Origin of the sequence: Sphingomonas sp. 1185 (genome assembly GCF_040544655.1) — a bacterium.
GTDB lineage: Bacteria > Pseudomonadota > Alphaproteobacteria > Sphingomonadales > Sphingomonadaceae > Sphingomonas.
The window spans coordinates 1-104,531 of the sequence record NZ_JBEPKL010000013.1; the positions used below are offsets into that span (position 1 = coordinate 1).

The window sequence follows — 104,531 nt, forward strand, 5'->3', positions numbered from 1 at the left end:
AGGCCTGCGAGCGAGGCGATCTTGCGACGGCACAGCGTGCCCAGTTCGGGAAGTTCACCGAGCAGGGTTGCCAGGACGGTGGGTCCGATGCCGGGAACGGCCATCAGCAGCCGGGCCTGTTCGGACAGGGCGTGATCCTGGGCGATGAAGCCTGCGATCTGGCGGTCGAGCTGGGCAATCTGCTGGCCGAGCAGGTCGATCATGGCCTCGATGGCTTGCGCGATATCGGGCTGACCTGCGCTATGGCGATGCAGCTTTTCGGCTTTTCGCATGTCGACCAACTGCCTGCGGCGGCGCAGGAAATCGGCCAAGTGCGAACGGGCCGGGCGGAGCGGGATGGTGGCGGGCAGGTTCAGCGCCGCGCCCATCTGCGCCAGAACACGGGCGTCGACGCGGTCGGTCTTGGCCAGCGTGCCGGTGGCCCGGGCGAACTCGCGCGCTTGGCGCGGATTGACGCGTGAGAAGGGATGGCTGCGGGTCGCAAGCGCCGCGATCAACTCGCCGTCGCAGCCGCTGGTGGCTTCGAAGACGACACGGACATCATGGTCGAGCGTGTCGAGCCAGGCGGCGATGGCATCCGGTGTATTGGCGATCTGCCCGATCCGACCGGATGGCAGTTCGCAAATGTCGATGAGAGCACGCGAAAGGTCGCAGCCGATGACGGCTTGTGGCATGGTATAGGCTCCTGTCCATGTCGTGCGGGATCAGCAGTCCCAAGCAACTGTTCAGGGTTGTGACCAACGCGGAAGGGACCCTTGTTCCCTATCGGGCTCCAGACCCTCGGGGGGACGGGCTCCCTTCCGCACACCTTCATACCAGCATCACATCAGACAAGGGGGGCAAAGGTGCTTCGCAGAGCCCATCACCTCACTGGCACAGTCTCACCGCCACCCTGTCGAGCGCGCGGTCGTGACTCGCCGTCTCGCCCGCGCTCAGGAACCCCTGTCGGGCCACGAAGCGATCAGCGTCGTGGCGAACCCGCTCGACATCGTGCCACAGGGCCTGCGCCTCGGCCTGCGACAGGCGGCGCGCCTTGCGGGCATTGCCGATGTCCGCCTCCAGGATATTGGCGCGCATCGCGACATGCGCCTGGCGCGGATCGCGGACCTTGCCGCCGGTGGGCGCGCGCAGGCGGTGTTGCTGCGCCAGGTCGCAGCCGGGATAGTCGCGGCCCATCGGCCGGGCCGAGACGGGCAGCGCGGCCATAACCGTTGACAGCGTCGCCAGGAGCAGGGTTCTGCCGGTCATCATATCTCTCCCATCGGATGATGCGGGGATTCTACGCGCGGGCGGCTTGCCCGCTCCCGACCGGGGCGTGACATTCCCGTCAGCCGGGCGGTTTCGGCACCCCCGGACCGGCGGCGTGCGGGGGTGCGCGAAAGGGTCCAGCCGCCTCCCATTTCGCTTCCCCTTGGGGGCCGGAATTCCTATATACTCGCTATGGCAGATACCCCCCAGACGAATGAGTACGGCGCCTCCTCGATCAAGGTGCTGAAGGGCCTCGACGCGGTGCGCAAGCGGCCGGGCATGTATATCGGCGACACCGACGACGGCTCCGGCCTGCACCATATGGTGTTCGAGGTCAGCGACAATGCGATCGACGAAGCGCTGGCGGGGCATTGCGACCGCATCGACATCCAGCTGAACGCCGACGGCTCGGTCAGTGTCACCGACAATGGCCGCGGCATCCCGACCGGCATCCACCCCGAAGAGGGCGTGTCGGCCGCTGAGGTCATCATGACCCAGCTCCACGCGGGCGGTAAGTTCGAGAACACCAGCGACGACAATGCGTACAAGGTCTCGGGCGGCCTGCACGGCGTCGGCGTGTCGGTGGTCAACGCGCTGTCCGAGTTCCTCGACCTGACCATCTGGCGCGACGGCGAGGAGCATTATATGCGTTTCGCGCACGGCGATGCGGTTGCGCCGCTGAAGGTCGTCGGCAAGGCCGAGCCGGGGCAGAAGGGCACCCGCGTCACCTTCCTGCCTTCCCCCGCCACCTTCAAGATCACCGAGTTCGACTTCGACAAGCTGGAGCATCGCTATCGCGAGCTGGCGTTCCTGAATTCGGGCGTCCGCCTGTTCCTGACCGATGCGCGCCATGACGAGCCCAAGACGGTCGAGCTCTATTACGAGGGTGGCATCGCCGCCTTCGTGAAGTGGCTGGACCGCTCCAAGTCGCCGCTCTTCCCCGAACCTATCGCCATTCATGGCCAGCGCGATGCGATCGGCATGGACGTCGCGCTGGAGTGGAACGACAGCTATTACGAGAACGTCCTGGCGTTCACCAACAACATCCCCCAGCGCGACGGCGGCACGCATATTGCGGCCTTCCGCGCTGCGCTGACCCGCACGCTCAACAATTATGCCGACAAGTCGGGTCTCCTGAAGAAGGAGAAGGTCACGCTAACCGGCGACGACATGCGCGAAGGTCTGACCGCGATCGTCTCGGTCAAGCTGCCCGATCCGAAGTTCAGCAGCCAGACCAAGGACAAGCTGGTCTCCTCCGAGGTGCGTCAGCCGCTGGAATCGCTGATCGCCGACAAGCTGGCCGACTGGCTGGAGGAAAATCCGCAGAACGCGCGCGCGATCGTCGCCAAGATCATCGACGCCGCCGCCGCGCGCGAGGCCGCCAAGCGCGCCCGCGAGCTGACCCGGCGCAAGGGCGTGATGGACATCGCCTCGCTCCCCGGCAAGCTGGCCGATTGCCAGGAGCGCGATCCCGCCAAGTCCGAACTCTTCCTGGTCGAGGGTGACTCGGCCGGTGGTTCGGCCAAGCAGGGGCGCAACCGCCACTTCCAGGCGATCCTGCCCTTGCGCGGCAAGATCCTGAACACCGAGCGTGCGCGGTTCGACCGCATGATCTCGTCCAAGGAGATCGGTACGCTCATCCAGGCGATGGGCACCGGCATCGGCCGCGACGATTTCAACGCGGACAAGCTGCGTTATCACAAGATCGTCATCATGACCGACGCAGACGTCGACGGCGCGCATATCCGCACGCTGCTGCTGACCTTCTTCTATCGCCAGATGCCCGAGCTGATCGAGCGCGGGCACCTCTATATCGCCCAGCCGCCGCTCTATAAGGCGACGAAGGGGCGGTCGGAGGTGTACCTGAAGGATGACACCGCGCTCGACGAATATCTGGTCGAGGCGGGTGTTTCGACCATGGTGCTGGAAGGGCCGGGCGGCGCGCGGTCGGGCAACGACCTGAAGGCGCTGGTCGATCATGCGCGGCGGATGCGGACCCTGATGCGCTACGTGCCGCGCCGCTATGACGCCGCGATCATCGAGGTGCTGGCGCTGGCGGGTGCGCTCGACCCCGTGCTGACCCGCGAGCAGCGCATGGCGACGGTGGTCGAAACCACGCGCCGTCTGGAGTCGGGCGATCACGAGGCGCGCTGGTCGGCGCGGCTGACCGAGGATGGCGGCGTCCATTTCGAGCGGCTGTGGCGCGGCGTGACCGATCACCACATCGTCGAGGCCAGCTTCATCGCCTCGGCCGAGGCGCGCAAGCTCCACACGCTGGCCGCCGAACAGGCCGAGAGCTTCGCGCAGGCGGGCAAGCTGGTGCCGCTGCGCAGCGCCGCGACCGAGCCCTCGGCCGATGTCGTGCCGACCGACGAAGAGGGCCACAGCACCACGCTGGCGCGCGGCGAAACCCGCGTGGCGCGGCCCAGCCAGTTGCTGGAGGCGATCCTGACCTCGGGCCGCAAGGGCCTGGCGATCCAGCGCTACAAGGGGCTGGGCGAGATGAATGCCGAGCAGCTGTGGGAAACCACGCTCGATCCGGCGGTCCGCTCGATGCTGCGCGTGACCTCGGACGATGTCGCGGCGGCGGACGAGGTGTTCAGCCGGTTGATGGGCGAAGTGGTCGAACCGCGACGCGAGTTCATCCAGGACAATGCGCTGAACGTGGCGAATCTGGACGTGTAATCGGGACTATCCATTCCCCCGCTCCGTTCAGCCTGAGCGAAGTCGAAGGCCACGCGAATCCCTTGGGCTTCGACTACGCTCAGCCTGAACGGCGGTGGGGGATGACGGCATCAGAACATAGGAGAGAGCAGGCATGAAGGCGATCGCACTGGGACTGATGCTGGCGGCGGGGACGACCGTCGCGGTGGCGCAGCAAAAGCCTGCCGCGTCCGCCAAGCCTGCCGCCGTCCCGGCCTACATCACCGCCGCGCTCGCCGATCCGGCGCGGGCCGAGCAGGCGGGCGACGATGCGCGGCGCCAGGCGGCCGCCGTCCTCGCTTTCTCGGGCGTGAAGCCGGGCGATACGGTGATCGATTACCTGCCGGGCAAGGGCTATTGGACCCGTATCCTGTCGGGCATCGTCGGGCCGAAGGGGCATGTCTATGCCTATTGGCCCGCCGCCGCGCAGCGTTACGCCGAAAAGTCGCTGGGCGCGATCCAGGCGCTGAACCTGCCCAACGCCACCGTGCAGGTGCAGGCGGTGAACATCCCCGCTTCGGACAAACCGGTCGACCTGTTCTGGACCGTCCAGAATTACCATGACGTCGCCAACAAGGATGCGGGCGAGCCTGCGCTGCGCGCCTTCGACCAAGCGGTGTTCAAGCTGCTCAAGTCGGGCGGCACCTATGTCATCATCGATCATGCCGATACGGTGGGCAAGGGGCTGGCCGACACCAATACGACGCACCGGATCGACCCCGACTATGTGAAGCGCCAGGTCCAATCGGTCGGCTTCCGCTTCGTCGGCGAGAGCCGCGTCCTGCGCAACCCCGATGACGACCATAGCAAGAACGTCTTCGACCCCGCCATTCGCGGGCGCACCGACCAGTTCGTCTACAAGTTCCGCAAGCCCTGAACCGGGCGGCGCGCCAGGGCTGACGGCGGATTGGGGGAAGGGGGGCGTGGCCTTCGACTGCGCTCAGGCTGAACGGAGTTTGGGTTTCGCCGCATCTGTTCCTCCGACCCGTTCAGCCCGAGCGACGTCGAAGGCCAAGGGCCGGACCCGCTAGACCGCCATCCGCAACACCGCCCGGACCCCGGCATGGTTCGGGTCGTAATCCAGCGTCGTCTGCAGGCTCTGCGCCATCGCGCGGATCAGCTTGGCGCCCAGCCCAGTGCCCTGCGGCTTCTGGTCCACCGCCATGCCGCAGCCGTCATCCTCGACCACCAGTTCGCAGCCCTGCTCGACGCGGGTCAGGAAGATGCGCACCTCGCCCGCGCGATCGGGATAGGCATATTTGCAGGCATTGGTGACCAGCTCGGTCACGATCACCCCGATCGACACCGCGCGGTCGGTCTTCACCCGGATCGGCTCGGCGGACAGGGTCAAAGTGCGCGGACAGCTATGGTGCGACCAACTCTCGCCCAGTTCCTCGACGAGCGCGCCCAGATAGTCGCGCAGGTCGACCTGGTCGACATCATTGGCGGTGTAGAGCCTCCGATGCACCTGCGCGATCGCCCGGATGCGGCGCTGCGTATCCTCCAGCGCCTCGCGCGCTTGCGCATCCGTCAGGCTGCCCTTCTGCAACCCGATCATCGCCGACACCAGCTGTAACGAATTGGCGACGCGGTGATTGACCTCGCTCAGCATCGCCTCCAGCCGGGCATTGGAGGCGCGCAGTTCGGCCTCGGCCACGGCCTTGGCGCGTTCCAGCCGGGTGCGGTCGAGCACCTGCGCGAAGCTGGCGGCGAGCAGCGCGAAGAAATCCTCGCCGACCGTCTTCACCACATAGTCCGCCGCCCCGGCCTTCAGCGCGGCGACCGCGATCCGCCCCTCGTCCGAGCCCGTCACATAGACGACCGGCGGCGGATCGGGCAGCGCGGTGATCGCGGCCAGCGTTTCCAGCCCGTCCATGCCGGGCATATAATGGTCGACCGCGACCAGATCGAAATCGCCCGCCGCCGCCAGCGCGACGCCCTCGTCCCCCGATGCCGCACACGACACCGCATAGCCGTGCCGCCCGAGCGCGCGCGACACCAGCCGACGCAGCGCATCGTCGTCGTCGATATAGAGGATGCGGGGCGGGCCGCCGGTCGTCATGGGCAAGCGGGCGATCAGCCCTCGACCTCGGGCACCTGGATCACCGACAGGAACAGGCCCAGCTGGCGGATCGCCTGGGCGAAATTCTCATAATTCACCGGCTTGGTGATATAGACGTTGCAGCCCAGGTCGTAGCAGCGCTGGATCTCGACCTTGTCATCGGTGGTGGTCAGCACGACGACCGGGGTGCGCTTGAGCGGGCTGGCCTCCGCCTTGATCTTGGCCAGGATGTCGGTGCCGCTCATGTCGGGCAGGTTCAGGTCGAGCAGGACCAGCGCCGGGCCGTTCTTCGCCGGGCCGTCGGGCGCGTTGAACAGATAGTCGAGCGCGCTGGTGCCGTCGGTATAATGGCGGATGTCGTTCAGAATGCCCGCGCGGCGGATATTCTTCTCGATCAGGCGGGCATGGCCTTCGTCGTCCTCGATCATGACGATGCCGACAGAGCGATGGTCGTTCATTCAGGCGCTTTCGATGGAAAGGGTGGCTGGTAGCGACAGGAAGAAGGTCGCGCCTTCACCCAGTTGAGATTCGACGGAAATCGTACCGCCCAGGCGATAGGCGAGCGCGCGGACATGGGCCAGGCCGATGCCCTCGCCCGGCTGGTCCTGCTGGCCCGAGCGGCGGAACAGGTCGAAGATGCGCTGGTGATCGCGCGGGTCGATGCCGCGCCCATTGTCGCGCACCGCGACGATCACCCGGCCGCGCGTCTCCTCGGCGGAGACATGCACCTCGGCGGGGCGGGTCGGGTGGCGGTATTTGGTCGCATTCTCGATCAGGTTGGACAGGATCTGCTCCAGCGCGATCCGGTCGCTGACCACCACCGGCATCGGCCGGGCGATGGTGACGGTGACGCCGCGATCGTCGATCACGTGGCGGATCGAGTCGGTGATCTGTTCGGCCAGCTGGTCGAGCGCGATCATCTCGGGCGCGAGGACCCGGCGTCCTTCGCGGCTGAGCTTCAGGATGGCGTTGATCAGCCGGTCCATCTTGGCGGTCGAGGTGCGGATGAAGCCGATCGCCTCGGGCAAGTCCTCGCGCGCGGCGAGGCGGGCTTCCTCGGTCACGATCTGCGGCGCCTCCGCCTCGGCGCGGTCGATCAGCGCGGCCAGCGGCTGGGTGGCGGCGGACAGCTCGGCGGTGAAGCCCATCACGTTGACCAGCGGCGAGCGCAGGTCGTGGCTGACGATATAGGCGAAGCGCTGGATCTCCTCGTTCGCCAGCGCCAGGTCTGCGGTGCGTTCCTTGACCTGTTCCTCCAGCGTGGCGTTGAGGTCGGCCAGCTCGGCGCGCGACCGGGTCAGGTCGCGGGTGTAGCGGCGCACGGTCAGGAACGAGACGACCGCGACCAGCACCAGCAACAGCCCCGCGACACCGACCACGGCGGAAAACAGGCGGCGGCTGGCGGTCTGTTCGCCGTCGCGCAGGCGGAGCAGGCGGCGCTCCTCATGGCCCATCCGGTTGAACATCACGCGCAGCTTCTGCATCCGCTGCAACCCGCTGTCGGCGCGGAAATGGCGCAACGCCTCGGCCCCCAGCCCGTCCTGGACCAGCGTGTTGGTCGCACGCTGGGCGGCGTCCAGCTCGGCCAGGCGGCGCTCGACCGCGCGCATCGGGATCGCCTGGGCGGGGTTGTCGGCGGTCAGGCGCTTGAGGTCGGCCAGGCGCGGAATCAGCTGGTCATGCGCCTGGTCGAAGCTGGCCAGAAAGGCCGGCGTTCCCGCCAGCATATAGCCGCGCCGCGCGGTTTCCTTCTGTTCGGCCAGGCGCCGCACTTCGGTCAGGACGCTTTCGACCTGATAGGTGTGGACCACCCAGTCGCCATGCCGATTGGTCTGGCGAATGGCATAGCCCGCCGCGATCGCCGCCATGATCAGCGCGATGAACCCCGTCACCATCGCGGCGATCAGGATGCGGCCGATCGGATTATCGGCGCTCGGCTTGGGAGATCCCTCCTGCATGACGCGACGCCTTATCGGAGGAATGTCGTGGATACCAGAGAAGTTGCGCTGCCGTTACAGCAGCATTTGCTGCGGGCTGGGGCGGCCGACATGACCGCCGCCCTGCCGCCGCGCCATCTCGGTTTCGGCGGTGAAGCGGACATCGGGGTCGCGGTCGGTCAGGAACCCGATCAGCGAATCCTCGTCGATCTCGCGCCAGTCCTTGCCGCGATCGGGGCCATAGCGGACGCGCGGCAACAGGCCGGGGCTGCGCGACCATTCCAGCAGCTGCGCCAGGCCCGCCTCGTTCAGCTGATCGCGCAGATGGTGCGCGGTGACATAGGCGTCGGGAAAGGCGCGGTGGATGGGCAGGCCGCGCTCATGCACCAGCCCGGCGGGCTTGCGCCAGTAACGCAGGACCTGGTTGGAGAAGCTGGGGCTGTCGGGCCACAGGCGCAGCGCGCATTTCCAGGTGCAGATCCAGTCGGCGGACTGGGTCATGGCGGGGGTGCAATATTGCTGCTCGAAATCGGCGCGGTGCGCCGCCAGCGCCAGGCGACGCGGCCAGGGGTCGAGCACGCGCCGCGCGACATCGTGCCACCAGGGGGCGTCGGCGACCTGCTCGTCCAGGATATGGTGGATCGCCTGGGTGATCGGCGGAATCGGGCGGCCGGGATTGACCAGGATATTGCCGCCTTCGCCCTCCAGCTCCCAACGGCCGTCCTTGCCCAGCGCCACGTCCTGCCACCCGATCTCGCACACGCCGTGGGTGGGCGGGGCCTGTCCGGTCGTCTCCAGGTCGATGACACGGATAATCTGGGGCTGGGGACGCTGCATGGCCCCTATGTGGGCGTTCGGGGCGCGAAAAGCGAGGGGCTTGTCCCCCCTGCTATCCCATCAGGGCGCGGTCGCGCAGGCCGCGCCAGACATGCAGCGCCTGCACCGTCTCGGCCACGTCGTGCACGCGGATCAGCTGCACCCCCGCCTCCGCCCCCTTCAGCGCCAGCGCCAGCGAGCCGCCGAGCCGGGCATCGACCGGGGCTTCGTTCGACAGCGCACCGATCATCCGCTTGCGGCTGGCGCCCAGCATGATCGGACAGCCCAGGCCGTGGAAAAGGGTCAGGCCGTTGATCAGCGCGAGATTGTCGGCCAGCGACTTGCCAAAGCCGATGCCCGGATCGACCATGATCCGCGACCGATCGACCCCGGCGGCCACCACCGCCGCGACCCGCGCCTCCAGCCAGTCGAACACGTCCGTCAGCACATCGTCGTAACCGACCCAGCCATGCCCGCCCTTATCGGGGTCGGGGGAGTGCATCAGGATCACAGGGCAGCCCGCCTTCGCCACCACCTCCAGCGCGCGGTCGTCCCACAGGAGCGCGGCGACATCGTTGACGATGCCCGCACCCGCCGCGAGCGCCGCCTCCATGACGCCGGCCTTGCGCGTGTCGATCGACACCAATGCGCCGCCGCGCGCCAGCCGTTCGATGACGGGGGCGGTGCGGGCGATCTCGTCGCCTTCCCACACGGTGGCCGCGCCGGGGCGGGTGGACTCGCCGCCCAGGTCGATCACGCTCGCACCCATCGCCGCCATCGCCATGCCGCTATCGGCGGCGGCGGCGGGGTCGCCGACATGCTTGCCGCCGTCGGAGAAGCTGTCGGGGGTGACGTTCAGGATGGCGGCGACCTGAGGCTGGTCGAAACGCAGCGTGCGCGGCCCCATCACCCAGGGCGCACGGGGAGCGGTGAAGGCGGCGTGGAGGGATTGCGCGCGAGGCTGGCCGCCCAATTCCGCTGCGAAGCGCGCGACAGGGACGATGCGACGGCTGGTTCCTTCGCGGACCTCATAGGCCGAGAACCACTGCATTCCGCCCGCCAGACGCAGGGCGCTGCCGTTTTCCAGGCCCACAGGGGTATCGACGAACTGGATGGGGCGCAGGTGCATGATCTTGTCCTAAAATCCTCCCCGGCACGGGGAGGTGGCAGGGCGAAGCCCTGACGGAGGGGGGGCCACATAGGTCGTCCCGTGCGGCGATCCCCCTCCACCACCGCTTTGCGGTGGTCCCCCTCCCCGTGCCGGGGAGGATCGTTTTACGGCTGCGTCGCCAGCAGCCAGGTCTGGCGCATCGCGTCGATCGGCTTCAGCGCGCCTTCCAGTTCGTAATGCCAGAAGGTCCAGCCATTGCAGGTCGGCCGGTTCTGAAGCAGCGAGCCCAGCCGGTGGATCGACCCCGCCTGCCCGCAATCGGACAGCAGCGAGCCGTCCGCGCGGACCGTCGCGCGCCATTTGCGCTTGGCATCCATCAGCGGCATGCCGGGCATCAGATAGCCATTTTCGACCAGCGTGCCGAACGCCACCTTGGGCTGGGCCTTGGGGCTCTGCATCGTCGCCAATGCGCTTTCGTCGAGCGGCAGCGCGGCCTCGATCCGCTCGATCGCGGCGGCGCAGTAGGTCGGCTCGCGCTCGATCCCGATCCAGCGGCGGCCCAGCCGCTTGGCCACCGCGCCGGTCGTGCCGGTGCCGAAGAACGGGTCCGCGATCACGTCGCCGGGCCGGGTGCAGGCCAGCAGGATGCGATAGAGCAAAGCCTCGGGCTTCTGGGTCGGGTGGACCTTGTGCCCGTCCTTCTTCAACCGCTCCTGACCGCCGCAGATCGGGAATTCCCAGTCCGAGCGCATCTGGATCTCGTCGTTCAGCGTCTTCATCGAGCGATAGTTGAAGGTGTATTTGGCCTTCTCGCCCTTCGATGCCCAAATCAGCGTTTCGTGCGCGTTGGTGAAGCGGGTGCCCTTGAAATTGGGCATGGGGTTGGACTTGCGCCAGATGATGTCGTTGAGGATCCAGAAGCCCAGATCCTGCACCGCGGTCCCGACGCGGAAGATGTTGTGATAGCTGCCGATGACCCAGAGCGAGCCATTGTCCTTGAGGACGCGGTAGCATTCCGCCAGCCAGGCGCGGGTGAAGGCGTCATAGGCGGCGAAGGTGTCGAACTTGTCCCAGGCGTCGGTGACGGCGTCGACATGGCTGCCATCGGGGCGGAACAGCTCGCCGCCGAGCTGGAGGTTATAGGGGGGGTCGGCGAACACCATGTCGACCGACTTGTCGGGCAGCGAGCGGAGTGCCGCGATACAGTCGCCCATCAGGATCTGGTCGAGCGGCAGGTCGCTTTCGCGGTGCGCCGATACCGGCCGCGTCCCGATCGGCTTTGCCACCGTCTGGATCACCCCCATGCTATGTTCCTTCTACCCTCGAACCCTCGCATCCACCCGGAATGAGTCACACGTCAAGAGGCGATTCGCATGCGCGACTCGCGTGATTCCGCCAGATTCGGCGACGTGTTGCGATTTCGTGGCAGATATTGGGGGTGTGGATAACTTCGCCCCCAAGGGACGGGGTGTGGCGATTGCGACTCGGGTCGTCCTCAAAATCCTCGCCCTGTCCGATCGCGGGATCAAAGGTCCAGATAACATTGCGCCACGGGGGCGAAGCTGCGGCGGTGGAGCGGCGAGGGGCCATGTTCGCGCAGCGCCGCCAGATGCGTCGCCGAGCCATACCCCTTGTTGCTGTGCCAGCCATAAGCGGGCCATTGCTCGGCCGCCGCGATCATCATCTCGTCGCGGACATGCTTGGCCACGATCGAGGCCGCGCCGATCGCCAGCGACTTGGCATCGCCCCCGACGATCGCGGTGGCGGCATAGCCCCATTTGGGCAGGCGGTTGCCGTCGACCAGCACATGCGCGGGGTGGCCGCCCAGCGTCTCGACCACCGCGTCGACCGCCAGCGTCATCGCCTTCATCGTCGCCCAATAGATGTTGAGCCGGTCGATCTCCTCGGGATGGACGATCCCCACGCCGACCACCGCGCAGGCGCGGATCTCGGCACAGAGGCGCGCGCGGGTCTTCTCGGTCAGCTTCTTAGAATCGTTGATGCCGCCGGGGCAGTCCCGCTCGGGAAGGATGACGGCGGCCGCGACCACCGGCCCCGCCAGCGGCCCGCGCCCCGCCTCGTCCACGCCGCACAGGGGCATGGGAAAGCTGTGATCGACCATGGCGGGGGCTTTATCGTGGCGCGAGCGGGATAGGAAGATGCCCATTCCTCCCCTTGCAGGGGAGGAATGGGGCTACCCCCAACGCGCCGCAAAGGCGGCGGCGTCCCAGCCTTCGCGGCTGATCGCGGCGAGCAGGTGATAGAAGGGAACCATGCCCAGCCCATGTCCCATCGGGCCATGACCCTGACCCAGCCCCGGTGCGGCGGCGAGCGCGGCCTGGACGAAGGCGATGGCGCGGTCGACCGAATCCGCCAGCGCCATGCCCTGGCCCAGCCCGGTCGCGATCGCGCTGGCCAGGGTACAGCCGGTGCCATGGGTCGAGCGCGTGTCGAGCCGGGGATGCTGCCAGCGTTGCTCGCCGCCGGGCGCGACCAGCCGATCCTCGATCACCGGGCCCTCGCCATGGCCGCCCTTGACCAGCAGCGCGCGCGTCTGGTGCCGGACCATCGCCTCGCCCCCCAGCGCGGCGAGTTCGGGCAGGTTGGGGGTGGTCAGCGCGGCCAGCCCCAGAAAGCGGCGAAAGGCGGCGATGACATCGGCATCGGCCAGCACCGACCCGCTGGTCGCGATCATCACGGGGTCGAACACGACCGGAAGGTCCAGCGTCTCCAGCCGGTCGGCCAGCGCATGCGCGGTCTCGGCCGATCCGATCATACCGATCTTGACCGCGTCTGCGCCGATATCGGCCAGCACGCTGTCGATCTGCGCCATCACCATCGCGGTCGGCACCGGGTGGACCGCCTGCACGCCCAGCGTGTTCTGCGCGGTGAGGGCAGTGATCGCGGTCATCGGATGGCCGCCGAGCATCGCCACCGTCTTGATGTCCGCCTGTATCCCGGCGCCCCCGCCTGAATCGGAACCGGCGACGATCAGGATGCGGGGCGGGGGCGTGACGCTCATATTTTTTCGTCATGCCCGCCGGGCGTGCGGCGGGCAAGCGTCGGTGCGCCGCACGACGCCCCGCCGCGCTCGGCGCCGGGGGATAAATAAAGGCGGAAGAACGGCTTGGCGTCGTTTCGACGGCCTTCCGGAAGGCCGGCGACTCTGTGGCCGGTTCGTGACGTTTGGTTTCCGGCGGGCCGCGCCCCTTTCCCCGCGGCGGCGCTCGCTTATTTCGGACGCGCATCCATTCGGCGCATTATCGCGTTGCAGCGCATCGTGGATGACAAGGGAGACCTGATTTGATCGTTGATGCCGTACCACGCACCCGCATCATCATTTCCGAGGTATGGCGTCCCCTGCTGGCGCTGTTCATCTGGGACGTGATCGTCACGGTCGCCTATTATGTCCTGCCGTTCAAGGCGCCGTCGCTGCCGCTGACCTTGTTCGGCACCGCGCTCGCGCTGTTCCTGGGGTTTCGCACCAACTCGGCCTATCAGCGCTGGTGGGAGGGGCGGCAGCTCTGGGGCCTGATGATCAACGCCTCGCGCAACATCGCACGCAGCGCGCGCAACTTCCTGCCCGATCCCGAGGCGCACGACATGAAGCGATCGATCGTGCTGCGCCAGATCGCCTATGTGAACGCCCTGCGCTGCCAGTTGCGCAAGCAGCCGGTCGATACCGAGGTGCTGCGCTTCCTGTCGCGCGGCGAGGCGGAGCCCGCGCTGGCGCGGACCAACACCGCCAACGGGCTGCTCGACGGCACCGGCCGCCGGATCGACGATGCCCGCCGCAAGGGCTGGATCGACACCATTCAGCAGACCCAGATGGAATCGGTGCTGGTCGACATCGCCAATTCGCAGGGCGGCATGGAGCGGCTGAAGAACACCCCGCTGCCCAACCAGTATCGCTTCATCCCGGCCTTCTTCACCCGGCTGTTCTGCGTGCTGCTGCCGATCGGGCTGGTCGAGACGCTGGGCTTCGCCACGCCGGTCGGCTCGTCGATCGCGGGGCTGATGTTCCTGGCCGCGTTGCAGATCGGCGACGATCTGGTCGATCCCTTTTCCGACACGGTCCACGACCTGCCGCTGAGCGCAATGTGCCGGACGATCGAGATCGACCTGCTGCAGGCGATCGGCGACCCCGCACCCGAACCGATGAAGCCGGTCGACGGCGTGCTCTGGTAAGATTCCTGCCGTCCTCCTCCGGCCGCGCCGGGGGAGGGGTCAGGCGGCGTTGTCGATGCCCAGCTCGCCCAGCTTGCGATAGAGCGTCGAGCGCCCAATCCCCAGCCGCCGCGCGACCTCGGTCATGCGGCCGCGATAATGGCCGATCGCCAGGCGGATGACATCGGCCTCGATATCCTCCAGCGGGCGCAGATTGCCGTCGGGGCGGAACAGGTTGATCCCGCCATTGTGCATCCCGTTCGCTGCGCCAGTCGTCGCCGAGGGCCGGTCGCCGAGCGAGGCGATCTGCGGGAAATCCGAGGCGTTGAGCACATCGCCCTCGCACAGCACGGCGGCGCGGAAGAGCGCGTTCTGCAACTGGCGGACATTGCCCGGCCAGTCATAGCGGCGCAGCAGGTCGAGCGCATCCTCGGTAATGCCCAGCCAGCGCAGCCCCGGCTGCTGCGCGATCCGGTCGAGCAGATGCCTTGCCAGCGCGGGCACGTCGTCCGCGCGGTCGCGCAGCGGCGGGATCGCGACATGAACGGTGTTGAGCTTGTAATAAAGGTCCTCGCGGAACCGCCCCGCCTCGACCGCTTCCAGCAGGCGTCCGTCGGAGGCGGCGATGACGCGGACATCGACCTCGCGCGCGTGGCGGGCGCCCAGCGGCACGATCGCCCCGGTGTGGAGCATGTCGAGCAGCCGCGCCTGCGTGTCGAGCGGCATGCCCGAAATCTCGTCGAGGAACAGGGTCGATCCGTCCGCCTCGACCATCTTGCCGATCCGCCGCTCGAACGCGCCGGCAAAGGCGCCTTCCTCATGGCCGAAGATGATGCTGTCGAGCTGGTTGGCGGGGGTGGCGGCGCAGTTGACGCGCAGCATCGGCCGATCGGCGCGGGGGGAGGCGGCATGGATCGCCTCGGCCAGCGATTCCTTGCCGACGCCGCCTTCGCCCTCCAGCAGCACCGACACGCGCGCGCGCGCGGCCTTGGCGGCGACGGCCAGCGCGGCGCGGAACTCCGGCGCGTCGCCGACGATATCCTCAAAGGCGAGCAGCGCGGGGATCTTCTCGGTCAGCGGGCGAAGCTCGCCGCTGGTCTGCGCGGCGACCGCCGCCTCCAGCGCGCCGAGCAGGCGCTCGGGGGCCAGCGGCTTGACCAGGAAGTCGGTCGCACCCGCGCGCATCGCCGCCACAGCCTGTGCCACCGAGTCATTGGCAGTCAGCATCAGGATGGGCAGTTCGGGGCGAAGCGCATGGCAATCGGCGATCAGGGCGGTTGCGTCCGCGCCGGGTGCCCAATGGTCGATCAGCACGGCGTCCAGCTCGCGCCCCTGTACCGAACCCAGGACGGAGGCCGCCATATCGGCATCGGTCGCGAACAGCGTACGCCAGCCGCCGCGCTGCGCCAGAGCGGCGATCAGTCGCCGTTGCGCAGGTTCGTCGTCGATCAGCAGCAGCAAACGTTGGCCGTTGCGCGTCATAAACCGTCCCGTAGTCCCCGTTGCCCCCTGGATGGCGCAACTTTGTTAAAATCTGCGTTAATTCGGGACAATGTCCGAAACACGACGCAAAGGCACGTCTTATATTGCGACCCAAGCGTTCGATTTTGCGCCGTTACGACCCGTGGGCCATTTCGGGGTTGATCCGCCTGTGCCGGTGAATAAGCTCCTGATCCGGTGAATGCGGAAGGACCCACTTTCGCATGCCGACAGCAAGGGTGAGGATCATGGCGGCCAACGAGACCGGCACCGGCGACATGAAGGCGCATGTCGCGACCTATGATCGGATGATCGGAATGCTGAAATGGGGATCGATCGGCGTCGCCATTCTGGTGGCGATCGTCCTCTGGCTGATCGCGTGATGTGATGGGCGTGCATATCGCGGTGCTGCGGGAGACGGCCGGGGACGAGAGCCGCGTCGCTGCCACGCCGGAGACGGTGCGCAAGCTGACCGCGCTGGGCGCGACGCTGGCGGTCGAACGCGGCGCGGGGCAGGCGGCGGGGATCGCCGATGGCGATTACGAACAGGCGGGCGCGACCGTCGCCGAACGCGGCGAGGTGCTGGCGGGGGCGGGGATCGTCCTGGCGATCCAGGCGCCCGAGGCCGAGGGGCTGCGCGGGGTGGGCGAGGGCGCCTGGGTGGTCGCGGCCTTCGATCCGTTCCGGCGGCACGAGACGGTCGCGGGCTATGCCGCCGCCGGGCTGGAGGCGCTGGCGATGGACCTGATGCCGCGCATCACCCGCGCCCAGTCGATGGACATATTGTCGTCCCAGTCCAATCTGGCCGGGTACAAGGCGGTGCTGGAGGCGGCGAACGCGTATGGCCGCGCCCTGCCGATGATGATGACGGCGGCGGGGACGATCCCGGCGGCGCGCGTCTTCGTGATGGGGGTGGGGGTCGCGGGGCTCCAGGCGATCGCGACCGCGCGGCGGCTGGGCGCGCAGGTGTCGGCCACCGATGTCCGCTCGGCGACGAAGGAACAGATCCAGTCGCTGGGTGCCAAGCCGATCTTCGTCGAGGGCGTGGCGGGGATCGAGGGCGAGGGCACCGGCGGCTATGCGGGCGAGACCAGCGAGGAATATCGCAAGGCGCAAGGCCAACTGGTCGCCGGGCATATCGCCAGGCAGGACATCGTCATCACCACCGCGCTGATCCCCGGCCGCCCCGCGCCGCGGCTGGTGACGGATGCGCAGGTCGCGACGATGCGGCCGGGCAGCGTCATCGTCGACCTGGCGGTCGAGGCGGGCGGCAATGTCGAGGGCGCGGTGGCGGGCGAGGTGGTGACGCGCCACGGCGTCACGATCATCGGCCACCGCAACATGCCCGGCCGCCTGGGCGCCGACGCCTCGGCGCTGTTCGCGCGCAACCTGCACAATTTCCTGGCCGCCTTCTGGGACAAGGACGCCGGACGCCCGGTGCTCGACGCCGAGATCGGCGATGCGATCCGGCTGACACGGGGTGGGCAGGTGGTGAACCCGAGGTTGGCATCATGATCCTCCCCGGAACGGGGAGGGGGACCGGCGAAGCCGGTGGAGGGGGGCGGCGGCAAATACTCCGCCCCGAAGTATCGCTGGCACGGAAATTACGGCGGACAATGACGCTTCCCGAGGTCATGCTCTGGCAGCAACTGCACAGTTCACCTGGCGGGCTAAGGTTCCGCCGACAGCATCCGGTCGGATGTTACGTCGCCGACTTTTTCTGCGCAAAATCGCGTCTGATCATCGAAGTCGACGGAGCGGTGCACGGCGTGGAAACGCGCCCGATCCGCGACAGCGCACGCGATCGATATTTGAACGACAACGGGTATTGGGTGCTCCGGATCGGAGCCGCCGAGATCCTGCGCGATGTCGAGGCGGTCGCCGCTTCGATCGTCTCGCTGGCGGCGGCCCCCCTCCACCACTCGCCTGCGGCGAGCGGTCCCCCTCCCCGTTCCGGGGAGGAATAAGATGGACTTCGTATCGATCCTGTCGATCTTCGTGCTGGCGTGTTTCGTCGGCTATTATGTCGTCTGGTCGGTGACGCCCGCGCTCCACACGCCGTTGATGGCGGTGACCAACGCCATTTCCTCGGTCATCATCGTCGGGGCACTGATCGCGTCTGCCGCATCCTCTGGGGCGACGGGATCGGGCGTGGCCAAGTGGCTGGGGCTGGGTGCCGTGGTGCTGGCCAGCATCAACATCTTCGGCGGCTTCGCGGTGACGCAGCGGATGCTCGCCATGTACCGCAAGAAGGAGAAGCGCTCGTGATCGCCCCCGTGCCGCCCGCGCCGCTCACCCCTGCGGTCGAGGCCATTGCCGCGAACCCCTGGGTTTCGCTTGCCTATCTGGTGGCGGGGGTGTGCTTCATCCTGGCGCTGCGCGGGCTGTCGAGCCCGACGACCAGCCAGCGGGGCAATCGCTTCGGCATGATCGGCATGGCGATTGCCGTCGTCACGACGCTGGTGACGCATGTGCCATCGATCGGCTCCGGTTGGACGACGGCATGTGAAATCGGAGAGGCAATTTGCCCCTTTGGTTCTCAGATTGATTGGGTTGCCGTTCTCGAAATTCTTGCTGCCATCGGCCTGGGTGCGGCGATCGGCATCACCACCGCGCGGCGCATCGCGATGACCGCGATGCCGCAGCTGGTCGCCGCCTTCCACTCGCTCGTCGGACTCGCCGCCGTCGCGGTCGCCTGTGCCGCCTTCCTGAACCCGGTCGCCTTCGACATCGCCGACATGGTCGTCCCGATGATTGGCCAGCCCTTCGCCAGCATCCATGTCGTCAGCCGGGTGGAAATGGCGCTGGGCGTGGCGATCGGTGCGATCACCTTTTCCGGCTCGGTGATCGCCTTCCTCAAGCTCAACGGCAATATGGGCGGCAAGCCGATCCTGCTGCCGGGTCGTCATGCGCTGAATGCGGGGCTTCTGGGCGCGATCGTCATCCTGGTGGCGATGTTCACGCGCGACCAGGCACCGTGGATCTTCTGGACGATCACGCTCCTGTCCTTCGTCATCGGCTTTCTGCTGATCGTGCCCATCGGCGGCGCGGACATGCCGGTCGTGGTGTCGATGCTGAACAGCTATTCGGGCTGGGCCGCCGCCGCGATGGGCTTCACCCTGCACAATACGGCGATGATCGTGACCGGCGCGCTGGTGGGCAGTTCGGGCGCGATCCTGTCCTATATCATGTGCCGGGCGATGAACCGCAGCTTCGTCAGCGTGATCGCGGGCGGCTTCGGCGCGAGCGATGCGGGGGGCGGGGCTGCGGCGGCGATCGACCGGCCCTGGAAGCGCGGCAGCGCGGAGGACGCGGCCTTTCTGATGAGCCAGGCCGAACAGGTGGTCATCGTCCCCGGCTATGGCATGGCGGTGGCGCAGGCGCAGCATGTCCTGCGCGAGATGGGCGACCTGCTCAAGAAGGAGGGCGTGCGCGTCAAATATGCCATCCACCCGGTCGCGGGGCGGATGCCCGGCCATATGAACGTCCTGCTGGCCGAGGCGAACGTGCCCTATGACGAGGTGTTCGAGCTGGAGGACATCAATGCCGAGTTCGCGCAGACCGACGTGGCCTTCGTCATCGGCGCCAATGACGTGACCAATCCGGCGGCCAAGACCGACAAGTCCTCGCCCATCTACGGCATGCCGGTGCTCGACGTGGAAAAGGCCAAGACGGTGTTGTTCATCAAGCGATCGATGGGCGGCGTCGGCTATGCGGGTGTCGATAACGAGCTATTTTATCGCGACAACACCATGATGCTGCTGGCGGACGCGAAGAAGATGGTTGAAGAGATCGTCAAGGCGCTCGGCTGAGCGTCCGATTCGGACTGACGTCGACTCCCGGACGTCATCCCGGTCGCAGCGACGATGGCGATGGCGGGGCGACGGCTCCGCCGGGCCGGTCATGCTGCGACCGTGATCGAAAGCCCGCCATGGCGGGCGGCGGGGAGCAGGTGTGGAACAGCTAGACCCTTATGGGGACGGATTTCCGGTCGTCGTCATCAGCGCGCCCGCGCTGAGCGGTGCGGCGGGGCAGGCGGTGCGGCAGGCCGGCGGGCGGGTGATGCGCGCGATCGACTGGCCCGCGGTCGCCGAGGAGATCGGGCGGCAGGCGGGGCGGCCGCTGCTGATGATCGACACGCACGGCGCGGAGGCGATGGAGGTGGCGCTGGCGCGGATCGACGCGGTGGCGACCGCGCTCGACCTGCCGGTGCTGGTCAGCCTGCCGACCGCCGATATCGATCTGGTCGCGGCCATGCTGCTCGGCCCGCGCGTCGTGATGCTGTGCGACGCGAGCGAGCTGGAGCTGGTCGCCGCGCTGGCGGTGGCGGGGGCGACCAATGGCGGCGCGTCGATGCTGCACGGCCATGTCCATGAGGGCGAATCCGAACGGCTGCGCCAGCTCAACGCCGAGGTCGCCCGGATCGCCGAGGTGCTGGCGCGGCTGTCGGTGCAGGGCGAGGAGGAGGGGCGCGGCGGAGTCGGCGACCGGCATCAGAGTTTCCATGCCGCCACCGCGCGCGCCCAGCCGGGCGATGCCGAGATCGTCCGCCGGATGATCCGCGCGCGGCGGCTGCGCGACGGGCTGTTCGGAGCGGGACTGTTCGAGGAACCCGCCTGGGACATGCTGCTCGATCTCTATGCCGCGCATCTGGAGGGGCACCGCGTGTCGGTGTCCAGCCTGTGCATCGCCGCCGCCGTCGCGCCGACCACCGCGCTGCGCTGGATCGGCAAGATGACCGAGGCAGGGCTGTTCGCGCGCCAGCCCGATCCCGCCGATCGCCGCCGCGCCTTCATGATGCTGACCGACCGCGCGCTGGAGGGGATGCGCGCCTATCTGGCGGCGCTGCGGCGGCTGGGCTGAGCCTAGCCCGCCAGCGCCCAGCGGATCGCGCCGCCCAGTCGCCGTGTGCCCGCCCGGATGGCGGGGCGCATCGCGACCGCGCCGTCCAGGCCATGCAGCCGCGCCGCCCAGTCGGGCAGCAGCGCGATACCCGCCTGGGTCAGCCAGTTGCTGACCGGCGCGAGCGCGGGGCTGGGGGCGGGCTGGTTCAACAGGGTGCGCGCGACCGTCCTGGTCCGCGCATCGACGCGCAGCTCACCGCGCACCGAGGCGAGGAACCGGGCCAGCTGGTGCCGGTCCTCGGGTACGTCCGTCGCCCCCAGTCGGCGCGCGATCTGCGCCATCTCGGCCAGATAGCGGTCGGCCTGTTCATCGGAGAAATCGGGGTCGCGATAGGTGCGGTGCGCGCGCAGGAAGCTGTCGACCTCGGCGGCATGCACGAAGGTCAACAGGTGCGGATCGTTGGCGGCATAGGGGGTGCCGTCGGGCAGCGTGCCCTTCACCCGGTCATGGACGTGGCGCACCCGCGCGATCATCTGCTCGGCCGCCTCGGTCGCGCCATAGGTGGTGACCGAGATGAACCCGGCGGTCCGCCGCAGCCGCCCCGCCATGTCGCGGCGGAAATCGCTATGGTCCCAGACCCCGGCCAGCGCGGCGGGATGGAGCATCTGGATCAGCAGCGAGGCGATGCCGCCCGCCATCATCGCGGTGAAATCGCCATGCACCGCCCAGGTCGCCGAGCCGGGGCCGAACAGCCCGTCATCGCCCGGCGGCCGGGTCAGGTCGAGTTCGCGACTGCCGACGACGTCGCGGATCTGGTCGGCAATCTGGCGGCGGACGGGGAGCATGGCGGGATAACGCGTCGGCGGGACGTTGCGTTGCGTGCGAGCGAGGGGGCATCGGGATGGTCGATGCTTGCCGCGCGTGTTTTCCCGTGGCCTTCGACTTCGCTCAGGCCGAACGGAGCGGGGGGATTTGTCCTTGGCGAGATGTTGGCCCGTCCATGCTCCCCGCACGATTTGCCCGTTCGTCCCCTACCCCAAACTCCGTTCAGCCTGAGCGAAGTCGAAGGCCACGCCCGACACCCGCGCCCCTCACCCCCGCCGGGCCGCCTCCCACGCCGTGCGCTCGTCGGGGAAATGCCGCTCCACCACCAGGTCGCTGGCGGTTTCGCTCGCCAGGTCGACTGCGACCGAGCCCGCCCATTCATAGGTCGCATTGCCCGACAGCGTGACCATGCCATCCGCCTGCGCGAAGGCGCGGACCAGCCCGCCCCGGTTGAACACCACGGTCGGCACGTCCCAGCCGATCCGCCCGGTCAGGCATGCGGCATAGGTGGATGCCGCCATCGCGCTGCCGCAGCTGTCGGTCAGGCCCACCCCGCGCTCGAAGGTCCGGACGAACAGCGACGGCCCGCGCACCTCCACGAAGGAGACATTGGCGCGGTGGGGCAGCCAGTCGGGCGCGGCCTCGCAAATGCCGCCCAGACGGACCAGCTCGGCCTCGTCCACCGCGTCGACGAAATGGACGAGATGCGGATTGGGCATGGTGACCGCGGTGAAGCGCCGCCCGGCATCGAGCATGGGCAGCACCGCCTCGACCAGCCGGTCGGGCGCGCCATGGATCGGCCAGGCGGCAGTCGAAAGCCCGGCGGGCCCGGCGGTCTCGCGCACCGTATAGACGCCCGGCGCCAGATCGGCGTCATGGACCGCATCGGCGTGCGAGGTCTTGAGCCGCACCGTCGCGGCCTCGATCCCCAGCGCCTCGAACCCGGCGCGCGCGACGCAGCGGACGCCGTTCAGGCAGGTCTCGGCCTCGCTGCCGTCGCTGTTGCGCATCACCATGCCAAAGGCGGCGCGGTCGTCGCCGGGGACCAGCAGCAGCAAGCCATCGCCCCCAACCGGCCCCGCGCGGTTCGCCAGCGCGCGCGCGACCGCGGCCCATTCCGCTTCGCTGAGCGTCAGGGCGCGTGCGTCGATCATCGGGAAATCATTGCCCGAACCATGGCATTTGACGATCTCGAACCGCATGGGCGATAACTCCGACAGAATATGGCTCGGCGCTTAGCCCAGCCGGACGGGCTCCGCCAGCAGCGCGGGCGCCGGACCGGCTGACCGCCGGCAGGGATTGGAGGGGCACAGGGACATGATCACCGCGATCCGGGAAGTGCGGCGGGCCAAGGGCATGACGCTGGACGATGTCGCGCGCGCCTGTTGCCCGCCGACCACGCCGCAGACGATCGGACGGCTGGAGATGGGGACGCGGACCGTGTCGCTGCCCTGGCTCAACCGCATCGCCGCCGCGCTGGGCTGCACCACCGCCGATCTGGTCACGCTGCCGGTGCGCGAGACGCTGCCGGTGGCGGCGCTGCTGGGGCCGCGCGGGGCGGTGGCACCGCGCAGCGCGCGCGCCGTCTCGCCGCCCTGTGCGACGCCGGGGATGATCGCCGTCACCGTCACCGGCGCGGTCGGCGATTACCGGGCGGGCGATGAACTCTGGTGCGAACCGCTGGCGCCCGATAGGTTCGCCGACGCCATGAATCGCGATATCCTCGTGCCGCGCCCCGTCGGCGGCTATGTCTTTGCCCGGCTGGCGGCGGTGGGGGACGACACGCTCCGCCTACTGCCGCTCGAACCCGGTGCCGCCGGCGTGACGGTGGCGGCACCCGCCTGGATCGCGCGGGTGGCGCGGCTGGTGCGCACGCTGTGATCCGGCTCGCCCCGATCCTGGCGCTCGCCCTGGCGATTCCGGCGGCGGCGCAGCAGACCGCCCCCGCCGCACCGGCCCCGCCGGTGGTCGAGAAGCCCGAGCTGGTCCGCGCCTATCCACACGACACGACCGCCTTTACCGAAGGGCTGCTGATCGCCGACGGCACGATGTACGAAAGCACGGGGCGCGAGGGGCAGAGCGTGATCCGCCAGGTCGACCTGGCCACCGGCAAGACCCAGCGCCAGGCGACCGTCCCCGACGGCCTGTTCGGCGAGGGCATCGTCGCCTGGGGCCAGGAACTGCGCAGCGTCACCTGGCATGGCGGGCGGGGTTTCCGCTGGAGCCGCCCGGCGCTCAAGCGGGTCGGCGAATGGCGCTATGAGGGCGAGGGCTGGGCGATGACCGATGACGGGCATCGGATCATCCTGTCGGACGGCACGCCGCGCCTGCGCTTCCTCGATCCCGCGACGATGAAGGTCGCGCGCACGCTGGACGTGACGGTGAACGGACGGCCGCTCAAGAACCTGAACGAGCTGGAATATATCGACGGGCAGATCTGGGCCAATGTCTGGATGACCCGCTATATCGTGCGGATCGATCCCGCCTCGGGGCAGGTGGTCGGGGTTATCGATCTGGGTGACCTGATCGCGCGGGTCGGGCTGACCGATCCCGACTCGGTGGCCAACGGCATCGCCTTCGACCGGGTGAAGCACCGCATCTTCGTCACCGGCAAGAACTGGCCCGAGCTGTTCGAGATCCGCCTGCCCGCGCCTGCACCCGCCCGCTGAGGCGGGCGACGTTCCGTCGCGCCTCGCATATCCTTGGCGCCATTATATTTTCCCGATGGTGGGGCCGGATACGGATGCGGACTTGCGCGTTTACGCAGCGGTAATATGCAAAAATAACATGAGTTATGAATTGCGTGTTCGGCCCGATCCGGCCATAAGAGGGTGAGCCCTGTGCCCGCGCGGACGGATCATGGGACGAAGGAATAAGGAGCAACGTTTCTTGCCGACCAGCACGCGTTTTGTCGTTTCGCTGCATATGCTTGCGCTCATGGCCGACCATGGCGATACGCCCCTGCGCTCGGAAGACATCGCGCTCAGTGTCAATTCCAACGCGGCGGTGGTCCGCGCGCTGCTGCTCCGACTGGCGAGCGCCGGGCTGACCCGGTCGCAACTGGGCAATCGCGGCGGCGCGATGCTGGCCCGGCGATCGGCGGAAATCCGGCTGGTCGATGTCTATCAGGCGGTGGAGGATCGAAACTTCTTCGCCTTTCACCGCCAGCCGCCCGAGGGCGACGGGCTGATCGACCGGCATATCACCGCCAGCCTGGAATCGATGCTGACCCCGGTGCGCGAGGCGCTGGAGGACAAGCTGGCCGAACTGACGCTCGACGATGTGCTGGACGACATCCGCGCCCGCGATCAGGCGGTGCCGTTGCGGCTTTCGGCCTGACGCAGAGCCGATCGACATTCAGCATTGCTTCTTCTTCCCTCTCCCCTGGACAGGGGAGAGGGTTAGCGAAGCTTGCCAGCCTGCTGGCTAGCGCAGCTTGGGTGAGGGGTTGAGCGAGCCCAAAGGCTCGCGCGCTCGCAAAGCGAGCGCCCACCCCTCACCCAGCTCCGACTAAGCCTTTGCTTTCGCAAAGACCAAGTCTGCGCAACCCTCTCCCCTCTACGAGGGGCGAGGGAAGGAAAGGCAATCCTGAATGGCGATCGGCGCTAGACCAGCTTCAGATCGCTCGCGCGGGTGCCGGGGAACAGGGTCGCCAGGCGTTCGCCCGACAGGCCGAACTGGTGGCCGACCAGCCCGCCGATCAACGCGCGGTAATCGGTCAGCACCGGCAGGTCGCGATTCTGGTTCAGCGTGGCGGCGGACAGCGCGACCTGATCGCCCGCCATCCGGCCGCCGGACACGCCGCCGCCCAGCACCCAATAGATACTGCCATGGCCGTGATCGGTGCCCCGATCGCCATTCTCGCGGAAGGTGCGGCCGAATTCGGACACCACGACGACCGTCGTCGTGCGCCATGCCTCGGGCCCGATCGCCTGCACGAATCCGGCCAGCCCGCGGCCCAGTTCGCCGATCCGGTCGGCCAGATAGCCGGTCGCGCCGCCCTGGTTCACATGCGTGTCCCAGCCGCCGACATCGACAAAGGCCAGGTTGAACCGATCGCGCATCAGCGTCCCGATCCGCTGAGCCGACAGGGCAAACCCCTTGGGCGACACCGCGCCGCGGCTGGCGGCCTTCATCTCCTGGTCGAGCGTCCGGTAAACGGTGTCGCGCACCGCAAAGCCTTCGCTGACCGAACGGGCGAGTTCGGGATGACCGGCATACATGCTCTGAATTAGTGCGGCCTGGCGCTGGTCGATCGGCTTGCCGACATTGGCGAGCGCAAGATTGGGGATCGGGTCCTCGCCGCCGCGAAAGCAGAGCGGCAGCTGGTCGGTGAAGGCGATCGGCCGCTCGCCCGTGCCGAGGATATCCGCCAGCCGCGCCATGAAGCCCGAGCCATAATCGCGATGCCCGCCGACCGGCTGGCCCAGCTCGATCGTGTCCTGGGTCTCGAAATGGCTGCGGCTCATATCGTCGGTGCCCGCGAACGGCACGAAGGCGATCTGTCGCGCCTGCCATAGCGGCAGGATCGTGTCCTTCAGCGCCGGGTGGAGCGCCCAGTCGGCGTCCAGCGGCAGCGGCGCATGGGGATCGGCCGGATCGGGCCGCGCCAGCGCGATCGTCGGGCGCGACTGGCGATAGAAGTCGCTGCCGCTGGGGCTGATGATGTTCACCGCGTCATAGGCGCCGCGCAGGAACACGACCAGCAAGCGGCTGCCCGCCTGCGGCGCGGCGAAGGCGCGGCCCGCGACGACCATCGGCGCCATGGCGGCGGCACCCTTCAACAGATCGCGGCGATGCAGGGGTGGGATCGTCATGCCATCCTCCTATCGATGCATGAATTCGGGCGAGGAGAAATAGAGCGCGTTCCATTCGGCGGGCGAGCGTGCCTGCGCCAGCGCGGCCAGGGTCGGCTTGCCCAGCGTCGCCATCCGCGCGGTCAGGACGGGCGAATCCTTCAGTATGGGCGGCGGGGCCGGTGGCGGCGGGGTGCCGGGTGCGGCGTCGGGCGACTGGAACAGCCGCGCCGCGCCGCCGCCGATCTGGCGTGCGATATCGAACCGCGTCGCCATCTGCCCCGGTGCCGACCAGCCCGCGCTGGTCAGGTCATAGCCGTCGGGGGTCTCATGATCGTACAGCCCTTCGCCCATCTGGCGGATCCAGCCGACGACCGGCTGCGGATTGGCGATCACCCGGTCGCCATAGGCCAGCCGGACGGCCGACAGCGTATAGTCGACCGGATCCTTGAACCCCCGGCCAGACGCCGCCGCGAATTCGCGCGACCGGATCATCGTCTTCAGGACGGCGGCAATGTCGCCATGCGTCCGTCGAAAGGTCGCCGCCATCCGTTCGACCAAAGCGGGCGGGGGCGTGTCGCCGGTGAAATAGGTCGCCATCTTCTGCGCGATGTGATGCGCGGTCGCCGGGCTGTCGGCGATCAGGTCGAGCGCCTGCTCCACCTCGGCAAAGCCCGATCCTTTGATCTCATGGCCCAGGAAATGCTTGGTCCCGAAATCGTGGCGGGCCGGGTTGAACTCGAACAGCCCGGCCCGGAGATAGAGCGGCTGGAGCTCGGGCTTCAGCCTGGGGGCATCGGGTTTCTGGTCGACGCCGACCCCGGTCAGGATGCGCGCCAGTTCCTGCACATCGGCCTGGGTATAGCCCGAGCCGACGCCCATGGAGTGAAGTTCCATGATCTCGCGCGCGTAATTCTCGTTGATCTTGCCACGCGCATTCTGGTCATTGTCCAGATAGCGCAGCATCGCCGGATGGCGCAGCGTCGCCTCCAGCAGGTCGCGGAACCGGCCCAGCGCATGGGCGCGGATCGTGTCCTCATAATCGCCGACCATCGCCCGAATGTCGCGCTTGCCCGCCTGGACGTTGAAATGGTTGAACCAGAACCAGGTCATCCGCTCGCGCAACGGATCGGGCGCATAGAGGGCGCGCAGCACGAAACGCTGCCGCGCCTCGTCGGCGAGCGCATTCATCGCCTTTTGATAGACCTCGCGCGCGGCCTTTTTGCGGTCGGGATCGGTCAGCAGATTGGCGTCACGTTGCAGCGCGTCGGTCTCGACGACCAGCGCGGCGACGGGTTCCTTCGAGATACGCATGGCATCGATCTGCGCCTGCACCGCCGGGGGGAGGGGGGCGGGGGACGGATCCAACTGTCCGCGCAGCCAGGTGTCGCTGCCCGGCGCCGGGCCCGTATCGGGCGCGGCCGACGGGCCCCAGCCGAGCCGCTCGGCCCAGGCTGCGTCGCGCGCCGGATCGGCGGCATGGGCCGGGATCGCGGTCATCAGGACCGGGGCTATCATCAACAGGCTCGCGGTTCGCGTCATGCACCGCTTCTTCCGTTCCCGCCACACGCCGACGCGGCGCAGGCTTCATCGGAGGGTAAAGTGGCGGATGATGGCTGAACCCCGCCTTGCCCCGAGATGAAAAGGGCGTCAGCGGCCGGACACTTTTTCCTCCCCTGTAAGGGGAGGAATGAGATGTCATTGCGGCAGCGTGCAGCCGACCGGCTGGGTCACCGGGTTGCAGCGTTCCATCACCCCGCCGGGCAGGGTGACGGTGAAGCCCTTGCTCCAGGGGCGACGCGGCGCGCCGGGATAATAGTCGGTCGACACCGCCTGCGCGCCGCTGTCGATCGCGGCCTGCTGGCGACCATGGTCGTTCGACCGCGCCTCGACCGTGTCGGCGTCGGTGCGGGTGCGGACGATGAAGCCCTGCTTCACCCATTCGCGAATCTTCGCGCCATCGGTGCGCGGATCGCCGACGATCTCGACCGAAGCCTCGGGCTGGTCGGTGTCGTACCAGCCGAAGATCGCCCGCCCCTTCAGCGAGGGATGCCCGGCGCGATAGCGGTCGGACACGTCGCTGGTGGTGTCGAGCACGAAATAGATCTTGCCGCGCGCCTGCTCCAGCGTCGGCCAGCCCTTGGTGGTCACCGCCTCGCGCAGCGTGGCCGCATTCCCGCGGACATCGTCCGGCGTGATGATCCGCTCCGGCTTCAGCACGTCGCGAATCTCGCCGTCCAGCGCATCGAGCAGCGGCGCGGTCAGCGGGAGGGGATCGGTGACGCCGGGCTTGTTGATCGGCCGGTCGGCGGCGTTGATCGTGACCATGATCGGCAGGTGGCGCGGATGCGCGCGCGACCAGGCGTCGATCTGGCCGATGCACTGCTTGAAGGTGCCGCAGGAGCGGTAATCGACTTCCGGAATATGGAAGACCTTGAAGCCCGGCTTCATCATCGCAGACATGTCGAAGCCGGTCCGCTCGCCCGCCGCACGCGCCAGTTTCTCGCCCATCGGATGCGCGAAGCGGCCCCCTTCGGGATCGGCGAAGATGTCGATCTCCAGCTGGCGCACGCCCCGGTCGAGCTGCTGCGCCAGCGTCAGATGGTCATAGTCGAGCGCGGCGGCGAGTTTGGGGTCGCGGCGTTCGAGTTCGGCGAAGCCGGCGGGCGCGATCCGCTGCTTGTAGCTGTTGTGCGATCCGACGACCTGGATGTCGTTCATCCGAAGCGGCCGCTGCGGCGCCGGGGCGGCGGCGGTCGCGAGGACCGCCGCCAGGGTGAGGATGCGCTTCATCAGAATTCCGCCCGCACGCCGAACAGGATCGTCCGGCCATAATAGTTGATCTCGCCGAAGCGCAGGCTGTTGTCGTTATAGGTATCCTGATGCGCGCCCGCGATGTTGATGCCTTCCAGGCTGAGCGTCAGATTGTCGGCGGCGCGCACCGACAGCTGGCCGTCGAGCGAACCGAAGGCCGCGACATAGGTCGGCGCCTGCACCGTGCTGCCCGTGCTCGACAGATATTTGTCGCGCCAGACATAGGAGAGGCGCGCCGACAGCGGCCCCTTGTCGTAGAAGCCGACCAGGTTGAAGCTGTTCTTTGACAGGCCGATCAGCTGGTCCTTGATGGTGCGCGAACCGGCGGTGTAGTCGGCCTTCACTTCCGTATGGGTATAGGAGCCCTGCACGCCGAAGCCGTCGAACGGCTGGGGCAGGAAGGTGAAGACCTGACTGTACGCGGCTTCGGCACCATAGACCTTGGCATTGCCGCCATTGACCGAGCTGGACAGGCGGACGGTGCCGCGACCCGGAATGTTGATCTCGGTATTCGACTGGGTGATGTAATCGTCCATCGCCTTGTAGAAGACCGCGCCCGACAGCATCCCCGACGGTGCGAAATACCATTCCAGCGATCCGTCGAACTGGGTCGCGAGGAATGGCACCAGCTGCGGGTTGCCGCCGCTGGCGGTGGCCGCGTCGGTCGACACGGTGATGCGCGGGGCGGTGTCGGTGACGTTGGGGCGGGTCAGCACCCGGCTGGCGGCCAGGCGACCGACCAGCTTGGGCGTCAGGTCGGCGCGCAGGTTGAAGCTGGGGAGGACGTTGTTGAACGTCTTCGGGTAGCTGACCGGCGTGGCGGTGTTGCCGCTGGTCAGCGTGCCGCTCGCCACCTGATCGGTGTGGACATAGCGGACGCCCAGATTGCCGGTGACGGGCACCGAACCGGCGTCGAACTGGTAATCGGCGCGGACATAGGCGGCGGCGATCTTTTCCGAGACGACGAAGGACGAGCGCAGGTCGCCATTGGTCAGCGGCTGGCCCTGGATGGCGGGGGTGAAGAAATTGCCGACATAGGCGTCGGTCACCGGCACCAGCCAGTTGCGGAAGGCATTGCCCGACACGCCCGACAGGAAATCGCCGTACGGCACCTGCTGATAGGCGCCCGCGCCCAGGCTGGTCAGCGGCTGGTTGGTCGCGGTGTCGATCAGGTAATCGCGGCGGAAATAGTCGCGCTTGCGCCAGTGATATTCGCCGCCCGCCGCCAGCTTCGACAGGAAGCCGTCGAAATCATGCCCGATGTCCAGGCGCGAGTAGAAGTCCCAGTCCTTGCTGTCCTTGGGCGCGATGTTGAACTGGTACAGCTTGTAATTGGCGGGGTTGGTGACGTCGACTGGCGTGGTGAAGGTCGGCATGTTCTGATAGCCGCGGCTGGCGTCATAGCTTAGCGGCGCGATGAAATAGGCGCGGCTGCGCACCGTGCCGGTCTTGTAGTCGGGGTGATAGCTGTGCGCGGCCGACCAGTTGACGTTGGCGGTGACGTGCCAGCGATCCGGGTTCCACGTCTGCTTCAGCCCGATGGTGATCAGGTCGTGGCGGTTGAGGCTGTATTCGCGCGACGCCATGAAGCGGGCATTGGCGATGGTCGCCTTGGTGATCGTGTCGCCGACGACGGTATAGCCGGGCTGGAGCACGGTCGAGGGCTGCTTCAGGCCGCCGATCGTGACGTTGGCGTCGTCCGGATAGATGTCGAGGCCGAACTCGTCATAGGCGACGTCGAGCCGCGTCGCGACGACGTCGAGCGTCGTCTGAAGCTCGGGCGTGGGCTGCCACTGCGCCGAGACGATACCTGAGATACGCTTGCGATCCTCGATCTCGACGGTGGGGCGGGTGCGGGTCGGCGAATAGAGCCCCGCCGGGGCGCCGCCGCGCGCCGCATCGGTATAGCGGTTGAGCAGCCAGCCAAAATTCATGAAGCGGTCGTTGCGGACCGTCTTGGCCCAATATTGCGCGCCCGCCAGGATGCCGAAGGTGCCGTCGCTGTTCTTCGCGCTGGTCAGCACGGTGACGTTGGGGCGGACCTCCTTGGTCTGGCTGGTATAGGTGCCGCGCATGTTGATGGTCGTCTTGTTACCGACTTCCAGCGGGCGGAAGGTCTTGACGTCGATATTGCCGCCCAGCGCGCCCTCGCTCATGTCGGCGGTCGGGGTCTTCACCACGTCGATGCTGGAGGTGAACTCGGCAGGCAGCATCTCGAAGCGGAACTGGCGACCGGCCGCGCCGCCATTCTCGATCAGGTCGTTGAGCGCGATGGTGCGGCCGTTCATCAGCGTGTTCTGGAACTGCGGCCCCAGGCCACGGACGCTGACATACAGGCCCTCGCCGCGCGGGCGGGTGATGGCGACGCCGGGGACCAGCTGAAGCGCCTCGGCGACATTCTGGGTCGGGAACTTGCCGATATCGGTCGAGCTGATCGAGTCGACGCCGTAGGCGGCGCGGCGCTTGGTCTCGATGCCCGCCGCCAGGCTGCGCGCATAGGTGCCGTTGACGACGATCTCGTCATTCTGACCGGCGGCATCGCCGTCCTGCGCGGCCTGCGGCGCGGCGGCGGTGGTCGCGGCGGTTTCCTGCGCGGCGGCGGTCAGCGGGCCGGTCACGAGGATGAGCGAGGCCGAAGCCTTCAGCAGGCTGCGCAACGTAAGCATGATATGATTCCCCCATCGGCCTTGCTGCCGGTTCGGCGGCGGCGTTAGGAGGCGTGCATGTCAGCTTGACGAAAGGTTGATGACATTCCGGTGAAACGCGGTGAGTGGATCACCAAGCGATCACTTCCCGGTCATTTCGCCGCAGTCCGGCGCAGTGGCGATCCGCCCTATGGCGCCGGCTTCTGCGCGGGGTGGGGGGCTCCGCTGACCTGCGGCGAGATCCGGCCGATGGTGCGCGCGGTGCGGTCGGGATCGCGCAGCAGGATGCGGCCCGATTTCCACATCAGCTCGCCGTCGCGCCGCGCCTGCTGGATCATGCGGTTGACATGGACCGGGGTCAGGCCGAGCGCATCGGCCAGCATCTCCTGGGTCAGCGGCATCTCGAAACTGCCGCCCACGGTCAGCCCCGCCAGCGACAGCCGCTCGTAGATTTCGAGGAGGAAGTCGCCGATCCGCTCCTGCGCGTTCAGGCGGCCGAGCTGGACGACATGGCCGAGCAGATAGGCCTCCTCCAGCGCCTCGCCGATGGCATAGGCCTGGGCCAGTCCCGATCCGGGCGGCGCGGCGGGGGCGGGGCAGACCACGCATTCGGTGATCGCGACGACGGTGGCCGAGGCGAGGGGCATGGGATGATGCGCGCGCCCGATCACGTCGCCGGGCAGATAGAAGCTCATGAACTGCCGCCGCCCGTCGGGCAGGATGCGAACCCGCGCCGCCCAGCCCTGGAGCAGCAGCATCGGCTCGGCGACCGGGCGTCCGATCGTCAGGAAGGTGTGGCGGACCGGATAGCTGGTGGGATCGGCGGCGGCGCGGCGGAGCAGCGCCAGATCGGCCTCATCCAGCGGGGTGAGCGCCGACAATCGGCGGAGCGCCGCCGTCGACAGCGTGTCTTCGGGGGGCGGGATCATCGCTTCGGCGCGAAGGGAGGTCGAAGTCATGCGCATCCTTTGTCGGGTATCAGCGCCCCGATCGCGCGGATGACGCGATCGGCGTGGAATGGCTTGGCGACGATCGACGCGGACCGATAGGGGGCGGGGAGCGCCCATTCGTCATAGCCGGTGAGAAAGGCCCAGGGCACGTCGCGCGCCGACAGCCGGTCGGCGATGGCGAAGGCGCGCGATCCGGCCAGGTTGACGTCGAGCACGGCGGCGTCGAGCGCCTCGTTCTCGGCGAGCGCCAGCCCCTGTTCGAGGGTCGCGACCGGGCCGATCACGATCGCATCCGCCGCACGCAACGCCCGCTCCAGGTCGCGGGCGATGAAATATTCGTCCTCGACCACGAGGATCCGTTTCTCGGCGAGTGGCGAATGGCTCATCCCTCGGCGCTCCGGTTCGATAGCCCGGCATCGTCGCCCGGCAAAGGCAGCGACATCACACACAGGACACCGCCGCCGCGAAATTCCAGACTGGTCCGCGCGCCCAGCCCATAGGGCAGCGCCTCGCGGATCAGCTCGGTCCCGAATCCCTGGCGTACAGGCGGGACCGGCATCGCTGGTACACCCGTTTCATCCCATTTTACAATCAGTTCGCATTTGCGGTCTGATTTAGGTTCGATTTTCCATGTAATCGACAGCCGCCCGCCCGCATGGCGCAGCGCCCCGTATTTGAGTGCGTTGGTCGTCAATTCGTGAATCGCGAGCCCGACCGACTCGGCGGTATCGGCGGCCAGCGCCACGTCCGGCCCCCCGATCGCGAGCCGCTCGTCCTCGATCGCGCCCACCCCCAGCAGCTCGTCGCGGATCAGGTTTTCCAGGTCGACCCGGCCCGACCGCGTCTGCGTCGCCACCACCTGGGTGCGCGCCAGCGAGTCGAGGCGGCCGCGGAAATGGTCCGAAATCTCGTCGATCGGGCCGCCGCTCTCGACCGTGCGGGTGAAGATCGAACGGACGATGGTCAGGATGTTGCGCACCCGGTGCTGCAACTCGGCCACCAGCGTCTCCTGCCGTTCGCGCAGGCGGCGCAGGTCGTCGATGTCGGTCGAGGTGCCGAACCATTCGACGACCGCGCCATGATCGTCATGGACCGGGGTCGCGCGGGTCTTGAACCAGCGATAGCGCCCGCTCTGTCCCTGGCGCAGCCGTCCCTCCATCGCCAGGTCGCCGCGATCGCTGGCCTCGGCCCAGAAGCGCCGCGCCGCCTCGCGATCGTCGGGATGGACCGCGACCAGCCAGCCATGGCCCAGGCTCTCCTCGACCGACAGGCCGGTCATCGCGACCCATTGCGGGCTGGCCCAGGTCCATTGCCCGTCGCGCGTCGCGGTCCAGACCAGTTGCGGAATCCCGCCGATCAGGGTCAGCAGCCGCCGCTGGCTGGCGCGCGAGGCGACCTCGGCCCGCTTGCGCAGCAGCGCCTGGACGATGGCGGGGGCCAGTTCCTCGGCGATGGCGCGCTCGCGCTCGGTAAAGCCGGTCGGGTGGTTGCCCAGCGCGAACATCGCGAAGGTCTCGCCGTCGCGGCGCAGCGGCACCCCCAGGAAATTGTGCAGCGCCGGATGCCCGTCGGGCAGGCCGATCCGCGACGGATGGCTGGTCGGGTCGTTCACGATCAGGCTGCGGTCCTGAAGGATGACCTGTCCGAAAATGCCGTGGATCTTCATGCCGTTGGGCAATTGCCGCTGGCTGAAATCGGGATCGTCGCCGCTATAGGAGCGCCAGCCGCGCTCGCTGATCGCGATATGGTCCAGCCGGTCGTGCGAGGTGCGACGCTCGCCGAAGAAGCTGAACGCCGCGCCGGTCAGGTCCTCGGCCACCTCCAGGCACAGCCGGCCCAGTTCCTCCTCGGTCGAGGCGCGCAACGCTTCCTGGAGGATGCGGTTGATCCCGGCCAGCACATGCGCGTCACGCGACATCGATCCCGGCGGCGAGGCCGGCGGCCATGCATGTCCGTCGAGAGGGGCCAGATCGGTCATCGTCCAAAAAATCCTGAATGTCCCGAACGATCCCGGCCGGGCTGGGCTCCCCGGTACACACGATTTCGGAGCAAGTGGCAAATGCGGGGAGGGGGAGCTATGACCCGGCCCGTCTGCAACTGCTGGCCCTGTCCATGTCCCGTCCGATGCTGCCCCTTCGCCTTGTCATCCGGCCCGTCGCGATCCTCGCGGCGATGCTGACGATGATTGCCATGCCGGCGCTGGCGGCGCCGATCGCCGCGCAGGGCGACCCGATGACGGTGGCGACGGCGCGCATCGTCCAGGCCGAACAGGATGTCCGCGCGGTCGACCAGGGGCTCGACGCGCAGCTCGACGACGACGCCCGCCAGGACCTGCGCGACAAGGCGCAGGGCGCGCAGGACGCGACGACCCAGGCGGTGAACGCGCTGACCGAGCAGCTGGCGCTGGTCAATGCCCGGATCACCGGGCTGGGCGCGGTGACGCCGGGCGAGGTCGAGGCGCCCGAGCTGCGCGCCCAGCGCAAGAGCCTGAACGCGCTGCGCTCGACCCTGGATGCCGCGATCAAGCGTGGACGGCTGGCCGGGGTCGAGGCGGGGCAGCTGATCGACGAGATCGACCGCAGCAAGGCCGAACAGTTCAGCCAGAAACTATCCTCCAAGGTGCCGTCGCCGCTCAGCCCCAGCTTCTGGAAGGTCGTGCTGGACCAGACGCCGCGCGACCTGCGCCGGGTCGCGCTGTTCCTGCAACAGGGGCATGAACAGATTGCGCGCCAGTGGCGCGGCGGCATCCCCTGGCATGCGATGCTGGGCTTCGCGCTCGCCGTCATCCTGCTCGGCCCCGTTCGGCTGGGCGCCCACCGGCTGGCGCAGCGGCGGCTGATCGCGGAGGCCCCGCCCAGCCGGGTGCGGCGTTCGGCCAACACCTTCTGGCGGGTCGCGGTGGGGACGCTGAGCCCGCTGATGGCGGCGTTCGTGTTCGTGCAGGGGCTGCGCTGGTCGGGGCTGTTGCCGGAACGCTGGACCGGGCTGCTCGACGGGTTCGTCTTCGCCTCGGGCGTGGGCGGCTTCACCGCGGCGGTGACGGGGGCGATCCTGATGCGCAGCCAGCCGTCCTGGCGGATCGCGCCGATCGACGACGAGACCGCCACCCGCCTGCGTCCGCTATCCTGGTTGCTGACGCTGATGACCTTCACCACCGCGATGGTCGCGTCGTTCGAGGGCGCGATCGGCAGCAGCCGCAGCGCGGTGATCGCGACCCAGGCGGTCGAGGCGCTGCTCCACCTGATGCTGATCGCGGCGACGCTGGTCGTGCTGGGACGACTGCGCGCCGCCCGCGCCGAACGCGAGGACAGCACCAGCGCGGGGGTCAGCGCGGGGTTGAGCGTCGTCACGCTGCTCGCCTGGATCGCGGTGGCGGTCGCCGGGCTGGCGCTGGCCATCGGCTATATCTGGTTCAGCTGGTTTGTCGCGGTGATGATCGGCTGGACCGTGCTGCTCGGCTCGGCCCTGTACCTGATGCTGGTCGCCGCCGACGACATCGCCACCAGCGTCTTCGTGCGCGACAGCAAGGTCGGCGTCACCCTGACCCGCGCGCTGGGCGTGCGCGGCAGCATGGTCGACCAGTTCGGCCTGGCCCTGTCGGGCATCCTGCGGCTGGTGCTGGTGCTGGTGGCGCTGGGCGTACTGCTGCGGCCATTCGGGGCGAGCGGCGATCCGGGGGCGATCTTCGACCAGCTGGCGCTGTTCACCGACGGGATCAAGGTCGGCAATGTCTGGATCTCGCCGGGGGCGATCCTGCGCGGGCTGGCGGTGCTGTTCGTCGGGCTGGGGCTGGTGCGCGTCTTCATGCGCTGGCTGGAGCATCGTTACCTGCCCGCGACCGACCTCGACGGATCGGGGCGCAATTCGGTCAGCCTGGTCGCGCGCTATATCGGCATCGCGCTGGCGGTGATCTGGGCGCTGGCGTCGCTGGGCATCGGGGTGGAGCGGATCGCGCTGCTGCTGTCGGCATTGTCGGTCGGCATCGGTTTCGGCCTTCAGGCGATCACCCAGAATTTCGTCTCGGGCCTGATCCTGCTCGCCGAGCGGCCGATCAAGATCGGCGACCTGATCCGCGTCGGCACCGATGAGGGCGACGTCAAGCGGATCAGCGTGCGGTCGACCGAGATCGAGCTGGCCGACCATTCCACCCTGATCGTCCCCAATTCCGAGTTGATCACCAAGTCGGTGCTCAACAAGACGCTGGCCGGGCCGCTGGGGCGGATCCAGATCCAGTTCTCGGTCCCGATCGAGGAGGATGCGGATGCGGTCCGCGCCATCGTGCTCGACTGTTTCGCCGCCGAGGCGGCGGTGCTGGCCGACCCGGCGCCCAAGGCCTTTATCGATTCGATCGTCGACGGACGCATCCATTTCAACTGCTTTGCGCATGTGGAAAGTCCGCGCGCGGCCTATGGTACGCGCAGCGCGGTCCTCTTCGCGCTCCTGGCGGCGCTCCGCGCCCGGGGGATCGAGATCGGCACCCTGCCGCAGAAGATGGAACTGGTCCGCCATGGCGGAACGGCGACCCCGCCCGCCCCGCCCACGCCGTCACGGGCCGGTCCAGATGAAACGAAAATGAATTGAGGAAGTATGGGCTGGTCATGAAAAGGTAACACCAGCTTCGCGGAGCATCCCTATCCGCGCGGCCAGCGACGACCGGAAGGTCGGTCGGGGGATAGGGATAACAGACCATGAAGACCGATTTCATTCGCGCGACGCTGCTGGGCGGCACCGCGTTTCTGGCGATGGCGGCCGCACCCGCCTTTGCCGCCGACACCAAGCCCGCCGATCCGGCGCCCGCGGCCAAGCCCGCCGATCCCACCCCCGCGGCGGCCGATCCGGCGGACGAGCCGGGCCAGCTGAAGGAGATCGTGGTCACCGCCACCAAGCGCGAGACCAGCCTCCAGAAGACGCCGATCGCGATCTCGGTCCTCGACCCGACCGTCCTGAAGGACCGTCACGTCCAGAGCCTGCTCGACCTGGCCGACGGCACCGTGCCGTCGCTCCGCGTCGCCACCTTCGAGGCGCGCCAGTCGGCGCTGACCGTCGGCATCCGTGGCATCGTCCCCTTCGACCAGAACCAGACCGCGCGCGACACCGGCGTCGGCGTCTATATCGACGGCGTGTATCTGGGCCGTTCGCAGGGCCTGAACGCCGCGTTGTTCGACATCGAGCGCGTCGAGGTGCTGCGCGGGCCGCAGGGCACGCTGTTCGGCCGCAACACCGAGGGCGGCGCGCTGTCGATCGTCACCGCCAAGCCGACCGGCAAGTTCGGCGGCGCGGTGACCGCCGGCATCGGCAATTACGGCGCCTATAACAGCGCGGTGCACCTGAACCTGCCCGAGTGGCACAACATCTCGATCAAGCTGGACGGCGTGCTCCAGCACCAGAACGCGTTCGTGACCAACCCGCTGCCCGGCGCCGCCGGCTGGGGCTATTTCAACCGCGTCGGCGGCCATGCCGCCGCGCTGTGGAAGCCGGTCGACGGCTTCTCGGTCGAGCTGTCCTACGACCAGGCCAAGGACCAGAACACGCCCTTCTACAGCCAGCTGGTCAACTACAACCCCAAGGGCCTGCCGGTCGCGACGATCGCGCAGATCAACGCCAATGGCGGCAAGCTGCCCTCGGGCACCATCGCGCCGCTGTCGCCGCTGGTCGTGGTGTCGGGCGACAACCGCATGAAGGCCGCCGATATCGGCGTGCCGCAGGCGCTGAGCACCGACCGCACGCACGGCTTCTCGGCCAAGCTGAACTATGACGTCATGCCGGGCCTGGAGCTGCGTTCGATCACCGCATGGCGCGGCGTCGACACCGATCAGTGGGACAATTCGGGCGGCGCGCACCGCACCGTCTTCCTGCCGAACGGCAAGTTCAGCCGTTACAGCCTGTCGTTCATGCAGCAGCACCAGTTCAGCCAGGAATTCCAGGCGGTGGGCAGCCTGCCGCAGTTCGATTACGTTGCGGGCCTCTATTACTTCACCGAGAATGCGCGTGAAGTCGCCGCGACCCCGTCGACCAATCAGTGGAATGCCGACGGCTCGGGCTACACCATCCTGTCGCAGACCGCGCTGGGCACCATCACCTCGGGCAACCAGGGCTGGGCGCCGGGTTCGTTCTTCCTCCAGCGCGGCAGCTTCGCGCGCGCCTATAGCTATGCCGCCTTCGCGCAGGGCACCTATACCCCGGCGGGCTTCGATGCGTTCCACCTGACCGTCGGCGGTCGCTACACCCACGACAAGCGCAACGGCACGCTGTATCTGGTGCAGGGCAAGTCGACCAACTTCCCCTTCACCTTCGACAACAACCGGTTCGATCCGATGGTGACGGCGGCGTTCGACGCCAGCGACACGATCCATCTCTATGCCAAATACTCGACCGGCTACCGCGCGGGCGGCGCGAACGCGCGGTCGCAGACCTTCACCGCCTTCGGTCCCGAAGCCGTGAAGTCCTATGAGATCGGGTCGAAGATGGACCTGTTCCAGCACCGCGTCCGCCTGAACCTGGCCGGTTACATCATGGACCGCACGGGCACGCAGATCGACTTCGACAATGTCGACACCAACCCGTCGAGCCCGACCTACAACCTGCACACCGAGGAGACTCGCAACGCGCCGGGCACCTCCAAGATTCGCGGGATCGAGGCGGACCTGACCACCAACCCGGTCGAGGGCATGACGCTCGGCGCGTCCTATGCGTACACCTACACCAACGTACCGGCGACGCCGAACCCGTTCCTGAACAACGCGCTGACCCAGGTCTTCGTGGTGTTCACGCCGCGTAACGCCGCCTCGGCCTATGTCGATTACGAGGTGCCGCTGGCGGGTTCGGAGGCCAAGGTCCGCTTCCACCTGGACGGCAACTATGCCGACCCGGTCTACAGCTTTCAGAACGAGACGACGCGCACCGACAAGAGCTTCGTCATGAACGGCCGCATCGCGCTGGCCGATCTGCCGCTGACCGAGAACGGCACCAAGATGACCGTGTCGCTGTGGAGCCGCAACCTCCTCAACAACACCTATATCTACCGCCGTTCGGCCGCGAATGCGGCGACGCTGGGCGATTATGCGAACTTCAACCCGCCGCGCACCATCGGCCTGGAGGGCACGGTCCGCTTCTGATCCGTTCGATACCCTTACCCTCGACTATGGGGCCGTCCTTCGGGGCGGCCCCTTTTTTTGAAGTAGGGCCTAGGGCCGATCGGCATTCAGCGACGCCTTTCCGTCCCTCGCCCCTCGCAGAGGGGAGAGGGTTGCGCAGACTTGGCCTTTGCGAGAGCAAAGGCTTAGTCGGAGCTGGGTGAGGGGTGGATGCGCGAAGCGTGCGAGCCTTTGGGCTCGCTGTACCCCTCACCCAAGCTGCGCTAGCCAGCAGGCTGGCAAGCTTCGCTAACCCTCTCCCCTGTCCAGGGGAGAGGGAAAGAAGAGGCAATCTCGAATGTCGATCCGCCCTAGCGGCACCGGCCCGCGAGTTTCCAGACGCGCTCTCAGGCGATGGGCAACCACATCGACACGACCAGACCCGGTCCGGCATCGCCCAGCTCCAGCCGCCCGCGATGCAGCCGCGCGATGGCATCGACCAGCGGCAGCCCCAGGCCATGCCCCGCCTGCGCCCGCGAACCGTCCAGCCGCCCGAAGCGCCGCAGCGCCAGCGCCCGGTCCTCGGGGCGGATGCCGGGGCCGTCATCGGCGATGCGCAGCACCGGGCCGGGGTCCAGCCGGACGCGGATCGTGCCATGGGGTGCGCCATATTTTATCGCATTGCCGATCAGGTTGACCATCGCCTGGATCAGCAGCTGCCGGTCGCCGACGAACCCTGCCGGGCGCGCGGCGATCTCGACCGTCAGCCTGTGCCCGGCTTCCTCGGCGACCGGGATCATCATCGTCGCGCTATCCTCGACCAAGGCGGCCAGGTCGATCGCGGCAAAGCCCGCCTGGCGGTGGCCCGCCTCGATCTCGGCGATGCGCAGCAGCGCGGCGAACATGGCGAGCAGCGCGTCGCATTGCGCCAGCGCGGCGGTCGCCCGCCCGGCCTGGACGGGGTCGGCGGCGTCCTCGACCATCTCCGCCAGTTGCGCGCGCAGCCGCGACAACGGGGTGCGCAGGTCATGGGCGATGTCGTTGGACACGCCGCGCAATCCCTCCATCAGCTCGCCGATCCGGTCGAGCATCCGGTTGAAGGCGTCGGCCTGACGGTCGAACTCGTCCGCCGATCCGGTCACCGGGACGCGGTGGCGGACATTCCCTGCGATGATCGCATCGACGGTGCGGCGCAGATCGCGGATCCGCCGCCCGACCAGCAGCGAAAAGGCCAGCCCCCCGCCCAGCACGATCAGCACGATCGAGCCGAACCCGACCAGATAGATGCGCGTCCGCGTCGCGCGATAGCTGTCGAACGGTTCGGTCTCGACCGCCACGACCAGGCGGCGTCCCTCGCCCGCATCGCGGACCAGCGCGCGGCCATGCGACAGCCCGGCGATGCCGTCATGCTGGCGCAGGTTGGATCGCCCGATCGGCAGCGCGCGGCTGAGCGTGATGTTGCCGCCCAGCGTATGGCCGTCGGGGGCGATCAGCGACAGGCCGATATCGCCCGTATCCCGCTGTCGCGACAGGGCGGCGATGCGCGCCAGCAATATGGGGGTGGGGATCACCCCTTCGCCCGGATCGCGCTCCAGCACCAGATCGCCCGCAATGTCGATCCGGCGGTCGACCAGTTCCGCCACCGCGACCCGACTGGCCGCGAAAATCGATACGCCGGTGCCCAGCGTCGCGACCAGGAACAGCAGCAGGACGCCGATGGTCAGCCCGCGCAGCGACAGCCGCCGGATCGCGCGTTCGATCATGGCCGCATCGAATAGCCGATCCCGCGCACCGTCTCGATCGGGTCGCTGCCGCCCTGTTCGGTCAGCTTGATGCGCAGGCGGCGGATATAGACGTCGACGATGTTCGTCTCCGGCTCGAAATCATAGCCCCAGACCCGCTCGATCAGCATGGCGCGGGTCAGCACCTCGCCCGCATGGCGCGCCAGTTCGGCCAGCAGCTTCAGCTCCAGATTGGCCAGCGTCACCGGCTGTCCGCCGCGCCACGCGCGAAAGCTGGTCGGGCTGACCACGATGTCTCCGGCGCGGATCGTGTCGCTCTCGCTCGTCGTCCAGCGGCGGCCGCGCAGCACCGCGCCCAGCCGCGCGTTCAGCTCCTGCGCATCGACCGGCTTGACGACATAGTCGTCCGCCCCCGCCTCCAGCCCCTCGACCTTGTCCGAGGCCATGGACAAGGCGGTCAGCATGATGACCGGCACGGTGATCCCGCGCGCGCGCATCGTCTCCACCACCGACAGCCCGTCGAGCCGGGGCATCATCCGGTCGAGGATCACCGCGTCATATTGTTCGCGGTCGAGCGCGGCGAGCGCCTGTCGTCCGTCGCCGACATGCTCGACCCGGTGATCCAGCGCATGCAGCGCCCGGACCAGATGGTCCGCATATTCGACATCGTCCTCGACGAGGAGCAGGTGCAGGCTCATTCGAGTCTTTCCAAAAACCAGACGGGTTTTTGCCCTATCGAGCAAAATTGTGCTGGCAAGATCGTCCCGTCCGTATCGCTGTGGAACAGGCGGGACAAAGGCGGCGCGCTCCGTCATATCGCCGCGCGTCCCCCGCGCGTACGAGCTGGACTAACACAGGCGAACCATGCCCGCCGGACGGGGCGTCATGGGGCCGCGGGGGACAACGGGGAAATCATGGCGACGACACCGATCAACGTGGATGGCGACCTGTCCGACTGGAACGCGGCCGACCGCATCGATACCGGGCTGGGCGAGGGCTATTCCATCTATGCCAGGAGCGACGGCAGCGACTTCGTCTTCGCGATGACCGCGCCGATGGCGATCGGGGCCAACACCACCGCCTGGTTCAACACCGACCGCAACGCCGCGACCGGATATCAGGTGTTCGGCTTTGCGGGGGGCGCCGAATATAACGTCAACTTCAACGCCGACGGCACCGTCTCGCTCTATCAGGGCGGGGCGGGCGAGACGCTGGTGATGGCGGGGTTGCAGGCGGCGTGGTCGGCGGACCGCAAGACGGTCGAATTCCGCGTGCCCAAGGCCGCGATTGGCGATCCGCAGGCGATCGACACCCTCTATGACGTGAACGACCAGGTCTTCCTGCCAGGCAATTATTCGGCCAAGCCCTTCACCGTCTTCAACGACACCGGCATCGTCGCCGACCCCTCGCACCGCATCGCCATCGTCTGGTCCGAGACGACGGCCAACGCCTATTTCAGCAAGACCGCCTATTCGCAGCTGTTCATGGCCGCGCAGAGCCAGGCAATGCAGGCGGGCACCCCCTTCGACATTATCACCGAAGACGACCTGACCAACCTGTCGACGCTGGCCAAGTACGACTCGATCGTCTTCCCGTCCTTCCGCAACGTCCAGGCGGACAAGGTGGACGCCATCGCCCACACGCTGGAACAGGCGACCAGGCAGTTCGGCATCGGCCTGATCGCGGCGGGCGAGTTCATGACCAACGCCGCCGACGGCACCGCGCTGGCGGGCGACAGCTATGCCCGGATGAAGCTGCTGTTCGACGCGACCCGCGTGACCGGCGGCTGGCCCGCCGACGTGACGATCAAGGCGGCGGACGCGAACCACAGCGTCCTCGACGGCTATGCCACCGGCGAGACGATCCGCGACTATAAGGGCGTCGGCTGGAACGCCTTCACCAGCGTCAGCGGCACCGGCGAGACGATCGCGACCCAGACCGTGAACGGCCAGGACTATGCCGCCGCCATCGCGACCAGGACCGGCGGCCGCAACGTCATCTTCTCGACCGAAGCGGCGATGGCCGACGACAATCTGCTGCAAAAGGCGATCAGCTATTCGGTGAACGGCTCGGCCAGCACCGGCGGGCTGAAGGTCGGGCTCCAGATGACCCGCGACGCCGGGCTGTTCGCTGCCCGTGTCGACATGGACCAGAGCCAATATTCGGACGAGGTGAAGCCCGAGGACGGCTCGGCCGGCATCTATTCCAAGCTGCTGCCCATCCTCGACCAGTGGAAGTCGCTCTATAATTTCGTCGGCAGCTATTACGTCAATATCGGCAACGACCCGGCGCAGCAGCGTTCGACAGACTGGTCGGTCTCCGCGCCGATCTATGCCAGGATGATGGCGGCGGGCAACGAGATCGGGCTGCACAGCTATACCCATCCCGAGGACACCAATGTCCTGACCGCCGAACAGATCGCCTATGAGTTCGGGGCCGAGCGCGCCGAGCTGGAAAAGCAGATGAGCGCCTATCTGGGCCGCCAGGTGTCGCTGGGCGGCGCGGCGGTGCCCGGCGCGCCCGAGACGATCGCGATCAGCCAGGAGATCATGAAGCATGTCTCCTATCTGTCGGGCGGCTATACCGGCGTCGGCGCGGGCTATCCCAACGCCTTCGGCTATCAGACGCCGGGCAATGCGGCGGACGGCAAGGTCTATCTGGCGCCGAACACCATGTTCGACTTCTCGCTGATCGAATTCCAGAAGAAGACGGTCGCCGAAGCGGAGGCGGAGTGGGCCAGGGAGCTGGCCTCGCTGACCTCGCATGCCGATGCGCCGGTCATCGTGTGGCCGTGGCATGACTACGGCCCCGCCATGTGGACCGGCGATGCCGCGCAGGCGAGCCCCTATGTCACGTCGATGTTCACCAACTTCATCGCCAAGGCGGCCGCCGCCGGGGTCGAGTTCGTGACGCTGGCCGATCTGGCGGGCCGCATCTCGGCCTTCCACAAGGCGTCGATCACGACCAGCGTGTCGGGCGACACGATCACCGCCACCGTCTCCTCGACCGAGGGGCTGGGCACCTTCGCGCTCGACGTCGACGGGCAGAAGGCGGGGCAGGTCATCAAGGGCGTGGCGGGCTGGTACGCCTATGACGCCGACAAGGTGTTCCTGCCCAAGTCGGGCGGCACCTATACCATCACCATGGGCCAGGCGGCGGACGATGTGACCCACATCACCGACCTGCCGATGCGCGCCTCGCTGATTTCGCTGAGCGGCGACGGGCACGACCTGAGCTTCTCGGTCGAGGGCGAGGGCAAGGTCGTGATCGACCTGAAGGCGCCGGGCACCGACTGGACCACCGTCAAGGGCGCGACCGTGACCAGCCTGGTCGGCGAGATACTGACGCTCGATATAGGGTCGATCGGCCCGCATGACGTGACCATCGGTCATGTCGCCAATAGCGGCCCGACCATCACCGCGTTCGGCGGTGCCGATACGGCCAGGCTGTCGATCGCCGAGAACGGCACCGCAGTCGCGACGATCACCGCGACCGATGCCGACATTCCGCTGGGCGACAGCGTGCATTATGCCATCGCGCAGGGCGGCGACGGCGCGGCCTTCACCATCGACGCGACGACCGGCGTGCTGAAGTTCGTGAATGCGCCGGATTATGAGAATCCGACCGACGCGAACCACGACAATGTCTATGACGTCACCGTGCTGGCGATCGATTCGAAGGGCGCGGTCGACACCCAGACGCTGTCGGTCGGCGTCACCGACGTGGTGGGCATCACCAAGACGGGCACGATCTTCAACGACACGATCAACGGCACGGGCGAACAGGACGTGCTGGACGGCGGCTGGGGCAATGACGTGCTCAACGGGCTGGGTGGGAATGACAAGCTGGTCGGCGGGCTGGGCAATGACAGGCTCAATGGCGGCGATGGCGACGACCTGCTGATCGGCGGCTGGGGCAAGGACGTCCTGACCGGCGGTGCGGGCAAGGACGTGTTCCGCTTCGAATCGATGATGGACAGCCTGGCCTTGTCACAGCGCGACGTCATCACCGATTTCCGTTCGGGCGAGGACAAGATCGACCTGTCGGCGATCGATGCCAACATCTCGCTGTTCGCCAGGGGGGATCAGGCCTTCACCCTGCTGACCACGCCGGGGGCCAGGTTCACCGGCGCGGCCCAGCTTCGCTTCAGCTACCAGATGATCGACGGCAAGGAATATACCATCGTCGAGGGCAATACCGACGCGCTCGCGCTGGCCGATTTCTCGATCGCGCTGCTTGGCCATCACAGCCTGACCGCGAACGACTTTTATTTATAATTGAAGACTAAAGCCGCCATCATGGCGGGCATAGGTTTCCAACTGGCCAGGATGGCGCGCGAGGGCGGGGTCGGCGGTATCGCCGGCGCCGCGCTTCACGGCGCCGTCATCAGCGCGGGGCCATGGCTGATCACCGCGATCGCGGTGGCGCTGCTCCAGCATTGGGCGCCGCAGGCGATCGGGGCGGCCGATGCGCGCATGGTGCGCACCGTCCTGATCTATGGTTTCAGCCTGTCGGCGCTGACCGCCGGGCCGATCGCGATCCTGGCGACGCGGCTGGTCGCCGACCGGCTGTTCGCGCGCGATGCCGGGGGCGTGCCGGGCATCCTGCTGGTCGCGCTGGCGGCCGGGGGCGGGGCGGCGATGGTCATGGGCGCGGTGGTCTTTGGCGGGCTGGCCGGGCTGCCGCTCGGCCAGGCGGCGCTGGCCAGCCTGCTGCTCGCCTGGCTGACCCAGATCTGGATCGCCGCGCCGATGCTGACCGCGCTGCGCCATTATCGCGCGGTGCCGGTCGCCTATCTGATCGGGATCGGCGTCGTCGCGCTCCTGCTGGCCGCCTGGCCCGCGCCGAACGGGACGATCGTGCTGGCCGGGGTCACCGGGGGCACGGGGGTGACGCTGGGCGCGATCATGCTGCTGCTTCGTCGCTATTTCACCGCGCCGCCGGTCATGCCCTCGCGCGAGCTGATCGCATGGCGGCTGGCGCTGATCGTGGCGGCGGCGGGGCTGGCGGGAGCGGTGGCGCTGTGGATCGACAAATGGCTGCTCTGGGGCGGACCGGCCAGCGTCGCGATGCTGGGGCGGTTGCGGCTGAACCCAATCAACGATGCGGGCAGCTTCCTGGGCCTGCTGACGCTGGTGCCCGGCCTGACCCTGTTGCTGATCGTCAGCGAGACGCGGTTCGACCAGGCGTTCGGCAATCTGATGGCGCGGTGCACCGGCACCTCGACTCTGGCGCGGATCGAGGAGGCGCGGGCCGAACTGATCGAGACGCTGTTCGACGGCCTGCGCCTGCTGGTGCTGATCCAGGCGCTGGTCGCCGCGCTGGCCTGGGTGCTGGCGGTGCCGCTGTTCGAACTGATCGGTGCGGACCCGCGCGGCATCTTCGCCTTTCGCCACAGCGCGGCGGGGGCGGTGTTCCATCTGGTCGCGATCGGCGCGACCATCGTCCTGTCCTATTACGACCTGTTCGCGCGGGTGGTGCTGATCTGGACCAGCTTCGCGCTGGCGAGCGCGCTGGCGGTCTGGCTGCAATGGGATGCGGGCTATGCCGCTTTCGGCTGGGGCTATATGGCCGGGGCGATCGTCGCGGCGTCGGTCGGAATCGCGCTGGTCGCCGATGCCACGATCCGCCTGGTGTATCTGCTGTTCGTCGGTAACAACCCCGCCGTGGTCGGGTGCGAGGGACGGTGGGCGTGATGGACGGAATGGCGGCGATGGTGGGTCGGCGCGCGATGCTCGTGCTGGGGGCGGGCGCGCTGGGGCTGACGGTCGCCGGGCGGCAGGCCGGTCGGGGCGAGGGCGGCGTGCCCTGGCGCTGGGGCGTCGATTACGGGCCTGCGACCGATCCGGTGCTGGCCCGGCAGCTCGACCTGCTGGTGCTCGAGCCGGATCACCCCCGCGCGATCGACCGGCTGCGCGGTCCCGGCGGCCTGTTGCTCGGCTATGTCAGCCTGGGCGAGGTGCAGAAGGCACGCCCCTATTTCGCCGCGCTCGACCGTGCCGGAGCGCTGCGCGCGCCCAACCCGCATTGGCCGGAGGCGCGGCATGCCGATCTGCGCCATCCCGCCTGGCGTGCCGCGCTGCTCGATAGCGTCGTCCCGGCGATTCTGGCGCGCGGCTATGACGGAATCTTCATGGATACGCTCGACAATGCCGAGGCGATGGAACGGGCGGACCCGATAGGCGGCAAGGGCATGGTGGCGGCGGGCGCGGCGCTGGTCGCGGCGCTGCGCGCGCGCTTTCCGGAGATCCGGCTGATGCTGAACCGGGGCTATGCCGCCTTGCCCGAGGTCGCGCCGCATATCGACTATCTGCTGGGCGAATCCATGGCCTCGCGCTGGAGCTTCGCGGACAAGCGGTACGAGATGCTGTCGGACAGCGACTGGACCTGGCAGGCGGCGCGGCTGCGCGCCGCCAAGGCGCGCCATCCCGATCTGGTGCTCACCACGCTGGACTATTGGGACCCGGCGGACAGGCGCACCGTCGCGGCGCTCTATGCGCGCGAACGTGCGGCGGGATTCAGCCCCTATGTCGCGACGCTGGCGCTCGACCATCTGGTTGCGGAGCCGGCGGGATGAGGCGCCAGTCGTCGCAGCGCTGGATGGCGGTCGCGCTGCCCGTCGGGGCGGGTGTGTCGGTCCTGGCGCTCGGCCTGTTCCTGATGCCCAGCGCGCGCGAGGTGGAGCAGACCGCACGCCGCGCCGCACCGCCGCCCCCGCCGGTCGCATCGCCCGCGCCGACCCCCGCCCCCGCGCCGCCCCCGGTGCTACCCCATCCCGAACTGGCCGCCATGCTTCCGACCGCCGATGCCCCGACGCTCGCGCGGCTGACCCGGACGCTGATCGCGGCGGGCGTGGCGACCAGCAGCCTGCAGGTCGCCTATGACCTGGTCGCCGCCGGGCGTCCGGCGGTCGCCATCGCCTATCTGGCGGCGCGACCCGATGGCGCGACCCCCGCAACCTGGGCCTTTCGGGTCGAGACGCTGCGCAAGCTCGGCCGTCGCGTCGAGGCGGAGGCGCTGCTGGCCGAGGCGGTGCGCAGGCCCATCGGGGTCGCGCCGCCCGCGATCGTCGCGGCGGGCTATGCGCTCGACCGTCCCGACCTGCTGGTCGCCGCCGTCCGTTCGGGCGCGATCCCGCCGCCCGATGTCCGGCTGGCGCATGATCTGGCCCAGCGTGCCGAGGCACAGGGGCATGGCGACTGGATCGCGCAGCTCGACCAGGCGGGGGCGGCCGATTGGCGCGCGGCCGATCCCTGGCTGGCCCTGCGGGTCGCCCAGCGCACCGGCGACCGCGCCGCCGCCGAGCGTGCCATCGCGGCCTTGCCTGCCGCCGAGCGTGACGGCGCGCGGGCCGACTGGCTGACCCGCACCGGCGACCGGGCGGGGCTGCGCCGGATGCTGCTGGCGCGGGCGGCGCAGCCCGGTGCCGTCCTGCCCGACCTGGCCGAGCGGTTGCTGGCGCTGGGCGCGCGCGACGATGCGATCGCGCTGCTGCGCCGCACCGTCGCCGGACAATCGCCCGCCGCGCCCGAGGGGCAACGGCTGCTCTATCTGATGGGACCGCGCCCCGCCCCGGCGGATCGCGAGTGGTTGCGCCAACAGGCGCTCTCCGGCCCGGCGGACGAACAGGTCCGCTGGCTGGCCGCCTATGCCGAGCGCGACGCGCCCGCCGCCGCGCTGGCCTTTGTCCAGCGGCATCCGCTGGCGGCGCGGACCGATATCGCGATGCTTCGGCTGGGTCTGGCACAGGCGGCGGGGGAGCGCGGCGCGGCGCGTGCGGCAATGGCGACGCTGCTCGACGGACGGACGCTCGACCCGGCCACGCTGCGGCGGGTTTCGGCATGGGCCGGGGGGCTGGAGCCGACCCAGGCACGGGCGCTTGCAGAGCGGCGGGTCGCGGCCGGGATGGCGGGGCCGCGCGACCGGCTCGATCTGGCCTGGGCGGCGTGGAATGCGGGGGATGCGGCGCGCACCCGCGACATGCTGCGCGACCATCTGGCCGGGACGCCGGGCGATCTGTCGGCGCTGCGGCTGATGGCGGACGCGCAAGCTCGGCTGGGCGGCGCGGCGGCGGCGCGGCCCTGGCTGGAACGGGCGCTGGCGCAGGCCCCGGCCGGGCGGGTGCGGGCCGAACTGCTCGACCGGCTGGGCCGTCGTGGCGAGGCGCTGGCGCTGGTGACGGACCTGCGCCGCACCGCGCCGCGCGACACCGAACTGGCGGCGCTTCAGGCGCGGCTGCTGATCGCCTCGGGCCAGCCAGGGCGCGCGCGGGCGGTGCTGACGCCGTGATCGCGGACGACCTCGCGGCGAACGGCGGCGCGCCCGTGCCCCAGCTGGTGGTGCCCGACGCGGTCTTTGTCGATCGCCGCATCGTCGCGCCGGGCGAACCGCATCTGGTCTGGCCCGCCGGGGTCGCGCTGTCGCTGGAGCGGAGCGGGGGCGAGCTGGTCGTCCGCTATGACCGCCCGCCGAGCGAACAGGCGATCCGGGACTTTCGCGAGGCGGCGGGCGACATGCTGGGCGATCTGCGCTGGAATGACGTGACGCTGGTGCTGCGCCCGGCGGCGGGATGGCGGATGGATGCGCGGGTCGTCGGCCCGGTGCTGATCGTCGGCTTCGCGCTGGTCGCCGCCGACACCGACGACGCCCAGGCCGCGCCGGCCGACCCGGCGCGCGAGCTGGCCCATGCCGCGATCGAGGCCGATCTGGCGGCGGGCTATCCGGGGCGCGGGCGGCGTCAGGCCCAGGCGCTGCTCGCCCGCGATCCCGGCGATACCCGCGCCGCGCGCCTGCTGGCCGATGCGCGCGCGATCGATGGCGACGCGGCCGGCGCGGCGCGCGGCTATCGCGCCCTTGCTGCCGACGACAGGAGCGCCCGGCGGACCATCGCGGCGGGGGGCGGCACCGCCGCCATGGGGCTGGTCGCGCGCGAGGGCGGCGATCTGGGACAGGTCGAGGCCAGCCTGCGCGCCGATGTCCCCGTCGCCGATGCGGTCGCGATGGGCGGCGGCCTGCGGCACCTGCAAAGCCGGGTCGATACGCCCGAGGGGCGGCGGGACCGGGCAGCGACGGTGGCGGATGCCAGCCTGGCGGTCGCGCTGGGCGATGCGGCGCGGTTGCAGCTTCTGGCCTCCGCCGCGCTCGACGACGGCGTGACCGGCGGCGGCGCGCGGATCACCTATGGCCCCGCCGAGGCGCAATGGCGGCTGACCCTGACCCGCCACATGCCCGACTATGCCACCCCGGCGCAGGTGTTGGCGGGCGGCTATCTCTCGCGCGCGGCGCTGGGTGCGACCTATCGCCTCGGCTCGGGGCTGGTGGCGCAGGGCGAGGTGGGGCTCAACCGCTACGGCCTGGCCGGTGAACGCGCGGCGAGCGACACGGTGACGCTCTCCGCCGGGCTCGAATATCTGATCCGCCGCCGCTATCCGCTGCTCGGCCTCAGCTACCGGGTGGAGGCCGAATATGTCCGCCGCGCGCTGCTGGACGCGGACGGTGCGATGGCGATCCCGCTGGCGGATCGCGAAAATCACACGGTGCAGGCGATGCTGGGCGAGGCGCTGGGCGCGGTGCAACTGACCGGGCTGGCGGGATGGACGGTTGACCGTTTCGGCGGCGATGGCCCCAATGCCAGCCTGGCGCTCGCCGCGCCGATCGGGCTGGTCTGGCGCGTCGAGGCGTCGGGCGGGCTCACCTCGATCAGCCGACCGGGCTTTTCGGGGCAGCAGCTGTTCGGCCGCGCCGTCCTGACGCGCAGTCTGGGACGGCCCCGGTGAGCGCGGCGACGATCGAAGAGGCGCGCGATCCTGTCCGCCGACCCGGCTGGCGACGGGGGCTGCGCATCCTGGGCGAGATCGCGCTGGCGTTCGGCGCGCTCGCATTGCTCGACCATCTGCTGACCGGGGGGACGGGCTTTGCCGATGTGCGGCCCAGCCCCTATTGGATCCCGGTGCTGGTCATGGCGCTGGTCTATGGCACCGGGGCGGGGGTCGTCGCGGCGGCGACGGCCTCGGCGTTCTGGCTGGTCGCGGCGCATGGCGACGGGACCGAGCGCGACTATCTCGACATGCTGCTGCACCTGTCGCTGCCGCCCCTGCTCTGGGGCATCGTCGCGGTCGCGGTGGGCGAGGCGACGCTGGTCCGCAAGCGGCGCTATAGCCGGGCGGAGCGGCGCGCGGCCCAGGCGACGCGCGACATCGGGCGGCTGACCGACGCGCATGAGCGGCTGACGCGCACCAATCGCGCGCTGCAACGCCGGGTCGCCTCCGACCCGCGCACCATGGGCCATGTCGTCGCGGTCGCCACCCGGCTGGCGGCGAAGGATGCGGCGGAGCGGTGCGCGGCGATCGCGCAGCTGATCGCGCTGGCGGCGCGCAGCGAGGATTTCACCGTCTATCGGATCGTCGGCGACGGGGCGCTGGTCTGGCTGCGCGGCGCGGCGGTGCAGGGGCACAGCCCGGGTCGCCCCGACAGCCTGTCCCCCGCCATGGTGGAGCCACTCGCGGGGGACGACCGCATCCGCCATGTCGCGCGCCGCGCCGATCGCACCCGGCTGGCCGGTTTGGGCGTCGCGGCGGTGCCGTTGGCGGGCGAGCGCGGCGCCGTCATCGGCCTGCTGCTGTTCCACACCATCCCGATCGAGGCATTCAACGCGCATCGCATGGCCGAGCTGACCGAGATCGGCAGCTGGCTGGCCCCGCTGATGGACGGATCGGCGTGACCCGGCGTTACGCCGCGCTCGCCATTCTGGACCTGGCGTGGATCGTCCTCGTCATGGCCTTTATCCCGGCGGGCGGGGCGGCGGTGGCGGTCGCACTGCTCGGACATGCCGCGCTGAGCCTGATCACCTATGCCGTCTGGCTGCGGTCCGATCCGCATGGCGGCTATGCGGCGGCGATATTGGGGCTGGGCGGGCCGGTCGGGCTGATGCTGGGGCAGGGGCTGGGCCGGATGGGCGAGCGCTGGGCGACGGGCAGCGCGTGGCATGACCGGCTCGACCGCATGTTCGGCGCGCGTGCGGTGCCCGCGCGGCGGCGCGGCGCGGCGCTGGAAATGGCGCGGCTGCTCGACGGGCGGGTCTATCATCCCGCCCCCGAACGGCTCGATTCGCTGCATGGCGTCCTGCGCCATGGTCCGGTTGCCGTCCGTCGCCGCGCGCTGGAGACGGTGGTCCGTGCCTTCGAGCCGGGCCTGTCGCCGCTGGTCGCGCAGATGCTTGACGATCCCGACCAGACCATCCGCGCGCTCGCCGCCGCCGCCTCGGCCCGGATCGTCCAGAATCTGATCGAGCAGCGCGCCGTGCTGGAGGCGCGGGTGGCGGGGGGCGATAGCCAGGCAGCGGTGACGCTCGCCCGGTTGCTGGCCGAGCATGGCCGCGCCAACCGCCTGTTGTCGGATACCCAGCGCCAGCATCTGTGCGCGGATGCGGCCAGGCTGCTGCGCGCGCATGGCCTGGGTGCGGAGGCTGACGCGCTGGCGATCGAGGCGGCGTGGGCGGCGCAGGACTATGCCGCGATCGACCGGCTTCACGCGCTGGCATGCGAATCGGACGACGATGCCCTGTGGTGGCGGATGGAGGCGGCGCGATGACCCGCATGGGCGAGGCCGACGACTTGGACGCCGATGTCTGCCTGATCGTCGAGGGAGCCTACCCTTACGTCATCGGCGGCGTGTCTGGCTGGCTTCAGGACTTGATCACCCATCTGCCCGAGATCCGCTTCGCCGTGGTCGCGATCAAGGCGGGGCCCGCCGCGCTGCCGTTCCGGATCGCCCCGCCGCCCAATGTCGTGATGGTCCGCGAGATCGGCCTGGCCCCCGCCGCCGCCGCGCCGCGCGCCATCCCCAACCGGGTCGCGAGCCGGATCGCCGAGGCGCTGATGGCCTTTGTCGCGACCGGCGAGCGAGCGGCGATCGCCACGCTGCTCGACCTGTTCGCCGGGCTGGACCCGATGCCGGAGCCCGGCGACATATTGGCGCATCCCGCAACCTTCCAGCGGTTGCAGCGCCATTACCGCGCCATCCTGCCGCGCGCGTCCTTCCATCATTATTTCTGGGCGATGCGCACGCTGCTCGGCGGGCTGCTCGCGGTGCTGATCGCGCCCCTGCCGCGTGCGCGGGTCTATCACACCATCTCGACCGGCTTTGCGGGCCTGCTCGCGGCGCGCGCGGCGCAGGCGACGGGGCGGCCCGCCTTCATCACCGAACATGGCATCTATCTGCTCGAACGGCAGATCGAGGTGATGATGGCCGAGTGGATCGGCGACCAGATCGACACCGGGCTGGAGCTGGAGCGCAGCGTGCGCGACCTGCGCGACCTGTGGGTGCGCGCCTTCACCAGCTATGCCGAGGCTTGCTATGCCGCCTGCGACCCGATCGTCGCGCTCTATGGCGAGAACAACGCGGTACAGCGGCGGCTGGGGGCGGCGGCGGAGCGGGTGCGGGCGATCCCCAACGGCGTCGACGTGCGACGCTTCGCGCATCTGCCCGACCGGCGCGATCCCGCCCGGCCGGTCGTCGCGCTGCTCGGCCGGGTGGTGCCGATCAAGGACGTGAAGACCTATATCCGCGCCGCCGCCATCGTCCATGCCGCGCGCCCCGACATCCGCTTCGTCGTGCTGGGCCCGGAGGACGAGGACCCCGAATATGCCGCCGAATGCACCGCGCTGGTCGCCGAACTGGGGCTGGGCGAGGCGCTGAGCTTCGAGGGGCGGGTCCGTATCGAGGACTGGATGATGCGGATCGACCTGCTCGTCCTGACCAGCCTGTCCGAAGCGCAGCCGCTGGTCATCCTGGAGGGGGGCGCGTGCGGCATCCCGGTCGTCGCGCCCGATGTCGGCAGCTGCCGCGAGATGATCGAGGGGCGCGGCGGCGCGGATAGCGGCCATGGCGGCATCGTCACCCCGCTGGTCAACCCGGCCGCCACCGCGCAGGCGATCCGGCGGATCATGGACGATCCCGACCTGCGCACCCGGATGGGCGAGACGATGCGCGAGCGGGTGGTGCGCGATTACGACCATCCGGCGATCATCGGGGCCTATCGGCAGTTATACGGGGAGCTCGCGGCGCGCCTCTAAAAGGGGGAGGGGGACCATGCGCATTATGGTGCAGGGGTGTAATTCCATCGAGAGCGGGACACCCCTCCGTCAGGCCTTCGGCCTGCCACCTCCCCTTGCAGGGGAGGAATGGCGACATGGGCTCGGTCCTAGCGTGCCCCGCCGGTCACCACTGTGTCGCTGAGGTCGCCAAAGGAGGGTGCCGGAAGCACCGGCATCGGCGAGACCGGCAGTGATTGACCAAGCCCCGCCGGTGGCGCGGGCGTCGTGGGCGCGCGCAGCACTGGATCGGTCGCCGCCGCCAGCACGGGCGCGGGCTTTGCCGTAGCCGAGGGGCGCGCGGCGCGGTCGATCGGGGCGAGGATCGGGTCGAAGGGGCCGAAGACCTGCTTCTTCACCTGCCGGATAGGGGCCGAGGCGTCATAGGTCGGCACCCCGGTCTCGATCACCCCCGCCTGCAACCGGCCCAGCGTCGCCAGCAGCCGGGCCTGCGCGACATAGCCCGAATAGCGCGCATTGGTCTCGACGATCTGGGCGTTCAGCAGCCGCTGTTCCGAATCGAGCACCTCGAAATTGGACCGAAAGCCTTCCTGGAACCCGCGCCGAACGCCGGTCAGCGCGGCCTCGGCCGCCTGGGTGGCCAGCTGGCCCGAATCCTGTTGGGTCTGTGCCGCGACCGACTGGTTCCAGCTGTCCTGGACATTGGCGAGCGCCTGTCGCCGGGTGCTCTCCGCCTCGAAGCCCAGTTGCTGGCGTTCGGCGACGGCGGCTCGGATACGCGACCCGATCAGCCCGCCCGCCAGCAGCGGCATGGTGACGCTGACGCCCCCGGTCGCCTGTCCGCCCAGGTCGCGGACCTGATAGGAATAGGGGCTGGCATAGCCATAGCCGCCGGTCAGCGCGACGATCGGTGCGCGCTCGGCGCGCTGCGCGGCGATCCGGGCGTCGCCCGCGCGTGCGGCCATGATCGCCTGCCAGATGGCGGGGCTTTCCTTTTCGGCGATCTGGAAGGCGGCGTCGAGCGAGGCGGGGCTGCCCGGCAGGCGCGGCGGTGGCGCCAGGCGGCCGGGATTGCGCCCGACCAAAGCAGCGAAGCGCGCGCGGCTGGATTGCAGATTGGCCTCGGCCTGGGCCAGCTGCGCGCGGATGATCTCGCGCTGGGCGCGGGCCTGCGCGATGTCGGTGCGGGTCAGGTCGCCGCCGCGTTCGCGTGCGATCGCCTGGTCCACCTGTCGGCCATAGCTGTCGAGCGAGCGGGTCTGGATCGCCACCAGCGCCTGGTCGCGCAGGACCGAGGCATAGGCGTCGACCACCGCGAGCAATATCTCGTTCTCGGTCTCGCGCAGCCGCTCGCGCCCCGCCAGCACGGTCGCCTCGGCGGCGGACACCTGCGCGGCGGTCCGGCCACCATTCAGCAGGATCTGCGAGGCGGAGATGGTCGCCCCCATGGTCCGCAACCGCACCGTCCCGAACTGGTCGAGCAGGTTGCGCTGGTCCTGCTGGCGATACTGGAAGTTGACGTTCACCCCGACGCTCAGGCGGTAAGGCGAGCCCGCCTGGATGATCTGTTCGTCGAGCGCCCGCAGCTGCGCCCGCCCCGCCTCCAGCGTGGGATTGGTGCGATAGGCGTCGGCGATGGCGCGGTCGAGCGTGTCGGGATCGTACAGCTCCTGCGCGGCGGCCGGAGCGGCGGCCAGCATCAGCGGCAGGCAGGCGAGGCGGCGGAGCGCGTCAGCGTTCATGGAAGGACTTCGCAAAGGCCTCGGTCAGCGGATCGAGGAGATATTGCAGCGCGGTCCGCTTGCGCAGCGGCACGGTGACCGCGACCGGCACGCCCGCGCGGATGCCGGTATCGCCGCCGCGCACCGCCGCGATGCGGGCGATCTGGTCGCGCGGCACCGCGACCTCGGCGGAGAAATAGCTGCGGCCCGAGGATTCGTCGCGCAGCGCGTCGGCCGACACCGAATGGACCGTGCCGGTTAGGATCGGCAGCCCCCGGTCGTGGAGCGACAGGAACTTCACCTCGGCGGGCCGCCCTGCGACGACGCCGTCGATATCGCCGGGTGCGAAATTGGCGCGCACGATCAGCGGAGCGGCATCGGGCACGATGTCGAGGATCGGCTGCCCCGCCTGGATCACCCCGCCCACGGTAAAGACGCGCAGGCCGACGACCCGGCCCGAAACCGGCGCGCGGATTTCGGTACGCGCCAGCTGCTCGCGCGCGGAGGCCCATTTGGGCTGCACCTCGTTCAACTGGAACTGGGTGTCGCGCAGGCTGGCGGCGGCTTCCTCCACCTGGCGGCGGCGGGTCTGGACCATCTGCGCGCGGGTCTGGCCGATCTGTTCGCGCGCGGCGGCGGAGCGCGAGCTGTAATCGGCATCGGCCCCCTCGAGCTGCTGCATCGAGCGTTCGATCGAGCGGACCGTGTTGCGCGAGACATAGCCTTCATCGGCCAGCTTGCGCGTGCTCTCCAGCTGCTGGGCCAGGCTCTCGCGCTGGCGGGCGGTGGCCTGGGCCTGGGCGTTATAGCCCGATGTCTGGCGGCCGACCTCGGCGGCCTGCTGGCGCAGCACCTGGTCGCCGGCGGCGAGCGCGGCGTTGCGGCTGCGCAGCTGTGCCAGTTGCAGCGCCTCGGCGCGCGCGATCAGCGGGCGGTCCTGTTCGGGCGCGGTGGCGAAGTCGGCGGGCCAGACGACGGCGCGGCCTGCAATCTCGGCCTCCAGCCGCGCCTTTTGCGCCTGAAGGTCGATGACGCTGGCGGCGAGCGCGCGTTCGCTGGCGGCCACCTCGGCTCCCTCCAGCCGGAACAGGGTTTGCCCCGCCGTCACATGCTGGCCGTCGCGGACCGCCATCGCGCGGACGATACCGCCGTCGCGATGCTGCACGGTACGGCGATTGCCTGACACCGTGACCTGGCCTTCGCCCGCCGCCGCCGCGTCGAGCCGCGCGACCGCCGCCCAGCCCAGGCCGACGACGAAGAACAGGAAGGCGATGATGCCGCCCAACCGGATCGCGGCGCGCGGCGAATCGTCGAGGTGCAGCCGTTCGGCCAGCTGGGCGCGGGCGGGGGTCATCGGGCGCTCCCGGCATGCACGAAGCCTTCGTCGGAGCGGCCGGGCGCCTGCGACCGGATCACCTTGGCGCGGTCGTCGAACAGCTGCACCTTGCCGTCGCGCAGCAGCAGCACCTTGTCGACGATCTGGAGCAGCCCGGTGCGGTGGGTCGACACGATCACCGTCGCCTTGCGTTCGCGCAAGGACAGGATGCAGCGCGCCAGCCGCGCCTCGCCCTCGCTGTCGAGATGCGCATTGGGTTCGTCGAGGAACAACAGGGTCGGCCGCCCGAACAGCGCGCGGGCCAGCGCCACCGCCTGGCCCTGTCCGGCGGACAGCCCCGCCTCGCCGCGCTCCAGCATCGTGGCATAGCCGTGCGGCAGGCCCAGGATCACGTCATGCGCGCCCGCCTCCTGGGCGGCGGCGACGACCTCGGCGTCCAGCGCCTCGCTCTCGCCGTCGAGGACGCCGCGGAAGCGCGCGATATTGGTGTGGACGGTGGCGGGGAACAGCGTCGGCGCCTGCGGCATGAAGCCGAGATGGCGGCCCAGCTGTTCGCGATTCCAGTCGGCCAGCGACGCGCCGTCGATCCGCACCTCGCCGCCATCGGGGGCCTGTGCGCCCGCCAGCACGCGCAGCAGCGTGGACTTGCCCGCGCCGCTGGGGCCGACCAGCGCGACGACCTCGCCGGGATTCACCGCAAAGCTGATGTCCGACAGGATGGCGCGGTCGCCGCCGGGAGCACGCACCTCCAGTCCGCGCACCTCGATCCGGCCGATGGGGGCGGGCAGGGTGGTGGTCGTGCGCTCGGGGCCGGGGCGGCGGCAGAAGCCGTCGAGCGAGCGCCACGCCTCGCGCGCGGCGGTCAGCGGCTTGATCGCGCCCAGGATCTGCTCGACCGGCTGGAGCGCCCGGCCCAAGAGCAGCGAGGCGGCGAAGATCGCCCCCCCCGAAATCTCCTGCTTCACCGCCAGCCAGGCGCCCAGCGCCAGCGCCAGCGATTGCAGCAGCTGGCGCAGGAATTTGGTGACCGCCAGGAACTGCCCCGACCGGCGCGACAGCGATGCCTGCCGCCGGGCCAGATCGGCGCGCTCCAGCAGATGACGGGTGACGAGCGCGTCGCGCATCCCCAGCGCCTGCGCCACATCGGAGGCGAGGATCGAGGCGTCCTGCTCGCGCTGCGCCAGCGCGGTCCGGCCGCGCAGCGCGACGACGCTGGATTCGGTCATCCGCTCGCTGGCGATGGCGATCGCGCCCAGCAACAGCGCGCTGGCCAGGGTCAGCACGCCGATCCAGGGGTGCAGCAGGAAGGCGATCAGTATGTATATCGGGGCCCAGGGCGCATCGAACAGCGCGATGACGGGCGCGCCGGTCAGGGTGGAGCGGACCGTGTCGAAATCGCGCATCGCCTGGGCGCGCTCCATCGCGGTACCGCTTGGCGACCCCAGGATGCGCAGCAGGATGGCGGGCGCCAGCCGCCGCTCCAGCCGGATGCTCGCGCGCAGTAGCAGCCGCATCCGCACCGCATCGAGCATGGCATAGACCCCCAGCGCGATCGTCAGGATCAGCGTCAGCAGCAGCAGCGTCGGCACGCCGCGCGTCGGCACCACCCGGTCATAGACCTGGAGCATGAAGATCGACGGCGCGAGGTTGAGGAGGTTGATCAGCCCCGAAAACCCCGCCGCCGCGATCAGGTGCGGGCGACAGCCGCGCACCACCGGCATCAGGCCGGGGCTCGGCGATCCGTGGGACGGGACGGAATCGGGGGGCGACATGATCGCCGCTATAGGCCCCAAAGGGTAAGCGAAGCCTTTAATCCGCCATCCGTTCCGTCCCGGATTATGACAACCGGCCGGGCTTACCGGGCCAGCGGCGCCAGACGGCGGCCGAACAGCGCGACGAAGCGGTCGAGCGGGCAGGGCGCGGCGGCGGGGCAGCCGGGGACGCGGATCGGCGTGACGGTCACGTCCGGCGACTGGTGGCGCAGGCGATCGGGCGACTGGGTGCGATAGGACAGGGTGACGAAGCGCCGACCCCGGCGATCATGCCAGCGCTCGATCATCACTGCCCCGCCCGGTGCTGCATCGTTGGGCGCATAGCCCGGCGCGACGAGGTCGAAGCCGAGCAGCCCGGCCAGCGCGGTGACGTTGGTGTCGTGCCCGACCAGCATGTCGACCTTGCGCCCGTCGCGCGCGGTCAGCGCGTCGATCATGTGGCGGCCGAACGCGGCCGACTGGTGCGCCGCCATATAGGGCGAGCGCGAATAGACGTCGAACAGCGCGGCATGGACCGCGCCCAGCCGGGCCAGCACCGCACCGTTGACCGGCACGCCGCCGACCGAGGGCGACAGCCCCTCGGCATATTGCAGCAGCAGCACCTGCGCGGTGCCCGAGGCGGTGCGGATCGGCCCCGACAGGTCGATGCCCTTGCCATCGGCCGAGGGCGTCAGGCGCGGCGCGCCCGCCGGGTCGCACCCCTTGGGATCGCCGCAGCCCAGCACCGAATCGAGCAGGCGCAACGCGTTGCGATGCCGCGCGGCCAGCGCGTCCATGCCGCCGGTGAAGCGGTCGATGTCCGCCACCGCCGCCGTCGCGTCGAAGCGGGTGGCACGGGCGCGCAGCGGCTCGAACAGCGGATCGGCCTCGCCAACGGGGCGATGGCCGATGGTCAGCGTACAGCCGGGGGCGAGGCCCTGGGCATAGGCCTGTCCGCTGGCGATGGTGCGCGGCGAACTGTTGGTCCAGATGCGGATGCTGTCGGATGCCGGGCATCCTTTGGCGGGGAGCAGGCCGCGTGCCGCCCAGTCGGCGCGGTCGGCGCGCGCCTCGGTCGCCAGCGCCTCGGCCCCGCGCGGGGTCAGCTGGCTTTCGGGCGTCGTCCAGTGCGGCCAGGGGCTGGCGGTGCGGGTGCCGTGCGGCACTTCCCCATCCAGCGGCGCGCGGACGCCGTGGCGCATCAGCAGGACCACCCGGTCCAGGGTCAGGCCCCTGGTGCCCGGTGCCTGCGCCGCGACCGGCGCGGCCAGTGCGGAGGCGGTGATCAGGAAAATCGCGGATCGCAGGTAGCGGCGAAGGGTGGCGGAGATAGGAGTCATGTTGGAGCTTTGAACCGTTTCCGGGTCAGGACTGTGACATTGGCCGGGTGGATCGTGCCGAAGCGCCTATCACACGGTCATTTTTTCAAATTCATCAAAATTCGGTCAATAAGTCATCGGACTGTCACAGCCCGTCTCTAGCGGGGCCGTCGAAGGCGCCCGGGGGGCGTCGCCATCACGATGTCCCAGGGGGAAAACCATGACCGCTTCGTTCAAGCGGGCGCATGTCGTGCGCCTATTGTGCGGCACCGCCGCCACGCTGATGCTGGCCACGCCGGCGCTGGCCGCCGATCCGACCGATCCGATCGCCACGGCCAATGCGCCGACCGTCACCGACACCGATCCGCAGGTCGGCGAGGACGTCGTCGTCAAGGGGCATCGCCAGGCGGTGGTCGACGCGCAGGATGAACAGCTGCGCAGCCAGTCGCTGGCCACCGTCGTCTCGGGCGAAGAACTGCGCCTTCAGCCGCAGCAGAATCTGGCCGACCTGCTGACCCGCCTGCCGGGCATCAGCTCGTCGGTGGACCAGTCGCGCAACGCGGCGGCGACCGGCGAGGCGCAGTACGTCTCGATCCGCGGTCTCGACACCTCGTACAACGCCTATTCGCTCGACGGCGTGCGGCTGGCGCAGACCGATGCGCGCACCCGCGCCATCTCGATGAACCTGTTGTCGCCCTTCTCGCTCCAGACCGTGCGCGTCGACAAGGCGCCGACCGCCAAATATGATGGCGACGCGATCGCGGGCATCATCGACATGGTGCCGATCACCGCCTTCGACCTGCCCAACCATCGCAGCCAGATCCGTCTTCAGGGCCAGGTGGCGGGCCGTGCCGTCGCGCGCGGCGAGGACCCCTGGGGCGGCACCGCGCAGGTCGAGACCGCGCAGCGCTTCGGCAATTTCGGCATCTATGCCTCGGCCTATTACGGGCTGAAGCATGTGCTGGGCGAGTCGACCGCGGTCCAGCACGACTGGGAGAAGTATAACAACAACATTCCCGGCATGATCCGCGACAATCTGGACAATCTGTTCGCGCGCGGTGTCCAGTGGCAGTCGTTCCGCAACCGGATCGAGCGGGTGGGCGGGACGCTGAACCTCGACTGGAAGGGCGAGAATACCGACCTGTACCTGCATTCCACCTATGGCCGGTACAACCTCAAGAGCTGGATGGACCAGACCGCGCTGCGCCAGACCAGCCTGGCCCCCGACCAGATCAACCCGAACCCCAACAAGGGCTCGTACGACGCCGCCGGCTATCGCGCCGATTACGGCCTGACCGCGACGCATTATTTCCGCACCGAGCACAGCAACCAGGAACTGGTGACGACCAAGCTGGGCGGCCAGACCCGTTCGGGCGACTTCACCTTCGACTATCACGGCGCCTATTCGCGCGGATCGCAGGATTACCCGCTGCGCATCCAGTCGGGCTTTGCGGGCCGTCCCTATATCGGCACCGCCGACAATACGGGCGTCGCCAATTACCGCATGGTCACCTCGATCGGCCAGCGCACCTTTCCGCAGGTCGTGCTGACCGACGCGGCGCGCGCCTATCTGAGCGACCTGACCAAGCTGAAGCAATGGTATGTCACCCAGCAGTTCGAGAACACCTGGGAACGCCGCCTGGAGGGACAGTTCGACACGACCTGGCATCATGCCGACCAGGGTCTGGTGTCCATCTCGGCGGGCGCGAAGGTCGAGGATGCCAAGCGTTACGCCAATGCGCTGGGCGATGACGGCGCGCTGCAATATACCTTCCCGCTCGCCAATGGCTCGGCCTCGCCGCGTTACGCCGCGACCGGTCCCGCGCTGACCTCGCTGCCCGGCCGGATGCTCGGCGGGTTCATGAACAATGCCGCGCAGGTGCCGATCTTCCTGATCGACACCGGCTATATCGAGGATCAGGTCCGCCAGCTCTCGACGCCCAAGCTCGCCAATCTCGATCCGGTCAAGCTGAAGGAGAACCGCCTCGACGGTCGCGAGAACCGGCTGAGCGGCTATGCCATGGCGACGATGCAGTTCGGCGACCTTCAGGTCGTGCCGGGCCTGCGCTACGAATATAACCGGTTCAAGGGCACCTATTGGCAGGACCAGGGCAACGACACCGGCAAGTTCGCGACCTCCAGCCGCAACTATGACATGTGGCTGCCCAGCGTCATCGCCAATTACCGGCCGAACGACGACATGGTCATCCGCGCCTCGATCCGGAAGAGCTATTCGCGGCCCGCATTCGACCTGCTGCTCGGGCCGACGCAGGTGACCCGCAACGATCTGGGCGAGGTGACGGGGGTGTTCATCCCCAACCCCAATCTGAATGCCCAGACCTCGTGGAACTACGACGCCTCGGTCGAATATAAGGGGCAGGGCACCGATTTCTTCTCGATCAGCCCCTTCTACAAGCAACTGAACCACGTCCTGTTCGCGACCGGCACCACCAACGCGACCGGCGACTATAACATCTGGGGCAATCCGCAGTCGGAACAGCAGGGCGGGGTCGAGGTGTCGAGCCTGACCACCAACGCCACCGGCAAGATCTATGGCGTCGAATTGTTCGGCCGCTATGCGCTGAAGGGTCTGCCGGGGCTGCTCGACGGGCTGGGCCTCCAGGCCAATGTCACGGTGCAGCGCGCCAATGCGCGCGTCTTCGTCAACGGCCAGATGCGCGATCAGCGCATGACCCAGGCGCCCAAGATCATGTACAACGCCGCGCTGTTCTACAGCCATGGCGGCCTGTCGGCGGAGTGGAACTACAACTACACCGGCGACCGCCTGTACGATCTGCGCTCCAGCCGCCCGGACACCTATATCCAGCCGACGACGATCTCCAACCTGATCGTCAACTATGTCCTGCCCTCGGGCCTGACGGTCGGCATGTCGGTGCAGAACCTGTTCAACGAGCACAGCTACTGGGCGACGACCAGCGAGCGGAAGGCCTATCTCTCGAACGACCGCAAGGGCGGCTATGTCGAGACGGGGCGCATCTACATGCTGAACCTGACCTACGCCTTCTGACCCGATCCTTCTCCCCGATCCGATACGCGCCCCCCCGCGGGTATCGGAGCGCACCTCACGCCGATGGCCCGCAAAGCCATCGGCGTCTTTGTGTGCGGCCTGTGGCGTTTCTGGCCGGATGCGACGGCCGATTGACCGAAACGCCCCGCCGTCTAGCATGACCCCGATAGCAGGAGCCCGAACAGCCATGATGAAACGCCAGCGCCGCCAGACCGAGATCGTGGCGCTACTCGGAGAGGGGAATTTCCGCGGGATCGGCGATCTGGCGGCGGCGCTGTCGGTGTCCGAGGAGACGATCCGACGCGAACTGCGCGTGCTGGAGGCATCGGGCGCGGTCGTGCGCGCGCACGGCGCGGTGCGGCTGGCCAAGGTGGAGACGGAGGGCTCGTTCGCCACCCGCCTGCAACGCCATGCCGAGGCCAAGCAGCGGATCGCGGCCGCGGTGGCGCAGATCGTCGCGGACGGCCAGACCCTGTATATCGATGCCAGCACCACCGGCCATTATGTCGCCCGCGCGCTGCGCGATCACCAGCGGCTGACCGTCATCACCAATGCGGTGGGGGTCGCCGCCGAGCTGGGCGGGCGCAACGACAACCGGGTGCTGCTGGCCGGGGGCGAGCTGGATTACGAATATCGCGCCTGTTTCGACGCGACGGCGCGCGACTATCTGGCGATGTTCACGCCCTCGCTGGCGATCCTGTCGGTGGAATCGGTCAATCTCGACCATGGCTTTGCCGATTATCATGCGGGCGAGGCGGCGGTGTGCCGGATGATGATCGCCCGCGCGCGCCGCACCGTTATCGCCGCCGATGCCAGCAAGTTCGACCGCCACGGCACCGTCCAGGTCGCCGCGCTCGACGGCGTCGCCATGCTGGTGACCGACGTGCCGCTGTCGCCCGCTTATGCCGAGGCGCTCTCGGCGGTGGAGGTCGTCGTCGCCTGACCGCGTGGAATGGCGAGCGCGACGACCGCGCCCGCCAGCGCCAGCGCGACATGGATCATCCAGAAACGGGGCGCGCTCATCACCGGATAGAGCGTGCCCAGCTGCCCGACGACCAGATGCGCGACAAAGCCGTGGAGATAGAACAGCCCGGTCATCATCCCCCGCCGGCCGGGCGGCGCGGCGGCGGTGACGATGGCCAGCGCCGAGGGCCAGGACAGGACGACGCCGATGCCGAGCAGCAGGATCGCCGCCAGCGGACCCGTAAGCCCCACCGCGCCGACCCGCATCGACAATAGCGCGATCAGGCCATAGCCGAGCGCGATCGCCACCCCGCCTAGCGCCAGCTTGATCCCCGCAGCGGGCTCGCACCGCCGCCGCGCGAGCCAGGGCCAGAGCCGATACGCCCCCAGCGCCAGCGCGATGGTGAACAGTCCGTCCGCCGCCGCCAGCCAGCCGGGCGGCACGGCGAACCCGCCGACCGACAGCGCGACCCGCGCCTCGGCCCAGACCAGCACGATATTGGTCAACTGCTCATAGGCGCAGAAGCACAGGGTGACGGCGACGATGGCGGGCACCACCTGTCGCCACGCAACGGCCGCTCCCTCGTCCCGCGCCGCCGCTGCGACCGTGACGCGGGGGGCGGCGCGCAGCAGCAGGACGGCCACCGCTATGCTCGCCGCCATCGCCGCGAAGGCGGTGCCGAACCCGTACCGCTCGGCCAGCCAGCCGCACAGCAGCGGCCCGAGCAGCGCGCCGCCATTGAGGAACGCCAGATAGGCCGCGAACAGCCGCTCGCCCCCCGCCGACCCGCGCAGCGCGCCGACCTCGGCCGCCAGATTGCCCTTGAGCAGCCCGATCCCGCCGATCAGCAGGCCCAGCCCGACCAGCGCGAGGGGCCGCCCCGTCAGCGCGACCAGCCCCGCCGCCATCAGCTCAGCGCCGACGAACATCGCGACCCGCCGCCGCCCGCTGCGATCCGCCAGCCACCCGCCGAGTGGCAGGATCAGATAGGTCAGCGCGCCGTACAGCCCGTAAAGCTGCGAGGCGAAGGCGATGTCCCCTCGCGTCCCGGTCATCCCCTCGATCGCGGCGCGCAACCCGGCCAGGCCGAGGACCGGCGGCCCCGAGGGGCGCAGCAGGTCAGTCAGCAGGAACAGGGTGAGGAGCGACTTGGCGCCCTGAATCGCGAATCGCTCCCATGCCTCGGCCCCGGCAAGGGTCCAGAATCCGGGGGCGGGCGGGGGCGTATCCCTGTCGCGCATGGCGTTGCTGTCGGTCCGTCGTCGGGCTTGGGGAGGAAGCGACGGCTCCCTAGCGGCGGTTTGTGACGGGTTCGCGGCGCTCGACAAAGTGTCGCGCGCACGGCACGACGGCGCCATGGACCTGTCCGCCATCGTCGCCGACATCGCCGCCGAGATGGCGGAGGCCCCCGACCGGGGCAAACCGGCCGATTACATCCCCGCGCTGGCGGGCATCGATCCGCGCCGGTTCGGCATCGCCATCGTCGAGGCGGACGGCCAATGCCATCTGGCGGGCGATGCCGAGGAGAGCTTCTCGATCCAGAGCATTTCCAAGGTCTTCGCGCTGACCCTGGCGCTGGGCGCGGTCGGCGACCAGCTGTGGCGGCGGGTGGGGCGCGAGCCGTCGGGCACCGCGTTCAACTCGATCGTGCAGCTGGAAACCGAACAGGGCATCCCGCGCAACCCGTTCATCAATGCGGGCGCGATCGTCGTCGCCGACGTGCTGCTCGGCGGTTACGAACCGCGCGAGGCGATCGGCGAGATGCTGCGCTTCGTCCGCGCGCTGACCGGAGAGGACGACATCGTCATCGACGCCGCCGTGGCGCAGGCCGAGATGGAGACGGGGCACCGCAACCAGGCGCTGGCGCATTACATGCGCGCCTTCGGCAACCTGCATCATCCGGTCGACCGGGTGCTGGGCGTCTATTTCCATTTCTGCGCGCTTGCCATGAGCTGTCGGCAGCTGGCGCTCGCCGGGCGCTATCTGATGGCGCGGGGCCTCCATCCGGGGACGGGGCGCTCGGTGGTGTCACCGCAGCGGGCGCGGCGGATCAACGCGCTGATGATGAGCTGCGGCCATTATGACGGATCGGGCGAGTTCGCCTTTCGCGTCGGCCTGCCGGGCAAGTCGGGGGTGGGGGGCGGCATATTGGCGATCGTGCCCGGCCGGGCCTCGATCGCCGTATGGTCGCCGGGGCTCAACGCGCGCGGGAATTCGCAGCTTGGTACGCTGGCGCTCGAACGGCTGGTGCAGCGGACCGGCTGGTCGGTGTTCGACCCACAAGCCGGTTGACCGCGCGCAAGGGGGCGAAGGCCGTATGCGCGCGCACCGACAGGATCAGGTTGAGCGCGACGCCCGCGATCGAGGCCGCCCCCGCCAGCCGCACGATCCGCTCGCCCGTGATCGCCGTGCCGCTGCCCCACAAGGCGAGCAGCAGCACCGTCGCGCCGAGCAGCTTCAACCCGGTGCGAAGCCGGGCATCGTGCAGCGTCCCGGCGTCGCGCGCATGGCGATGGGAACCGGCGGCAAGCAACCAGAAGCCGACAAGGCACAGGGCGATCGTATCAAGCATGGGCAGGCTCCGAAAAGCGGCGGGTCCGTGTGGGAGTACGGGCGGCGGGACGCGCGCTGACCCGCGCGGCGACGGCGAAACCGGCACCGATGGCGAGACAGGCGAGATCGAAGGCGAGGAAGACCTGATCCCCGTCGAGCAGCGACGGGATCAGCCAGCGGGTGTCGGTCAGCGCGTTGACGACCGGGATCGCGGTCCAGAACAGACCCGCGACACCGAACAGGATCGTCCAGGCGCGCCGCGCGGGCAGGCCGAGCTGGGCGAGCGCGAGCAGGCCCCAGGTCCAGAACATCGCCGACACTTCCATATCGGCGCGACCCGCCATCCCCGCCGGGATCAGCCGGTTGGCGAGGAGATACGCCGCCATGCCGCACGGGAAGGCGGCGATGACCGCGATGTTCAGCCGCTCGGCCAGCCGAAGCCCGAAAAAGGGCGCCGCGCCCGGCTTGCGCCGCTTGGCGGTCCAGAGCAGCAGCCCGGTGCCGACCATCGCCGCGCCGGTCAGCCCCATCACGAAATAGGCCCAGCGCAGCGCGGGCCCGGCGAATTGCGCCAGGTGCAGGCCCAGCAGGACGCCCGCCGTCTGGATCGCCGAGGCGGGCGCGCCGCTCCGGCTGAAGAACCGGCCGGTCGCGCCCTCATAGACGACGATCGGGGTTTGCGCGCTGATCGCGCCATGCTTGGCCTGCGCGATCGTCACGCGCGCGGCGGCGTCGCCCGGATTGGTGACGATGACGCGGGTGGCGGGGCCGCCCAGACGGCGCTCGGCATCCTGGATCAGCGGCGCGATCGCGACGAGCGGACGGCGCACGCCGCTGGCGGGCACGTCGTCGGGCTGGCCATAGGCGGTCTGGACGAACTGCGCGGGCTTGGCGTAGTTCATCACGATCGGGTACGGCATGTACATGGTGATCAGGGTGATCAGCCCGGTATAGGTGATCATCGCGTGATAGGGCAGGCCGAGCACGGCGGTGACGTTGTGCGCGTCGAGCCAGCTGCGCTGCCCCTTGTTCCAGCGCAGCGTGAAGAAGTCGGCGAAGATCCGCTTGTGGGTGATCACGCCCGAGATGATCGCGCCCAGCATCGCCATCGCGCACAGCCCCGCCAGCCAGCGGCCCCAGGGGTACGGCAATTGCAGCTGGAAGTGGAAGCGATAGAAATGCTCGCCCCCGCGCGTCTCGCGCGCGGTCAGGGGGGCGCCACTGACCGGATCGAGGTCCAGCTCGGTGCCGCGCGCCTTGGGATCGGGCTTGGCGGGGATGCGGAAGACGCGGGTGGCGATCGTCCGCGCGTCGGGCAGATAGATATACCATTGCAGGTCGTCGCCGCCGACCCGCGCGAGATGGCGGACCGCCGAGGTCGCCGCCTGTGCCGTGGTCGCGACGGCGGGGCGGATCTCGGGCTGCATCCACTGGGTGATTTCGGGGCGGAAATAGGCCGAGGTCCCGGTCAGGAACATGGTGAACAGGATCCACCCGGCGATCAGGCCCAGCCAGCCATGCGCCCAGGCCATGGTCTGCCGCCAGCCGCGCTGCACCAGGGCCGCCGCCTCGCTCACGCGCGGACCCCCAGCCACCAGAGCAGCGCCGCCATGACCAGCGCGCCGCCCCAGACCACCGCGGCAACGCGCGCCAGCCTTATCTCGTGCAGCGCCCACAGCCCGATGCCCGCATAGACCAGGAAGGACAGGATCATCGGCCATCCGGTCGCCTCGACCCGCGACTGGGCGTCCGACACCGGCAGGATGCGCGCGGTCAGCATCGCGGCGGCCACCGCGAATCCATAGCCGCCGACCGCAGCGGTCAGCCAGCGACAGCCCATGGCGACGCCACCGCGCCACCCCGAAGGAGCCTGTCCGTCCATGGCCTGGCGTGACGCCACCCGCGCTTTCCCCTTGTCATCTCGATGTCATCGCTTTAGCAGCATTTGAGAGTCACTATCAATAGCGGTTAAGGAAAATATCATGCGGGGATTTCGTGCGGCATGGCTGGCGGCCTGCGCCACGGGCGCCCTTGTCGGCGTCGCCACGCCCGCCATGGCCACACCGGCCGCCACACCGGCTATCGCCGCGCCCAGTCCGGGGGATGACGATCCCCAGCGGCTGCGCAACGAGGAGATCGTGGTCGAGGGACAGCGCGAGAAGAAGAGCGCGGCCTCGGGCACCAAGACCGACATTCCGCTGATCGCCACGGCGCAGAGCATCACGGTCATCGACCAGGGGGAACTGACCCGACGCAACGCGCTGTCGATCAACCAGGCGCTGGGCTATGTCGCGGGGGTCGCCCCCAACCAGCGCGGCAATGTCGCGACCCGCTATGACCAGCTCTATCTGCGCGGCTTTTCACCGGGCGTGTTCATGGACGGGATGCGCCTGCTGGGCGGCGTCTATGCCATTCCGCAAGTCGACTTCCACCTGGTCGAATCAGTCGATGTGGTGAAGGGGCCGGCGGGCGTCACCTATGGCTCGGGCACGCCGGGCGGGCTGATCAACCTGACCAGCAAGCTGCCCTATGCCGGGGCGGGCGGCCGGATCGAGCTGGCGGCGGGCAATTACGCGCTGCTGCGCTCCAGCATCGACGTGAACCAGCCGCTCGACGCCGACAATCGCTGGCTGTTCCGGATGATCGCGGGGGCCGAGGAATCGGACGGGTTCATCCGATCCACCGCCAATCGCCGTTACTATGCGCGGCCGATGCTGACCTTCGCGCCCGACAAGGCGACCAGCGTCACGCTGATCCTCAACTATCAGCGCGATCCCGAATCGGGGTCGTATAGCGGCGTGCCCGTCTATGGCTCGGCGCTGCCCAATCCGTTCGGGGTGCTGCCGGTCGATTTCAACACGTCGGAGCCGTCCTATGAGGCGTTCGACCGGACGCAGAAATCGGCGACGATCCTGTTCCGCCACGACCTGAACGACCGGCTGAGCTGGACGACGAACGCGCGCTATCTGGCGATCGGGCTGCATTATCGGCAAATCTATGGATCGGGCTTCCTGACGCGCGGCACCGGCGCCAATGCGAACAGCGACCTCTCCACCCTGCAACGCGGCGGCGGCGGATCGGACGAGGCGTTCCAGACCTTCACCGTCGACAATCACCTGGTCGGCAAGCTCGATACGGGGCCGGTCCGGCACACCATTCTGGGCGGCGTCGACTGGCAGCATAATCGCGGCGAGAATTATCAGGCCTTCTACACCGGCACCAACGCGAACCCGGTGTTCAACATCCCGAACCTCAGCCTGTTCGCCCCGGTCTATGGCGTGCCGCTGCCCAGCTTCCCGCTCACCCAGACGCACAATTACACCAAGCGCGATCAGGTCGGCCTGTATCTACAGGACCAGATCGCGATCGGCGGGCTGCAACTGATCGCCAGCGGGCGCTGGGACAGCTACAACCAGACGACGCAGAATCTGAACACCAACGCGGTCTCCCGCCTGAACCAGACCGCCTTCACCACCCGGCTGGGCGCGCTGTACGAGACCCGGTTCGGGCTGGCCCCCTTCGCCAGCTATTCGGAGAGTTTCGAGCCGCAGACGGGCAGCACCTGGGACGGACGGAACTTCACCCCCGTCACGGGCCGCCAATATGAGGCGGGGCTGAAATACCAGCCACGCGGCACGACCGCGCTGTTCACCCTGTCGGCCTTCGACCTGCGTCGCCGCAACGTGCCGGTCGCCGATCCGAACGCGGGCACCGGCAATATCCCGACCAATTCGCAGGTGCAGATCGGCGAGGTCGCGATCCGCGGGATCGAGCTGGACGGGCGCGGCACGCTGGCGCCCGGTTTCGACGTGACGGTGGCGGCGACCTATACCGATCCGCGCGTGACGCAGGGATCGCCCGTGGTCGGCACCGGCGACCAGCTGAGCGGCGTCACCGGCACCCGGCCGCTGGGCGTGCCGCGATGGAGCGCGTCGAGCTTCCTGTCCTATGATCTGGGCAAGGCGGGCGTCGCGGGCGGACTGAGCATCGGGGCGGGCCTGCGCTATGTCGGGGAATCGGACGGGACGGCGACCACCGTCGCGGCCGGGAAGACGGTCGTCCGCCGTTTGCAGTCGCCCGATTACTGGCTGGCCGACCTGATGCTGGGCTATGACCTGGGCCGGGTCAGCCCGGCGATGGAGGGGCTGAGCCTGACCGCTAATGTCGCCAATCTGTTCGACAAGCGCCACATCACCAGCTGTTTCTTCAACAATGGCTGCTATTACGGGGCATCGCGGACCTTTGTAGGCAGCCTGCGCTATTCTTGGTAAGGGCGCATCCGATTCATCGAAACTGACTGTTCGCCCGCCCGCCGATCGACCGGCGGCGCGGGGCGGGCCCCAAGGAGTGCGTGGTTTGTCGACCGATACTGTTCTGCCCGAACTGACCCCGACCGCGGCGCTGAGCGTCGAGACGGTTCAGAGCGTCCATCACTGGAACGAGCATCTCTTCTCCTTCGCGATCTCGCGCCCCGACAGCTTCCGCTTCCGCTCGGGCGAATTCGTGATGATCGGGTTGCAGGGCGACAACGGCAAGCCGCTGCTCCGCGCCTATTCGGTCGCCAGCCCCTCCTATGACGAGAAGCTCGACTTCCTGTCGATCAAGGTCGAGGACGGCCCCCTGACCAGCAAGCTGCAAAAGGTGCAGCCGGGCGACCATATCTATCTGGGCCGCAAGCCCACCGGCACGCTGGTCGCCGATGCGCTGCTGCCCGGCAAGCGGCTGTTCATGCTGTCGACCGGCACGGGTCTGGCCCCCTTCCTGTCGGTCGCGCGCGATCCGGACATCTATGACATGTTCGACGAGGTGGTGATCGTCCACTCGGTCCGCCGGGTCAGCGACCTGGCCTTCCATGACGAGCTGGCGGGCAAGCTGGCCGAGGATCCCCTGGTGGGCGAGGTCGCGGCGGAGAAGTTCCATTACGTCCCGACCGTCACGCGCGAGCCGTTCCACACCACCGGCCGCATCGACGCGCTGATCGACGATGGCCGCTTGTTCGCCGGGCTCCCCAGCGCGCACGGCTTCAATCCCGAGACCGACCGGATCATGATGTGCGGCAGCATGGAGATGATCAAGTCGCTGGGCGCCAGGTTCGAGGCCATGGGCTTCCCCGAAGGCTCGAACGCGCAGCCGGGCGCCTATGTGATCGAAAAGGCGTTCGCGGGCTGACCCGTTCCTCCCCGCAAGGGGAGGAATGACCATCGTTCCGCATCCCTGCGACATTTGTCGTCGCGGGCGGCACATTTGTGCGACATTTGCGTCCTAACGCCCAACGACAGGATTTGGGAAAAGGGCGAACGATGCGGCTTTGGGCGGGTTTGATGCTGGCGAGTGCCATGCCGGCGATCGCACAGGCGCAGGAGGCCGCGACGCCGCAAGGTCCGACCGCCGCGACACCCGCCCCGACTACCGGAAACGCGGCTACCGGAAATGCGGCCGCCGCCCCGGCCGCCACCGCTCCGCAGGCGGAGCCACAGGGCCGGACCTCGGGCGCCCAGGCCCCGCAGGCCGAGGCCGAAGAGGAGGAAGGCGGCGAGGGCGACGTCGTCGTCAACGGCCGCCGCCCGCCGGGCACCGTGCCGGGCGACATTCCCCCCGACCAGCAGCTGAGCCCCGCCGACATCCGCAGCTATGGCGTGTCGAGCGTCGCCGACCTGCTGACCGAACTCGCGCCGCAGACGACCAGCGGGCGCGGCGGGTCGCCGGTGATCCTGCTCAACGGGCGGCGCATCGCGGGCTTTCAGGAGATTCGCGACCTGCCGACCGAGGCGATCCTGCGCGTCGACATCCTGCCCGAGGAAGTGTCGCTCAAATTCGGCTATCGCCCCGACCAGAAGGTCGTGAACTTCGTCCTGCGCCCGCGCTTCCGATCGCTGGCGGCCGAGGCGATCGCGCTGGCTCCGACCGAGGGCGGCTCGGCCCAGGGGCAGGGGCGGCTCGACTGGCTGGCCATCCGGCGCGACAAGCGGCTGAGCATCCATGCCGATTATCAGGAAACGTCGCGGCTGACCGAGGCCGAGCGCGATATCACCGCCCCCGCGAGCAACGCCGCGCTGGGCGGCAATCTGATCAGCAGCGATCCGGCGCTGGTCGCGCTGACCGGCCGGATGCCGAGCGTGGTCGGCATCCCCACCGGGCTGAGCGCCGCGCCGACGCTGGCGCAGCTGGCGGCGAGCCCGGCCAACAGCACCGACGTCACCCCCTATCGCACGCTGCAATCGGCGCAGCGCCAGTTCGGCGCGAACATTGTCTATGCGCGCAACATCTTCGACAAGGTCGCGGCCTCGTTCAACGCGCAGCTGGAGACGACGCAGAGCAACAGCTGGAACGGCCTGCCCTCGGCCAGCCTGACGCTGCCGGCGGGCAATCCCTACTCCCCGCTGTCGACCAATGCGACGATCAGCCGATTGAGCGATGCCTATGGTCCGCTGGTCCAGGACAATACCGGGCTGACCGCACATCTGGGCACCGTGTTCAACGGCGATCTGGGCCGGTGGCGTTGGTCGCTGACCGGCGCCTATGATCGGACCGAAAGCCGTGTCGCCACCGACACCGGGCTCGACGTGACGGGGCTTCAGGCGCGGTTGAACGCGGGCGATCCGACCGCCAACCCCTTCGGGCCGCTCGACGGGCTGGGGCTGGCGGCGCGCAACTATGCGCGGTCCACCTCCTCGACCGGCGAGATCGACGCGCTGCTCAACGGCCGGGTGTTCGCGCTGCCTGCGGGCGACGTGCAGGCCAGCGTCAAGCTGGGCGGCGAGACCAATGATTTCTCCAGCCGTTCGACCCGGTTCGGCACCGTCCAGACCGGCGAGGTGTCGCGCGACATCGTCAACGGGCAGGTCAATCTCGACTTCCCCATCGCCAATCGCGATCGCGGCATCCTGAGCGCGATCGGCGACCTGTCGCTGAACGTCAATGGCGGGGCGGATCATCTGTCGGACTTCGGCACGCTGACCACGGTCGGTTACGGCGCGAACTGGTCGCCGCTGGAAGGGGTGCGCTTCATCGCGTCCTGGACCGATCAGGAGGATGCGCCCACTCCGCAGCAGCTGGGCAATCCGACGATCACCACCCCCAATGTCCGGCTGTTCGACTATGTCAGCGGCACGACCGCGACGGTGACGTCGGTCAGCGGCGGCAACCCCGCGCTGGTCGCGGACAATCGCCATGTCATGAAGCTGGGCGCGACGGTGAAGCCGTGGAACGACCGCGACATCAACCTGACCGCCAATTATTTCCGCATCTCGACCGACGATCCGATCGCGTCCTTCCCGACGCCCACCGCCGCGATCGAGGCGGCCTTTCCCGACCGGTTCACCCGCGATGCGGCGGGCAATCTGCTGCGCGTCGATTCGCGCCCGATCAACTTCGCGCGGACCGAGCGGTCGCAGCTGCGCTGGGGGATCAACTTCTCCAGGCCGATCAAGTCCAGGATCCAGAAGGAGCTGGAGGCGTTCCGCGCCGGGACCGGCCCCAATCCCTTTGCGGGGATGACTTTCCCCGGCGCGCGCGGTGGCCCCGGCGGACCGGACGGTCCACGTGGTGAGGGGCCGGGCGGTGGACCGGGCGGCGGCCCCGGTGGTCCCGGAGGCCCCGGTGGTGCCGGACCGGATCGCGGGCCGGGCGGCGGTGGTGGTTTTCGCGGAGGCGGCGGCGGCTTTGGCGGCGGTCGTGGCGGTGGCCGCGTGCAATTCGCGCTCTATCACACCTGGACCTTCGCCGACCGTGTCACCGTCGCCGATGGTGGCCCCGTCCTCGACCTGTTGCGCGGCGACGCGGTCGGGTCGAGCGGCGGCAGCTCGCGCCACCAGCTGGAGGCGCAGGCGGGCTATAACAATAACGGGCTGGGCCTGCGTTTCTCGGGCAACTGGCGCAGCGCGACGCGGGTCAATGGCGGCACGGCGGCCAATCCGCAGGCGCTCGACTTCGGCAGCCTGGCGACGGTCGATTTCCGCCTGTTCGCCGATCTGGGCCAGCGGCTCGATCTGGTCCGCGCGCATCCCTGGGTCCGGGGCATGCGGGTCAGCCTGTCGGTCGACAATCTGTTCAACCAGCGCCAGCGGGTGACCGATTCGACCGGCACGGTGCCGATCGGCTATCAGCCGGGCTATCTCGATCCGCTCGGTCGCACCGTCCGCCTGTCGGTGCGCAAGCTGTTCTTCTGACGTTTCAGCGGCAGGCCTCCCATTCAGGATATTCTGTGGGAGGCCGGGTGGGGGAGCGGGCCGGTACCGCCCAGACGCGCCTCCAGCGCGTTTCCGACGGACTCTCCCGTGCCGATCGCTCCGAAGCGGGAGCAAATTCGCGCCTTTGCGGACAAGTTTCTGATTAACTTAGGACAGATTAGCTGACATCTTCCCGTTCATGAATTGCGGCACCGCGGCATAACCGGAATATATCGCGACGCGCCGCAAGGACGGTTTGGGGGATCGATGGAATGGGCTGGGGAATGCAGGTCATGAGCGACCGCTTCGATATCGGGGCGGAACCTGTGTCCGAGGGGATCGACGACAGGCTGCGGCGGATCCGTGCCGAGCTGGAGGCGGTGGAAACCCTGGTCCGCTCCGAGGCGGAGGCGCGCATCACGCCGGTCGAGATCGGGCGGGTGGTCCGCTCCGCGCGCGAGGAGATCGGGCGCTTCTTCGATTCGTCGCTGTTCGCCGATCCGGCGTTCGACATGCTGCTCTTCGTCTTTCTGGAGGAAGAGGAGGGGCGACAGGTGGAAACCAGCGCCTGCTATCGCGCCTCGGGCGTGCCGCGCACCACGGCGGTCCGCTGGATCAACATGCTGTTGTCGATGGGGATGTTCGAGAATGCGCCGCATCCGACCGATCGTCGGCTGACGCTGTTGAGCCTGAGCGAGCAGGCCCGCACCGGGATGCGCCAATGGCTGGGCAGCATGCGCCCGCTGATCGAGCGTATGGCCGCGCGCTGATCGTCCGGCGGGTCGGCTAAGGGGTCAGGCGGCGCGCGCGGTCCGTTCGCGCAGGCGATCCGCCAGCGTTTCCAGCGTGACCCCCTCGATCCGCGCGGCCACCGGCGCGTCGGATCGCAGGATGTCGGCGATGGCGAGCTGGGTCTGGGTGATCCGGTCGACCGACTGGATGCTGACCATGTGGCGGCGCAGCGTGTCGCTGTCGCTGCCCAGGTCATAGGCCAGCTCGGCCAGGGAGCGGGTCAGGTCGACCAGCTCCTCGGCCAGCGCCAGAGCCAGCTCGCGCTCCATTCCCGGCATGGGATCGTGCGCGACCATGGTCACTTGCTACAGAGCTTGAGGATGTTGGCGGCGATCGCGTCGCCCGCGATCGGCTGCGACGCCATGCCCTTGGACAAGGTGAAGTCGGTGCCGTTGCGCCCGATGGCATAGGCCCCGCCCGCCATCATCGCGCGCAGGCCCGCCGCGCCGTCCTCGTCGTCCAGCGCGACCAGCACGCCCAGGCTGTTGCTCCCCGCCGCCTTGGCGACCGAGGCGAACAGCAGCGAGATCGAGGGCCGCTCGCCCGCCACCGGCTCGCGCGCGAGCAGGCGGATCGAGCCCTCGGGCCAGCTGTCCACGACCATGTGCGTCTCGCCCTGCGGCGCGAAATAGATGGTGCCCTGTTCCACCTTCATGCCGTCGGTCGCCTCGACGACCTTGGGCGCGATCTGTTCGCGCAGCTGCTCGATCATCGGACCGAGCAGTCCGGGGCTCATCTGCTGCACGACCAGGGTCGGCGGGCAGTTGGCCGGGAAGGTCTGGAACAGGTCGAACAGCGCCTGGGTGTTCGCCGCATCCGCGCCGATCGCCAGCAGGCGGCCGTTCCAGTGCATGTCGGCGGCGGGCGCCTTGCGCGCGGCGGCGAGCTTGCCCGCCTTGGCGCGCTTCAGATCGGCGTTGCGCGCCGACTTGATCCGCTTGCCCAGCTTGCCGATGATGTCGTCCAGCTCGGCCTGCACCGCGACCTTGGGCTTGGGGAAACAGTCGATCGCACCCAGCCGCAGCGCCTCGACCGATTCGGCGGCGCCCGCAGCGGTCCGGGTGGAGAACATGATGACCGGCATCGGCCGTTCCGTCATGATCTCGGCCAGATAGTCCAGCCCGCTCATGCCCGGCATCTCGACGTCGAGCGTCATCACCTCGGGCCGATACTGGTCGACCATCTTGCGCGCTTCCTGCGCACCGTCGGCCGCACCGACCACGGTCACGCCCTTGATCCGCTCCAGCGCGCCCGAAATCAGAACCCGCATCGTCAGCGAGTCGTCGACGACAAGAACCTTAACGTCCGCCATTACCCAATACCTTCCAACGGATCCGCCGCTATCATCCAGAAACGAGGGATTTATGCGGCTTCGGCGGTTAACGAAACGCTATCGGACAGGCGGTCGAGCGCCAGGATCAGGATCAGCCGCTGTTCGATCGTGGCCAGCCCTTCCAGATAATGCGCCGCCGTTGCCTCGCCCATGTCGGGCAGGGGCTGCATCGCCTCGGGCGGGATCGTCACGATGTCGTTGACCGCATCGACGATCAGGCCCTGGAGCTGCTCGCCGATCCGCACCACGATGATGACGTGCCGGGCGCTCGGATCGGTCACGCCCCAGCCCAGCCGGTGCCGCAGGTCGAGGACCGGCAGGACCACGCCGCGCAGGTTCACCACGCCGCGTACATGCGCGGGCACGTTGGGCAGCGGGGTCGCGGGCGACCAGGCGCGGATCTCGCGGATGGCCATGATGTCGACGCCCAGTATCTGGTCGCCGAGCTGGAAGGTGATGAGCTGACGCGACATGGTCGGGTTCCTCGGGATCAGGGGATCAGTGCAGCACGCGGCGGATGGCCGCGGCGAGCTTTTCGGGGTTGAAGGGCTTGACGATCCAGCCGGTCGCCCCCGCCTCGCGCGCGCGGGCCTTCTTCTCGTCGGAGCTTTCGGTGGTCAGCACCAGGATCGGCAGGTTGCGGTGGCCGGGCTGGCGGCGCAGCGCCTCGATCAGGCCGAAACCGTCCATGCGGGGCATGTTGATGTCGGTGATGACCAGATCGGGCGCGGTGTCGGCGGTGACTCCGTCCAGCGTATCGAGCGCATGAACGCCGTCCTCGGCCTCGAGCACCCGATATCCCATATCGGTGAGCGCGGCGCGCAGAAGCATTCTCATGCTGGGCGAATCGTCCACGGTCATGATGAGTTGGGACACGAATGGGCCTTTCATGGAGGTATCGAGAGTCATCAGAAGAATTCCACGTCGCCGGTCGCGGCGGGTGGGGGTGGTGGAGCGGGGCGTGCGGCGCGCGGTGCCGGAACCGCCGTGTCCGTCACATGGCGGCAACGGGCCAGGCCCAGCGCGGGGCGGAACTCGACGCGACGCGCGCTGATCCCGCCGACATCCTCGCCGACCAGCGCGATCCGCTCGTCCGCCAGGAAGCGGCGGGCGAATTGCGCATTGGCCGCGCCGATGTCGCGGAACCCGTCGCGCATCATCGCCCCGCCGAACAGCCGGGCCTTCAGGCTGTGCCGCTGGGCGCCGAGCGCCATCATCGCGTTGATCAGAACTTCCATCGCATAGACGCCATAGCGCTGCATGGATTTAGGATCGGTTTCCGCGGCACCCGGTTCGGCGAGCAAAAAATGGTTCAGGCCGCCGATCCCCGCGACCGGATCGTACAGGCAGGCCGAAATGCAGCTGCCCAGCACGGTGGTCAGCACGACCTCCTTGTCCTGGCTGACGCGGGTCTCTCCCTGGATCACGTTGATCCGGCGAAGACCGTCGCGATGCGCCAGCCGGGTGAATGGCGGCGGCGGCGGAAAGGACTGGGCCATGGCGACGATCACGCCCGGCACCGGTCGATCAGCGCGGGCGCGATCCGCGTCAGCGTCAATTGCTTGGTCACCGCACCCACCTCCTGTGCGACGCCGGGCATGCCATAGACGACGCAGCTGTCACGGTCCTGGCCGACGGTGAAGCAACCCTTGCCGCGCATCGCGAGCAGGCCGTCGGCGCCGTCGCGGCCCATGCCGGTCAGGATCGCGCCGACCGCCTTGGTGCCGACATTCTTGGCGACGCTGTGGAACAGGCGGTCGACCGAGGGGCGGTGGCCGCTGGTCGGATCGTCGGGGATCAGGCGGGCGCGATACTGGCCCTCGGTGCCGCCGACCTCCATATGATGGGTGCCGCCGGGCGCGAGATAGACATGGCCGGGCAGCAGCGGCTGGCCATGGCGCGCCTCGGCCACGGTCGGCTTGGACAGCCGGTCGAGCCGGGCGGCGAAGCTGGTCGTGAAGGTCGCGGGCATATGCTGCACGATGACGGTCGGCGGGCAGTTGGCGGGAAAGCCGCTCAGCACCTGGATCAGCGCCTCGACCCCGCCGGTCGACGCGCCGATCGCGATCAGCGAGCCGGGGATCGGCTTGAAATCGGCCATCGGCACCGGCGCGGCGGGCGTCATGTCGCGCACGCGGATGCGGCGGCTGCTCGCGGCGGCCTTGACGCTTTCGGCGATGCGCGGATCGACGCAGTTGGTCGCGGGCTTGGCGCAGCATTCGACCGCGCCCAGCTCCAGCGCGCGGATGGTGGTGTCCGCGCCCGCCTGGGTCAGCGTCGAGAGCATGACCACCGGCATCGGACGCAACCGCATGACCCGCTCGAGGAAGTCGAGCCCGTTCATGTCGGGCATCTCGACGTCCAGCGTGATGACGTCCGGGTCCAGCGCCTTGATCATCTCGCGCGCCTGGTGCGGTCCGTTGGCCGCGCCGACCACTTCGATATCGGGGTCGCGGCTGAGCATCCCCGCGATCAAGGCGCGCATGGTGGGGGAGTCGTCGACAATCAATGTACGTACGGCCATCAGGATACTTTCTGGAAAGCGGTGCGACCGATGCAGTGAAAGCGCGCCGCTACTTCCGGCGGGATGCGTTCGGCGTGACCAATGTAGAGGATGCCACCGTCGACCAGCTGGTCGGCAAAGCGGGCAAGCAGTTGGGCCTTGGTCGGTTCGTCGAAGTAAATCATGACGTTGCGGCAGAAGATCACATCGAATGGCCGCCGCATCGGCCATTTGCGGAGCAGGTTGAGCTCGCGGAACGCGATCGGTTCGCGCAAGCCGGGCGACAATTCGTCCATCTCGCCGACCCGGCGGCACCAGGCCGATCGCATCGCGGCGGGCATGGCGCGCGTGGTGTCGAGCGGATAGCGGCCCGCGCGCGCGGTCGCGATGACGCTGGGCGACAGGTCGGTCGCCAGCACCCGGAAATCCTGCCGCGCCAGCTTGTCGGCGGCGCGGGTGTCGGTGCCCAGGATCGTCATCATCAGCGAATAGGGTTCCTCGCCGCTGGAACAGGCCGCCGACCAGACGCGCACGCGCCCGCCCGAGGCCAGCCGTTCGGCGAAGCCCGGCCAGAGCGATTCGCGGAAATGCTCGAAATGATGGTTTTCGCGGAAGAAGGCGGTGTGGTTGGTGGTCAGCGCATCGACCGCGCGGGCGCGCTCCCCGGCATCGCTGGCGACCAGCGCCAGATAATCGGGGAAGGTCGACAGCCCGCAGGCGCGCAACCGCCGCGCGAGCCGCCCATAGATCAGCTTGGCCTTGGTATCGGGCAGCAGGATGCCCGATTCGGCATAGATCAGATCCGCGATCGCGCGATGGTCGGCCGCCGAGAAGGCGAACTCCATTTCGCGTTCGGGAAGGGCGGCGAAGGCGTTCACGCGGCCAGGTCTTCGATGAAGGCGCCCGAGCTGCGCCCGTCGCGCCGCCAGCGGCCGATCAGCGCATCGACGTCGAGGATCAGCGCGACCCGGCCGTCGCCCAGGATGGTGGCGCCCGCCAGACCGTGGATGGCGCGGTAATTGGCCTCCAGGCTCTTCACGACGACCTGGCGCTGGTCCTGGATCGAATCGACCATCAGCACGGCCTGGCCCTGGTCGCTTTCGACCACGATCAGCACCGCATCCTCGGGCTGCCGCGTCGCGCCGCCCACGCCCAGCTGTTCGCCGACGCGGTGGACCGGGACATAGGTGCCGCGCACGTCGAGCAGCGGCGACTGGCCGCCGACGAAATGCACCTCGTCCACACCGGGACGCAGGCTCTCGACGATATGGGTCAGCGGGATGACGAAGGTCTGGTCGCCGACCGTGACGATCATGCCGTCCAGCACCGCCAGCGTCAGCGGCAGGCTGAGCGAGAAGCTCGACCCCTTGCCCAGTTCGGACTGGATGCCGATGCGGCCGCCCAGCGCCTGGATGTTCTTGCGCACCACGTCCATGCCGACGCCGCGCCCGGAAATGTTGGAGACGACGGCGGCGGTCGAAAAGCCGGGGGCGAAGATCAGATTGTCGATCTCTTCCTCGGACAGCTGCGCATCGGGGGCGATGATGCCGCGCTCGATCGCCTTGGCCTTGACCCGCGCGCGGTCGATGCCGCGCCCGTCATCGGCCACCGTGATGACGATCCGGCCCGACTGGTGCGCGGCCGACAGCGTGACCACGCCCTCGCTGTCCTTGCCCAGCGCCTTGCGGTCCGCCGGGGTTTCCAGGCCATGGTCGACGGCGTTGCGGATCAGATGGGTCAGCGGCTCGCCGATGCGCTCGACCACGGTCTTGTCGACCTCGGTCATCTCGCCCTCCACCTCCAGGCGGACGCGCTTGCCGGTTTCGACCTCCAGTTCGCGGATGATGCGCGGCACGCGGCTGAACACCGTCTTCATCGGCTGCGCGCGGATCGCCATGGTCGAATCCTGAAGCTCGCGCGTCAGATGGTCGAGATCGGAGAGTTCGGAGATCGAACCCATGTCGTTCTCGGACAGGCGCTGCGCCAGCATCGCCTGGGTGATGACCAGCTCGCCGACCAGATTGACCAGCCGGTCCAGCTTGTCGAGATCGACGCGGATCGTCTGCGCGGCGGCGGCGGCGACGCGCGGGCTGTTGGCGGCCTCGGTCACCGACACGACGGGGGCGGCCTCGGGCGGGGGCGGGGCGGCGGGGGCGGCGACCACCACCGGCGCGGCGGGTTCGATCACGACCGGCTTTGCAGGGGCGGCCTCGACCGGGGCGATGGGGAGCGGTTCGGGCTCGGCCACGGGTTCGGCGACCGCTTCGGGCTCGGCCGATACGGCGTCGCTGCGGGTGACGGTCAGGCGGCATTGCGGATCGGCGAAGTCGAACACCGCGCGGATGTCGTCCTCGTCGATCGCGCCGGGCAGCGCCATGGTGACGCCGATATAGGCGCGCTCGGCATCCATTCCGTCGAGCAGCGGCAGCTCGGACAGGTCGGCGGACAGGGTGCGGCCGCCCATGCGCGCCAGTTCGCGCAGCGCGAGCATCGGCTCGGCCCCATGATCGAAGGCGCGCGGACCGGGATAGACGGTGACGATCCACTCGGGGGCGGCGGCCTCGACCGGGGCGGCGGGCTCCTCCAGCATCGCGAACAGCGCGTCGAAATCGTCCAGCGCGGCGGCGGCGGCGGGCGACTCGGGGGCGACGGCCGGCTCGATCACCGGCTCGGCCGCGCTGCTGGCGATCTCGCCCTTCGCGGCGGCGTCCAGCCGTTCCAGCATCGCCTCGTCGGCGGGCACGCCGCCTTCGCCGCGCGCGGCGGCGACATGGTCGGCCAGCGTGTCGAACGCGGCGACGATCAGGTCGATCAGCGACTCGCCCAGCGGCAGGGTGCCGTTGCGGATCAGGTCGAGCACCGTTTCGTAATGGTGCGAGAAATGCTGGAGCCGTTCATGCCCGAAGGCACCCGCGCCGCCCTTGATCGAGTGGACCGCGCGAAAGACGGTGTTGATCGTTTCGTCGTCGTGACGGCCGCGCTTCAGATCGGCAAAGGCGGTTTCCAGCGCGCCGAGGCCTTCTTCGCATTCCTGGAAGAAGATCTGCTGGATCTCATCGAGATTCATCGAGTCGGGCCTTTCAGGCAGCGGCGACGAGGGTGTCGAGCCCCGCCAGTGCGATCATCGAAGCCAGTGCTTCGGAGGGGTTCTGGAGTTCGAAGTCGGTCCGGATCGAGGCCGCCATCGCCTGCGCGCTGGCCAGCACCTGGAGGCAGGCCTGCCCCGCCTGGGTCACCTGTGCGCCGTCGAGCGCGATGGCATCGCCCGATGCGATCAGATCGAGCAGCGCCTGGCGCAACGGGGCGGCGGCGGTGGTGTCGAGCACGGGGGCGAGGGACAGAGCGGTCACGGGAAGACTCCAGACGCGGGGTTCGATGACAGAATGGATCAGAGGTCGTTAAAAAAGCGTGGGTTGCGCCATATTCCGACGCGCGCCGGTCAGAACTCGGTCCAGTCGTCCTCGTTGACCGCCAGCGCGGCATTGCCGGTGGACGGGGCGGACGTGCGCGCCGTCTGGACGATGCGGCGTCCGGCGGCGGCGGCGCGTTCCTGCATCTGGTGTACCGGCTGGGGTTGCGGCTGCGGCCGGGGCGCGGGCGCCGGGGCGGCGAAGCCCTCACCCGAATGGGCATTGACCCGGAAGCGCGCGATCTCGCGGGCCAGGCTGTCGGCCTCGACCGCCAGCGAACGGGCGGCGGCGGTCGCCTGTTCGACCATCGCGGCATTTTGCTGGGTCACGCCGTCCATTGCGGACACGGCGATGTTGACCTCCTGCAGCCCGTTGGCCTGTTTCTCCGCCGACCCGGCGATATTCTCGACCAGCGTGCTGATCTCGGCGATCTGGCCGATGATCCGCTCCAGCGCCTTGCCGGTCTCGCTGACCAGGCTGACGCCCGCCTCGACCTGTTCGGAGCTGGCGAGGATGCGCGACTTCACGTCCTTGGCCGCGTCGGCCGAACGCTGCGCCAGCGCGCGGACTTCCGATGCGACGACCGCGAAGCCCTTGCCCGCGTCGCCCGCGCGCGCCGCCTCGACCCCGGCGTTCAGCGCCAGCAGGTTGGTCTGGAAGGCGATGCCGTCGATGACGCTGATGATCTCGGAGATTTCGCTCGACGCGCGTTCGATCCCGGCCATGGCCTCGACCGCGCGGCGGACGACGGCACCCGATTGTTCGGCCTCGACGCGGGCATCGGCGACGGCCCGGTTGGCACGGGTGGCGCCCTCGGCGGTCTGGCGGACGGTCGAGTTGATCTCGTCCATCGCGGCGGCGGTTTCCTCCAGGCTGGCGGCCTGCTGCTCGGTGCGCTGCGACAGGTCGTCGGAGGCCTGGCGGATGTCGCTCGCGCCCGAATTGATGCCATGGGTGGCCACCGTCACCGCGCTCATCGCGCGCGACAGCGCCTCGACCGCGCGGTTGAAGTCGCTGCGCAGCCGTTCGTAATCGGCGGGGAAGGGCGCCTGGATCGCCACGGTCAGATTGCCCTCGGCCAGCTCGCCCAGCCCCTTGCCCAGCGCGCCGACGACGATCTGCTGCGCCTCGGCGGCCTGCTGGACATTGGCGGCATTGCGCTGGAAGACCGCCATGGCCTTGGCGATCCGCCCGATGCAGTCGCGGTAATCGGTGTACCGGATCTCGCGATGCACATCGCCCGCGGCCAGCGCCTCCATGGCGACGACCGAGCCGACATAGGGGTCGCAGATCAGCTTGCGGCTGATCCGCATCATCAGGATCGACGCGGCCAGCGCCAAAGTCGCGGCGATGACGGGCAACGTGAACGAAAAGCCGCCATTCGCCGCGATGGTCGCGCCCAGCCCGACGGCACCAAGCCCGCCATAGACAATGGTCAGCACGTCGAACTTCAGACGGATCGGCGCCGTCTTTTCAAACCAGGACAACATCGGGGTACGCCCTTCCAAAAACTCATGCGCAGGGAGCTGCGCCTGGGGTACGGAGGATAGGGGCCCTGTCCCGGCTCCTCCGGCCTATATGGCCATATTGGACAGGACCGGTAAAAATCCCGTTTCGATATGGTCAGTAAAGCCGGAGTAATCCGCTCTATTATTGATCAGGATCAAGAGTTCGCGTCATTCCGGATGCGGAAAGGATTTCGATCCAATAGCCATCGGGATCGGTGATGAAGGCGATATCCTTCATCTTGCCGTCCTGGGGACGCTTCTTGAACGTTACGCCCAGCGACTCGAATCGTGCACAGGCCTGGGCGACATCGGCGACGCTGATCCCGATATGGCCGAAGCCGCGCGGTTCGGCATTGCCGTCATGATAGCCCTGGAACGCCGCGTCCGACTCGGTTCCCCAATTGTGCGTCAGCTCGAGCGTCGTCTCGCGGTTGAAGATGAAACGTGCGCGCTCGGCGGGGTCCTCGGGGACGGTTTCGCCATCGGCCAGATAGGCCAGGAAATAGAGCGAGAAGCGCATCTCCTCGAAATCGAGTTGCTGCAACAGGGTCATGCCCAGCACGTCCCGGTAGAAGGCGAGCGAGGGCTTGGGATCGCGGATGCGCAGCATCGTCTGGTTGAGCGCGAAGGATTCGGTGCCGGCGGGGCGGGGCATGGTGGGTCCTTGTCGAAAGGGGTCGAGAGGAAAGGGCGAAACGACCAAGGCCCCCCGCCACCGGGGCGAAGGGCCTTGGGATTAGAGATGGCGAACAGGCTCAGGCGAGGGTCAGGCCGACATCCACATTGCCGCGGGTCGCGTTGGAATAGGGGCAGACCTGATGCGCGGCGTGCATCAGCCGCTCGCCATCGGCGGGCTCGACACCGGGCAGGTTGACGAGCAGGTCGACGGTGATGCCATAGCCGCCTTCCTCGCGCGGGCCGAAGCCGACCTCGGCGGTGACGGTGGCATCCTGCGGCACCTTCACGCCTTCCTTGCCCGAAACCGCCTTCATCGCGCCCAGGAAACAGGCCGAGTATCCGGCGGCGAACAGCTTTTCCGGATTGGCGCCATCGCCGCCCGGACCGCCCATTTCCTTGGGGACCACCAGCTTGACGTCGACCGAGCCGTCCTCCGACCGTGCCGCGCCGTCGCGGCCGCCGGTGGCTGTCGCCCTGGTCTTGTAGATCACATTCACGCCCATATCGGATCTCCCATTGGTCCATCGGTACGCGGCATTAGCGCGCCACGCCGACCTGCGTTCCATGACCGATCATGACCCGCGAAACCGATGGCGGCAACCGCGCAAGGCCCGGCCCCTATTGCCGGGTCGCACGGATCGCCGCGTCGGACCAGCCGCCGCCCATCGCCTGATACAGCGTGATATAGGCGGTCAGCTGGCTGGCCTGCGCCTCGGCCAGCGCCAGTTCGGCGTTCAGCAGCCCGCGCTGCGCATCCAGCTGTTCCAGATAGGAGGAATAGCCCGCGCGGTAGCGATTGGAGGCGATGCGAAGCGCGTCCGCCAGCGCGGCCCGCTGTCCGGCGAGCGCCGCCGCCTGCTCGCCCGAGCGGCGGACCGAGGCGAGGTTGTCGTCCACCTCGCGAAACGCGGTCAGCGCGGTGCGGCGATAGGCGAAGGCGGCCTGGTCGCGCCGCGCGGCGCTGGCATCCGCTTGGGCGCGCAGCCGTCCTGCGTCGAAGATCGGGGCGAGCACGCTGCCCCCGATCGAGAAGATCGTCACCGGATCGGCCAGCGCGCTGGACAGCACCACCCCCGCCGTGCCCGTCAGCCCCAGGCTGGGCAGCATCGCCGCGCGCGCACTGTCGAGCGAGCGGTCGGCGGCGACCAGCGCCTGTTCGGCCTGGAACAGGTCGGGGCGGCGGCGGAGAAGGTCGGCGGGCAGCCCGTCGGGAATGGCGGGACGGACCAGCCGGTCGATCGCCAGCCCGCGCGGGATCGGCCCCGGCGTACCGCCGACCAGTACGCTCAGCGCATTTTCCTGACGCGTGACCGCCAGCCGCGCGGCGGCGACCAATTGCTGGGTCGAGCGAAACTCGCTCTCGGCCTGCCGCAGCTCGAGGTTGGAGGTATAGCCGGTCGTCGCCCGCCGCCGGGCGATGCGCAGCGCCTCGGTCCGGGCGTCCAGCGTCTTCTCGGCGATGTGCAGCCGGTGGTCGAGCGCGCGTAAGGAAACATAGCCGCTGGCCACCCCGGCGGCGAGCGCCAGCCGCACGGTGTCGCGCGCCGCCTCGGTCGCCAGCAACTGCGCGCGTGCGGCGGCGCGGGCGCTGCGCAACCGGCCGAACAGGTCGAAGTCATAGCTGGCCTGGACCAGCGGCTGCGCGCCGAACTGGTCGAGCCCGGTGCCGAAGGCGGTGACGCTGCGTCCCTCGCTCAGCGGGAGGCCCGCCGTGACGTTGGGCGACAGCTGCGCGCGTGCCAGTCGTTCCTGCGCGCGCGCTTCCTCGACCCGCGCGGCGGCGCTGCCCAGATCGGGGTTGTCGGCCAGCGCGCGGGTGACGAGCGCGGTCAGCTGCGGGTCGCCGAACGCCTGCCACCAGTCCGCCGCGATCGGGCTGCCGGGGCCGAGCGCGGTGCGCCAGGCGGGCGGCGGCACCACCGCGCTGGTCGCCGGAGTCTGGGGACGCGGGCCGATACAGGCGGTCAGCATCAGCGCGGCGGCGAGGGGCGGCGCGGCCTTCATCGCACCACCGGCCCGCCCGATGTGTCGACCCGTGCCTGCACCGACATGCCGGGGCGGAGGCGCTGGCTGAGCGGCTGGCCCGGATCGACGCGGATGCGCACCGCGATACGCTGCGGCACCTTGGTGAAGTTGCCGGTGGCATTGTCCGACTTCAGGACCGCGAATTCGGAACCGGCGGCGGGCGAGATGCGCTCGACATGGCCGGTCAGCCGCGCATTGTTCAGCCCGTCCACGGTGAAGCTGGCGGGCTGTCCGACCGCCATGCGCGCGGTCTGGCCTTCCTTGAAGTTGGCGATGACCCAGGTCTCGGGCGGCACCAGGAACATCAGCTGCGACCCCGCCGTCACATATTGGCCCAGCCGGACGCCGACTTCGGACAGCCGGCCATTTTCGGGCGCGCGGATGACGGTGTTGGCGAGATCGATCTGCGCCAGCCGGAGCGCGGCCTCGGCGCCCGAGACACCCGCCTGCTGCCCGCCGCGCCCGACCACGACGGTGCGCACATCCTGTTGCGCGATGGCGCGCGCCGCCTGCGCCTGGCGCAACCCGGCCTGAGCCTGGCGCAGCGCGGCCAGCGTCTGGTCGCGTTCGCGCAAGGATACCGAGCCGTCGGTGACGAGGTCGTTCACCCGCGCCATGTCCGCCTGCGCGCGCATCAGCTGCGCCTCGGCATTGGCGACGGCGGCATCCTGCGCGGACAGGCTGGCGACCCGCGACGCCTGCGCCTGGCGGCTATTGGCCAGCGTCGCCGCCTGCGCCGCGACCTGCGCCCGCGCCTGGTCGACCCGCTGGCGATAGATTCGATCGTCGATCCGGACCAGCGGCTGGCCCGCGCGCACCGTCTCGAAATCCTTGACCAGTACGGCGGTGACATAACCGCTGACCTGCGGCGCGATCACGGTGGTGCGGCCGCGGACATAGGCATTGTCGGTCGCCTGGGTGTCGGTCGCGAAGGGCGGCAGCCGCCATGCCGCCAGCACCGCCGCGACGCCGCCGATGACCAGCAGCGCGATCAGCGCGCGTGAACGCCATCCGCCCGAAGGCGGCCGCCAGGCGGACGAGGGGGGCGGAGCGGGCGGGGGTACGGGCGCCGGGGCGGGGGGCGGCACCCCGGCCTCGGCGGCGGCCTGCTCGGTCATGGGGGTGGGCGATACGGGCGAGCGGGTGTCGGTCATGGCTGTCCCCTGGCCGCGACGCGGGCGCGGCGGGCGCGCCGCCAGGTCAGCAGCGCGAGGAAGAGGGTGACGGCGGCCGCCAGCGCGGCGACCAGCCGGAAGACGTCGTTATAGGCGCGGATATTGGCCTCGCGCGTGGCCGCCTGCGACAGCAGCGCGGCGCCCTCGGCGCGGGCGAGCGTCGGATCGCCGACCACCCCCGACACGCGCGCGCCGCCCGCCGCGATACGCTGCGTCACCTGCGGGTCGGTGGGGTCGATATTCTGGACGATGGCGGCGCTGTGCGCCTTTTCGCGGATGGTCTGATATGTGCCGAGCAGCGCGGTGCCGCCCAGGCTGCCGACCGAATTGAGCATCCCGAACAGCGCGATGAAGCTGATGACATGGCCCGCCCCCTGTTGCAGCGCGCGGGTCATGCCGAAGAGCAGCGACGGGCCGAGGAAGAAGGTCGTCGAAAAGGCGATCAGCGCCTGCGTCGCGTAGAGCTCGGGCGCGCGGGTCAGGTTGGTCGAGAAGCTGTCGGCAAAGGCGGCGATGGCGACCAGTCCGATGGCGAACATGATCGGATGGGTCAGCCGCGTCACGTCCAGCGTCACCGCGCTCGCCACCACGCCCGCGACCGAGGCGACGAAGACGATGGTGAACAGCGTCCGGAACTGGTCGTTATTCTGGCCCAGCGTGGTCAGCAGCCCGACCGCGCCGTAATTCTGTTCGGACAGGACGATCCGCGCCATCAGCGTGACGATGGCGAAGCGGATGATGTCCATCGATCCGAGCCAGCGCGTGTTGAGCAGCGGATTGGTGCGGTGATGCTCGATCCACAGCGCGGCGGCGAGCAGCGGGATGGCGAAGGCCAGCGCCCAGCCGATCCAGGCCGCCTGCGTCCACCAGACCAGCCGCCCCTGGCCCAGCACGGCACAGAACAGCCCGATGGCGGGCGCATAGAGCGCGAAGGTCAGGAAATCGAGCGGCTCGAACGCCTTGACCCTTTGGGTGGGCGGCAGGCGCAAGCCGATGATCGCCGCCAGGCTGACCGCCGCCAGCCCGAATTCGAACAGATAGAGCGTCCGCCACTGCGACATGGCGAGCAGCTCGGGCGAGAACAGCCGCGCCAGCGGCGTCGCGCATTGCGGCACGCCGATGCCCAGCACGATCGCCTTCAACCGCCATTTCGCGGGCAGCGCCTGCATCATGTAATAGAGGCCCAGCGACGACAGCGCCGCCGCCGCCATGCCGCTGGCCGCGCGCACCGCGATCGCGGTCGAGAAGTCGCGCACGAACAGATGCCCGAAGGCCAGGATGGTATAGAGCCCCGCGAACAGCAGCGCGAAGGGACGCAGGCCGAATTGCTGGCGGAACTTGATGAGCAACAGGTTGATCGAGGCGTTGGTCATCACATAGACGATGGGCAGCCACGCGATCTCGGTCGGGTCCAGCCCCAAGGCGCCCTGCAATTGCAGGGTGTTGACCGACACCAGCGCATTGCCCAGCCCGCCGGTCAGTCCGATCAGCACCGCGATCAGGCCATAGGCGATGCGGCGCCGGTTGGGGTGGCTGAAATTGCCGGGCGATCCGGGAATGGTCGGCCGTTCATGGGGCGCGAAGGACCATTCCTCCTCGCTCCAGAATTGCCGAAACCGTGATGCCATCCCCGTCCTTTCGTGCCCCCATGCTTTCGGACCCGGCCACCCAACGCGCAACGTATCGAATCAGGTGCAGAACGAAAACCGCGCCAGGCGAAGCGTCCATGCCGGGGCGGACACGCACCCGGATTCACCAACAGCCTGTGTTCCATGGGAAATGCTTGCCAAGCCGCGCGCTTGACATCAGTATTGATGTATATATATTAGGATGTGTTCATATGTTGATGTTTGCATGACACCGGATGAAGGCGTTTTGCTCGCCGACGTGTTCCGCCTGCTGGGCGAACCCAACCGGCTTCGGCTGGTGGTGGGATGCCTGGACGGTCCGCGCACGGTCGGCGATCTGACCGAGGAAGTGGGGATCAGCCAGAGCCTGGTCTCGCAGCATCTGCGGCTGCTGCGGGCCGGACGGTTGCTCAAGCAGAGCCGTCAGGGCCGGAACGTGTTCTACGAGCTGCCCGACTGCCATATCCGCACCATGCTGACCAACATGATGGACCATGTACTCGAACCCGATCACGCCCTTGAGGAGTAAGTCGAAATGACCGTTACCGTCGAACAAGTGAAGTGCGCCTGCACCGACTGCGTCTGCATCGTCAGCGTCGGCAAGGCCGTCGAGGCCGAAGGCCGCACCTTCTGCAGCGATGCCTGCGCGCAGCATCATTCGGGCGGTACCGGCTGCGACCACGCCGGTTGCGCCTGCCACGGCTGACCGGATCGGAGCCGGGTGATCGTGCATCCGGCTCCATCTCCCCCCTCGCGGCCTTCGCCTATCCGTCCAGCATCGCCCGGATGCGCGCCGCCAGATCGGCGAAGTCGAACGGCTTGGTGATCAGCGCGACGCCTGCGTCCAGCCGCCCGCCATGGACGATCACGTCGCGGGCATAGCCGGTGGTGAACAGCACCTTCAGATCGGGGTGGAGCGAGCGCGCCGCCGACGCCAGGTCGGCGCCCGTCATCCCGCCGGGCAGCACCACATCGGAAAACAGCAGCGCGATCCGCGACGCCTCCGGCGCGTCGAGCAGCGCCAGCGCGGAGCCGCCATCCTCCGCCTCCAGCACGTCATAGCCCAGTTCGCGCAACGCCTCGGTCGAATAGGCGCGGACATCGGGATCGTCCTCGACCACCAGGATAGTCTCGGACCCGCGGTCGGGGCGGATGGCGGGGGCGGGCGGCGCATCGACCGACGCCACATCGCCACAGAAACGCGGCAGGAACAGCGAGACGCAGGTGCCCTGGCCGGGGCGCGATTTGATCTGCACCTGACCGCCCGACTGTTTGGCGAAGCCATAGACCATCGACAGGCCCAGCCCGGTGCCCTTGCCCACCTCCTTGGTGGTGAAGAATGGCTCGAACACGCGGCCCAGCGTCGCGCGGTCCATGCCGATGCCGGTGTCGCTGACATCGATCGCGACATAATCGCCCGGATCGGTGGGATAGGGGACCGGGCCCGGAACCATCGAGGTCATCCCGTCCAGCCTGGCGTTGCGCAGCGTGATCGACAGGGTGCCGCCATGCGGCATCGCGTCGCGCGCATTGACCGCCAGGTTCAGGATCGCGCTTTCCAGCTGGTTGGTGTCGGCCTCGGCGGGCCAGAGGTCGGGCGCGGCCTCGATCGCCAGCGACACCTGTTCGCCCAGCGTCCGGGTCAGCAGGTCGGACAGCCCGTCGACCAGCCGGACCGCGTCGACCGATTGCGGCGCCAGCGGTTGCCGCCGCGAAAAGGCGAGCAGCCGCTGGGTCAGCGTCGCGGCCCGCTTCGCGCCGGTCATCGCGTTGGTCGCCGCCCGCCTGGCGCGGGGATGCTCGTCGATCGGCAGGAAGCGGTCGAGCATCTCCAGATTGCCGACCACCACCTGAAGCAGATTGTTGAAGTCGTGCGCGATGCCGCCGGTCAGCTGGCCGACCGCCTCCATCTTCTGGCTCTGGCGCAGTTGCGCCTCCATATCGGCCAGCCTTTCCTGCGCGGCCAGCCGCTCGGACACGTCGGTCGCGAACTGATAGGCACCGATCGGCGTGCCGTCGGCCGCGATCAGCGGGCTGAAGCGCAGCTCGTAATGCCGCCGCTCGCCGGCCATGTCCTCCAGCGCCTGGATGACCGAGAAATCCTCGCCCGCCAGCGCGCGGGTCCAATAGTCGCGCATGATCGACAGGATTTCGGGGCGCGCGGCCATCGCATCGCTCTTGTTCTGGCCGATCTGCGGGCGGGTGCCGAAGATGCGCTCCAGATCCTCGGCGGCGGCGCGGTTGATCGCCAGATAGCGGTGGTCGAACCCCAGCACCTGGACCATCGTGCCGGTCGAATCGATGATGTCGGCGAACAGCTTGCGCTCGGCCAACGCCTCGACCACGCGGCGTTCCAGCACGGCGTTGACGTCGCGCAGCGTCGCCTCCGCGCGGCGGCGTTCGTCGGTGTCGAACACCGATCCGACCATGCCCATATAGGTGCCGTCGTCGTCGATCCGGGGAATGGCGGTGACCATCGCCCAGCGATGTTCGCCATCGGCGCGGAGCAGGCGGAATTCCAGGCTGAACGCCGTCCGATCCCGCGTCGCGCTGCGGAACGCCCCCTCCACCGCCGCGCGGTCGTCGGGATGCAGCGCTTTCAGCCACTGAAAGTCCAGGCCCTGCTCGACCGCCAGCCCCGTCTGGGCGGTCCAGGCGCGGTTGACATAGATGCAATGACCCTCGGCATCGGTCAGCCACATGATGATCGGGGCATGATCCGCCACGTTGCGGAACCGCCCCTCGCTCTCGCGCGCGGCGGCACTGGCGGCCTCGCGCTCCTGGCGGTCGCGCATCCGCGTGCTGCTGTCGATCAGGGTCGCCATGATGCCCGCAGGGGCCCCGTCCTCGTCGGGGATCGGGATATAGTCGAGGTCCAGCCAATGCTGTTCGGGCGCGTCCCGATGGCCCAGCAGCATCGCCTGGTCGCGAAAGGCCAGCGCCCGGCCGCTCAGGCCCGCCGCGACGACCTCCGCATGGAAGGCCGACGACTCGGGCCAGGCCTGGATCAGCGGGCTGCCCAGGATCGCCGGATGCCGGTCGCCCGCCATTTCGGCATAGCCGGCATTGTAGAGCAGGATCGCCTCCGGCCCCCAGATCGTCGCCATCGGGATGGTGGAGGCCAGCATGATGCCGATCGCGGTCCGGCGGCTTTGCGGCCATGCGGCGATCGGCCCCAATGGGGTGGCGGCCCAGTCGAATGTCGCGATCAGCCGCCCCATCTCGCCGTTCCGCGCCAGAACAGCGGCGAATCCAGCGCGAATGTCGATGGGGTGATAGGCAGTCCCGGCCATGCTCTGTCCACCTCCCTCCATAGACAATGCAATAGCCGCTGTAGCGTTGCTTTTGCACGAGGAACAGAGGGATTGCCGATATCTTGCCCTGTGTGGATGTAATTTATTCGGGGACTTCGCAAAGCATTTGTCGACCCCCTTGTTTTTCGGTCGCGCCGCCGATTACGCTTGGCCGCGAAAGCCGGGGGCGCTCCGGGGTCGCGTCGCCCCCGTGCCACACTTTGTCATGGACCCGATAGGCATCTGCCATGTTCGACTGCTAAAGGTCGGTCAAAATAGGAGAGACAGGCATGACCGCACATCTTCATCCGGTGCCGGAATGGGCCGACAGCGCGTCGATGGATGCCGACGCCTATCGCGCCGCCTATGACGCGGCGCGGCGCGATCCCGACGGCTATTGGGGCGAACAGGCCAGGCGGCTCGACTGGATCGTGCCGTTCGCGACGGTGAAGGACACCAGTTTCGACGAGGCCGATTTCCGCATCAACTGGTTCGCCGACGGCCAGCTGAACGTCGCGGCCAATTGCATCGACCGCCACCTCGCCACCCGCGCCGATCAGGTCGCGATCCTGTGGGAAGGCGACACGCCCGGCACCGATCGCCGCATCACCTATCGCGAACTCCATGAACAGGTCTGCCGCCTCGCCAATGCGCTGAAGGATCTGGGTGTGGCCAGGGGCGACCGGGTCACCATCTATCTGCCGATGATTCCCGAGGCGGCGTTCGCCATGCTCGCCTGTGCGCGGATCGGGGCGATCCACTCGATCGTGTTCGGCGGCTTCTCGCCCGAAAGCCTCGCCAACCGGATCGTCGATTGCGACTCGCGCATCGTCATCACCGCGGACGGCGGCTGTCGCGGGGGCAAGTCGGTGCCGCTCAAGGCCAATGTCGACGCTGCGCTCGATCATGACGGCGTCGCGGTCGACCATGTCGTCGTCGTCCGCCACAGCGGTACCGATGTGACGATGAAGGACGGCCGCGACCTCTGGTACGGCGATCTGGTCGAGGCCGCCGCGACCGACTGCCCGCCCGAGGCGATGGGGGCCGAGGACCCGCTGTTCATCCTCTACACCAGCGGTTCGACCGGCAAGCCCAAGGGCGTGCTGCACAGCAGCGGCGGCTATCTGCTCTGGGCCTCCTATACCCATCAGCATGTGTTCGATTATCGCGAGGGCGAGGTCTTCTGGTGCGCGGCCGATGTCGGCTGGGTCACCGGGCACAGCTATGTCGTCTATGGCGCGCTCGCCAACGGTGCGACGACCCTGATGTATGAGGGCGTGCCCAATTACCCCGATTTCAGCCGCTTCTGGCAGATCGTCGACAAATACCAGGTCGCGACCTTCTATGCCGCGCCGACCGCGCTGCGCGCGCTGATGCGCGAGGGCGATGCTTGGGTGAAGAAGACCGACCGCTCGTCCTTGCGCGTGCTGGGCTCGGTCGGCGAGCCGATCAACCCGGAAGCCTGGGAATGGTATTATCATGTCGTGGGCGAGGGGCGCTGCCCGATCGTCGACACCTGGTGGCAGACCGAGACCGGCGGCCATATGATCGCCCCGATCCCCGGCGCCGTGGCGCTCAAGCCCGGCTCGGCCACCCTGCCGCTGCCCGGTATCCTGCCACAGATCGTCGATGCCGAGGGCAAGGTGCTGGACGGCGCGGTCGAGGGCAATCTGGTCATCGCGGACAGCTGGCCCGGCCAGATGCGCACCGTCTGGGGCGATCACGATCGTTTCTTCCAGACCTATTTCACCACCTATCCCGGCAAATATTTCACCGGCGACGGATGCCGCCGCGACGAGGACGGCTATTACTGGATCACCGGCCGGGTCGATGACGTCATCAACGTCTCGGGCCACCGCATGGGCACCGCCGAGGTCGAGTCCGCGCTGGTCGCGCACGCCAAGGTCGCCGAGGCGGCGGTGGTCGGCATGCCGCACGACGTGAAGGGGCAGGGCATCTACGCCTTCGTCACGCTGAACGCGGGCGTCGAGGAGGACGAGGCGCTGCGTGCCGAGCTGGTCCAGTGGGTCCGCCGCGAGATCGGCCCGATCGCCACCCCCGACGCGCTGCAATTCGCGCCCGCTCTGCCCAAGACCCGTTCGGGCAAGATCATGCGCCGCATCCTGCGCAAGATCGCCGAGAACCAGGTCGATGCGCTGGGCGACACCTCGACGCTGGCCGATCCCGCGGTGGTGGACCACCTCGTCGCCCACCGGATCGAGCCGGGGAAGAAGGCGGCGTGATGCCGGATGGGGCCGCTTCTCGGTAAGCGGCCCCGTTTTGCTTGTGGGCGTTGCAGCGTGGCCTTCGACTTCGCTCAGGCTGAACGGCTGTCGGGGACGATCCGAATTCCCTTCCCCCGTTCAGCCTGAGCGAAGTCGAAGGCCACGCCCACCCCTCAACCCAAACCGATCAAGGCGCCTTCCGAACCGGCGGCAACGCCGCGCAGATATCCACGCCCCCCGCGGGCACGGTGAAGAAGTCGTTCTTCCGATTCTCCCGCCCCTTGATCCAGGCGGCAAAGCGAGGCGAAGCGGTCTCGCGATACTGGTAACGCGGCCGCTGGGCGGCGGGCAGTTCGCTCGCCAGCCGGGCCGACACGATCGGCAGGCGCTGGGCCTCGTCCTTGTAGAAGCCCAGATCGCCCGTCCCGCGCGGCAGGGTGGACAGCGCTTCCATCCCGTCGATCACCCGCCCGGCCACCGCGATATTGCGGTCCAGCCCGCGCGGCGAGTGGCCGATGATCGTGTAGAGCTCGGCCCCGGTCCCGGTGCTGGGCGCCAGATCGCGCGCGACGCCGACCATGCCATAGCAATGCGGGATCCACTCCGACGCCGCATCCCCCGCCAGCGGCCAGCCGTCGCGGCTATAGCCCGCCCAGGCGGCATAGGGATCGGGCCGGCTCAGCCGCGCGACCGCGCTGTTGCCCGCGCGGACATATTCGGCCGGGGGATTGGCGACGATGCCGGGGGGCAGCGGCTTCTTCTCGGTCGCATCGCCCCACTGCGCGACATAATTTTCCTGCACGCGATAGACGCTGGTCCCCGCATCCCACCAATGCGCCCGCGCCAGCGCGCGGATATTGGCGGCATGCACCGGCGCCTGCCCGGCGGCCAGCCGCACCGTCACCGTCCGCCCGTTCGACAGGGTGAAGATCAGCACCTCGTCATCGGGCACGGCGATCCAGTCGCCGGGCAGCGGATCGCTGGCCTGCGTCGCGGGGGGAGCGGGAGAGGGCGAAGCCTGCGCCAGCAGCGCGGCCAGAAAGAGTGCGATCGTCATCGCCGCAAAGACTGCACGAGCCCGCCGCCCCACGCAATCGCTTGCGCGCCGCCGCGAAGCGCATTAGGGGCGCGTGTTCCAGGCATGAACTCATGCGGAGCGGTGGCCGAGTGGTCGAAGGCGCTCGCCTGGAAAGTGAGTATACGGCAAAACCGTATCGAGGGTTCGAATCCCTCCCGCTCCGCCATTTCCGCCCTTTGCAGGGCTCGCCAAACACCCAAAAATCTGCTATAAAAGCCCGGAAATCAGCGGTTTCTTGGTGCCGCTGCGTTTCACTCGATCCGACACAATCTCACGCGAAGTGTGGGGAAAAGTGTGGGGAAAAATTGAGGTGAGGTGGCATGGGAAAGCTCACTGCGCTCAAGATTCGATCGCTGATCGAGCCCGGACGCTATTCGGACGGGGACGGCCTGTTTCTCGAAATCAACGGCAAAGGGGCAGCCAGTTGGGTTCTTCGAATCCAGAATAAGGGAAAACGCCAGGATATCGGGCTGGGCTCACTCAAAGCGGTTTCTCTCAAGGACGCCAGAGAGGCCGCGTTCCTCACACGCCAGAAGATCGCACAGGGCATCGACCCTGTCGCCGAGCGAAAGCAGGAGCGGCAGGTCATTCCGACATTCCGAAAGGCCGCCGAGATGGTCCACGAGGAACACAAGGAGGCCTGGAAGAACGGCAAGCATCAGGATCAGTGGATTGCGACGCTGAAGAGCTACGCCTTCCCCAAGATGGGCGACCGGTTGGTCAGCGAAATCGAAGGCCCCCTGATCCGGGACGTCTTGGCTCCCATCTGGCTGACGAAGCCGGAAACGGCGCGACGAGTACGGCAACGCATCGGCACCGTTCTCGACTGGTCGTACGCACGCGGGTTCCGCGCGACCGAAGCGCCGATGCGGTCGCTTTCCAAGGGGCTGCCTCGTCAGCCCAAAAAGGAGAACCATTTCGCGGCTCTGCCTTATGCATCCGTGCCCAGCTTCCTCAAGAAGCTGGGCGAGCGGGAATCGGTGGGCCGCGTCGCGCTGGAGGCGCTCATCCTGACGGCGGCTCGGTCGGGCGAAGTTCGGGGCGCGACCTGGTCGGAGCTCGACCTGGAAGCTGCATTGTGGACGATCCCCGCCGAGCGGATGAAAATGGGGCGAGTGCATGTCGTGCCCCTCGCGCTCGAAGCGGTGGCGGTGTTCGAGCGCGCCAAGACGTTCAAGGTTGGTGCCAGCGAGTTGGTGTTCCCCGGCCAGAACGTGAAGAAGCCGCTCTCAGATATGACGCTCCTCAAAATCCTACGTGACATGGACCTCGCGGTGACGGTGCACGGGTTTCGGTCGGCATTCCGGGACTGGGTCGCGGAGCAGACGGACTATTCGGGGGAGGTCGCAGAAGCGGCGCTCGCCCACACGGTCTCGAACAAGGTTGAGGCGGCCTATCGCCGAACCGACTTTCTCGAGAAGCGCCGATTGCTCATGCGCGAATGGGCGGCGTTCTGCAAAAAGACGCCCCCTCCGTCGGCGGATAGCCGGGGCGACGAGTCCAACACCTGAGCTTGGCCTCGAATAGGGAAAGCAGATGTAAGGCGGGACGGGTGCCAAGCCTTTTTGAAGTAGTGCGGCTCGTGTTGGTCCTCGAGCTGCCAGCTCCTGACTGTTTGCGCTAAACCGGCAGTGGACATGGTCAACTGCCCCCAACGACCAACTCATGCTACAGGGCGCTGGCGGCGGTCTCGATCAAAAAGTGAAGCGACCGGTGGCTACCAAGATACGCCTCTCCGGCGCGATGGCGGGAATTTCGGCTCACGCCGAAACCGGCCATTTGCAGATTGATAGCTATTGGGCAGGTAAGCGCCCCAATTCCGGTCGTTCGATCATTCCGTCGGAAGAACCGCACGATGCCATCAGTTCACCTTACCTACATTTTGGAATTTAACGGCAGCCACTGGGCGCTCAGCGGTCGGCCCGCTAATGTGCGGATTCGCGCGAAAGCGGACATCAGCGCCCCTGTAGCCGGACAGGCAATGGGTTCGCACGTCGCTTTGGAAGTCGTTCCCAATGCTTAAGCCGCTACGCTACCGTATCGATCTTAAAAAGCTTCCTTAAAACGTATTGGACCAAATCCTCGGCGCCTTCCCTATCTGTGTCGCTAACCGCAGGCGCTGCCTCACTGAACGTTAGAACGTCGACTTGTTCGCGCAGAGCGTCGATCTGCTGCCAGCGCTTGTCCGATAGTGGTACGAGCTTACGCAACTTTGCACTTGTTTCCGGTTCGGTGAGCAGCGCCTTGATTTCGCGGTTCGAGAGGCGGGCAGTGGTTTCACGCACCAGATAAGTTTTAAGTGCGCCGGTCAGCGTTATCGCGAGCAGATTGAGTGACAACCAATTTGCGTTACGGAGCGGCTGTCGGGCGACGCTGACAGCCGCCACCATCCCCTCATAGAGACCAACGACATAGGGTTTGCGCTTTGCCAAGCGTTGATTCTTCTTGGCGACACGCTCGGGCAGTCGCGGGCGCGATGCTGGCGGGTCGGGCAGATAGGATTTGTTAGCGGCAATGGATTGCTCGATTGGCACGTCAGTGATCTTACCTTGTTGATAGGCGAACACTTGCTCAGGCCAATGTCCTTCCAGCGTGCGTGATATCCTCGCATAGTCACTGACCACCGTCACTAGCCATTGATGGAGCGCCAAGAACGTATGATGCTTGGTACTTATCTCCGATTTGCTGCTGTTCCAAGGCATCGCCTCGGCATCGCCGCGCATCGATACGATCACCTTGGTCAGCGAGACTTTGGGGTGCGGAATGCCCGCCAAACCGCGCGCAAAGCCGACATCGATGCTTTTGATAGCCGGCGCGACTAGGCGGTCGTTACAGTAGAAATACACGCCATAGTCCCCCGTTGCTGGACTTGATTCATTGCTAAGCCCAGCCAGCACTTCTACCTCAACGGAACGACCCTTAGGTGTTGATAGATTGCCAGCATAGCGTCGCGGCTCATATTTGGGCGGATAGGACCAGCGGTCGAAGAAACGGGCCTCAATCGCGGTGCCGTTTAGGCGGAGCGAGACGTGCTCCAAGATCAGGAATTTAGCATAGGTGGCGCCAAGGTGGCTCCGCAACTGCGTTTCCGCGCCGTCGTCGATGCTCAGGCGCAGCCGGCTTAGTTCGACACGAGTGGTACCTGCGGAAATGTCCGACACCTCGAATAGAGGCAGCAGCCATTCTTCTTCCTTCAGCCAGTCATCATCAAACTCTACCTGATAGGTTGGAGCCCCTGCGACCCGAGTCACGATCTTGATGTCCTCGGCCATCGCCACCACCGCCCGCTTGGTGCCGACCCCGAAAATCCCGATGGTCTCATCGGTTGAATTGCTACCCGATTGGCCCGGGCCGACGATCGCTGGAAGATCGTCACGGTCAACCCCGCCGGCATCGTCTTCGACTATGATCCGGTTGGTGTCTCGATCGAGAATGATGTGGATATTAATTGGTCGCACGCGACCGCTGCGCGTCCACATGTCGAATGCGTTGTCGACCAGTTCGCACACCGACTTGTTTAAGTCGTAATCGGCGATGATCGAGAGAAACAACCGTTTTGACGGTACTGCATTTAACCTGTCGACTTGCCGTTTCATCACGCTCTCCCGCCGACACACAGTAAGACAAAAATCACCTCGACCAAGCCCAATCGGTCGCGTTAGTGTCAATGCAACTAGGGGGTAATATGCAGTTTTTTGATCGCGCCAAGGTTCCGCCCCCCAGCGAGTTGCAGGGCAGCGCCGCGCGTGTCGAGCGCCTCGCGCTGCTCGATCTGATGCGCGAAAATTCTAACCGTCGAGCTCAGTCGCTGCCTGAGCGGCGTTTTGAATTTGGCGACGAGACCCGGCAGCAGCTAGCAGTGTTGTTCCAACAGAAATGCGCCTTTTGTGAAAGCAAGCGGACGATGCACATCCATCATTTTCGTCCGCAAAGCGATGCCGACCCGTATGAAAAATCGGAATTTGCCCATCTTTATTACACTTGGCTGCGGACTGACTGGAATAATGTCTACCCGGCATGTGAGAAATGCGCGACCAGCGCCGGGCGCTTCTTTCCGGTGCGCCCCGGTGGCCGCGGTGCGTTACCAGCAATCGCCGAGCTTGAGCATTTTGCAAATGAAAATTACGGTGTGTGGCGGTGGCCGCACCGCGACAAGCCTTGGCTGCTCGATCCCTGCAAGGACCGTAGCTTTATCACCCATTTCAGTTTTGGACTGGATGGCGCTATTAAATCCTTGTCGCGTGCCGGAGCCGAGACCGTATCAGCCTTCGCACTTGATCGCGACGACCTGACCGCCGCTCGCGCGCGCGCCTTTGATGATTATCTTGATCATCTGCGGCATGATGTTGTAATCAACGCAGTGCCGGTTGCCTTTAATTTTCCGATGCTTGAATTTGGAGGCGCTTGGTATCTCCTACTGCGCCGGATCGCTGCCTGCATCGCTGAGCGGCTCGATATTCGGCTCGATGGTAATAGCCGGCGGCTGGCGAAATCTTATCGTCGGGTGATGAGTACTCCGATTGGACGCGACGCTTTTGAACGCGCGCTTGAAGAGGTTCGACAGCCGGCCGCGGGCATCCCTGCCGGGCCACAACGCACCCGCGGGGCGCCGCGGCTGATCGCTGTGCATCTCGCCAATTTCAAAGCGCTGGAGTCGATCGACATTTCGATTCCCGAGCCTATCCCCGAAGATGTGGAAGCAGGTCGCGACGCGGAAGCATCCGCGGTGCTGGTGCTGGGCGAGAATGCCGCTGGCAAAAGCTCTCTGCTTGAAGCGCTCGCACTTTCTCTATGCGGTCCGATGGTGCGTCAGCGGCTCGGCAAAGCGCCAAGCAGTTTTGTCCTCAATCCCGATATGATGGGGCTATTGGGTGCAGTCGGACCTGAACACGCAAAGGTCGTCCTCGAATTTCATGACGGAAGCACACGGTACTTGAGGATTTCGGACCGCTTTGACGAAGGCGATCATGACGGGCCGACGCCTAGTATCTTCGCTTATGGCGCATTTCGCCAATATGCCGCCGACGCCAAACGGACGAGACGTTTTGGAAAGGTCGGTACTCTGTTCCAGTCGAGCATCATCCTCCCCAATCCCGAACAGTGGCTACTGGGTCTCGACAGGCCGCAATTCGCGATGGTCGCTCGTGCTCTTCATCGCTTGTTTAGCGTAGAAGGCGATTTTAACGTTATTGAGCAGGACAAGGCCAATTCGCGCTGCCTAATCGTCACGCAAATCGGTACCGGCTCAAACGTCAAAGAGATGAAGACCCCGCTCTCGGTGGTCTCGTCGGGTTTTCGCTCGGTGCTCGCCATGGTCTGCGATATTTTCGAAGGGTTGCTCCGTGACAAGACGGTGAGCGAAAAGGGGTTTGCCGAAGCTGAGCCGATCATCCTGATCGACGAGATCGAAGCCCATCTTCATCCCAGGTGGAAGATGCAGATTATGGCGGCGTTTCGCCGGGTGCTACCCAAGGCGATTTTCATTGCCACGACTCATGATCCTTTGTGTTTGCGCGGGATGCATGACCGCGAAGTGCTGGTACTTAGTCGTGTCGAGCGCGAAGACGCCGATCTGCATCAAGTACCCGTGATCGTCGAAACGCTTGCCGAACTGCCAAATGTCGAAAATCTGACCATCGAACAGCTACTGACTTCCGACTTTTTTGCGATGTTCAGTACCGATTCACCCGACGCTGAACGCAAGCTCGCCGAGCTTGGTAGCCTGCTCGCCCGCCGAGCTGCTGGGGCCCGTCTCAATGGCGAAGAGACGCGCGCGCTCGAATATCTGGAACATGAAGTTGCGACGTCGTTGCCGCTCGGCTCTTCCGAAGTGCAGCGCCTCGTTCAAAAGGCAGTTGCCGTGTATCTCCAGCGCCGCCGCGACATGCCGGAAAATCATCTTGCGCGGCTCGAGGTCGAAACCCGCGACTTGATCGTGAACGCTCTTGAGGGGTTTTAATGCGCGCGGTTTCTCGCGGAAAAATGGCCGCGCCGGCGGCACTGTCGGCCCGCTCCGGCCCGCTCAAGCGCACTGAACTGGAAAGCGCCGCAGCGCATATGCAAGTACCGCTAGCGGCCGGGGCAAAACGCGCGGCGTTTCCTTTCAAGGTCTACAAAGCCGATGAAGTGAAGCAGCGCTTAGAAGCGCTGTTCCACGGAAAATGCGCCTATTGCGAATCGTATTTTGCGTCACAGGCGCCGGTCGATGTCGAGCATTATCGGCCCAAGGGTGCCGTTGAAGGCGAGCCGAACCATCCCGGCTATTGGTGGCTGGCAATGGATTGGACCAACCTCCTGCCCAGCTGTCTAGATTGCAATCGCCGGCGCCGACAATTGGCGCCGGACGGCGCGATCAGTGATTTGAAAATTCTCTACGCGCAAACCCAGTCCGGTAAGAAGGATAGTTTTCCAATCGCTGGCACCCGGGCTGCTGCTGATACCGACGACATCTCGCTCGAAGATGCATTACTGCTCGATCCAACCCGCGACAATCCCTCCGACCATTTGACCTATTGGTTTGCAGAAGGCGCGGCCAGCGGGCTGGTTTTGCCCAAGGCCACTGCTGTGGCAGCGCTACCGGCGATTGGCACCGCACCGCAAGTTGCGGCTGCTGCCGCCCATACAGAATTGAGTGTCAAGGGCGCGGTCTCGATCCAGGTCTACGGCCTAAATCGTATGCACCTAGTCCAGGAACGCGCTCGGCTGGTCCAGCGCCTGCGCTTTATGGAGACCATGGTCGTTAGTCTTGGTAATGTCGCAGGGGCTCTTACCAATGCGGGCCTTGGTCACGAGCCTGCGGTTCAGGACGCGCTGCGCAACCTGCGCTTATTGCAGGGTCAGATCCTTGCCGAGATGCAATTTTCAGCGGCACCTGAAGCGCCATTCTCTGCTTTGGCAAAAAACTATCTTACCGAGTTCAAAAAGCGAGTCACTAGTCTGCCTTGAAGGTAGTTGACTATCGGTATTGGTAGCGCCTGTGGCGGTCATGGATGATGATCCGCTGTCCGCTTCTAACTGCTGGAAGCTGCCGCGTAGATTTGGGCCCAGGGTTAGTCGTGACGCGGCGCCGCTCGGACAAGAGGTGAACGTTAGCTTCTTACAATAGCAGACGTGCAACCTGTGGCATGGGAACGACGGATTTGTCCCACATCGCGCCGTTTGTGATGACAAAGAATTTTTGAAATCCAAGCTTTTCGGGGTGGCGGATGTCCAAGCCGCTTCCGAAACTGAGTTGGAACGCCGCGATGAGTCGTGAAAGCGCTTACCCGCCAGGATGGTCACCGACATGGTAGAACATCGGGTTGCGCAGCCATTCGTCGATCGCCGAGGCGCGCCAGCCTACGCAGCGGGTGCTGAGCTGGATGTTCTTTGGAAAGGTGCCGTTGGCCATCTTGCGGTAGAGGGTGGATCGGCAAAGCCCGGTTTGGTCGAGGACGGCCTTCAGACGCAGGATGCGGTCTGGGTTGGTGGACATGGAATTGCCTCGCGGCTCTTGGGATGGGAGCCGCCAAGGTCCTGCTTTTGCCTGATCGGTAGTAGGGCTTCGCTGGGGTCCTGACGGCACTTTCGAGGGACATCCAGACAGTAGAGCGATGCCGTCTCCTGCGATGCCGCAGGACCGGGCTCTACGCCGCTGGCGCGGCGGGGAGTGTCAGGAATTTCGTGTGCGGGCGGGCATAACGAGAAAGAAGGAGCCCGATATGTCCCGACGCAAAGAGCCTGCGATACCGAATGAGCTTCTGGATCAGTTGCTGGCTGGCGGTGACGCCGGCGCCGCC

The 104,531-nt window shown here is 68.0% G+C and carries 85 protein-coding genes and 1 tRNA gene; 37 read left to right on the plus strand and 49 right to left on the minus strand.

Annotated elements, in window-relative coordinates; genetic code table 11:
• Positions 1 to 674, minus strand: a 674-nt coding sequence (locus tag ABIC44_RS10480) for an IS110 family transposase (protein WP_354295297.1), incomplete at its 3' end; no start/stop codon positions are given.
• Between the two features lie 193 nt (positions 675 to 867).
• A complete protein-coding gene (locus tag ABIC44_RS10485) occupies positions 868 to 1,251 on the minus strand; it encodes a hypothetical protein (protein WP_354295299.1) in 384 nt (127 codons plus the stop codon).
• A gap of 189 nt (positions 1,252 to 1,440) precedes the next feature.
• Between ABIC44_RS10485 and gyrB the strand changes: the two genes are divergently transcribed.
• Both gyrB and ABIC44_RS10495 read left to right on the plus strand, forming a co-directional pair.
• Complete coding sequence (gene gyrB / locus ABIC44_RS10490) at positions 1,441 to 3,933, plus strand: DNA topoisomerase (ATP-hydrolyzing) subunit B (RefSeq protein ID WP_354295301.1); 2,493 nt, start codon at positions 1,441 to 1,443, stop codon at positions 3,931 to 3,933.
• A gap of 133 nt (positions 3,934 to 4,066) precedes the next feature.
• Positions 4,067 to 4,828 carry a class I SAM-dependent methyltransferase gene (locus ABIC44_RS10495; protein WP_354295302.1) on the plus strand — a complete coding sequence of 254 codons (762 nt, stop codon included), beginning with the start codon at positions 4,067 to 4,069 and terminating at the stop codon, positions 4,826 to 4,828.
• Positions 4,829 to 4,978: 150 nt separating this feature from the next.
• Here ABIC44_RS10495 and ABIC44_RS10500 read toward each other — a convergent pair whose 3' ends face one another.
• From ABIC44_RS10500 to thiD, 8 genes are all read right to left on the minus strand, one after another.
• Positions 4,979 to 6,013 carry a sensor histidine kinase gene (locus ABIC44_RS10500; RefSeq protein ID WP_354295304.1) on the minus strand — a complete coding sequence of 345 codons (1,035 nt, stop codon included), beginning with the start codon at positions 6,011 to 6,013 and terminating at the stop codon, positions 4,979 to 4,981.
• Between the two features lie 14 nt (positions 6,014 to 6,027).
• Positions 6,028 to 6,471 (minus strand): response regulator, encoded by a 444-nt coding sequence (locus tag ABIC44_RS10505; RefSeq protein ID WP_309700615.1) that lies wholly within the window; start codon positions 6,469 to 6,471, stop codon positions 6,028 to 6,030.
• Positions 6,472 to 7,971 (minus strand): sensor histidine kinase, encoded by a 1,500-nt coding sequence (locus tag ABIC44_RS10510; protein ID WP_309697789.1) that lies wholly within the window; start codon positions 7,969 to 7,971, stop codon positions 6,472 to 6,474.
• Positions 7,972 to 8,025: 54 nt separating this feature from the next.
• The gene (locus tag ABIC44_RS10515) at positions 8,026 to 8,787 is read right to left on the minus strand and encodes an exonuclease domain-containing protein (protein WP_307101124.1); all 762 of its coding nucleotides are present in this window, start codon (positions 8,785 to 8,787) and stop codon (positions 8,026 to 8,028) included.
• 52 nt (positions 8,788 to 8,839) lie between these two features.
• Complete coding sequence (gene folP, locus ABIC44_RS10520) at positions 8,840 to 9,895, minus strand: dihydropteroate synthase (RefSeq protein ID WP_354295306.1); 1,056 nt, start codon at positions 9,893 to 9,895, stop codon at positions 8,840 to 8,842.
• Positions 9,896 to 10,041: 146 nt separating this feature from the next.
• Entirely contained in the window at positions 10,042 to 11,181 is a 1,140-nt protein-coding gene (locus ABIC44_RS10525) for a site-specific DNA-methyltransferase (protein ID WP_307101120.1), read from the minus strand.
• A 221-nt stretch (positions 11,182 to 11,402) separates the two neighbouring features.
• A complete protein-coding gene (gene rnhB / locus ABIC44_RS10530; protein WP_309700623.1) occupies positions 11,403 to 11,999 on the minus strand; it encodes a ribonuclease HII in 597 nt (198 codons plus the stop codon).
• Between the two features lie 72 nt (positions 12,000 to 12,071).
• Entirely contained in the window at positions 12,072 to 12,899 is an 828-nt protein-coding gene (thiD, locus tag ABIC44_RS10535; protein ID WP_354295308.1) for a bifunctional hydroxymethylpyrimidine kinase/phosphomethylpyrimidine kinase, read from the minus strand.
• 281 nt (positions 12,900 to 13,180) lie between these two features.
• Between thiD and ABIC44_RS10540 the strand changes: the two genes are divergently transcribed.
• A complete protein-coding gene (locus ABIC44_RS10540) occupies positions 13,181 to 14,065 on the plus strand; it encodes a bestrophin family protein (RefSeq protein ID WP_307101110.1) in 885 nt (294 codons plus the stop codon).
• Between the two features lie 39 nt (positions 14,066 to 14,104).
• Here the strand turns inward: ABIC44_RS10540 and ABIC44_RS10545 are convergent, their stop codons facing one another.
• Positions 14,105 to 15,526, minus strand: coding sequence for a sigma-54-dependent transcriptional regulator (locus ABIC44_RS10545; protein ID WP_354295310.1), 1,422 nt, complete (start codon positions 15,524 to 15,526; stop codon positions 14,105 to 14,107).
• A 245-nt stretch (positions 15,527 to 15,771) separates the two neighbouring features.
• On the opposite strand from ABIC44_RS10545, the gene ABIC44_RS10550 reads away from it, so the two are divergent.
• The 6 genes from ABIC44_RS10550 to ABIC44_RS10575 all read left to right on the plus strand — a co-directional run bounded on the left by ABIC44_RS10550 (position 15,772) and on the right by ABIC44_RS10575 (position 20,386).
• Positions 15,772 to 15,906 (plus strand): aa3-type cytochrome c oxidase subunit IV, encoded by a 135-nt coding sequence (locus tag ABIC44_RS10550; protein WP_307101107.1) that lies wholly within the window; start codon positions 15,772 to 15,774, stop codon positions 15,904 to 15,906.
• 10 nt (positions 15,907 to 15,916) lie between these two features.
• Positions 15,917 to 17,038, plus strand: coding sequence for an NAD(P) transhydrogenase subunit alpha (locus ABIC44_RS10555; RefSeq protein WP_354295398.1), 1,122 nt, complete (start codon positions 15,917 to 15,919; stop codon positions 17,036 to 17,038).
• A gap of 101 nt (positions 17,039 to 17,139) precedes the next feature.
• On the plus strand, positions 17,140 to 17,490 hold the full coding sequence (locus tag ABIC44_RS10560; RefSeq protein WP_354295312.1) for an endonuclease domain-containing protein: 351 nt from the start codon (positions 17,140 to 17,142) through the stop codon (positions 17,488 to 17,490).
• A 1-nt stretch (position 17,491) separates the two neighbouring features.
• Entirely contained in the window at positions 17,492 to 17,791 is a 300-nt protein-coding gene (locus ABIC44_RS10565) for a proton-translocating transhydrogenase family protein (protein ID WP_307101104.1), read from the plus strand.
• Positions 17,788 to 19,335, plus strand: coding sequence for an NAD(P)(+) transhydrogenase (Re/Si-specific) subunit beta (locus ABIC44_RS10570; RefSeq protein ID WP_502959840.1), 1,548 nt, complete (start codon positions 17,788 to 17,790; stop codon positions 19,333 to 19,335). The genes ABIC44_RS10565 and ABIC44_RS10570 overlap by 4 nt, the downstream gene beginning before the upstream one ends.
• Before the next feature lie 142 nt (positions 19,336 to 19,477).
• Entirely contained in the window at positions 19,478 to 20,386 is a 909-nt protein-coding gene (locus ABIC44_RS10575; protein ID WP_354295314.1) for a winged helix DNA-binding protein, read from the plus strand.
• 2 nt (positions 20,387 to 20,388) lie between these two features.
• Here the strand turns inward: ABIC44_RS10575 and ABIC44_RS10580 are convergent, their stop codons facing one another.
• Together ABIC44_RS10580 and dapF are read right to left on the minus strand one after the other, a co-directional pair.
• A complete protein-coding gene (locus tag ABIC44_RS10580) occupies positions 20,389 to 21,213 on the minus strand; it encodes an oxygenase MpaB family protein (protein WP_354295315.1) in 825 nt (274 codons plus the stop codon).
• Between the two features lie 246 nt (positions 21,214 to 21,459).
• A complete protein-coding gene (gene dapF / locus ABIC44_RS10585; protein ID WP_354295317.1) occupies positions 21,460 to 22,395 on the minus strand; it encodes a diaminopimelate epimerase in 936 nt (311 codons plus the stop codon).
• Positions 22,396 to 22,510: 115 nt separating this feature from the next.
• On the opposite strand from dapF, the gene ABIC44_RS10590 reads away from it, so the two are divergent.
• The 3 genes from ABIC44_RS10590 to ABIC44_RS10600 all read left to right on the plus strand — a co-directional run bounded on the left by ABIC44_RS10590 (position 22,511) and on the right by ABIC44_RS10600 (position 24,532).
• The gene (locus tag ABIC44_RS10590) at positions 22,511 to 23,074 is read left to right on the plus strand and encodes a helix-turn-helix domain-containing protein (RefSeq protein WP_309700631.1); all 564 of its coding nucleotides are present in this window, start codon (positions 22,511 to 22,513) and stop codon (positions 23,072 to 23,074) included.
• Complete coding sequence (locus tag ABIC44_RS10595) at positions 23,071 to 23,862, plus strand: glutaminyl-peptide cyclotransferase (protein ID WP_309697761.1); 792 nt, start codon at positions 23,071 to 23,073, stop codon at positions 23,860 to 23,862. The genes ABIC44_RS10590 and ABIC44_RS10595 overlap by 4 nt, the downstream gene beginning before the upstream one ends.
• A gap of 220 nt (positions 23,863 to 24,082) precedes the next feature.
• Complete coding sequence (locus ABIC44_RS10600; RefSeq protein WP_307101092.1) at positions 24,083 to 24,532, plus strand: Rrf2 family transcriptional regulator; 450 nt, start codon at positions 24,083 to 24,085, stop codon at positions 24,530 to 24,532.
• Between the two features lie 266 nt (positions 24,533 to 24,798).
• Here the strand turns inward: ABIC44_RS10600 and ABIC44_RS10605 are convergent, their stop codons facing one another.
• From ABIC44_RS10605 to ABIC44_RS10635, 7 genes are all read right to left on the minus strand, one after another.
• Positions 24,799 to 26,010, minus strand: coding sequence for a DUF1501 domain-containing protein (locus ABIC44_RS10605; RefSeq protein ID WP_354295320.1), 1,212 nt, complete (start codon positions 26,008 to 26,010; stop codon positions 24,799 to 24,801).
• A 9-nt stretch (positions 26,011 to 26,019) separates the two neighbouring features.
• Positions 26,020 to 27,531 (minus strand): DUF1800 domain-containing protein, encoded by a 1,512-nt coding sequence (locus ABIC44_RS10610; RefSeq protein WP_354295321.1) that lies wholly within the window; start codon positions 27,529 to 27,531, stop codon positions 26,020 to 26,022.
• 156 nt (positions 27,532 to 27,687) lie between these two features.
• The gene (locus ABIC44_RS10615; protein ID WP_354295323.1) at positions 27,688 to 28,782 is read right to left on the minus strand and encodes a phosphatidylinositol-specific phospholipase C1-like protein; all 1,095 of its coding nucleotides are present in this window, start codon (positions 28,780 to 28,782) and stop codon (positions 27,688 to 27,690) included.
• Entirely contained in the window at positions 28,782 to 31,469 is a 2,688-nt protein-coding gene (locus tag ABIC44_RS10620; protein WP_354295325.1) for a TonB-dependent receptor, read from the minus strand. Before ABIC44_RS10620 ends, ABIC44_RS10615 begins: the two co-directional genes overlap by 1 nt.
• A gap of 167 nt (positions 31,470 to 31,636) precedes the next feature.
• Positions 31,637 to 32,407 (minus strand): Crp/Fnr family transcriptional regulator, encoded by a 771-nt coding sequence (locus ABIC44_RS10625; RefSeq protein ID WP_354295327.1) that lies wholly within the window; start codon positions 32,405 to 32,407, stop codon positions 31,637 to 31,639.
• Positions 32,404 to 32,784, minus strand: coding sequence for a response regulator (locus ABIC44_RS10630; protein ID WP_307101080.1), 381 nt, complete (start codon positions 32,782 to 32,784; stop codon positions 32,404 to 32,406). Before ABIC44_RS10630 ends, ABIC44_RS10625 begins: the two co-directional genes overlap by 4 nt.
• Positions 32,781 to 34,376, minus strand: coding sequence for a sensor histidine kinase (locus ABIC44_RS10635; protein ID WP_354295329.1), 1,596 nt, complete (start codon positions 34,374 to 34,376; stop codon positions 32,781 to 32,783). Before ABIC44_RS10635 ends, ABIC44_RS10630 begins: the two co-directional genes overlap by 4 nt.
• 134 nt (positions 34,377 to 34,510) lie before the next feature.
• On the opposite strand from ABIC44_RS10635, the gene ABIC44_RS10640 reads away from it, so the two are divergent.
• Together ABIC44_RS10640 and ABIC44_RS10645 are read left to right on the plus strand one after the other, a co-directional pair.
• Positions 34,511 to 36,979, plus strand: coding sequence for a DUF3772 domain-containing protein (locus ABIC44_RS10640; RefSeq protein ID WP_354295330.1), 2,469 nt, complete (start codon positions 34,511 to 34,513; stop codon positions 36,977 to 36,979).
• Positions 36,980 to 37,086: 107 nt separating this feature from the next.
• A complete protein-coding gene (locus ABIC44_RS10645) occupies positions 37,087 to 39,513 on the plus strand; it encodes a TonB-dependent receptor (RefSeq protein WP_354295332.1) in 2,427 nt (808 codons plus the stop codon).
• 365 nt (positions 39,514 to 39,878) lie between these two features.
• On the opposite strand, the gene ABIC44_RS10650 is transcribed toward ABIC44_RS10645, so the two are convergent.
• On the minus strand, positions 39,879 to 41,234 hold the full coding sequence (locus ABIC44_RS10650) for a sensor histidine kinase (RefSeq protein WP_354295333.1): 1,356 nt from the start codon (positions 41,232 to 41,234) through the stop codon (positions 39,879 to 39,881).
• Positions 41,231 to 41,911, minus strand: coding sequence for a response regulator transcription factor (locus tag ABIC44_RS10655; RefSeq protein WP_307101071.1), 681 nt, complete (start codon positions 41,909 to 41,911; stop codon positions 41,231 to 41,233). Before ABIC44_RS10655 ends, ABIC44_RS10650 begins: the two co-directional genes overlap by 4 nt.
• Before the next feature lie 216 nt (positions 41,912 to 42,127).
• Between ABIC44_RS10655 and ABIC44_RS10660 the strand changes: the two genes are divergently transcribed.
• From ABIC44_RS10660 to pelF, 8 genes are read left to right on the plus strand one after another with little or no spacing between them, the layout of a single operon-like run.
• Positions 42,128 to 45,490, plus strand: a complete 3,363-nt coding sequence (locus ABIC44_RS10660) for a M10 family metallopeptidase C-terminal domain-containing protein (RefSeq protein WP_354295336.1) — start codon at positions 42,128 to 42,130, stop codon at positions 45,488 to 45,490.
• Positions 45,491 to 46,909: an exopolysaccharide Pel transporter PelG gene (gene pelG / locus ABIC44_RS10665; RefSeq protein ID WP_354295337.1), complete on the plus strand. Its 1,419-nt coding sequence runs from the start codon at positions 45,491 to 45,493 to the stop codon at positions 46,907 to 46,909.
• On the plus strand, positions 46,909 to 47,790 hold the full coding sequence (locus tag ABIC44_RS10670; protein WP_354295402.1) for a glycoside hydrolase family 191 protein: 882 nt from the start codon (positions 46,909 to 46,911) through the stop codon (positions 47,788 to 47,790). Before pelG ends, ABIC44_RS10670 begins: the two co-directional genes overlap by 1 nt.
• Positions 47,787 to 49,502, plus strand: a complete 1,716-nt coding sequence (locus ABIC44_RS10675) for a hypothetical protein (RefSeq protein WP_354295338.1) — start codon at positions 47,787 to 47,789, stop codon at positions 49,500 to 49,502. Before ABIC44_RS10670 ends, ABIC44_RS10675 begins: the two co-directional genes overlap by 4 nt.
• Complete coding sequence (locus ABIC44_RS10680; protein WP_354295339.1) at positions 49,499 to 50,989, plus strand: hypothetical protein; 1,491 nt, start codon at positions 49,499 to 49,501, stop codon at positions 50,987 to 50,989. The genes ABIC44_RS10675 and ABIC44_RS10680 overlap by 4 nt, the downstream gene beginning before the upstream one ends.
• Positions 50,986 to 51,933 carry a hypothetical protein gene (locus ABIC44_RS10685; RefSeq protein ID WP_354295341.1) on the plus strand — a complete coding sequence of 316 codons (948 nt, stop codon included), beginning with the start codon at positions 50,986 to 50,988 and terminating at the stop codon, positions 51,931 to 51,933. Before ABIC44_RS10680 ends, ABIC44_RS10685 begins: the two co-directional genes overlap by 4 nt.
• A complete protein-coding gene (locus tag ABIC44_RS10690) occupies positions 51,930 to 52,802 on the plus strand; it encodes a hypothetical protein (RefSeq protein WP_354295343.1) in 873 nt (290 codons plus the stop codon). The genes ABIC44_RS10685 and ABIC44_RS10690 overlap by 4 nt, the downstream gene beginning before the upstream one ends.
• A complete protein-coding gene (pelF, locus tag ABIC44_RS10695; protein ID WP_354295345.1) occupies positions 52,799 to 54,286 on the plus strand; it encodes a GT4 family glycosyltransferase PelF in 1,488 nt (495 codons plus the stop codon). Before ABIC44_RS10690 ends, pelF begins: the two co-directional genes overlap by 4 nt.
• 128 nt (positions 54,287 to 54,414) lie before the next feature.
• On the opposite strand, the gene ABIC44_RS10700 is transcribed toward pelF, so the two are convergent.
• From ABIC44_RS10700 to ABIC44_RS10715, 4 genes are all read right to left on the minus strand, one after another.
• Positions 54,415 to 56,007: a TolC family outer membrane protein gene (locus ABIC44_RS10700; protein WP_354295347.1), complete on the minus strand. Its 1,593-nt coding sequence runs from the start codon at positions 56,005 to 56,007 to the stop codon at positions 54,415 to 54,417.
• Complete coding sequence (locus ABIC44_RS10705; RefSeq protein WP_354295349.1) at positions 55,997 to 57,340, minus strand: HlyD family type I secretion periplasmic adaptor subunit; 1,344 nt, start codon at positions 57,338 to 57,340, stop codon at positions 55,997 to 55,999. The genes ABIC44_RS10700 and ABIC44_RS10705 overlap by 11 nt, the downstream gene beginning before the upstream one ends.
• Positions 57,337 to 59,094, minus strand: coding sequence for a type I secretion system permease/ATPase (locus ABIC44_RS10710; RefSeq protein WP_354295350.1), 1,758 nt, complete (start codon positions 59,092 to 59,094; stop codon positions 57,337 to 57,339). The genes ABIC44_RS10705 and ABIC44_RS10710 overlap by 4 nt, the downstream gene beginning before the upstream one ends.
• An 83-nt stretch (positions 59,095 to 59,177) precedes the next feature.
• Positions 59,178 to 60,413: a histidine-type phosphatase gene (locus ABIC44_RS10715; protein WP_354295352.1), complete on the minus strand. Its 1,236-nt coding sequence runs from the start codon at positions 60,411 to 60,413 to the stop codon at positions 59,178 to 59,180.
• Between the two features lie 199 nt (positions 60,414 to 60,612).
• Here ABIC44_RS10715 and ABIC44_RS10720 point away from each other — a divergent pair, with 199 nt between their 5' ends.
• On the plus strand, positions 60,613 to 63,420 hold the full coding sequence (locus ABIC44_RS10720; RefSeq protein WP_354295354.1) for a TonB-dependent receptor: 2,808 nt from the start codon (positions 60,613 to 60,615) through the stop codon (positions 63,418 to 63,420).
• A 187-nt stretch (positions 63,421 to 63,607) separates the two neighbouring features.
• Positions 63,608 to 64,363 carry a DeoR/GlpR family DNA-binding transcription regulator gene (locus tag ABIC44_RS10725; RefSeq protein ID WP_307101044.1) on the plus strand — a complete coding sequence of 252 codons (756 nt, stop codon included), beginning with the start codon at positions 63,608 to 63,610 and terminating at the stop codon, positions 64,361 to 64,363.
• Here ABIC44_RS10725 and ABIC44_RS10730 read toward each other — a convergent pair.
• Positions 64,321 to 65,625: an MFS transporter gene (locus ABIC44_RS10730; protein ID WP_354295356.1), complete on the minus strand. Its 1,305-nt coding sequence runs from the start codon at positions 65,623 to 65,625 to the stop codon at positions 64,321 to 64,323. The two genes, ABIC44_RS10725 and ABIC44_RS10730, sit on opposite strands and share 43 nt — an antisense overlap.
• A 115-nt stretch (positions 65,626 to 65,740) precedes the next feature.
• Between ABIC44_RS10730 and ABIC44_RS10735 the strand changes: the two genes are divergently transcribed.
• Entirely contained in the window at positions 65,741 to 66,676 is a 936-nt protein-coding gene (locus ABIC44_RS10735) for a glutaminase (protein WP_307101040.1), read from the plus strand.
• Here ABIC44_RS10735 and ABIC44_RS10740 read toward each other — a convergent pair.
• The 3 genes from ABIC44_RS10740 to ABIC44_RS10750 are packed head-to-tail and all read right to left on the minus strand — an operon-like array spanning position 66,582 to position 68,837.
• Positions 66,582 to 66,956: a hypothetical protein gene (locus ABIC44_RS10740; protein ID WP_354295358.1), complete on the minus strand. Its 375-nt coding sequence runs from the start codon at positions 66,954 to 66,956 to the stop codon at positions 66,582 to 66,584. The genes ABIC44_RS10735 and ABIC44_RS10740 overlap by 95 nt on opposite strands.
• Positions 66,949 to 68,514, minus strand: a complete 1,566-nt coding sequence (locus ABIC44_RS10745) for a PepSY-associated TM helix domain-containing protein (protein ID WP_354295360.1) — start codon at positions 68,512 to 68,514, stop codon at positions 66,949 to 66,951. Before ABIC44_RS10745 ends, ABIC44_RS10740 begins: the two co-directional genes overlap by 8 nt.
• Positions 68,511 to 68,837, minus strand: a complete 327-nt coding sequence (locus ABIC44_RS10750; protein ID WP_309697706.1) for a hypothetical protein — start codon at positions 68,835 to 68,837, stop codon at positions 68,511 to 68,513. The genes ABIC44_RS10745 and ABIC44_RS10750 overlap by 4 nt, the downstream gene beginning before the upstream one ends.
• 82 nt (positions 68,838 to 68,919) lie before the next feature.
• Here ABIC44_RS10750 and ABIC44_RS10755 point away from each other — a divergent pair, with 82 nt between their 5' ends.
• The 4 genes from ABIC44_RS10755 to ABIC44_RS10770 all read left to right on the plus strand — a co-directional run bounded on the left by ABIC44_RS10755 (position 68,920) and on the right by ABIC44_RS10770 (position 75,875).
• Entirely contained in the window at positions 68,920 to 71,208 is a 2,289-nt protein-coding gene (locus ABIC44_RS10755; RefSeq protein WP_354295362.1) for a TonB-dependent siderophore receptor, read from the plus strand.
• An 85-nt stretch (positions 71,209 to 71,293) separates the two neighbouring features.
• A complete protein-coding gene (locus ABIC44_RS10760; RefSeq protein ID WP_309697699.1) occupies positions 71,294 to 72,106 on the plus strand; it encodes a ferredoxin--NADP reductase in 813 nt (270 codons plus the stop codon).
• A gap of 131 nt (positions 72,107 to 72,237) precedes the next feature.
• Positions 72,238 to 75,105: a TonB-dependent receptor gene (locus tag ABIC44_RS10765; protein WP_354295363.1), complete on the plus strand. Its 2,868-nt coding sequence runs from the start codon at positions 72,238 to 72,240 to the stop codon at positions 75,103 to 75,105.
• Between the two features lie 293 nt (positions 75,106 to 75,398).
• Positions 75,399 to 75,875 (plus strand): hypothetical protein, encoded by a 477-nt coding sequence (locus ABIC44_RS10770; protein ID WP_354295365.1) that lies wholly within the window; start codon positions 75,399 to 75,401, stop codon positions 75,873 to 75,875.
• A gap of 24 nt (positions 75,876 to 75,899) precedes the next feature.
• On the opposite strand, the gene ABIC44_RS10775 is transcribed toward ABIC44_RS10770, so the two are convergent.
• From ABIC44_RS10775 to ABIC44_RS10845, 15 genes are all read right to left on the minus strand, one after another.
• Positions 75,900 to 76,193: a hypothetical protein gene (locus tag ABIC44_RS10775; RefSeq protein WP_307104648.1), complete on the minus strand. Its 294-nt coding sequence runs from the start codon at positions 76,191 to 76,193 to the stop codon at positions 75,900 to 75,902.
• Positions 76,194 to 76,195: 2 nt separating this feature from the next.
• Positions 76,196 to 77,209, minus strand: coding sequence for a chemotaxis protein CheB (locus ABIC44_RS10780; protein WP_354295367.1), 1,014 nt, complete (start codon positions 77,207 to 77,209; stop codon positions 76,196 to 76,198).
• Positions 77,210 to 77,259: 50 nt separating this feature from the next.
• Positions 77,260 to 77,703, minus strand: a complete 444-nt coding sequence (locus ABIC44_RS10785) for a chemotaxis protein CheW (protein WP_307101021.1) — start codon at positions 77,701 to 77,703, stop codon at positions 77,260 to 77,262.
• 25 nt (positions 77,704 to 77,728) lie between these two features.
• Positions 77,729 to 78,106 (minus strand): response regulator, encoded by a 378-nt coding sequence (locus ABIC44_RS10790; RefSeq protein WP_056436364.1) that lies wholly within the window; start codon positions 78,104 to 78,106, stop codon positions 77,729 to 77,731.
• Positions 78,107 to 78,138: 32 nt separating this feature from the next.
• Positions 78,139 to 78,729, minus strand: coding sequence for a chemotaxis protein CheD (locus tag ABIC44_RS10795; protein ID WP_307101019.1), 591 nt, complete (start codon positions 78,727 to 78,729; stop codon positions 78,139 to 78,141).
• Positions 78,730 to 78,737: 8 nt separating this feature from the next.
• The gene (locus tag ABIC44_RS10800; protein WP_307101016.1) at positions 78,738 to 79,754 is read right to left on the minus strand and encodes a protein-glutamate methylesterase/protein-glutamine glutaminase; all 1,017 of its coding nucleotides are present in this window, start codon (positions 79,752 to 79,754) and stop codon (positions 78,738 to 78,740) included.
• A complete protein-coding gene (locus ABIC44_RS10805; protein ID WP_354295369.1) occupies positions 79,754 to 80,611 on the minus strand; it encodes a CheR family methyltransferase in 858 nt (285 codons plus the stop codon). Before ABIC44_RS10805 ends, ABIC44_RS10800 begins: the two co-directional genes overlap by 1 nt.
• Positions 80,608 to 82,800 (minus strand): chemotaxis protein CheA, encoded by a 2,193-nt coding sequence (locus ABIC44_RS10810; RefSeq protein WP_354295370.1) that lies wholly within the window; start codon positions 82,798 to 82,800, stop codon positions 80,608 to 80,610. Before ABIC44_RS10810 ends, ABIC44_RS10805 begins: the two co-directional genes overlap by 4 nt.
• Positions 82,801 to 82,813: 13 nt before the next feature.
• Positions 82,814 to 83,083 carry an STAS domain-containing protein gene (locus ABIC44_RS10815; RefSeq protein WP_307101010.1) on the minus strand — a complete coding sequence of 90 codons (270 nt, stop codon included), beginning with the start codon at positions 83,081 to 83,083 and terminating at the stop codon, positions 82,814 to 82,816.
• Positions 83,084 to 83,172: 89 nt separating this feature from the next.
• On the minus strand, positions 83,173 to 84,633 hold the full coding sequence (locus ABIC44_RS10820; RefSeq protein ID WP_354295372.1) for a methyl-accepting chemotaxis protein: 1,461 nt from the start codon (positions 84,631 to 84,633) through the stop codon (positions 83,173 to 83,175).
• 160 nt (positions 84,634 to 84,793) lie between these two features.
• Positions 84,794 to 85,306, minus strand: a complete 513-nt coding sequence (gene gloA, locus ABIC44_RS10825) for a lactoylglutathione lyase (RefSeq protein ID WP_354295374.1) — start codon at positions 85,304 to 85,306, stop codon at positions 84,794 to 84,796.
• 100 nt (positions 85,307 to 85,406) lie between these two features.
• Positions 85,407 to 85,832, minus strand: a complete 426-nt coding sequence (locus tag ABIC44_RS10830) for an organic hydroperoxide resistance protein (protein WP_309697684.1) — start codon at positions 85,830 to 85,832, stop codon at positions 85,407 to 85,409.
• A 115-nt stretch (positions 85,833 to 85,947) separates the two neighbouring features.
• Positions 85,948 to 87,333, minus strand: coding sequence for an efflux transporter outer membrane subunit (locus ABIC44_RS10835; RefSeq protein WP_354295376.1), 1,386 nt, complete (start codon positions 87,331 to 87,333; stop codon positions 85,948 to 85,950).
• Complete coding sequence (locus tag ABIC44_RS10840) at positions 87,330 to 88,508, minus strand: HlyD family secretion protein (protein WP_354295378.1); 1,179 nt, start codon at positions 88,506 to 88,508, stop codon at positions 87,330 to 87,332. The genes ABIC44_RS10835 and ABIC44_RS10840 overlap by 4 nt, the downstream gene beginning before the upstream one ends.
• On the minus strand, positions 88,505 to 90,157 hold the full coding sequence (locus ABIC44_RS10845) for an MFS transporter (RefSeq protein ID WP_309700709.1): 1,653 nt from the start codon (positions 90,155 to 90,157) through the stop codon (positions 88,505 to 88,507). The genes ABIC44_RS10840 and ABIC44_RS10845 overlap by 4 nt, the downstream gene beginning before the upstream one ends.
• A gap of 226 nt (positions 90,158 to 90,383) precedes the next feature.
• On the opposite strand from ABIC44_RS10845, the gene ABIC44_RS10850 reads away from it, so the two are divergent.
• Positions 90,384 to 90,686: an ArsR/SmtB family transcription factor gene (locus ABIC44_RS10850; RefSeq protein WP_307100995.1), complete on the plus strand. Its 303-nt coding sequence runs from the start codon at positions 90,384 to 90,386 to the stop codon at positions 90,684 to 90,686.
• A 6-nt stretch (positions 90,687 to 90,692) separates the two neighbouring features.
• Positions 90,693 to 90,863 carry a metallothionein gene (locus tag ABIC44_RS10855; RefSeq protein ID WP_307100993.1) on the plus strand — a complete coding sequence of 57 codons (171 nt, stop codon included), beginning with the start codon at positions 90,693 to 90,695 and terminating at the stop codon, positions 90,861 to 90,863.
• Positions 90,864 to 90,921: 58 nt separating this feature from the next.
• Here the strand turns inward: ABIC44_RS10855 and ABIC44_RS10860 are convergent, their stop codons facing one another.
• Positions 90,922 to 93,450, minus strand: a complete 2,529-nt coding sequence (locus tag ABIC44_RS10860) for a hybrid sensor histidine kinase/response regulator (protein WP_354295381.1) — start codon at positions 93,448 to 93,450, stop codon at positions 90,922 to 90,924.
• A 290-nt stretch (positions 93,451 to 93,740) separates the two neighbouring features.
• On the opposite strand from ABIC44_RS10860, the gene acs reads away from it, so the two are divergent.
• Positions 93,741 to 95,693, plus strand: a complete 1,953-nt coding sequence (acs, locus tag ABIC44_RS10865) for an acetate--CoA ligase (protein WP_354295383.1) — start codon at positions 93,741 to 93,743, stop codon at positions 95,691 to 95,693.
• 169 nt (positions 95,694 to 95,862) lie between these two features.
• On the opposite strand, the gene ABIC44_RS10870 is transcribed toward acs, so the two are convergent.
• A complete protein-coding gene (locus tag ABIC44_RS10870; protein WP_354295385.1) occupies positions 95,863 to 96,732 on the minus strand; it encodes a peptidylprolyl isomerase in 870 nt (289 codons plus the stop codon).
• Between the two features lie 96 nt (positions 96,733 to 96,828).
• Between ABIC44_RS10870 and ABIC44_RS10875 the strand changes: the two genes are divergently transcribed.
• The 3 genes from ABIC44_RS10875 to ABIC44_RS10885 all read left to right on the plus strand — a co-directional run bounded on the left by ABIC44_RS10875 (position 96,829) and on the right by ABIC44_RS10885 (position 98,646).
• Positions 96,829 to 96,919 (plus strand) — tRNA-Ser (locus ABIC44_RS10875).
• A gap of 154 nt (positions 96,920 to 97,073) precedes the next feature.
• Complete coding sequence (locus ABIC44_RS10880; protein WP_354295387.1) at positions 97,074 to 98,264, plus strand: tyrosine-type recombinase/integrase; 1,191 nt, start codon at positions 97,074 to 97,076, stop codon at positions 98,262 to 98,264.
• 154 nt (positions 98,265 to 98,418) lie between these two features.
• On the plus strand, positions 98,419 to 98,646 hold the full coding sequence (locus tag ABIC44_RS10885) for a hypothetical protein (protein ID WP_354295389.1): 228 nt from the start codon (positions 98,419 to 98,421) through the stop codon (positions 98,644 to 98,646).
• Between the two features lie 134 nt (positions 98,647 to 98,780).
• Here ABIC44_RS10885 and ABIC44_RS10890 read toward each other — a convergent pair whose 3' ends face one another.
• Positions 98,781 to 100,349: an ATP-binding protein gene (locus ABIC44_RS10890; RefSeq protein WP_354295391.1), complete on the minus strand. Its 1,569-nt coding sequence runs from the start codon at positions 100,347 to 100,349 to the stop codon at positions 98,781 to 98,783.
• A gap of 89 nt (positions 100,350 to 100,438) precedes the next feature.
• Here ABIC44_RS10890 and ABIC44_RS10895 point away from each other — a divergent pair, with 89 nt between their 5' ends.
• Positions 100,439 to 102,712, plus strand: coding sequence for an AAA family ATPase (locus ABIC44_RS10895; protein ID WP_354295393.1), 2,274 nt, complete (start codon positions 100,439 to 100,441; stop codon positions 102,710 to 102,712).
• A complete protein-coding gene (locus ABIC44_RS10900; protein WP_354295395.1) occupies positions 102,712 to 103,698 on the plus strand; it encodes an HNH endonuclease family protein in 987 nt (328 codons plus the stop codon). Before ABIC44_RS10895 ends, ABIC44_RS10900 begins: the two co-directional genes overlap by 1 nt.
• Positions 103,699 to 104,014: 316 nt before the next feature.
• Here the strand turns inward: ABIC44_RS10900 and ABIC44_RS10905 are convergent, their stop codons facing one another.
• The gene (locus ABIC44_RS10905; protein WP_354295396.1) at positions 104,015 to 104,227 is read right to left on the minus strand and encodes a helix-turn-helix transcriptional regulator; all 213 of its coding nucleotides are present in this window, start codon (positions 104,225 to 104,227) and stop codon (positions 104,015 to 104,017) included.
• Between the last annotated feature and the right edge of the window lie 304 nt (positions 104,228 to 104,531).

Excerpts from the sequence above, each read along its gene's own strand:
- ABIC44_RS10485 (WP_354295299.1), bottom strand. The coding sequence starts at position 1,251 with ATGATGACCGGCAGAACCCTGCTCCTGGCGACGCTGTCAACGGTTATG.
- gyrB (WP_354295301.1), top strand. The coding sequence starts at position 1,441 with ATGGCAGATACCCCCCAGACGAATGAGTACGGCGCCTCCTCGATCAAG.
- ABIC44_RS10495 (WP_354295302.1), top strand. The coding sequence starts at position 4,067 with ATGAAGGCGATCGCACTGGGACTGATGCTGGCGGCGGGGACGACCGTC.
- ABIC44_RS10500 (WP_354295304.1), bottom strand. The coding sequence starts at position 6,013 with ATGACGACCGGCGGCCCGCCCCGCATCCTCTATATCGACGACGACGAT.
- ABIC44_RS10505 (WP_309700615.1), bottom strand. The coding sequence starts at position 6,471 with ATGAACGACCATCGCTCTGTCGGCATCGTCATGATCGAGGACGACGAA.
- ABIC44_RS10510 (WP_309697789.1), bottom strand. The coding sequence starts at position 7,971 with ATGCAGGAGGGATCTCCCAAGCCGAGCGCCGATAATCCGATCGGCCGC.
- ABIC44_RS10515 (WP_307101124.1), bottom strand. The coding sequence starts at position 8,787 with ATGCAGCGTCCCCAGCCCCAGATTATCCGTGTCATCGACCTGGAGACG.
- folP (WP_354295306.1), bottom strand. The coding sequence starts at position 9,895 with ATGCACCTGCGCCCCATCCAGTTCGTCGATACCCCTGTGGGCCTGGAA.
- ABIC44_RS10525 (WP_307101120.1), bottom strand. The coding sequence starts at position 11,181 with ATGGGGGTGATCCAGACGGTGGCAAAGCCGATCGGGACGCGGCCGGTA.
- rnhB (WP_309700623.1), bottom strand. The coding sequence starts at position 11,999 with ATGGTCGATCACAGCTTTCCCATGCCCCTGTGCGGCGTGGACGAGGCG.
- thiD (WP_354295308.1), bottom strand. The coding sequence starts at position 12,899 with ATGAGCGTCACGCCCCCGCCCCGCATCCTGATCGTCGCCGGTTCCGAT.
- ABIC44_RS10545 (WP_354295310.1), bottom strand. The coding sequence starts at position 15,526 with ATGACGCGCAACGGCCAACGTTTGCTGCTGCTGATCGACGACGAACCT.
- ABIC44_RS10550 (WP_307101107.1), top strand. The coding sequence starts at position 15,772 with ATGGCGGCCAACGAGACCGGCACCGGCGACATGAAGGCGCATGTCGCG.
- ABIC44_RS10560 (WP_354295312.1), top strand. The coding sequence starts at position 17,140 with ATGACGCTTCCCGAGGTCATGCTCTGGCAGCAACTGCACAGTTCACCT.
- ABIC44_RS10565 (WP_307101104.1), top strand. The coding sequence starts at position 17,492 with ATGGACTTCGTATCGATCCTGTCGATCTTCGTGCTGGCGTGTTTCGTC.
- ABIC44_RS10580 (WP_354295315.1), bottom strand. The coding sequence starts at position 21,213 with ATGCTCCCCGTCCGCCGCCAGATTGCCGACCAGATCCGCGACGTCGTC.
- dapF (WP_354295317.1), bottom strand. The coding sequence starts at position 22,395 with ATGCGGTTCGAGATCGTCAAATGCCATGGTTCGGGCAATGATTTCCCG.
- ABIC44_RS10590 (WP_309700631.1), top strand. The coding sequence starts at position 22,511 with ATGATCACCGCGATCCGGGAAGTGCGGCGGGCCAAGGGCATGACGCTG.
- ABIC44_RS10605 (WP_354295320.1), bottom strand. The coding sequence starts at position 26,010 with ATGACGATCCCACCCCTGCATCGCCGCGATCTGTTGAAGGGTGCCGCC.
- ABIC44_RS10610 (WP_354295321.1), bottom strand. The coding sequence starts at position 27,531 with ATGACGCGAACCGCGAGCCTGTTGATGATAGCCCCGGTCCTGATGACC.
- ABIC44_RS10615 (WP_354295323.1), bottom strand. The coding sequence starts at position 28,782 with ATGAAGCGCATCCTCACCCTGGCGGCGGTCCTCGCGACCGCCGCCGCC.
- ABIC44_RS10620 (WP_354295325.1), bottom strand. The coding sequence starts at position 31,469 with ATGCTTACGTTGCGCAGCCTGCTGAAGGCTTCGGCCTCGCTCATCCTC.
- ABIC44_RS10625 (WP_354295327.1), bottom strand. The coding sequence starts at position 32,407 with ATGACTTCGACCTCCCTTCGCGCCGAAGCGATGATCCCGCCCCCCGAA.
- ABIC44_RS10630 (WP_307101080.1), bottom strand. The coding sequence starts at position 32,784 with ATGAGCCATTCGCCACTCGCCGAGAAACGGATCCTCGTGGTCGAGGAC.
- ABIC44_RS10635 (WP_354295329.1), bottom strand. The coding sequence starts at position 34,376 with ATGACCGATCTGGCCCCTCTCGACGGACATGCATGGCCGCCGGCCTCG.
- ABIC44_RS10640 (WP_354295330.1), top strand. The coding sequence starts at position 34,511 with ATGTCCCGTCCGATGCTGCCCCTTCGCCTTGTCATCCGGCCCGTCGCG.
- ABIC44_RS10645 (WP_354295332.1), top strand. The coding sequence starts at position 37,087 with ATGAAGACCGATTTCATTCGCGCGACGCTGCTGGGCGGCACCGCGTTT.
- ABIC44_RS10650 (WP_354295333.1), bottom strand. The coding sequence starts at position 41,234 with ATGATCGAACGCGCGATCCGGCGGCTGTCGCTGCGCGGGCTGACCATC.
- ABIC44_RS10655 (WP_307101071.1), bottom strand. The coding sequence starts at position 41,911 with ATGAGCCTGCACCTGCTCCTCGTCGAGGACGATGTCGAATATGCGGAC.
- ABIC44_RS10660 (WP_354295336.1), top strand. The coding sequence starts at position 42,128 with ATGGCGACGACACCGATCAACGTGGATGGCGACCTGTCCGACTGGAAC.
- ABIC44_RS10670 (WP_354295402.1), top strand. The coding sequence starts at position 46,909 with ATGGACGGAATGGCGGCGATGGTGGGTCGGCGCGCGATGCTCGTGCTG.
- ABIC44_RS10675 (WP_354295338.1), top strand. The coding sequence starts at position 47,787 with ATGAGGCGCCAGTCGTCGCAGCGCTGGATGGCGGTCGCGCTGCCCGTC.
- pelF (WP_354295345.1), top strand. The coding sequence starts at position 52,799 with ATGACCCGCATGGGCGAGGCCGACGACTTGGACGCCGATGTCTGCCTG.
- ABIC44_RS10700 (WP_354295347.1), bottom strand. The coding sequence starts at position 56,007 with ATGAACGCTGACGCGCTCCGCCGCCTCGCCTGCCTGCCGCTGATGCTG.
- ABIC44_RS10705 (WP_354295349.1), bottom strand. The coding sequence starts at position 57,340 with ATGACCCCCGCCCGCGCCCAGCTGGCCGAACGGCTGCACCTCGACGAT.
- ABIC44_RS10710 (WP_354295350.1), bottom strand. The coding sequence starts at position 59,094 with ATGTCGCCCCCCGATTCCGTCCCGTCCCACGGATCGCCGAGCCCCGGC.
- ABIC44_RS10715 (WP_354295352.1), bottom strand. The coding sequence starts at position 60,413 with ATGACTCCTATCTCCGCCACCCTTCGCCGCTACCTGCGATCCGCGATT.
- ABIC44_RS10720 (WP_354295354.1), top strand. The coding sequence starts at position 60,613 with ATGACCGCTTCGTTCAAGCGGGCGCATGTCGTGCGCCTATTGTGCGGC.
- ABIC44_RS10725 (WP_307101044.1), top strand. The coding sequence starts at position 63,608 with ATGATGAAACGCCAGCGCCGCCAGACCGAGATCGTGGCGCTACTCGGA.
- ABIC44_RS10730 (WP_354295356.1), bottom strand. The coding sequence starts at position 65,625 with ATGCGCGACAGGGATACGCCCCCGCCCGCCCCCGGATTCTGGACCCTT.
- ABIC44_RS10735 (WP_307101040.1), top strand. The coding sequence starts at position 65,741 with ATGGACCTGTCCGCCATCGTCGCCGACATCGCCGCCGAGATGGCGGAG.
- ABIC44_RS10740 (WP_354295358.1), bottom strand. The coding sequence starts at position 66,956 with ATGCTTGATACGATCGCCCTGTGCCTTGTCGGCTTCTGGTTGCTTGCC.
- ABIC44_RS10755 (WP_354295362.1), top strand. The coding sequence starts at position 68,920 with ATGCGGGGATTTCGTGCGGCATGGCTGGCGGCCTGCGCCACGGGCGCC.
- ABIC44_RS10765 (WP_354295363.1), top strand. The coding sequence starts at position 72,238 with ATGCGGCTTTGGGCGGGTTTGATGCTGGCGAGTGCCATGCCGGCGATC.
- ABIC44_RS10770 (WP_354295365.1), top strand. The coding sequence starts at position 75,399 with ATGAGCGACCGCTTCGATATCGGGGCGGAACCTGTGTCCGAGGGGATC.
- ABIC44_RS10775 (WP_307104648.1), bottom strand. The coding sequence starts at position 76,193 with ATGGTCGCGCACGATCCCATGCCGGGAATGGAGCGCGAGCTGGCTCTG.
- ABIC44_RS10780 (WP_354295367.1), bottom strand. The coding sequence starts at position 77,209 with ATGGCGGACGTTAAGGTTCTTGTCGTCGACGACTCGCTGACGATGCGG.
- ABIC44_RS10785 (WP_307101021.1), bottom strand. The coding sequence starts at position 77,703 with ATGTCGCGTCAGCTCATCACCTTCCAGCTCGGCGACCAGATACTGGGC.
- ABIC44_RS10795 (WP_307101019.1), bottom strand. The coding sequence starts at position 78,729 with ATGGCCCAGTCCTTTCCGCCGCCGCCGCCATTCACCCGGCTGGCGCAT.
- ABIC44_RS10800 (WP_307101016.1), bottom strand. The coding sequence starts at position 79,754 with ATGGCCGTACGTACATTGATTGTCGACGACTCCCCCACCATGCGCGCC.
- ABIC44_RS10810 (WP_354295370.1), bottom strand. The coding sequence starts at position 82,800 with ATGAATCTCGATGAGATCCAGCAGATCTTCTTCCAGGAATGCGAAGAA.
- ABIC44_RS10820 (WP_354295372.1), bottom strand. The coding sequence starts at position 84,633 with ATGTTGTCCTGGTTTGAAAAGACGGCGCCGATCCGTCTGAAGTTCGAC.
- gloA (WP_354295374.1), bottom strand. The coding sequence starts at position 85,306 with ATGCCCCGCCCCGCCGGCACCGAATCCTTCGCGCTCAACCAGACGATG.
- ABIC44_RS10830 (WP_309697684.1), bottom strand. The coding sequence starts at position 85,832 with ATGGGCGTGAATGTGATCTACAAGACCAGGGCGACAGCCACCGGCGGC.
- ABIC44_RS10835 (WP_354295376.1), bottom strand. The coding sequence starts at position 87,333 with ATGAAGGCCGCGCCGCCCCTCGCCGCCGCGCTGATGCTGACCGCCTGT.
- ABIC44_RS10840 (WP_354295378.1), bottom strand. The coding sequence starts at position 88,508 with ATGACCGACACCCGCTCGCCCGTATCGCCCACCCCCATGACCGAGCAG.
- ABIC44_RS10845 (WP_309700709.1), bottom strand. The coding sequence starts at position 90,157 with ATGGCATCACGGTTTCGGCAATTCTGGAGCGAGGAGGAATGGTCCTTC.
- ABIC44_RS10850 (WP_307100995.1), top strand. The coding sequence starts at position 90,384 with ATGACACCGGATGAAGGCGTTTTGCTCGCCGACGTGTTCCGCCTGCTG.
- ABIC44_RS10855 (WP_307100993.1), top strand. The coding sequence starts at position 90,693 with ATGACCGTTACCGTCGAACAAGTGAAGTGCGCCTGCACCGACTGCGTC.
- ABIC44_RS10860 (WP_354295381.1), bottom strand. The coding sequence starts at position 93,450 with ATGGCCGGGACTGCCTATCACCCCATCGACATTCGCGCTGGATTCGCC.
- acs (WP_354295383.1), top strand. The coding sequence starts at position 93,741 with ATGACCGCACATCTTCATCCGGTGCCGGAATGGGCCGACAGCGCGTCG.
- ABIC44_RS10870 (WP_354295385.1), bottom strand. The coding sequence starts at position 96,732 with ATGACGATCGCACTCTTTCTGGCCGCGCTGCTGGCGCAGGCTTCGCCC.
- ABIC44_RS10880 (WP_354295387.1), top strand. The coding sequence starts at position 97,074 with ATGGGAAAGCTCACTGCGCTCAAGATTCGATCGCTGATCGAGCCCGGA.
- ABIC44_RS10885 (WP_354295389.1), top strand. The coding sequence starts at position 98,419 with ATGCTACAGGGCGCTGGCGGCGGTCTCGATCAAAAAGTGAAGCGACCG.
- ABIC44_RS10890 (WP_354295391.1), bottom strand. The coding sequence starts at position 100,349 with ATGAAACGGCAAGTCGACAGGTTAAATGCAGTACCGTCAAAACGGTTG.
- ABIC44_RS10895 (WP_354295393.1), top strand. The coding sequence starts at position 100,439 with ATGCAGTTTTTTGATCGCGCCAAGGTTCCGCCCCCCAGCGAGTTGCAG.
- ABIC44_RS10900 (WP_354295395.1), top strand. The coding sequence starts at position 102,712 with ATGCGCGCGGTTTCTCGCGGAAAAATGGCCGCGCCGGCGGCACTGTCG.
- ABIC44_RS10905 (WP_354295396.1), bottom strand. The coding sequence starts at position 104,227 with ATGTCCACCAACCCAGACCGCATCCTGCGTCTGAAGGCCGTCCTCGAC.